A 115,343-nucleotide genomic window follows, 5' to 3' on the forward strand; every position below is an offset into this window, starting at 1 on the left:
GAGACGGATGCGGAACGTGACGCTGTGCTCCCGCCTTCCCGGTGGCGGTCGGTCCAGGCGGCCGATCCGGGCGGCGCGTTGAAGCGCCCCAGGTGGCGTGCCCGGCCATGCGCGCCCCTTCGTGCACCGCTCCGCTCACTTACGGCCGTCCTGTGTCAAGTGAATCGTGCGGAGGCCACCGTGAGTTCATTCGAAGGGGTGGCGAATGGTGGCGATTCGGCGTTCGCCATGGCTGGACGGGTGATCGTAGGATTACTTTGAGTGCACGGCTCCTGGAGGCACATGCTCACGCGGGTATGCCGGAGGCAAGTCGGCTCCCCGTTCGAAGTGTGACAAGTGGCATACGGGAGACCGGGTTGACGGGCATTCTGATAGGGCTTGGCGCATTCGGCGACAAGCGGTCTACACAGGGGATGGGGGCGTTCCAGTGGGCGGCAACGGCGGCAGCGGGGCGAACGCTGACAAGCGCCCGAACGAGCTGCTGGGCTCATGGTTCGTGCGCAGCGGCTGGTCCAAGGGCGAGCTGGCCCGTCAGGTGAACCGCAGAGCACGCCAGTTGGGCGCCAACCACATCTCCACCGACACCTCCCGGGTACGGCGCTGGCTGGACGGCGAGAACCCGCGCGAGCCGATCCCCAGGATCCTCTCGGAGCTGTTCTCCGAGCGGTTCGGCTGTGTCGTCTCCATCGAGGACCTCGGCCTGCGCACCTCGCGACCCTCCCCGTCGGCGACCGGCGTCGACCTCCCCTGGACGGGCCCGCAGACAGTGGCCCTGCTCAGCGAGTTCTCGCGCAGCGACCTGATGCTGGCGCGGCGCGGCTTCCTCGGAACCTCGCTGGCCCTGTCCGCGGGCCCGGCCCTCATCGAGCCCATGCAGCGCTGGCTGGTGCCCGCGCCGCCGTCGCCGACCCGGTCCGACCCCGAGCCGGTGCCCACCACCCGCGCGCGCGGGCGGCTGTCCAAGCCCGAGCTGGACCTGCTGGAGTCCACCACCGTGATGTTCCGGCAGTGGGACGCCCAGTGCGGCGGCGGCCTGCGCCGCAAGGCCGTCGTGGGCCAGCTGCACGAGGTCACCGACCTCCTCCAGGAACCCCAGCCCGAGGCCACCACCCGCAAGCTGTTCAAGGTCGCCGCCGAACTCGCCGAGCTGGCCGGGTGGATGAGCTACGACATCGGCCTCCAGCCCACCGCCCAGAAGTACTTCGTCCTCGCCCTGCACGCCGCGAAGGAGGCCGGGGACCGCCCCCTCGGCTCCTACGTCCTGTCCAGCATGAGCCGTCAGATGATCCACCTCGGACGGCCCGACGACGCCCTGGAACTGATCCATCTCGCCCAGTACGGCAGCCGGGACTGCGCCGGCCCGCGCACCCAGTCGATGCTGTATGCGATGGAGGCCCGCGCGTACGCCAACATGGGCCAGCCCGGCAAGTGCAAACGGGCGGTGCGGATGGCCGAGGACACCTTCGCCGACGCCGACGAGTGGGACGAGCCGGACCCCGACTGGATCCGCTTCTTCAACGAGGCCGAGCTGTACGGCGAGAACAGCCACTCCTTCCGCGACCTCGCCTATGTCGCCGGTCGCAGCCCCGCCTACGCCTCCCTCGCGGAGCCGTTGATGCGGCGGGCCGTGGAGCTGTTCGCCCAGGACGGTGAGCACCAGCGGTCGTATGCGCTCAACCTCATCGGAGTGGCCTCCGTCAACCTGCTGCAGCGTGAGCCCGAGCAGAGCGCGGTCTTCGCCGAGCAGGCCATGCGGGTGGCCAAGAAGGTCCGTTCCGAGCGCGTGAACACCCGTATCCGAAAGACCGTCGACACCGCCGCCCGGGACTTCGGTGATCTCGCCGAAGTCGTGGACCTCACCGAGAAACTCGCTGTCGAGCTGCCCGAGACCGCCGAAGCGGTCTGACCCCGTCACCGAGAACCCCGGCCGCGGCCGGCCCTCCCGAACCGCCCGACTCGGCTCCCCCGCGCCAGGTCAGCGGAGGGCCGCCCGCGGCCGGTCTGTGTGCTGTCGAAGGCGCTCTATCCCCGAAGGTTGCGCCACGATAACGATCCAGTGGCCGAACATCAGGCAGTTCATCGACGCGTAACACGCCATGCGCCCTTGTCACGCCCGCGAAACAACGCGGGGCTTCCATCGAAACGGCGCTGCGCCAATCTCGTGCCGCATAACCGGCCCGCCCCCCTCAATCCGCTCAGGCTTCGCCCGCACGGGGCCGTACCAAGACGAGGAGATACCGGCATTGAACGGCACAGATACCGGATTCGTATTGATCAGCGCGGCGCTCGTCATGGTGATGACGCCCGGCCTGGCCCTTTTCTACGGCGGCATGGTCCGGTCCAAGAGCGTACTCAACATGCTGATGATGTCCTTCATCTCACTGGGCCTCGTCAGCGTCCTGTGGGTGCTCTACGGACACTCCCTGGCCTTCAGCGGTGACTCCGGCGGGTTCATCGGCGACCTGGAGATGATCGGGCTCAAGGGCGTCGACGCCGACTCCACGATGGAGAGCTTCACCGGCAACGACATCTCGCTGTTCGCCTTCTCGCTCTTCCAGATGCTGTTCGCGGTCATCACCGCGGCCCTGATCAGCGGCGCGCTCGCCGACCGGGTGAAGTTCGGCGCCTGGATGGTCTTCATCGGCGTCTGGGTCACCGTGGTCTACTTCCCGGTCGCCCACTGGGTCTGGGGCGGCGGCTGGCTCTCCCAGCTCGACCCGGCCGTGATCGACTTCGCCGGTGGTACGGCGGTCCACATCAACGCCGGTGTCGCCGCGCTCGCCGCCGTCCTGGTGGTCGGCAAGCGCATCGGCTTCAAGAAGGACCCGATGCGGCCGCACAACCTGCCGCTGGTCCTGCTCGGCACCGCCCTGCTGTGGTTCGGCTGGTTCGGCTTCAACGCCGGCTCCGAGCTGGGCGTCGACGGCACCACCGCGCAGATGGCCCTCAACACCCAGGTCGCGACCGGTGCGGCCATGCTCGGCTGGCTGATCTACGAGCGCATCCGGCACGGCGCGTTCACCACGCTGGGCGCCTGCTCCGGCGCGGTCGCCGGTCTGGTCGCCATCACCCCGTCCGGCGGCAACGTCAACATCTTCGGCGCGCTGCTCATCGGTGTCGTCGCCGGTGCGGTCTGCTCCTGGGCCGTCAGCCTCAAGTACAAGCTGGGCTACGACGACTCCCTCGACGTCGTCGGCGTCCACCTGGTCGGCGGTCTCCTCGGCACCCTGATGGTCGGCTTCCTCGCCACCGACGGCACCGGCGGCTGGGACCAGTTCCTGTCGCAGGCCATCGGCGCCTTCTCGGTGATGGGCTACACCTTCGTGGTGACGTTCATCCTCGCCTTCGTGATCCAGAAGACGATCGGCTTCCGCGCCTCCGAGGACGACGAGGTCACCGGCATCGACCAGAGCGCCCACGCCGAGACTGCATACGACTTCAGCAGCGCCGCCGCCTCGCACATCACCGCCGCCGCGGCCCCCGCCCCGAGCAGCAACTCTGCTGAGAGCAAGAAGGTTGAGGCATGAAGCTCATCACCGCCGTCGTCAAGCCCCACCGGCTCGACGAGATCAAGGAGGCCCTGCAGGCCTTCGGAGTCCATGGACTGACGGTCACCGAGGCAAGCGGTTACGGTCGACAGCGAGGCCACACCGAGGTCTACCGCGGTGCCGAGTACACCGTCGACCTGGTGCCCAAGATCCGCATCGAGGTGCTGGCCGAGGACGACGACGCCGAACAGCTGATCGACGTCATCGTCAAGGCCGCCCGCACCGGCAAGATCGGTGACGGCAAGGTCTGGTCCCTCCCGGTCGAGACGGCCGTACGGGTCCGGACCGGTGAGCGCGGCCCGGACGCGCTCTGACACGGAACAGGAGTCGCTGGGTGACGAGTACGGATGTTCGCAACGAAGCAGAGGACTCGGGACCCAGCGGCTACGCGGCGGCCCGGCTGCGCCTCCTCACCGAGGGGGCGCGGTCCGGGCCGCCGCGCCGTACCGCCCTCTCCGAGCTGACCGACGAGTGGCTGTCGGGGCTGTTCACCGCCGCCGCCGAGGGACTGCGCGGGGCCTCCCTGGTCGCCGTCGGCGGCTACGGCCGCGGCGAGCTGTCCCCCCGTAGCGACCTCGATCTCCTCCTCCTGCACGACGGCTCCGACCCCAAGGCCGTCGCCGCCCTCGCCGACCGCCTCTGGTACCCCGTGTGGGACCTCGGCCTCGCCCTCGACCACTCCGTGCGCACCCCGGCCGAGGCCCGCAAGACCGCCGGAGAGGATTTGAAAGTCCAACTCGGTCTGCTCGACGCCCGGCACCTGGCGGGCGACCTCGGACTGACCGCAGGCCTGCGCACCGCCGTGCTCGCCGACTGGCGCAACCAGGCGCCGAAACGTCTCCCCGAACTCCAGGAACTCTGCGCCGAGCGCGCCGAACGCCAGGGTGAGCTGCAGTACCTCCTCGAACCCGACCTCAAGGAAGCCCGCGGCGGACTGCGCGACGCCACCGCCCTGCGCGCCGTCGCCGCCTCCTGGCTCGCCGACGCCCCGCGCGAGGGCCTCGACGACGCCCGCCGCCGCCTCCTCGACGTCCGCGACGCGCTCCACCTGACCACCGGCCGTGCCACCGACCGGCTCGCCCTCCAGGAACAGGACCAGGTCGCCGCCCAGCTGGGTCTCCTCGACGCCGACACCCTGCTGCGGCAGGTCTACGAGGCCGCCCGCGTCATCTCCTACGCCAGCGATGTCACCTGGCGTGAAGTGGGGCGCGTACTGCGATCGCGCGCCGTGCGGCCCCGGCTGCGCGCCATGCTCGGCGGCGGCAAGCCAGCCACCGACCGCTCCCCGCTCGCCGAGGGCGTGGTCGAACAGGACGGCGAGGTGGTGCTCGCCCGCGCCGCCCGCCCCGACCGCGACCCCGTCCTGCCGCTGCGCGCCGCTGCCGCCGCCGCACAGGCCGGACTCCCGCTCTCCCTGCACGCCGTACGCCGTCTGGCCGCCACCACGCGCCCGCTGCCCACGCCCTGGCCCGCCGAGGCCCGCGAACAGCTCGTGACCCTCCTCGGCTCCGGCCACCCCACCATCGAGGTCTGGGAGGCCCTGGAGGCGGAGGGCCTGATCACCCGCCTGCTGCCCGACTGGGAGCGGGTCCGCTGCCGCCCGCAGCGCAACGCCGTGCACATCTGGACCGTCGACCGGCACCTCATCGAGACGGCCGTGCGCGCCTCCGAGTTCACCCGCCGCGTCAGCCGCCCCGACCTGCTGCTGGTCGCCGCGCTGCTGCACGACATCGGCAAGGGCTGGCCCGGCGACCACTCCGTGGCCGGGGAGATCATCGCCAAGGACGTCGCCGCGCGCATCGGCTTCGACCGCGAGGACGTCACCGTGCTCGCCACGCTCGTACGCCACCACCTGCTGCTCATCGACACCGCCACCCGGCGCGACCTGGAGGACCCGGCCACCGTGCGGTCGGTCGCGGAGGCGGTCGGCAGCGAGAGCACGCTGGAACTGCTGCACGCCCTCACCGAGGCCGACGCGCTGGCCACCGGCCCGGCCGCCTGGTCGTCCTGGCGCGGCTCCCTGGTCGCCGACCTGGTCAAACGCGTCGCCGCCGTGCTCGCCGGGGACGACCCGGACGAACCCGAGGCCGCAGCCCCCACCGCCGAACAGGAACGGCTCGCCATCGAGGCCGTCGCCACCGGCGGACCCGTGCTGGCGCTGCGGGCGCAGACCGAGCCGCCGACGGAGGAGCAGCCGCCCGCCTCCGACGCACCCGAACCCCTCGGCGTCGAGCTGCTGATCGCCGTACCCGACCAGTCGGGTGTCCTGCCCGCGGTGGCCGGGGTGCTGGCCATGCACCGGCTGACCGTCCGCACGGCCGAGCTGCGCGCGCTGGACCTGCCGGACGGCGTCGACGGCTCCGTCCTCCTGCTGAACTGGCGGGTCGCCGCCGAATACGGCTCCCTGCCGCAGGCCGCCCGGCTCCGCGCCGACCTCGTACGCGCCCTGGACGGCTCCCTGGACATCGCGGGGCGCCTGGCGGAGCGGGACGCGGCCTACCCCCGGCGCCGGGGCGTCATCGCACCACCCGCGCGTGTGACCGTCCACCCGACCGCCTCCCGTCTGGCCACGGTCATCGAGGTCCGCGCCCAGGACGCCCCGGGCCTGCTGTTCCGGATCGGCCGGGCACTGGAGGACGCGGGCGTGCGGGTGCGCAGCGCGCATGTGAGCACGCTGGGGGCGAACGCGGTGGACGCGTTCTATGTCACCAGTGGGGAGGGCGTGCCGTTGCCGGGGGAGGAGGCCGGGGCGGTGGCGCGGAAGCTGGAGGAGACTTTGCGGGGCTGAGCGGATCCGGCGACGTAGGGAGCCGGGATACCCTGGAAGACGCTTCAGCCTGCCCCCGACTCCCGAGGACCGACGCCGCCGTGTTCGATACTCTCTCCGATCGCCTTTCAGCCACTTTCAAGAACCTGCGCGGCAAGGGGCGTTTGAGCGAGGCGGACATCGACGCCACCGCGCGCGAGATCCGTATCGCCCTTCTCGAAGCGGACGTGGCCCTCCCTGTCGTCCGCACGTTCATCAAGAACGTCAAGGAGCGGGCCCTCGGTGCCGAGGTCTCCAAGGCGCTGAACCCCGCCCAGCAGGTCCTGAAGATCGTCAACGACGAGCTGGTCACCATCCTCGGTGGTGAGACCCGCCGCCTCCGGTTCGCCAAGAACCCGCCGACGGTGATCATGCTCGCCGGTCTCCAGGGTGCCGGTAAGACCACCCTCGCGGGCAAGCTCGGCAAGTGGCTCAAGGACCAGGGGCACTCCCCGGTGCTGGTCGCCGCCGACCTCCAGCGGCCGAACGCCGTGAACCAGCTCAGCGTGGTCGCCGAGCGCGCCGGGATCGCGGTCTACGCGCCCGAGCCGGGCAACGGCGTCGGTGACCCGGTCAAGGTCGCCAAGGACTCCATCGAGCACGCGAAGACCCGCGTCCACGACATCGTCATCGTCGACACCGCCGGTCGTCTCGGCATCGACCAGGAGATGATGCAGCAGGCCGCGGACATCCGCGACGCCGTGTCGCCCGACGAGATCCTCTTCGTCGTGGACGCCATGATCGGTCAGGACGCCGTCAACACCGCCGAGGCCTTCCGCGACGGCGTCGGCTTCGACGGCGTGGTGCTCTCCAAGCTCGACGGTGACGCGCGCGGTGGTGCCGCCCTGTCGATCCGGCAGATCACCGGCAAGCCGATCATGTTCGCCTCGAACGGCGAGAAGCTCGACGACTTCGACGCCTTCCACCCGGACCGGATGGCCTCCCGCATCCTCGACATGGGTGACCTGCTCACCCTGATCGAGCAGGCGGAGAAGACGTTCAGCCAGGAAGAGGCCGAGAAGATGGCCTCCAAGCTGGCGTCCAAGAAGGGCCAGGACTTCACCCTGGACGACTTCCTGGCCCAGATGGAGCAGGTCAGGAAGATGGGCAGCATCAGCAAGCTGCTCGGGATGCTGCCCGGCATGGGGCAGATCAAGGACCAGATCAACAACCTCGACGAGCGGGACGTCGACCGCACCGCCGCGATCATCAAGTCGATGACCCCGGGTGAGCGCCAGGACCCGACGATCATCAACGGCTCGCGCCGCGCCCGTATCGCCAAGGGCTCCGGCGTCGAGGTCAGCGCGGTGAAGGGCTTGGTCGAGCGGTTCTTCGAGGCGCGCAAGATGATGTCCCGGATGGCTCAGGGCGGCGGCATGCCCGGGATGCCGGGGATGCCGGGCATGGGCGGCGGTCCCGGCCGCAGCAAGAAGCAGCCGAAGAAGGCCAAGGGCAAGCAGCGCTCCGGCAACCCGATGAAGCGCAAGCAGCAGGAGCAGGAGGAGGCCGCCCGCCGCGCCGCCGCCGCTCAGGGCAACGCCTTCGGGGTGCCGGGCCAGCAGGCCGGTCAGGACTTCGAACTGCCGGACGAGTTCAAGAAGTTCATGGGCTGACGATCCGGACGATCCGGTCGGTGCTACGACGCCGGGGCACCCCGGCGCCGTAGGCGTCTTCCGGGCGCGTGCCTCAGCGCACCCGGGCGATCAGATACCGGAACACGTTCGGCATCCACACCGTCCCGTCGGGACGCTGGTGCGGGTGCAGTGACTCGGTGAGTTCCTTGTCGACCTGCTCCTGGTCCGTCGCCGCGATCGCCGCGTCGAACAGGCCGGTCGACAGCAGGCCCCGCACCGCGCTGTCGAGGTCCGCGTAGCCGAACGGGCAGGCGACCCGTCCTGAGCCGTCGGGGGCCAGTCCGGCCCGCTGGGCGACCTCCTCCAGGTCGTCACGGAGCGCCGGGCGCCAGCGGCCCGCGTCGTGCACCGGGTCCGCCAGCTTCGCGGCCACCCCCAGCACGGAGACGGTGGCACACCGCTCGGGCGGCCCCCACCCGGCCAGCACCACCGGGCTGCCGCGCCCGGCGAGCGGCACGGCGGCGGCCAGCAGTTCGCCGAGCCCCTCGGAGTCGCCCGCGAGACAGCCGATCGGCTCGAAGGCGGTCACGAGGTTGTACGGCGGCTGCGCGTCGTCGGCCACCGGGGCCCGCGGCAGTCCGTCGACGAGCTGGACGCGTGCCTCACGCGCGCGCGTGCCCGGCGCCGCGGGGGCCGTCTGGGCGACGGGGGCCAGCCGCTCGCGGGCGAGGGTCAGCCGCTCGGGGGAGGAAGGTTCGACGCCGGTGAGCGCGGCACCGCGGGAGGCCGCCAGCAGCAGGGCGAGCCCGCTGCCGCAGCCGAGCCCCAACAGCCGGGTGCCGGGGTCCACTTCCAGTCGCTCGTAGACGGCCTCGTAGAGCGGGACCAGCATCCGCTCCTGGATTTCCGACCAGTCACGCGCGCGTGCACGCGGATCCACGGGGGACGCCGGTCCCGCGTGATGCAGGTGCTGCCGCACGAGCGTAGGTGTCATCGATAGCGCCCCAATCCGCCGATGTTGCCGTCGTGCCTGTTTCCCTGGCCCCCGTGACGTGCGCTCGCAACTCCCCCCGTATGCCAGGAAACTCCGGGCTCGCGGTGGCGTCCAGTGCTGAAGGGCCCCGGTTTGGGGGTTCCGTTCCTGTGTGGCGAGATTTCACATTCCGGCAACGTGGGCCCGTACGATCGCGCCATGGCCAAGGCACCCGTTCTGACGCCGCGGGCGGACGACTTCCCGCGCTGGTACCAGGATCTGATCAACAAGGCCGAGCTGGCCGACAACGGGCCGGTGCGCGGCACCATGGTGATCAGGCCGTACGGGTACGGCCTGTGGGAGCGGATGCAGCAGGAGATGGACGCCCGGATCAAGCGGGCGGGCGCCGAGAACGCCTACTTCCCGCTGTTCATCCCGCAGTCCTACCTCACGCGGGAGGCCGAGCACGTCGAGGGGTTCGCGCCGGAGCTGGCGGTCGTCACGCACGGCGGCGGCAAGGAGCTGGAGGAGCCCGTCGTCGTGCGGCCCACCTCCGAGACGATCGTCAACGACTACTTCGCCAAGTGGGTGCAGAGCTACCGCGATCTGCCGCTGCTGATCAACCAGTGGGCGAACGTGGTGCGCTGGGAGATGCGCCCGCGCGTGTTCCTGCGGACGACGGAGTTCCTGTGGCAGGAGGGCCACACCGCGCACGCCACCTACGAGGACGCGCGGGACTACGCGGCGCACATCCACCGGGAGGTGTACGCCGACTTCATGGTGAACGTCCTCGGGATCGACGTGGTGCTGGGCCGCAAGACCGCGAGCGAGCGGTTCGCCGGGGCCGTCAACACCCTCACGCTGGAGGGGATGATGGGCGACGGCAAGGCCCTCCAGATGGGCACCAGTCATGAGCTGGGGCAGAACTTCGCCAAGGCGTTCGGCACCCGGTACCTGTCGAGGGACGGCCGTCAGGAGCACGTCTGGCAGACGTCCTGGGGGTCGTCCACGCGCATGGTGGGTGGCCTGATCATGTCGCATGGTGATGACAGCGGGTTGCGGGTGCCGCCGCGGCTGGCGCCCGTGCAGGTCGTCGTTCTCGCGATCAAGGGGGACGAGGCGGTTCTGGCCAAGGTCCGCGAGGTGGGCGACCGGCTGGCCGCGGCCGGTCTGCGGGTGCGCGTGGACGACCGTACCGACACGCCGTTCGGACGCCGGGCCGTCGACTGGGAGCTGAAGGGCGTGCCCGTAAGGATCGAGATCGGGCCCCGTGACCTGGAAGGCGGCACCGCGACGCTGGTCCGGCGGATCCCGGGCGGCAAGGAGCCGGTGGCCGTCGACGCGCTCGCCGCGCTGCTGCCCGGGGTGCTGGAGGAGGACCAGGCGCTGCTGCTGCGGCAGTCCCGGGAGCGGCGTGCGGCGCGGACGGCCGACGTGGCGACCGTCGAGGAGGCGGTCGAGGCGGCCGTGGCTGGTGGCTGGGCGCGGATTCCGTGGGCGGTGCTCGGCGAGGAGGGCGAGGCCAGGCTGGCGGAGCACGCCGTGACCGTACGGTGTCTGGTCGCCGAGGACGGGGCGGTGCCGGACGCCGACGACGCGCCCGGTAACGTCGCGGTTGTCGCACGCGCTTATTGAGGCACCACCGTGGGGAGAGCGCGGCCGAAACGCCCCTTGCGCCCGCGCGGGCCACAGGCTTCACGGCGTGAGTACGCCGTCTGCGCGCCGGTTCGTACGTCAGGCTACGTACCACCTTGGGGGGAGCTGTGCGGCTTCTCCGCAGATCAGCGCACCCGCCCTCGTCGGGACGCATCAGCGGCAACTGACGGGTACGTGCAAATTATTTGGGATGCCCCGGAATAGGAACACAGCGGCACCCCGGCTCGTTGTCATTACGTGAGCACGACACCACCTGTTCTCGCCGCAGAGCTGGCGCAGGCGTGGGCCGACATTCAGCGGTACCACCCCGAGCTGCCCGATCTTGCCGCGCCCGAGTCACTGATCGGAGAGTCGTCGTCCGCCTGCGGCCACGAACTCTCCTTCGAGCGACTGCTCCATGAGGCAGTCCATGGCATCGCCGCCGCCCGCGGAATCCGCGACACCTCCCGGGCGGGCCGGTACCACAACCGCAGATTCCTCGCGATCGCCGAGGAGCTGGGCCTCGACCACCCCGAGGAGCCGCACCCCAGCAGCGGCTTCTCGCTGGTCACGCTCAACCCCGAGGCGAGGCGGCGCTACCGCCCGACGATCGAGCGCCTCCAGCGCGCGCTGAAGGCGCACACCGCGGCCACCTCCGCCGACACGGCCCGCAGCTTCCGCGGCCCGGCGGCCCGGCACGGCTCCTCCGGGGGCGGCGTCCGGGTCAAGGCGGTGTGCGACTGCGGCCGCAACGTGCGGGTCGTACCCTCGGTGCTGGCGCAGGCGCCGATCATGTGCGGGGGCTGCGGGAAGCCGTTCCGGATCCCGGAGGTCGTGGGCGCCGCGGCGGGCTGAGGGCGCGGCTGCTCGTGGCAGCCGCGCCGGCTCGACCCCGGACGCCAGGCCGCGCACGCGGCGCCGGTTCAGGCGGCGCCGCGTGCTGGTCAGGCGTGCCCGCCCGCACCCTCCGTTCGGAAACGCACCTGGGCGTGTGGCAGAATGGGCGGCTGTACTCGACAGCCGCACAGGACCCCTCTCTCCTCCGGCTGACGCGTCCATCGGGCACTCGGGTACCGCAACCCCACGCGGCTCATCCGCCGTGCCCAACCACGTCAAACCAGGAGAACCCACTCCCGTGGCAGTCAAGATCAAGCTGAAGCGTCTGGGCAAGATCCGTTCGCCTCACTACCGCATCGTCGTCGCCGACTCCCGTACCCGCCGTGACGGCCGGGCCATCGAGGAGATCGGCAAGTACCACCCGACGTACAACCCGTCGGTGATGGAGGTCGACGCCGAGCGCGTGGCGTACTGGCTCTCCGTCGGCGCCCAGCCGACCGAGCCCGTGCTCGCCATCCTGAAGAAGACCGGCGACTGGCAGAAGTTCAAGGGCGAGCCCGCCCCGGCGCCGCTGCTCGTCGCCGAGCCGAAGTCCACGCGTCCGTCGTTCGAGGCTCTCGGCGGCGACGACGAGGGCAAGGGTGAGGCCATCACCCAGAAGAAGAAGGCCGACAAGAAGGACGAGGCTGCGGCTGAGTCCGAGTCGACCGAGGCCTGAGCATGCTCGAGGAGGCTCTCGAGCACCTCGTGAAGGGCATCGTCGACAACCCTGACGATGTGCAGGTCGCCTCGCGCAACCTGCGTCGCGGGCGGGTGCTGGAGGTCCGGGTCCACCCGGACGACCTCGGCAAGGTGATCGGCCGCAACGGCCGCACCGCACGCGCCCTGCGCACCGTCGTGGGCGCCATCGGCGGCCGCGGTGTCCGTGTCGACCTCGTCGACGTGGACCAAGTCCGCTGACGCACGAACGCAGCAGCACCGGCTCGGGCCGGGGACGGCCACTGGGCCGTCCCCGGCCCGTGGTCGTCAGTGCCCGTAGTCGCAGGAGCCCGACGTCGAGCGCGATGTCGTAGGACAGGAGATCAAGGACAGTGCAGCTGGTAGTCGCACGGATCGGCCGTGCCCATGGGATCAAGGGCGAGGTCACCGTCGAGGTCCGCACCGACGAGCCCGAACTGCGGCTCGCCCCCGGCGCGGTCCTCGCCACCGACCCCGCCTCCACCGGGCCGCTCACCATCGAGACGGGTCGCGTCCACAGCGGCCGTCTGCTGCTGCGCTTCGCGGGCGTGAGCGACCGCACCGGCGCCGAGGCGCTGCGCAACACCCTGCTGATCGCCGACGTCGACCCGGAGGAACTGCCCGAGGGCGAGGACGAGTACTACGACCACCAGCTGATGGACCTCGACGTGGTCACCAAGGACGGGGTGGAGGTCGGGCGGATCACCGAGATCTCGCACCTGCCCTCGCAGGACCTGTTCATCGTCGAGCGGCCCGACGGCAGCGAGGTGCTCATCCCCTTCGTCGAGGAGATCGTCACCGAGATCGACCTGGCGGAGCAGCGCGCCGTGATCGACCCGCCGCCGGGACTGATCGACGACCGCGCGGAGATCGCCTCCTCCCGGGACGAGGCGTAATGCGGCTCGACGTCGTCACGATCTTCCCCGAGTACCTGGAACCGCTGAACGTCTCCCTCGTCGGCAAGGCACGCGCGCGTGGCCAGCTGAACGTGCACGTCCACGACCTGCGCGACTGGACCTACGACCGGCACAACACCGTCGACGACACGCCCTACGGCGGCGGCCCCGGCATGGTCATGAAGACCGAGCCCTGGGGCGACGCCCTCGACGACATCCTCGCGCGGGGCTACGAGAGCGGCGCCCGGGAGCCCGTCCTGGTCGTCCCCACGCCCAGCGGCCGCCCCTTCACCCAGGAACTCGCCGTCGAGCTGTCCGAGCGGCCCTGGCTGGTCTTCACACCCGCCCGCTACGAGGGCATCGACCGACGGGTCATCGACGAGTACGCCACCCGGATGCCGGTCTACGAGGTGTCCATCGGTGACTACGTCCTCGCCGGGGGCGAGGCGGCCGTACTCGTCGTCACCGAGGCCGTGGCACGGCTGCTGCCGGGCGTCCTGGGCAACGCCGAGTCCCACCGGGACGACTCCTTCGCGCCCGGTGCCATGGCGAACCTCCTGGAGGGGCCCGTCTACACCAAGCCGCCGCTGTGGCGCGGGCGCGAGATCCCGGACGTGCTGCTCAGCGGCCACCACGGGAAGATCGCCCGCTGGCGGCGCGACGAGGCGCTGCGGCGGACCACCGTCCACCGGCCCGACCTGATCGAGCGGTGCGACCCCAAGGCCTTCGACAAGAAGGACCGCGAGATGCTCTCCGTCCTGGGCTGGGCCCCGGACCCGGAGGGCGAGCCGCACGGCCGATTTTGGCGCCGGGTGGATGACGTGGAAGAATAGGCCGCTGTTGTGCGCCGTCCGGCGTGCGCCCCTGCCACAGGGGGACACGACGCCCGCCCCGACGCGCACGGCCCACCTTCCGAAACACCTAGTTTCCGTTGATGACCTGTGGCATCAGCGAGGAAAGCAGACGAAATGTCTCACCTGCTCGACTCCGTCGACACCGCGTCGCTGCGCAGCGACGTCCCGGCCTTCCGCCCGGGTGACACCGTCAACGTCCACGTCCGCGTCATCGAGGGCAACCGCTCCCGTGTGCAGCAGTTCAAGGGCGTTGTGATCCGCCGCCAGGGCTCCGGTGTCCGCGAGACCTTCACGGTCCGCAAGGTCTCCTTCTCCGTCGGCGTCGAGCGCACCTTCCCGGTGCACACCCCGATCGTCGAGAAGATCGAGCTGGTCACCAAGGGTGACGTCCGCCGCGCCAAGCTGTACTACCTGCGCGAGCTGCGCGGCAAGGCCGCGAAGATCAAGGAGAAGCGCGAGAACTGAGCGCGCGGCAGGGCCCGAGGGGTTCATACCGGGGCCGGATAGCATCTGGCCTCGATGGACACCGAAGCACAGCCAACGGAGCGCGACCGCTCCTCCCGCCCCCGCGGACCCGAGCAGGACTCGGAGCCGGAGGGGCCGGAGGGCCGGTCGCGCTTCGCGTTGCCGCGAGGGATCGGCGACTGGCTCCCCGGCGGGCGGATCACCCTGACCGTACTGGTCTGCCTGATCTTCCTGCTGCTCCTCAACGCGTTTGTGGTGCAGCCGTTCCAGATCCCCAGCGGATCCATGGAACGCGGATTGAGGATCGGGGACCGCGTTCTCGTAAATAAGTTGGCGTACCGTTTCGGTGCCGATCCGCGGCGCGGGGAGGTCGTCGTGTTCGACGGCACGGGGTACTTCGGGAACGCGGACTACATCAAACGCGTCGTGGGCGTAGGGGGAGACCACGTGGTGTGCTGCGACCGGAAGGGGAGGATCGAGGTGAACGGGCGGCCCGTCGACGAGTCGGCGTTCCTGTATCCCGGTGACAGTCCCTCCACGGTCCGCTTCGACGTCGTCGTGCCGGACGGCACCCTGTTCGTCCTCGGCGACCACCGCAGCGCCTCCCGCGACTCCCGCGACCACCTCGGCTCACCGGGCGGTGGCATGGTCCCCGTCGACGAGGTGATCGGCCGGGCCGAGGGGGTCGTCTGGCCCGTCGGCCACCTCTCCCGCCTGGAGCGTCCCGGCGCCTACGCGCGCGTGCCCGCGGCGGACGGCACCCATGGGTAACCGTGGGAGGCCGCGCGGATCCGGGAGTGCCGCCGACAACCTGCTGCCCACCGGCACCCGCCGGGCGGCGGCCCCGTCCAGCGGTCGCAGTCGCGCGGAGCGGCGCAAGCTCCAGCGCAAGGTCAAGCGGCGCAGACGCCGCTCGGCGATCAAGGAGATCCCGCTCCTCGTCGGTGTCGCGGTTCTCATAGCTCTCGTCCTGAAGACCTTCCTGGTGCAGGCCTTCGTGATCCCGTCGGGCTCCATGGAGCAGACCATCCAGATCGGCGACCGGGTCCTCGTCGACAAGCTCACGCCCTGGTTCGGGGCCGAGCCGGAGCGCGGGGACGTCGTCGTGTTCAAGGACCCCGGCGGCTGGCTGAAGGACGAGCAGCCCACCCAGAAGGAGGACGACCCCGTCGTCGTCGCGCAGATCAAGAGCGGGCTCACCTTCATCGGACTGCTGCCGTCCGACAACGAGAAGGACCTGATCAAGCGGGTCGTCGGCGTCGGCGGCGACCGCGTCAAGTGCTGTGACCCACAAGGGCGGGTCACCGTCAACGGCGTTCCCCTGAACGAGGACTACCTCTTCCCCGGCAACGCGCCCTCCAAGACGGAGTTCGACATCACCGTCCCGGAGGGACGGCTGTGGGTGATGGGTGACCACCGGGCCAACTCCGCGGACTCCCGCGCGCACCAGGACACCGACTACGGCGGCACCGTCTCCGAGGACGAGGTGGTGGGCCGGGCCGTCGTCATCGCCTGGCCGCTCGGCCGCTGGAGCACGCTCGAAGAACCGAACACCTATGCATCGGTGTCCGACGCGGCTCCGGGGGCGACCGCGGCCCCCCGGCCGTCGCATAGGGTTGCCTCCGACGGCCCGGGACCGACCCCGGGTGGAATGATGCAGCTCCCGAGCCCTGCGGAACTCCCGCTCGTTATGGGAGTGGTGGGCCTGCGCCGCGCATGGGGCGGCAGGCGGTGGCAGAGAGTGAGGAGTTGGCGTGGGGGATGCGGCGGTTGGCGCACGGTCCGGGCACGACGGCGAGGAGCACCGCGGACATCCCGTGGCAGCGGCTTCGGCCGCGGACGGCGCCAGGACCCCCGGGAGTGACGCCCCGGCGACCGAGGACGGCAAGGTGACGGACGAACAGGGCCAGGCCCCGGAGCAGGGCCAGGCCGGGGAGCGGCGGGAGCCGGAAGGCTCGGCGGCCGCTCAGCAGGCGGAGCGGAAGCAGCGCTCCTTCTGGAAGGAACTGCCCATCCTGATCGGTATCGCGCTGGTGCTGGCGCTGCTGATCAAGACGTTCCTGGTGCAGGCGTTCTCCATCCCCTCCGACTCGATGCAGAACACCCTCCAGGAGGGCGACCGCGTCCTGGTGGACAAGCTCACCCCCTGGTTCGGCTCCGAGCCCGAGCGCGGCGAGGTCGTCGTCTTCCACGACCCGGCCAACTGGCTGGCCGGTGAGCCCACCCTCGACCCGAACGCCCTGCAGACGTTCCTCAGCTGGATCGGCCTGATGCCGTCCGCGGAGGAGAAGGACCTGATCAAGCGGGTCATCGGGGTCGGCGGCGACACGGTCGAGTGCAAGGGCACCGGCCCGCTGAAGGTCAACGGCAAGGCCCTCAACGAGCCGTATGTGTACCCCGGCAACACGCCGTGCAGCGTCGACGACAACGGCGGCCAGTTCAAGGTGAAGGTCCCCGAGGGCCATGTCTGGGTGATGGGCGACCACCGCCAGAACTCCCGCGACTCGCGCTACAACCAGGCCGACAAGAACAAGGGCCTGGTTCCGGTGGACGAGGTCGTCGGCCGCGCCATCGTCAAGGCCTGGCCGATCAACCGCTGGGGCACGCTGCCCGTCCCGGACACCTTCGACCAGCCGAACCTGGGCAACCAGCCGTCGTCGGCCGCGGCGGTGACCAACGCGCCGAACGCCCTCGCCCTCGTCGGTGTGGTGCCGGTGGCGCTGTGGCGACGCAAGCGGAGCCAGGTGGTCCGCACTCGCTGATCATCGCCGCCCGGGGTCGGCGGCCCAAGGGCTGACCGGCTCCGGTACTGCCGGGTAGGGTGCGGATCCATGGGTGGCGAGAGCGCGACGACGACGGCCCCGCGTAGCGGTGGCACAGGCAACACGGGCCCGGCGGGCGGCCGGACCGGACAGGTGCTGTCCGGACTGGCGGTCGCGCTGGGCCTGGTGCTTTTCCTCGGCGGCTTCGCCTGGGGAGCGGTGGTCTACCGGCCGTACACCGTCCCCACCACCTCGATGGCGCCGACCATCGGCGCGGGCGACCGGGTGCTGGCGGAGCGCGTCGACGGCAGCGAGGTGCGCCGTGGGGACGTCGTCGTCTTCAAGGACGAGACCTGGGCCAACGCGCCCGTGCTGAAGCGGGTGGTCGCCGTCGGCGGTGACACCGTCGCCTGCTGCACGGACGGCAAGCTGACCGTCAACGGCAAGCAGGTGGACGAGTCCTACCTCCCCGCGGGGCAGGCGGCCGAGGCGGGGAGGTTCCCGGCCGTCACCGTGCCCAAGGGGCGGCTGTTCCTGCTCGGTGACGAGCGGCACGGCTCGCTGGACTCCACCGCCCACCTCACCGAGGCCGCCCAGGGCACCGTGTCGCGCGACACCGTGACCGCGAGGGTCGACGCCGTGGTCTGGCCCATGGACGGCATGCTGCAGCCCGCGAGCGGCTTCGAGGCGCTGGGCCCGGTCTCCGAGCCGGGGCCGCTGCGCACGATCGGCGTCATGGTCGTCGCGGGCGCCGTCCTGGTGCTCGGCGGGGCCGCCTATGGACCGGTGGCCAAGCGGATGGGAGCCCGCAGGCGGGTGCGGACGGAGGCCGCCGGTGTCCGCTGAGGCCACGGAGGGCGCCGAACTGCCCGACGGCAGGCCGCTGCGCAGGGTCGCCCGGGTCGTGCTGCTCGATCCCGAGGACCGCATCCTGCTGCTGCACGGGCATGAGCCGGACGATCCGGCCGACGACTGGTGGTTCACCCCGGGCGGTGGTCTGGAGGGCGACGAGACCCATCAGGAGGCCGCGCTGCGGGAACTCGCGGAGGAGACCGGGATCACCGACGTCGAGCTGGGCCCGGTGCTGTGGCGGCGGATGTGCTCGTTCCCGTTCGCGGGGCGGCGCTGGGACCAGGACGAGTGGTACTACCTGGCCCGGACCACCCAGACGGTGACCGGGGCCGTGGCCCTGACCGAGCTGGAGCGGCGCAGCGTCGTGGGAGCGCGGTGGTGGACCTGTGAGGAACTGACGCGGGCGCATGAGACGGTGTATCCGACCAGACTCGCCGGGCTGCTGCGCAGGCTGCTCGACGAAGGTCCCCCCGCCGGTCCGGAGATCCTTGACACGGAAATCGTCTAGGGGCGCACGGTACTGGCGCACAATGGTGGGATCGCACGGCTGAAGGGGAACATGCCATGAGCGCCGAGGACCTCGAGAAGTACGAGACCGAGATGGAGCTGAAGCTCTACCGGGAGTACCGCGATGTCGTCGGTCTGTTCAAATACGTGATCGAGACCGAGCGGCGTTTCTATCTGACCAATGACTACGAGATGCAGGTGCACTCGGTTCAGGGTGAGGTGTTCTTCGAGGTCTCGATGGCGGATGCGTGGGTGTGGGACATGTATCGGCCGGCGCGCTTCGTGAAGCAGGTCAGGGTCTTGACGTTCAAGGACGTGAACATCGAGGAGCTGAACAAGAGCGATCTGGAACTGCCGGGCGGCTGAGTGCTGGCCGACTGACAGGTGTGTCACTCGTGTGGGTGACGGGTTTATCCACATTCTCCGGGCCGTCCACCAAGATCCAATAGCTCGCTGAGCTGCCGTCATCGTTGGCGCCGGAGGTGGTGCCGACATGAACACGCATCTGGCACGCAGCGCACTCGGCAGGTACGGCGAGACGCTGGCCGCACGGCGGCTGGCCGAGGCCGGGATGACGGTCCTGGAGCGCAACTGGCGCTGTGGCCGGTCCGGAGAGATCGACATCGTGGCGCGGGACGGGGACGTCCTGGTCGTCTGCGAGGTGAAGACCCGCAGGGGCGGCCACTTCGAGCATCCGATGGCCGCGGTGACCCCCGAGAAGGCCGGGCGGCTGCGCGACCTCGCCGCCCGCTGGATCCAGACCCACGGCGGCGCGCCACCCGGCGGCGTCCGTATCGACCTGGTCGGAGTGGTCCTCTCACCGCGCGGCGCCCCCGTGGTGGAGCACGCCCGGGGGGTGGCGTGATGGCCTTCGCGCGTACGTGCTCCGTGGCCCTGGTCGGCGTCGAGGGGGTGGTCGTCGAGGTACAGGCCGACCTCGAACCCGGCGTCGCCGCGTTCACCCTGGTCGGACTGCCCGACAAGAGCCTCACCGAGAGCCGGGACCGGGTGCGGGCGGCGGTGGTGAACTCCGGCGCCGAGTGGCCGCAGAAGAAACTCACCGTCGGGCTCAGCCCCGCCTCGGTTCCCAAGGCGGGCAGCGGCTTCGACCTCGCCGTCGCCTGCGCCGTGCTCGGCGCGGGGGAGCGGATCGATCCGCGGGTGCTCGCCGACCTCATGATGATCGGAGAGCTGGGCCTCGACGGCCGGGTGCGGCCGGTGCGGGGCATCCTGCCCGCGGTGCTCGCCGCGGCGGACGCGGGCTACGACCACGTGGTGGTGCCGGAGTGCGCCGCCGCCGAGGCCGCCCTGGTGCCCGGCGTGTCCGTGCTCGGGGTGCGTAGCCTGCGGCAGCTGATCGCCGTACTGGCGGACGAACCCGTGCCCGACGAGGAACCGGACGAGCCCGGCCGCCCCGACCCGCTCCTCGCCGGGCTGCGCGTCCCTGGCACGGGCGCCGCCACCGGCATGCACGGTGTCGGGGCGGCCCAGCTGGAACAGGGCCATGACCTCGCCGACGTCGTGGGCCAGCTCGCCGCGCGGACCGCCGTGGAGGTCGCCGCGGCCGGGGGACACCACCTGTTCCTCGAAGGGCCGCCAGGCGCGGGCAAGACCATGCTCGCCGAGCGGCTGCCCGCCCTGCTGCCCCCGCTCACCCGGCAGGAGTCCCTGGAGGTCACCGCGGTGCACTCGGTGGCGGGCCTGCTGCCAGCGGGCAAACCACTGATCGACACCGCGCCCTACTGCGCCCCGCACCACTCGGCCACCATGCAGGCCCTGGTCGGAGGCGGCCAGGGCATCGCCCGGCCGGGAGCCGTGTCGCTGTCTCACCGGGGTGTGCTCTTTCTGGACGAAAGCCCGGAATTCCGCACCCAGGCGCTCGACGCACTGCGGCAGCCGCTGGAGGCGGGGCATGTGGTGATCGCGCGCAGTGCCGGGGTGGTGCGGTTCCCGGCGCGGTTCCTGATGGTGCTCGCGGCCAACCCCTGTCCCTGCGGTCGCTTCTCCCGGACGGACGACTTCTGCGAGTGCCCGCCCGCGACCATCCGCCGCTACCAGGCCAGGCTCTCCGGGCCGCTGCTCGACCGGGTCGACCTGCGGGTGGAGGTGGACCGAGTCACCCGCGCGGAACTGACCGACCGCGGCGCGCGGGGTGAGTCCACCGCGACCGTCGCCGACCGGGTGCGCGCGGCCCGGGAGCGAGCGGCGGCACGCTTCCGCGGCACCCCCTGGCAGACGAACAGCGAAGTGCCGGGGCGGGAGCTGCGCACCCGCTGGAACGCCGCGAGCGGGGCCATGGACGAGGCCGAGCTGGGGCTGGAGCGGGGGGTGCTGACCGCGCGGGGGCTCGACCGGGTTCTGCGGGTGGCCTGGACGGTCGCCGACCTCGTCGGCCATGACCGGCCCGATGCCACGGATGTGGCCTTGGCGCTGCAGTTGCGGACGGGGGTGCCGCGTGGGGTGCCGGTGGCTATTGGGGCGTTGACGTGAATCGGTGGGGTGGGGACGTGGAGCGGGGTGATGGGGATGTGGACGGGCAGGGCCGCGACGTGGACCAACGCGGCGGGGTACCGAACCAGCACGGCCGGGGGATGGACCAGCGCGGCCTGGACGCGACCCAGCGCGGCCGGGGCGTGGACCAGCCCGGCTTGGACGCGACCCAGCGCGGCCGGGACGGAGATCGCGACGGCTGCGGCGTAGACGACCACGGCAGCGACGCGGACCAGTCCAGCGCCGACATGAACCACCTCACCGCAGACGACGAACTGCTCGACCGTGTGCTGCTCACCCGCGTCATCGAGCCGGGAGACGAGATCGGTGGGCGGTGGGTGCGGGAGTACGGGGCCGGGGAGGTGGTACGGCGGCTGCGGGGGACACGTGGCCACGCCCTGCCGGGGGTGGGTGAGAAGCGGTGGGGTGGGCTGCGGGCGCGGGCCCGGCGGGCCGAGCCGGAGCGGGATCTCGCGGTCGCGGCGGCGGCCGGGGTGCGGTTCCTGCGGCCCGGGACGGGGGAGTGGCCGGGGCAGCTCGACGACCTCGGGGACGCGCGGCCGATCGGGCTGTGGGTGCGGGGGCGGCCGAGTCTGCGCACCTGGGCGCTCAGATCGGTGGCGGTCGTGGGCGCGCGGGCCTGCACCGAGTACGGCGCCCAGGTGGCGGTCGGTCTCGCCGCCGGGCTGGCCGAACGCGGCTGGGTCGTGGTGTCCGGCGGCGCCTACGGCATCGACGGCGCCGCGCACCGGGGCGCCCTGGGCGCGGGCGGTGCCACCGTCGCCGTGCTCGCCTGCGGTCTCGACCGGCCCTACCCGCGCGGACACACCCAGTTGATCACCAGAATCTCCGAACAGGGATTGGTGGTGGGGGAGTTGCCACCCGGCGACCACCCGACGCCGAGCCGGTTCGTGCTGCGCAACAGGGTGATCGCGGCGCTCACCCGCGGCACCGTGGTCGTCGAGGCCGCCTACCGCAGTGGCTCACTGGTCACGGCGCGGGCGGCGCGGCGGCTGGGCCGTCACACCATGGGCGTGCCGGGGCCGGTCACCAGCAGTCTGTCGGGAGGGGTGCACGAACTCCTGCGTCAGGACGCGGTGCTGGTCACCGACGCGGCGGAGGTGGTGGAACTGGTCGGGGAGATGGGCGACCTGGCCCCCGACCGGCGCGGGCCGGTGCTGCCACGGGATCTGCTGGAACCGGCCGCCCAGCAGGTCCTGGCCGCGCTGCCCGGGCGTGGCGCCGCGGCCGTGCCGGAGATCGCGTGCGGCGCGCGGACCACCGAGGACGACGCGATCGCGAGACTGTACGAACTCCGAGCACTTGGTTACGTCGAACGACACGGCGATGTCTGGAAGTTGACACGCCAGTCGATGATCTCCGCGCGGAGTGACGGGAGGCCATGTTGACCCACTGTGTTCGGCCGTCCGGGGGAACGCCGAAACCCTTGGGAAATCTGGCAGTTGACAGCGGCCGGTGGTCACTCAGAGCGACGGGTGTGACCCGGTGGGGCGGTCGGCGGAACGTATCTGCGCACGAGGCGAGGCACGTTCTTCGCACACTGCGACACCGCAGTCACGCTACGCTCACGAGATCCAGACGCGGACAGGCAACTCCACAGCACCCCGACAGCCCACCGACAGCCCACCCAGGAACCATCCTTCACTGCAGAACGGCACAAGGCGACGAATGCCCCAGCACACCTCCGGGTCCGACCGGGCGGCGATCCCCCCAGCCGCCCGCGACGGTGGCAGCGTACGGCCGCAGGCTCCTTCGACGCTCGACGAGCTGTGGCGGTCATACAAGGCGACAGGAGACGACCGGCTGCGCGAGCAGCTGATCCTGCACTACTCGCCGCTGGTGAAATACGTGGCGGGGCGGGTGAGCGTGGGGCTGCCGCCCAATGTGGAGCAGGCCGACTTCGTCTCCTCGGGTGTCTTCGGGCTGATCGACGCGATCGAGAAGTTCGACGTCGACCGGGAGATCAAGTTCGAGACGTACGCGATCACCCGGATCCGCGGCGCGATGATCGACGAGCTGCGGGCGCTGGACTGGATCCCGAGGTCGGTGCGGCAGAAGGCGCGCAATGTCGAGCGGGCCTACGCCACGCTGGAGGCCCGGCTGCGGCGGACGCCGTCGGAGGGCGAGGTGGCCACCGAGCTGGGCATCGCGGTGGACGAACTGCACGCGGTGTTCAGTCAGTTGTCGCTGGCGAACGTGGTGGCGCTGGAGGAGCTGCTGCATGTCGGCGGCGAGGGCGGGGACCGGCTGAGCCTGATGGACACGCTGGAGGACACCGCCGCGGACAACCCGGTGGAGGTGGCCGAGGACCGGGAGCTGCGGAGGTTCCTGGCGCGGGCGATCAACACACTGCCCGAGCGCGAGAAGACGGTGGTGACGCTGTACTACTACGAAGGGCTCACGCTCGCGGAGATCGGCAATGTGCTCGGGGTGACCGAGAGCCGGGTCAGCCAGATCCACACCAAGTCGGTGCTGCAGCTGAGGGCGAAGCTGGCGAGTTTCGGGCGCTGAGGAGGCGGCCCGGAGACGACGGGGCGACCAGAGCCACTCCCGTCGGGGGTGATGCGTCCGTAGAGTGGTTGACGTGCCAAGGATTCGAGCGGCCTCCGTGGCCGAGCACCGGTCGATGCAGCGAGCCGCCCTGCTGGACGCGGCTCGTTCCCTGCTGTCCGAGGGCGGGACGGAGGCGCTGACCTTCCCGGCCCTCGCCGAACGGACCGGGCTGGCCCGGTCGTCCGTCTATGAGTACTTCCGGTCGCGTGCCGCGGTCGTGGAGGAGCTGTGCGAGGTCGACTTCCCGGTCTGGGCGGCCGAGGTCGAGGCCGCGATGTCGCGGGCCGACACCCCCGAGGGCAAGGTCGAGGCGTATGTGCGCCAGCAGCTCGCGCTGGTCGGGGACCGGCGGCACCGGGCCGTGGTCGCCATCTCCGCGAGCGAGCTGGACGCGGGCGCCCGGGAGAAGATCCGGGCCGCGCACGGCGGGCTCGTGGCGATGATCGTCGAGGCGTTGGGACAGATGGGGCACGGGGAGCCACGGCTCGCCGCGATGCTGCTCCAGGGCGTGGTGGACGCGGCCGTGCGGCGGATCGAGCTGGGGGCGGCGGAGCCGCCGGAGGCGATCACCGAGGCGGCGGTCGGGATGGCGCTGCGAGGGGTGCGGGGCAGCGGGCACTGACGTGACCGCGCCCACCCAAGGGCGCGGGCCCGCGCGACCAGCCACCGACACCGCCCGCGCCTAGGGCCGTACCGGCAAGAGCCTCGACGTGCCCCTGCGCAGCAGATGCGGGGGCAGCAAGGTCAGCGGGTTCAGGTACTCCCGAGCCCTGCGCAGGCCCCAGTGCAGGCAAGGCGTGGCGCAGTGGGAGCCCGTAGGGGAGAGGGTGCCCAGCTGCTGCCCCGGGGCCACCTCGTCGCCCTTCCGCACCGTCGGGATCACCGGCTCGTACGTCGTGCGCAGGGGCGGGTGGCCCGTGTCCCGGAGTTCCACGCTGATCACGCCTCTGCCCGCCACCAGCCCCGCGTAGGCGACCCGCCCCGGCGCCACCGCGCGCACGGGGGTGCCCGGTGCCGCCCGGAGGTCGACGCCGCGGTGGCCGCGGGCGTACGGGGTGGGCGGTGGCTCCCAGCCGCGCAGGACCGGAGGGCGGGGCGTCACCGGCCAGGTGGTGGCGATCGGGACCAGGGGCAGCAGCAGGGCCAGGGTCAGGATCAGTCGTACGTGCATGTCGGCAGCGTCCCGCAGCCCCGCCCGGCACCGCCGCGGGCTGTGGAGTACCGCCCGGTTGTGGACAACGGCGTCACCCGGCTGGGGAAAGTGACGTCACCCCGGCTGCGGACAGTCACGTCACGACGCGGCTGGGGAAAGTCGCGTCACTCCGGTTGTGGACAGCGGCGTCACCCGGTGCTCCGCCGGTCCCGTACACTTCTGATGGCGACCCGGGCCACCGGGTCGACTTCGCACGCCCCGACATCGAAAGATCGACAGTGCTCGGTCCTTCGGAGTCAGCGCCCCTCGGTCCCTTGCGGCACGGCGCATCGCGGGCGTCAGGCGCGGATGCCGTCCGGTGTCCGCGGCACAACCGAGAAACACGAGGAGAACGGCCATGGCCGTCGTCACGATGCGGGAGCTGCTGGAAAGCGGCGTCCACTTCGGTCACCAGACCCGTCGCTGGAACCCGAAGATGAAGCGCTTCATCTTCACCGAGCGCAACGGCATCTACATCATCGACCTGCTCCAGTCGCTGTCGTACATCGACCGCGCCTACGAGTTCGTCAAGGAGACCGTCGCCCACGGCGGCACGGTCATGTTCGTCGGCACGAAGAAGCAGGCGCAGGAGGCCATCGCCGAGCAGGCCACCCGCGTCGGCATGCCCTACGTCAACCAGCGCTGGCTGGGCGGCATGCTCACCAACTTCTCGACCGTCTACAAGCGTCTTCAGCGCCTGAAGGAGCTTGAGCAGATCGACTTCGAGGACGTCGCCGCCTCCGGTCTGACCAAGAAGGAGCTGCTGGTCCTCTCGCGCGAGAAGGCCAAGCTGGAGAAGACCCTCGGTGGTATCCGCGAGATGCAGAAGGTGCCCAGCGCCGTCTGGATCGTGGACACCAAGAAGGAGCACATCGCCGTTGGTGAGGCCCGGAAGCTGAACATTCCGGTGGTCGCCATCCTCGACACCAACTGCGACCCCGACGAGGTCGACTACAAGATCCCGGGCAACGACGACGCCATCCGCTCCGTCACCCTGCTCACCCGTGTGATCGCCGACGCCGTCGCCGAGGGCCTCATCGCCCGCTCCGGTGGCGCCGGTGAGGGCAAGGGCGAGAAGGCCGAGGGTGAGCCGCTCGCCGAGTGGGAGCGCGACCTGCTCGAGGGCGAGAAGAAGGCCGAGGAGGCCCCCGCCGCCGAGGCCGCCCCCGAGGCCGAGAAGCCCGCCGAGGCTCCGGCCGCCGAGGCCGCCGAGGCCGCCGCCCCCGAGGCTCCGGCCGAGGCCCCGGCTGCCGCCGAGGGCGAGCAGGCCTGACCCGTCAGCGTCAGAGGTGACGGCGGGAGCGGTGACATGCACTCCGCTCCCGCCGTTCACCCGTAGGTCAGCGGCAGGACAGCGGCCTCCGTCCACATGGAGGCCGTACCCGCAGATCTTCGATCTTCCAGACTTCGAGAAAGATTCACAGACTCATGGCGAACTACACCGCCGCCGACGTCAAGAAGCTCCGCGAGCTGACCGGCGCCGGCATGATGGACTGCAAGAAGGCGCTGGACGAGGCCGAGGGCAACGTCGAAAAGGCCGTCGAGGCGCTCCGCATCAAGGGCCAGAAGGGCGTCGCCAAGCGCGAGGGCCGCTCCGCCGAGAACGGCGCCGTGGTCTCGATCATCGCTGACGACAACTCCTCCGGCGTCCTGGTCGAGCTGAAGTGCGAGACGGACTTCGTCGCCAAGGGCGACAAGTTCCAGGCCGTGGCCAAGACCATCGCCGAGCACGTCGCGAAGACCGCCCCGGCCGACCTGGAGGCCCTGCTCGCCTCCGAGATCGAGGCTGGCAAGACCGTCCAGGCGTACGTCGACGAGGCCAACGCCAACCTCGGTGAGAAGATCGTCCTGGACCGCTTCGCGCAGTTCGCCGACGGCTACGTCACCGCGTACATGCACCGCACGATGCCCGACCTGCCCCCGCAGATCGGTGTCCTCGTCGAGTTCGACAAGCCGAACGCCGAGGTGGCCAAGGGTGTCGCGCAGCACATCGCCGCGTTCGCGCCGAAGTACCTCTCCAAGGACGACGTCCCGGCCGACGTGGTCGAGGCCGAGCGCCGTATCGCCGAGGAGACCACCCGCGCCGAGGGCAAGCCCGAGGCCGCCCTGCCGAAGATTGTCGAGGGTCGCCTCAACGGCTTCTTCAAGGACGCCACGCTGCTGGGCCAGCCGTACGCGCTGGACAACAAGAAGTCGGTCCAGAAGGTGCTGGACGAGGCCGGTGTCACCCTGAAGCGCTTCACGCGCATCAAGGTCGGCATCTGAGTCCGTACCGCGATGGACGCGCGACCCTCGGAGGAAACCCGCTAGGGTCGAACGCAGTCGGCCGCCCACCCGACGCACGCCATGACCGAGGCGTACGCGCGCGTGGCGGACGACAGCAGATCTGACGAGGAGGCCATTGCCGAGCATGGGATGCGAACCACGCCCCACCGGCAATGGCCTTCTTCGCATGTGCAACACGTAACAGAGGCGGGATTCCCATGACCAAGGCCGAGAAGAGCGACGACGGCAAAGTACACGGCCGGTTTCTGCTGAAGCTGTCCGGAGAGGCCTTCTCCGGCGGCGGCGGACTGGGCGTCGACCCCGACGTGGTGCACGCCATCGCCCGTGAGATCGCCGCCGTCGTCCGGGACGGCGCCCAGATCGCGATCGTCATCGGCGGCGGCAACTTCTTCCGTGGCGCGGAACTCCAGGTGCGCGGCATGGACCGGGCCCGCTCCGACTACATGGGCATGCTCGGCACCGTGATGAACTGCCTCGCCCTCCAGGACTTCCTGGAGAAGGAGGGCGTGGACTGCCGCGTGCAGACCGCGATCACCATGGGGCAGGTCGCCGAGCCGTACATCCCGCTGCGCGCCGTGCGCCACCTGGAGAAGGGCCGCGTGGTCATCTTCGGTGCCGGTATGGGCATGCCGTACTTCTCCACCGACACCACCGCCGCCCAGCGCGCCCTGGAGATCGACGCCGAGGCGCTGCTGATGGGCAAGAACGGCGTGGACGGGGTCTACGACTCCGACCCGAAGACCAACCCCGACGCCGTGAAGTTCGACGCGCTCGGCTACGGCGAGGTCATCACCCGGGACCTGAAGGTCGCCGACGCCACCGCCGTCACCCTGTGCCGCGACAACAAGCTGCCGATCGTGGTCTTCGAACTCCTGAAGGAGGGCAATATCGCCCGCGCCGTCAAGGGTGAGAAGATCGGCACGCTGGTGGGCGACCAAGCCGGTCGCAGCTGACCGGGGGATGGACAATGTCCTGCCGGTCGGGAACCGTGCAGGAAGAAGACGCGACGCAGCCGGCCGCCGACCGCAGCCACGAGACGCAGCCGGGCCTACTCAAGACACGCAGGAGCAAGTGGTGATCGAAGAGACCCTCCTCGAGGCCGAGGAGAAGATGGAGAAGGCCGTCGTGGTCGCCAAGGAGGACTTCGCCGCGATCCGCACCGGCCGTGCGCACCCGGCGATGTTCAACAAGATCGTGGCCGACTACTACGGCGCGCCGACGCCGATCAACCAGCTGGCCTCGTTCTCCGTGCCCGAGCCGCGCATGGCCGTGGTGACCCCGTTCGACAAGAGCGCGCTGCGCAACATCGAGCAGGCGATCCGCGACTCCGACCTGGGCGTCAACCCGAGCAACGACGGCAACATCATCCGGGTGGTGTTCCCCGAGCTGACCGAGGAGCGCCGCCGCGAGTACATCAAGGTGGCCCGCGGCAAGGGCGAGGACGCCAAGATCTCGATCCGCTCCGTGCGCCGCAAGGCCAAGGACGCCATCGACAAGCTGATCAAGGACGGCGAGGTCGGCGAGGACGAGGGCCGCCGCGCGGAGAAGGAGCTGGACGACACCACGGCGAAGTACGTCGCCCAGGTGGACGAGCTGCTCAAGCACAAGGAGTCGGAGCTGCTCGAGGTCTGATGAACGACTCTTCCTGGGGGACGCCGCCACCAGCCGGGTACTGGGGGCCGTCCGGACAGGGGCCTGTTCCGGGAGCCGTCCCGGCGGGACCCACGTACGATGCGCATGACGCGCAGCAGACTCGCCCCATGCCCTTCGTGCCCGACGTGTCCGCAGTAGGCGGAGACCAGGATGACGACCGGGACCGGGGGGCCGCTCGGCTGGGCGGCCCCTTGTTCCGCGACGAAACACCAGCGGCACAGCCCTACGCGACACACGGGACAGTGCCGCAGAATCCGGAGCCCATGTCCGACGCCCCGCAGCCGGTCTCCCGGCAGAAGAAGAGCGCGGGGCGCGACCTGGGCGCCGCGATAGGGGTCGGCGTCGGCCTCGGTGTGGTGATCATCGCCTCGCTGTTCGTCGTCAAGGCCGTCTTCGTCGGCGTCGTCGCGGTCGCCGTCGTCGTGGGCCTGTGGGAGCTGACCAAGCGGCTGGACGAGCGCAAGGGCATCCGGGCACCGCTGGTGCCGTTGGCGCTCGGCGGCGCCGCGATGGTCGTGGCCGGGTACGTCCGGGGCGCCGAGGGCGCCTGGGTCGCGATGGCGCTCACCGCGCTCGCGGTGCTGGTCTGGCGGATGACGGAACCGCCCGAGGGCTACCTCAAGGACGTCACGGCGGGCGTCTTCGCCGCGTTCTACGTGCCGTTCCTGGCGACGTTCGTGGCGATGATGCTGACCGCGGACGACGGGCCGTACCGGGTGCTGACGTTCCTGCTGCTGACGGTCGTCAGCGACACCGGGGCGTACGCCGTCGGGTGGCGGTTCGGCAAGCACAAGCTGGCGCCGCGGATCAGCCCCGGCAAGACCCGCGAGGGCCTGCTCGGCGCGGTGAGCTTCGCCATGGTGGCGGGCGCGCTGTGCATGCAGTTCCTGGTCGACGACGGCGTCTGGTGGCAGGGGCTGCTGCTCGGCCTCGCGGTCGCGGCCAGCGCCACGCTCGGCGACCTCGGCGAGTCCATGATCAAGCGCGACCTCGGCATCAAGGACATGGGCACGCTGCTGCCGGGCCACGGCGGCATCATGGACCGTCTTGACTCCCTGCTGCCGACGGCGCCGGTCGCCTGGCTCCTGATGGTGATCTTCGTCGGCTCCACCTGACCCGCCCACGCGCGCGGCCCCCGTCCCACCCCGGGACGGGGGCTTCGTCGTCGATGGCGGCCCCGGCACGCCGGTGAGACGATTTCGGTGTACGGCCGGAAGAGGGGGCCACCATGCACACCATCCGCGAACAGATCGACGTCGACCGCAGCCCCGAGGACGTCTACGCCTACGCCGTCGACCCCGACCACCTGCCCGACTGGCAGCTGAGCGCCCTGGCGGCCGAGCGGCTCGACGAGGGCCCACTGCACACCGGCTCCCGCGTCCGCGTCACCCGCCGGGTCGGCAGCCGCGAGGTGCCGATGACCATGGAGCTGACCGAGCACGAGCCCCCGTACAGCTGGCGGGTGCAGGGCATCGACGGCCCCGTCCGCGCCTTCTTCCACGGGGAGATCGAGCCCCTCGAGGGCGGCCGGCGCTCCCGCGTCACCCTGGAACTGGACTTCGTGGGCCACGGCATCGGCAGGGCCCTGGTCCCCTTCGTCGTCCGCCCCCAGGTCCGCAGGGAACTGCCCCGCAACGAGCAGCGCCTCAAGGAGCGGCTGGAGGGCATGGCCGTCTAGCGGGACGGCCGGAGAGCCGGTCAACCGGGCGGGCCGGGTCACACCAGTGGATCTGCGACACTGGTTGAACCATGCCCAAGCCCGGAGAACTCACTTTCGTAGCCCCCCGCGGAGCCAAGAAGCCGCCGCGGCATCTCGCCGATCTCTCGCCCGCCGAGCGCAAGGAGGCGGTGGTTGCGGTCGGGGAGAAGCCGTTTCGTGCCAAGCAGCTCTCGCAGCACTACTTCGCGCGGTACGCGCACGCGCCGCAGGAGTGGACCGACATTCCCGCCGCGTCGCGCGAGAAGCTGAGGGACGCGCTGCTGCCGGAGCTGATGACCGTCGTACGGCATCTGTCGACGGACGCGGACACCACCCGTAAGACGCTGTGGCGGCTGTTCGACGGGACGCTGGTGGAGTCGGTGCTGATGCGGTACCCGGACCGGGTGACCATGTGCATCAGCTCGCAGGCGGGGTGCGGGATGAACTGCCCGTTCTGCGCGACCGGGCAGGCGGGGCTCGACCGGAACCTGTCGACCGCGGAGATCGTGCACCAGATCGTGGACGGGATGCGGGCGCTGCGGGACGGGGAGATTCCCGGGGGTCCGGCGCGGCTGTCGAACATCGTGTTCATGGGGATGGGGGAGCCGCTCGCCAACTACAAGCGGGTCGTCGGTGCCATCCGCGCGCTCACCGATCCCGAGCCGGACGGGCTCGGTCTCTCGCAGCGGGGGATCACCGTGTCGACGGTGGGGCTGGTGCCCGCCATCCACCGGTTCGCCGACGAGGGGTTCAAGTGTCGGCTGGCCATTTCGCTGCACGCGCCGGATGACGAGTTGCGGGACACCCTCGTACCCGTGAACACGCGGTGGAAGGTGCGGGAGGTGCTGGACGCCGGGTGGGAGTACGCCGAGAAGTCCGGGCGGCGGCTGTCCATCGAGTACGCGCTGATCCGGGACATCAACGACCAGGCCTGGCGTGGGGACCGGCTCGGGCGGCTGCTGCGGGGCAGGCCCGTGCACGTGAATCTCATCCCGCTGAACCCGACGCCGGGGTCGAAGTGGACCGCGTCGCGGCCCGAGGACGAGAAGGCCTTCGTCGAGGCGATCGCCGCGCACGGTGTGCCGGTGACGATCAGGGACACCCGGGGCCAGGAGATCGACGGGGCGTGTGGACAGCTCGCGGCCACCGAACGGTAGTCTGAGCGCCGTAGGAACACATCTTCATATTCCGACAGGGGAGCGCCACAGCGCTGAGAGTGCGGCAACCGGCCGCAGACCCTCCGAACCTGGCCCAGGTCATTCTGGGTAGGGAGATCGGTCATCACTCGAGCTGTTGCGCCCTGCCCGGGAACCGCGGAAGGTCCCGGGCGGGGCCGCGTCTTCTCCTGGTCCATCCCAGGAGGAATCCAGTGCACATCAACAGGTACGCCGCCGCCGTGGCCGCCGGGCTCGGGGTCGTCGCGCTGTCCGGGTGCGGGGGGTCGTCGTCCGGCGGCGACTCCGCGGCCGACAGCAAGACCGTCACGCTCGTCAGCCACAACTCGTGGGCCGTCTCCGAGGACGTCCTCGCGGCCTTCGAGGAGGAGTCCGGCTACCAGGTGAAGGTCCTCACCGACGGCGACGCCGGGCAGGCCGTCAACAAGGCGATCCTGACCAAGGACAACCCGCAGGGCGACGTCCTCTTCGGCGTCGACAACACCCTGCTGTCGCGTGCTCTCGACAACGAGCTGTTCCAGTCGTACGAGCCCAAGGGTGCCGACGAGATCCGGCCCGAGTACCGGGGCGACGAGGGTGAGGGGCGCGTCACGCCCGTCGACACCGGTGACATCTGCGTCAACTACGACAAGGCGTACTTCGAGGAGCACGACCTGAAGCCGCCGCGGTCGTACGACGATCTCGTCAAGCCCGAGTACAAGGACCTCCTCGTCACCGAGAACGCCGCCTCCTCCTCGCCGGGGCTCGGGTTCCTGCTCGGTACGGCCGCGGAGTACGGGGACGACGGCTGGCAGGACTACTGGGAGAAGCTCAAGGGCAACGGCGTGAAGGTCGTCGAGGGCTGGGAGCAGGCCTACAACGAGGAGTTCTCCGGGTCCGCGGGCGGCAAGCAGGCGGGCGGCGACCGGCCGCTGGTCGTGTCGTACGCCTCCTCGCCGCCCGCCGAGGTCGTCTTCGCCGACCCGCGCCCCGAGACCGCCCCGACCGGCGTGGCGATGGGCACCTGTTTCCGGCAGGTCGAGTACGCGGGCCTGCTGAGCAACGCCCGCAACAGCGAGGGCGGCAAGGCGCTCATCGACTTCCTCGTCGGCAAGCGGTTCCAGGAGGACATGCCGCTGAACATGTTCGTCTACCCGGTGCGGGAGGGCGCCCAGGTGCCCGAGGAGTTCACGCAGTACGGTCCGCAGGCCGACGACCCCCACACCATGGCACCGGCGAAGATCGCCGAGAACCGTGACGAGTGGGTCAAGTCGTGGAACTCGCTCGTGCTGAAGTGACGCAGGTGACGCAGGTGACCTCCCGCGTGCGGAGCGGCGCGGCGCGGCTGGGGCTGCTCGCCCTGCCCGTCGCGTTCTTCGGCGTCTTCTTCGCCTACCCCGTCACCGCGATCGTCGCGCGCGGGCTGCGCGTCGGCGACGGCTGGCGGTTCGGGCGGCTGTGGGAGGTCCTCGGGGACTCCGGGATCCGGCAGGTGCTGTGGTTCACCACCTGGCAGGCGCTGGTCTCCACCGCGCTGACCCTGCTGATCGCGCTGCCCGGCGCCTATGTCCTGGCCCGGCTGGACTTCCCCGGCCGCCAGGTGCTGCGGGCGGTCGTCACGGTGCCGTTCGTGCTGCCGACCGTCGTCGTCGGTACGGCGTTCCTGGCGCTGGTCGGGCGCGGCGGACTGCTGGACGAGCTGTGGGGCGTACGCCTGGACACCACCGTCTGGGCGATCCTGCTGGCGCACGTCTTCTTCAACTACGCGGTCGTCGTGCGGACCGTCGGCGGGCTGTGGGCGCAGTTGGACCCCCGGCAGGAGGAGGCGGCGCGGATGCTCGGGGCGTCCCCGCTGCGGGCCTGGCGGCAGGTGACGCTGCCCGCGCTGGCGCCCGCGGTGGCCGCCGCCTCGCTGATGGTGTTCCTGTTCACCTTCACCTCCTTCGGTGTGGTGCAGATCCTCGGCGGGCCGACGTTCTCGACGCTGGAGGTCGAGATCTACCGGCAGACCTCCGAGATCTTCGACCTGTCCACCGCCGCCGTGCTGACGCTCGTCCAGTTCGCGGCGGTCGGCGGCGTCCTCGCCGTGCACGCCTGGACCGTACGGCGGCGGGAGACCGCCCTGCGGCTGGTGGACGCCGCCACCACGGCGCGCCGCCCGCGTGGTGCCGGGCAGTGGGCGCTGCTCGGCGGGGTGCTGTGCTCGGTCGCCGTGCTGCTGGTGCTGCCGCCCGCGGTGCTCGTCCAGCGGTCGCTGGACGCGCCCGGCTTCGGCTACTACCGGGCGCTGACGGAGGCGGAGGGCGGGATCTTCCTCGTGCCGCCCATCGAGGCGGTCGGCAACTCACTGACGTACGCCCTCGCCGCCACCGCCATCGCGGTGCTGGTCGGCGGGCTCGCGGCGGTGGCGCTGACCCGGCGGGACGCGGGGCGGTTCGTGCGCGGGTTCGACGCGCTGCTGATGCTGCCGCTGGGGGTGTCGGCGGTGACGGTCGGGTTCGGGTTCCTGATCGCGCTCGACGAGCCGCCGCTCGATCTGCGGGCCACCTGGATCCTGGTGCCGCTGGCGCAGGCGCTGGTGGGGGTGCCCTTCGTGGTACGGACCATGCTGCCGGTGCTGCGGGCGGTGGACGCGCGGCTGCGGGAGGCGGCGGCCGTGCTCGGGGCGTCGCCGTGGCGGGCCTGGCGCGAGGTGGACCTGCCGATGGTGCGGCGGGCGCTGCTGGTCGCGGCCGGGTTCGCCTTCGCGGTGTCGCTCGGGGAGTTCGGGGCGACGGTCTTCATCGCCCGCCCCGACAACCCGACGCTGCCGGTGGCCGTGGCCCGGCTGCTCGGGCGGCCCGGTGACCTCAACTACGGGCAGGCAATGGCCCTGTCCACGATCCTGATGGTGGTGTGTGCGGTGGCCCTGCTGGTACTGGAGAGGCTGCGGGTGCCGAACCGGACGGGGGAGTTCTGATGCTGCTGAGCCTTCAGTCCGCGACCGTCCGTTTCGACGGGCGGGCCGTGCTCGACGCCGTCGACCTGGCGGTGGCCGAGCACGAGATCGTGTGTGTGCTCGGGCCCAGCGGCAGCGGCAAGTCGACGCTGCTGCGGGCGGTGGCCGGGCTCCAGCCGCTGGCCGCGGGGCGGGTGCTGCTCGACGGCCGCGACCAGAGCGGGCTGCCCGCGCACCGGCGCGGGGTGGGGCTGATGTTCCAGGACCATCAGCTGTTCCCGCAGCGCGACGTCGGCGGCAATGTCGCCTTCGGGCTGCGGATGCACGGGGCTTCGCGTGCGGAACAGCGGGACCGCGTACGGGAGTTGCTCGACCTCGTCGGACTGCCGGGGGCCGCCCCGCGCGCCGTGGCCGCGCTGTCCGGCGGTGAGCAGCAGCGCGTGGCCCTCGCCCGGGCGCTCGCGCCCCGGCCCCGGCTGCTGATGCTGGACGAGCCGCTCGGCCAGCTCGACCGCTCGCTGCGGGAGCGGCTCGTGGTGGAACTGCGGGAACTGTTCGGGGCGTTGGGGACGACCGTGCTCGCGGTCACCCATGACCAGGGCGAGGCGTTCGCGCTCGCCGACCGGGTCGTGGTGATGCGGGACGGGCGGATCGCCCAGTCGGGGACGCCTCTTGAGGTCTGGCAGCGGCCCGCCGACGAGTTCGTGGCCCGTTTCCTCGGCTTCGACAACGTGGCCGGGGTGACGGTCACCGGTCAGGCCGCGGACACGCCGTGGGGCAAGCTGCCCGTCCCCGAGGGTGCCCCGCAAGGGGTGCGCACCCTGCTCGTCCGGCCTGCCGGGGTCCGCCTCGCGTCCGCCGACGCGGGCCTGCGCTGCACGGTCGTCGCCCGCGCCTTCAAGGGCACCCATGTCGCCGTACACCTGCAGCCGGAGGGCGACGCGCCCCGTCTTGAGGCGGCCTGCGCGCTGCGGGACGCGCCCGGGGTGGGGGACGTGGTCGGGGTGGGGTTCGACGCGGCGGAGACCGTGGTGCTGGGCTGAGCGGCGGCAAGGGAACGGAACGGCCGGGTGGCGTGAGCCACCCGGCCGTCGTGCGCACCGTGTCGTACGGGTCAGCGGTTGCTGTTGCGGCGGCGCATGCCGAAGAACACCGCTCCGCCACCGGCGAGCACCAGCGCACCGGCGATCCCGGCGATCATGCCGGTGTTGGAGTTGGCGCCGGTCTCGGCGAGGTTGGACTTTCCGGCCGCGGGGGAGGGCGCGTTGCTCGCCGTGTCCGCGGGGGCGGTGGTGGTCTCCTCCGCCGGGGACGACGGGGTCGGGGTCGACGGGCTGCTCTCCGAGGGGGTCTCGGAAGGCGTGCCGGACGGCTCCGGGGAGGACTCCGAGGGGGTCGGCGTCGGGGTGTCGTCGTCGGCGCAGCCCGTGGCCGGGGTGGTGAGGTGCGGCTTGATGTCCTCGTCGACCTGGTTACCGGCCTTGACGTGGACGCGGTAGGTGGCGCCGGGCTTCCAGTCTTCCTCGAAGGTGATGGTGACGCCTTCGCGGGAGCCCTTGACCACCTGGCTGCCCACCATGCGCTCGTCGGCGCCGTTGTTCTCCAGGTAGACGGTGACGGTCGCCGGGACGCCGGTCGGGTCCTTGTCGGTGACCGTGATGACGCCCTTGGCGCCGTCGCACTCGGCCGCGGCGGAGAACTCGCTGATGTCACAGGCGAGGGCACTGCCCGTGACACCGAGCACCAGCGCGGTGGAGGCGGCGGCGACCCCGAGGGCGCGCACGGAACGGCCGGTGAACCGGCGGGCGTTACTGCGTGCGTTGTGGCGGATTATGGACACGTTTGTCCTTTACGAGTTGCAAATGCGGGGGGTTGAGGGGGAAACGGGGCGCCACTGAGGTGCGCGTCCATCGCCCCCGGGAACACACAGGTCTATAAGCGCTCCATAAGCAGTGTCAATCCACGGACGCAACAGCGCAGTTGGCTTTGCCCTCTCATTAACCACCGAGACGTTTCAACGTCTCCGGAACCTCCTCGATCCGGTCGACCAGCGCGATCCGCGCCGCCATCGACCGCTCCCGGGCCAGCGACCGCAACAGCGGCCAGGCGGGCAGCCGCTCCGTCCAGTGCGCCCGGTCCACCAGGACCATGGGGGTGGGCTCGCCGCGCGACTCGTAGTAGTTCGGGGTCGCGTTGTCGAAGATCTCCTGTACGGTCCCGGCGGCACCGGGCAGATAGATCACGCCCGCGTTGCAGCGGGCCAGCAGGCCGTCCTCGCGGGTGGCGTTGGCGAAGTACTTGGCGATGTGCGCGGCGAAGGGGTTCGGCGGCTCGTGGCCGTAGAACCAGGTGGGAATGCCGACCGAGGTGCCGCCGCGCGGCCAGCGGGCGCGCACCTCGAAGGCCGCGCGGGCCCACTCGGTGATGGACGGGGTGAACTTCGGGGCCTTGGCGAGCAGGTGGAGGGCGTCCGGGAGCATCGCGTCGTCGTGCGGCGCGGCGTACGCGCCCAGGTTCGCCGCCTCCATCGCGCCGGGGCCGCCGCCGGTCGCCACGGTGAGCCCGGCGCGGGCGAGGTCCCGGCCGAGGTGGGCGGCACCGGCGTACGCCTCGGTGCCGCGCGCCATGGCGTGGCCGCCCATGACGCCCACGACGCGGGCGCCGACGAGGAGTTCGTCGAGGGCGTCGGAGATCGCGTCGTCGTGGACGGCGCGCAGGGTGGAGGCGAAGATGTCCCGGTCCGCCTTCGTCCGCTGGAACCAGGTGTACGCGCGGGCGTCGGGCGTGGCCTCGTAGCCGCCGTCCGACAGGGACGTGAACAGTTCGTCGGGTGAGTAGACCAGGCCGCGGTACGGGTTGAACGGCAGGTCCGGGATCGGCGGGAACACCATCGCGCCGTCCCCGCGGACCTTCGCGGCGGCGTTCTCGCGCATCGGGCAGCCGAGGAAGACGGCGCCCGACGTGTCCGTGGTGAGCAACTCGCGGGTACGGTCCGTCAGGTCGACGGCCTGGACGCGGAATCCGGCGAGCGAGCCACGGGCGGCGACGGTCGCGTCGAACTCCTCCAGGCTCTCTATCTCACGGTCGTTGTGGTGGGCCGCATGGGCGGGCATCGTCTGCACGCGCCCATGCTAGGCACGCACGGGTCAGCCCTCGATGGCCGACGGGTCCATCCACGTGATCTCCCAGGTGTGGCCGTCGAGGTCGTCGAAGGCGCGGCCGTACATGAACCCGTGGTCCTGGGTCTCACCGGTCGCCTTGCCGCCCGCCGCGATGGCCTTGTCCACCAGCTCGTCGACCTTCTCGCGGGACTCGGCGCTCAGCGCGATGAGGACCTCGCTGGTGGTCGTGGCGTCGGCGATCTGCTTCTTGGTGAAGGTCGCGTAGAACGGCTTGGTCAGGAGCATGGCGACGATGGTGTCGCTGATCACGACGGAGGCCGCGTTCTCGTCACTGAACTGGGCGTTGATCGAGTAGCCCAGCTCCGTGAAGAACTTCTTCGAGGCGTCGAGGTCGGTCACGGGGAGGTTGACGAAGATCATCTGCTGGTACATGGGGGGTCTCCCGGGGTTCGTGTGTCCTGCGGTGTCGTTCGAAGGGTTAGACGCCCAGGGTCGCCGTAACTCATCGGTCGTCCGGAGGTTTTCTCGAGGAACCCGAGAACTTCTTCTACGCGCTCAGCGGTCGCGTGGCCAACTCGGCCACCAGCAGGGTCAGCGGGGCGAAGACGGCCAGCAGGGCGGTGGCGCGCAGGGCGGCGGCGCTGCGGAGCACGGTGGCCGGGGCGCCCAGGCGGAGCAGGGCCGCGGTGGTGTCGGTGCGGGCCTGTTTCGTCTCCACGGCGGCGGTGAGGAGGGTGGCGACCGTGCAGCCCGCGACGACGAGGGCGCCGAGGGTGGTGAGCGGGCCGAGGGACGGGGCGGAGGAGTCGTGCAGGGCGGTCGTGGCGTAGGCGGCGGACGCCACCGCGCACACCAGGCCCAGGGGGCGGCCGATCCGGGGGGCTTCCGCCATGAGGACCCGGCCCGCGAGCAGGCGCAGGGCGCCGGGGCGGGCGGACTGGAGCAGGCGGCCGGTGAGGTGCGTGAGGCCCGGGCCGGTGAGGGCCAGGCCCACGGCCGTGAGGATCCAGCCGGTGAGGAGGCCGGTGGGGCTGGCGGCCAGACCGCCGGGGAGGGGCACCGGGGTGGGGTCCTCGGCGCGGCTCGCGTACGTCTCCACGGCCAGGCCCGCGGCGAGGGTGGCGATGCCCCAGGGGAGGGCGGCGAGGGGGTTGGCCTTGTCGGCGGCGGGGGTGGGCGCGGGCGGGTGGTCCGGCGCCGGCGGGGAACTGACCCATGCCGCCCTGGCCGGACGAACGCCCGCGGACCAACGACCGGGCGGGGAGGCGTCGGCGTCCGTGGCCCCATGGCGAGGTCGGGCCGCGTCGGCGGTGCGCGGGCGCAGTACCCACGCCGTCGCCGCGGTGGCCGTCGTCGGGACGATCGCCAGCAGGGTCAGGGTGCCCGGGACCGGGAGGGGCCGGGCCGCCGCCAGGTAGTCCGCGCCCGTGCCGTCGAAGGGGAGGCCCGTGAGGTCGCCCCGGAGGTAGAGGAAGAGGAGGAGGGCGACGGTGGAGCCGAGGGTGGTGGCGAGGGCCGTGGTGGTGGCGGAGACGAGCATCAGGCGGGCCGGGCCCAGGCCGACGGCCGAGAGGCCGGGGCGCGGGGTGGTCGCCGGGTCGGTGCGGGCGACCGCGGTGGAGAAGTAGACCGTGGCGGCCAGCGGGGGCGTGCACCAGGCCAGCCGCAGGAGGGACGCGGTCGGGTCCGCCGGGTGGCTCATGGCGTGGCCCAGCGCGCACAGGAGCAAAAAGCCCGTGCCCGCCGAGGCCGCCGCCACCAGCAGGCGGCGCAGCTGTACGGCGGTCCGGGCGCCACGGGTCAGGCGGAGAGCGAGCACGCGGCCCGGCCTTCCGTCTCGGCGACCGGGGGCAGATGGACGGTCTTCACCCGGCGTCCGTCGAGCAGCGACACCGTGCGGTCCGCCAGCGCCGCCGTCTCCGCGTCGTGGGTGGCCAGGACCACCGTGATGCCGTGCGAGCGCGCGGCCGTGGTGAGCGTGCGCAGGACGTGGGCGCGGTCCGCGCGGTGCAGCGGGGCCGTGGGCTCGTCGGCGAAGAGGACCGTGGGCGCGGGCGCCAGGGCGCGGGCCAGGCAGACCCGCTGGCGGGCGGCGAGCGGCAGTTCGTGCGGGCGCCGGTGCGCGGCGTCGCCCACGTCGAGGCGCTCCAGCCACTCCAGCGCGGCGGCCCTGGCGCGGCGGCGGCCGGTGCCGGACAGCATCAGGGGCAGGGCGGTGTTCTCCCAGACGTTCAGCTCGGGGACCAGCACGGGCACGGGGTCGATCCAGCCGAAGCGGTCGCGGCGCAGCCGTTCCCGGGCGAACTGGCCCATGGTGTGCACGGGGACGCTGTTGAACCAGACCTCGCCGCGCTGGGCCCGCACCAGGCCGGACAGACATCCCAGGAGGGTGCTCTTGCCGCTGCCGCGCGGCCCCCCGACGGCGAGGATCTCGCCCTCGCGTACGCCGAGCGAGACGCCGCTGAGGCCGGGCGAGCCGTCGGCGTGGGTGTGGTGCAGGGAACGTGCCCAGAGCACGTCGTTGTCCGGCGGAGCCTCCATGGGCGTACACCTCGGTTCAGATCCGTAGTTCCCGTGCCGTTCCCCCGTGCGGGGGAACGAAGGCAGGGCCGATCGGTCACTGGCACGCTAGGCAGTGCGCGAGGGGAGCCCGGACAGCACACGGCCCCGGACCGCCGTTTCTCACTCGAACGGCGGTCCGGGGCCGGGATCTGATCACACGGTCAGATGATCACAGCTTCGTCCACGCCTCCGACAGCGTGGCCCGCAGGATCTGCTCGATCTCGTCGAAGGTCTCCTGGTTGGAGATCAGCGGCGGCGCGAGCTGGACGACCGGGTCACCACGGTCGTCGGCGCGGCAGTACAGGCCGTTGTCGAACAGCGCCTTGGAGAGGAAGCCGTACAGGACGCGCTCCGTCTCCTCCTCGTTGAAGGACTCCTTGGTCGCCTTGTCCTTGACCAGCTCGATGCCGTAGAAGAAGCCGTTGCCGCGGACGTCGCCGACGATCGGCAGGTCGTGCAGCTTCTCCAGGGTGGCCCGGAAGGCGCCCTCGTTGTCGAGGACGTGCTGGTTGAGGCCCTCGCGCTCGAACAGGTCGAGGTTGGCGAGGCCGACGGCCGCGGAGACCGGGTGGCCGCCGAAGGTGTAGCCGTGCAGGAAGGTGTTGTCGCCCTTGTAGAACGGCTCGGCCAGCCGGTCGGAGATGACGCACGCGCCGATCGGGGAGTAGCCCGAGGTCATGCCCTTGGCGCAGGTGATCATGTCCGGGACGTAGCCGAACTTGTCGCAGGCGAACGTCGTGCCGAGGCGGCCGAAGGCGCAGATGACCTCGTCGGAGACCAGCAGGACGTCGTACTGGTCGCAGATCTCGCGGACCCGCTGGAAGTAGCCGGGCGGGGGCGGGAAGCAGCCGCCCGCGTTCTGCACCGGCTCCAGGAAGACCGCGGCGACCGTGTCCGGGCCCTCGAAGAGGATCTGCTGCTCGATCTGGTCGGCGGCCCAGCGGCCGAACGCCTCGGGGTCGTCGCCGAAGATCGGGGCGCGGTAGATGTTGGTGTTCGGGACCTTGTGGGCGCCGGGGACCAGCGGCTCGAAGGGGGCCTTCAGGCCGGGCAGGCCGGTGATGGACAGCGCGCCCTGCGGGGTGCCGTGGTAGGCGACCGCGCGGGAGATCACCTTGTACTTGTTGGGCTTGCCGACGAGCTTGAAGTACTGCTTGGCCAGCTTCCACGCGGTCTCGACGGCCTCGCCGCCGCCGGTGGTGAAGAAGACCTTGTTCAGGTCGCCGGGCGCCTCGTGCGCGAGCCGCTCGGCCAGCTCCACCGCCTTGGGGTGGGCGTACGACCAGACCGGGAAGAACGCCAGCTCCTGGGCCTGCTTGGCGGCGGTCTCGGCGAGTTCCGAGCGGCCGTGACCGGCCTGGACCACGAACAGGCCCGCGAGACCGTCGAGGTAGCGCTTGCCCTTGTCGTCGTAGATGTGGGTGCCCTCGCCCCGGACGATGGTGGGCACGGGCGCGTTCTCGTACGAGGACATGCGGGTGAAGTGCATCCACAGGTGGTCGTACGCGGTGCGGCTGAGGTCCTTGCTGCTCACGGTTATCGGGTCCTCACGGGTTATCGGGTTCCCCACATGTAGGTCTGCTTCTTGAGCTTGAGGTAGACGAAGCTCTCGGTGGAGCGCACGCCGGGCAGGGCCCGGATGCGTTTGTTGATGACGTCCAGCAGGTGGTCGTCGTCCTCGCAGACGATCTCGGCGAGGACGTCGAACGAGCCCGCCGTCATCACCACGTACTCGACCTCCGCCATGGCGGTCAGCGCGTCGGCCACGGACTCCGTGTCGCCCTCGACGTTGATCCCGACCATCGCCTGCCGCCGGAAGCCCACGGTCAGCGGGTCGGTGACGGCGACGATCTGCATCACGCCCTGGTCGAGCAGCTTCTGCACCCGTTGGCGCACGGCCGCCTCGGAGAGGCCGACGGCCTTGCCGATGGCGGCGTACGGCCTGCGGCCGTCCTCCTGGAGCTGTTCGATGATGGCGAGGGAGACGGCGTCCAGCTGGGGACCGCCGTTCCTGGACTCGCGAGAGGACTCACGGGAGGACTCGCGAAGGTCCCGCGGGTTCCTCTGGTCTGCGCTTCGACTGGCCACGACCTCACTGTGCACGAGGACTCGACAGTTTTGCAAGGCCGGATCGATGAAATTCGTTGTCTACGAGATTGCAGTTTGCGGATTTCGCAGATCTGACGCGTTGGGGGGTGTTGAAACCGTCGGCGGACCGTTTAGGGTGGGCATCTCAGAGAATGGACATCCGACAGGAGGGCCGGGCAGTGACCACCGAACTGCGTCGTCTGCGCAACTACATCGACGGAGAGTTCCGGGACGCCGCCGACGGGCGGACCACGGAGGTGGTGAACCCCGCCACCGGTGCGGCGTACGCGACCGCGCCGCTGTCCGGGCAGGCCGACGTCGACGCCGCCATGGCGGCCGCCGAGGCCGCGTTCCCCGCGTGGCGCGACACCACCCCCGCCGAGCGGCAGAAGGCCCTCCTGAAGATCGCGGACGCGTTCGAGGAGCGCGCCGAGGACCTGATCGCCGCCGAGGTGGAGAACACCGGCAAGCCGGTCGGGCTCACCCGCTCGGAGGAGATCCCTCCGATGGTCGACCAGATCCGCTTCTTCGCGGGCGCCGCGCGGATGCTGGAGGGCCGCTCCGCCGGTGAGTACATGGAGGGGATGACCTCGATCATCCGCCGTGAGCCGGTCGGCGTCTGCGCCCAGGTCGCCCCGTGGAACTACCCGATGATGATGGCGGTGTGGAAGTTCGCCCCGGCCATCGCCGCGGGCAACACGGTCGTGCTGAAGCCGTCCGACACCACCCCCGCCTCGACGGTCCTGATCGCCGAGATCCTCGGGGAGATCCTGCCCAAGGGCGTCTTCAACGTGATCTGCGGCGACCGCGACACCGGCCGTCTGATGGTCGAGCACCCGGTCCCGGCGATGGCCTCCATCACCGGCTCGGTGCGCGCGGGCATGTCCGTCGCCGAGTCCGCCGCCAAGGACGTCAAGCGCGTCCACCTGGAGCTGGGCGGCAAGGCGCCGGTCGTGGTCTTCGAGGACACCGACATCGCCAAGGCCGTCGAGGACATCTCCGTCGCGGGCTACTTCAACGCCGGGCAGGACTGCACCGCCGCCACCCGCGTGCTGGTCCAGGAGTCCATCCACGACGAGTTCGTGGCCGCGCTCGCCAAGGCCGCCGCCGAGACCAAGACCGGCCAGCCCGACGACGAGGACGTCCTGTACGGCCCGCTGAACAACCCCAACCAGCTCAAGCAGGTCGCGGGCTTCATCGAGCGCCTCCCCGCGCACGCCAAGGTCGAGGCGGGCGGCCAGCGGGTCGGCGACAAGGGCTACTTCTACGCCCCGACCGTCGTCTCCGGCCTCAAGCAGGACGACGAGATCATCCAGAACGAGGTCTTCGGCCCGGTCATCACCGTCCAGTCCTTCGACGACGAGGACCAGGCGGTCCAGTGGGCCAACGGCGTCGAGTACGCCCTCGCCTCCTCGGTGTGGACCAAGGACCACTCCCGCGCCATGCGGATGTCCAAGAAGCTCGACTTCGGCTGTGTGTGGATCAACACCCACATCCCGCTGGTCGCCGAGATGCCGCACGGCGGCTTCAAGAAGTCCGGCTACGGCAAGGACCTCTCCGGCTACGGCTTCGACGACTACACCCGCATCAAGCACGTCATGACGTCCCTGGACGGCTGAGTCCTCCTCACAGGTCCAGGACCAGCCGTCGCCCCCGGCAGCGGGAGACACAGATCATCATCGTGTCGCCCGCTGCCCGCTCGTCGGGGGTGAGCACCGAGTCCCGGTGGTCCACGGCGCCCTCGACGACGTCCGTCTCACAGGTGCCGCAGGTGCCCTCCGCGCAGGAGTACAGCACCGCCACGCCCACCGCCCGCACGGCGTCCAGGACGGAGACGTCCGCCGGGACGGTGACCGTGCGGCCGGTGCGGGCGAGGACGACCTCGAACTCACCGCCGTGGCCCTCCTGTCGCCGTGCCGGATGGAAGCGCTCCACGCGGAGTGCCCCGGGCGGGCAGCGCTCCGCCATCGCGTCCAGCAGTCCGCCCGGGCCGCAGCAGTACACCAGGGTGCCCTCGGGGAGGCCGGTGGTGACCGGGCCCAGGTCGAGGGGACCGGCCTGGTCCCGGGGCCGGAGGGCGACCCTCTCCCCGTACCGGCTCAGTTCCTCCGTGAACGCCATCGACGCGCGCGTGCGACCGCCGTACAGCAGCGTCCACTCCGCCCCCGCCCGCTCGGCCGCCGTCAGCATCGGCAGGATCGGGGTGATGCCGATGCCGCCCGCGACGAAGCGGTAGCGGGGGGCCGGTTCCAGGGCGAAGTGGTTGCGCGGGCCCCGGACGCGGAGCCGGGTGCCCTGCCGCACCTTCGTGTGCGCGTACGCCGATCCGCCGCGCCCGTCCGGCTCCCGCAGCACGGCGATCCGCCAGCGGTACCGGTCGGCCGGGTCCCCGCACAGCGAGAACTGCCGCTCCAGACCGGGCGCGAGCAGCACGTCGATGTGCGCGCCCGGCTCCCAGCCGGGCAGCGGCCCGCCGCCCGGCTGGCGCAGTACGAGGGCGAGCACGCCGTCGGCCACCGGCTCCCGCCGCTCGACGACCAGTTCGTACGTCGTCATGGGGCCGCGATCCGCTCCACGGGCTTCTCCCCCTCCTCCACCAGCCGCGCCAGGATCCGGCGCGCCGCGAGGCCGCCCGCGTCGATGCCGATGCTCAGTTCCTGGTACCCGGCGCGCTCGGTGCCCAGCGCCCGCTGGAGCAGGTTCAGCGCGTCGACGTCCTGCCTGACGACGGCGTGGTTGTTGGCCCGCAGGAACTCGGTGACCTCCGGGTCGTCGGTCGCCCAGTCGCGCGAGACCGCCCAGAAGTCGTACACCTGGCCGTCGGCGGCCGGGGTGATGCAGTACGTGATCTCGGTGTGGAAGGCGTTCGGGTCACCTCCGTCCGGCTCGGGCAGTACCCCGACCGGCGCGACCCTGCTGTGCAGCAGGTACAGACAGGGGGCGAAGTACTCGATGTCCTGCCAGCGCATGATCCGCCCGTCGATGCCGGTGGAACGGGCGTAGAACGGCGGGCACTCGGCGTCGTCCATGTGCCTGCTCACGCGCACGATCCCGGCGTCCTCGTCGGCCTCGGTGGTGATCGGCGTCTCGGCGACCTCGGGGGTGCCGATGGAGCCGCCGTGCAGATAGGTCTCGTGGGAGAGGTCGAGGAGGTTGTCGACGAGGAGCCCGTAGTCGCAGTCGATGGGCTCCATGCCGCGCACGGTCACCCAGCCGGGGCCGTCCAGGTGCCGGGCGCGCGGGATGGTCCGCGGGTCGGCGAGCGCGGGGTCGCCGATCCACACCCAGACCAGCGAGTCCCGCTCGACGACCGGGTAGGCGGCGACCCGGGCCGTGCGCGGGATGCGCCGCTGGCCCGGTACGAAGACACAGGCGCCGGTCGTGTCGTAGGTGAAGCCGTGGTAGCCGCACACGATCCGGTCCCCGTCGAGACCGCTCGCGGAGAGCGGATAGCGCCGGTGCACACAGCGGTCGGCGAGGGCGACGGGCGTGCCGTCGGACTCGGTGCGGTACAGGACGAGGGGTTCGCCGAGGATCGTACGGCCGAGGAGTTCCCGGCCCACCTCGTGCGCGAAGGCGGCGACGTACCACTGATCGCGGGCGAAGGCGGTCATGTGCGGCATGGGTGCGGCTCCCGTCTGTCTGCGGTGGCGACATCGTCGGGAGGGGCGTGACGGCGGGGCAAGCGGGCTTCCGTCTCACGGAAGGGGAGGTCCTCGCCTATGTCTCCGGCCGCCAGCCCAGCCTGCGCGAGATGCCGCGCGCCGCCAGTCGTACGGCCGGGGCCAGGGCCGGGACCTGGCCGTCGCCGACCGGTACCACCACGGAGACGGCCGCCACGACCGTGCCGCCGGGGCCGTGCACCGGGGCCGCCACCGACAGGGCGTCGTCGGTGATCTGGCGGGGGCTCACCGCGCAGCCGGTGCGGCGGACCTCGGCGAGGATGCGGCGCAGGCGGGCGGGGTCGGTGACGGTGTGGGCGGTGAAGGCGGTGAGGGGCCCGGCGCAGTACGCCGACTGGAAGGCCGGGTCGGTGTGGGCGAGCAGGGCGAGGCCGACGCCGGTGGCGTGCAGGGGCCAGCGGGCGCCGACCTGGATGCGGACGCCGACCGCCGAGCGGCCCGAGATCCACTCGATGTAGACGACCTCGGTGCCGTCCCGGACGGCCAACTGCACGTTCTCGTGAGTGGCTTCGTACAGGTCCTCCAGGAACGGCAGCGCCGCCTGGCGGAGCGCGAGGCCACGCGGGGCCAGGGCCGACACCTCCCACAGCCGTAACCCGATGTGGTAGACGCCGGACGCGTCGCGCTCCAGCGCGCCCCACGCGGTGAGCGCGCCGACCAGCCGGTGGGCGGTGGTCAGGGGCAGTGCCGTGCGGCGGCTGATGTCCGTCAGGGACAGCGCCGGGTGGTCGTGGTCGAAGGCACCGAGCACCGCCAGCAGCCGGTCGGGCGCGGAACGTGGGGGCATGGGGGAAGCGTCACCCGGGGCTAGTGGCCGTGGGTAGACCCGGGAGCGTCCTCGTGGGCCTCCGGCTGGGCAGGGCTGCCCTCCGGGCGCACCGTGAAGGCCGCCGTGTGGACCTCGCCGTCCGCCTTGAAGTCCAGGAAGAGCCGGTAGCTCCCGGTGCTGGGCGCCGTGGTGGTGAAGGCGACCCGGGGGCCGGAGGTGGCGTTGCCCTTCGCCTCCTGGTGCGGGTGGACGTGCAGATAGGCGAGGTCGCCGGAGCGCAGGGCGACGAGGTGGCCGTAGGCGCCGAGGTAGGGCTGGAGGGTGGTGACCGGGCGGCCGTCGCGGCGGACGGTGAAGGTCAGGTCGCTCTCCCGGCCCGTGGCGAGGTCGCCGCTCAGCTCGACGGTGTAGCCGTCCACGGTGGCGGTCCGGGAGGTGGCGGGCAGCGCCGACGGCTCGGACGTCCCGGCCACGGCCAGGTCGGCGCCCAGCGTCAGGCCCTCCTCCTCGGCGGCCGGGGTGAAGTCGGCGAGGACGCGGTAGCCACCGGCGGCGGGCAGCGTGGTGCTGGTGGACCAGGTGCCGTCCTTGGCGCGTACGGGGTGCAGGTGGCGGTAGGTGGTGAGGTCGCGGGAGGCGACGATCAGGTGCAGCTCCTTCTCGTGCTCCACCCGGTAGTCGGTGACCGGGCGCCCGTTCTCGTCCCGGATCACGAACCGCAGGCCGCTCCTCTCGCCCGCCTGCACGCGGGGGGTCCTCAGGTCGAGGGCGTAGCCGTCGGCGGCGACCTGGAGGCCGCCGGGGGCGGGGGCGGCGGCCGGTTCGCCTTCCGGCGCGTGCCCGGCGGACTCGTGGGCGGCCTTCTCCGGGGCGGTGTCGACGGGGGAGACCGCGTTGCCGATGCCGTAGGCGGCGGCGAAGGTCGCGGCGAGTGCGGTGCCGAAGGCGCCGATCTTCGTGAGGGAGTTCATCGCGGGCTCCTGGGTGCTGGTGGTCACTCTTCGTCACTTGCCTTGGATACCTACTGGGGGTATACATGACGCAGCTTATACCCCCCAGGGGTATGAAGTGAAGTGAGAGCGCGAAGAGAGAGCGCCCAGAAGGAGTGATGAGGCCGTGACCAGCACCACCGCCCCCGGCACCGCCGAGGTCGAACTCGCCATCGGCGGCATGACCTGCGCCTCCTGCGCGGCACGCATCGAGAAGAAGCTCAACCGCATGGACGGCGTCACCGCCACCGTCAACTACGCGACGGAGAAGGCGAAGGTGTCGTACGCCGCGGACGTGTCCGTGCCCGACCTCATCGCCACCGTCGAGGCCACCGGGTACACGGCCCACGAGCCGCTGCCCCCGCGGACGGACGCCCCGGCCGCCGCCGAACCCGACGAGCTGAAGCCGCTGCGCGAGCGGCTGGTCACCGCCGTCGTCCTGGCCGTCCCGGTGATCGCCATGGCGATGATTCCGGCGCTGCAGTTCGAGTACTGGCAGTGGCTGTCCCTCACCCTGGCCGCGCCCGTCGTGACCTACGCCGCCTGGCCGTTCCACCGCGCCGCCTGGACCAACGCCCGGCACGGCGCCGCCACCATGGACACGCTGATCTCGGTCGGCACCTCGGCGGCGTTCGTCTGGTCGCTGTGGGCGCTGTTCCTCGGCACCGCGGGCACGCCCGGCATGACCCACCCGTTCGAGCTGACCATCGCCCGCGGCGACGGCGCCGCCAACATCTATCTGGAGGCCGCCGCCGGGGTCACCGCGTTCATCCTGGCCGGGCGCTACTTCGAGGCCCGCTCCAAGCGCCGGGCGGGCGCGGCCCTGCGGGCGCTGATGGAGCTGGGCGCCAAGGACGTCACCGTGCTGCGGGACGGCGGCGAGGCGCGCGTACCCATCGGTGAGCTGAAGGTCGGGGACCGCTTCCTGGTGCGGCCCGGCGAGAAGATCGCCACCGACGGGACGGTGGTCGAGGGCTCGTCCGCCGTGGACGCCGCCACGCTCACCGGCGAGTCCGTGCCCGTCGAGGTCGGCGTCGGGGACCCGGTGACCGGGGCGACCGTGAACGCCGGGGGCCGCCTGGTCGTCGAGGCCACCCGGGTCGGCGCGGACACCCAGCTGGCGCGGATGGCCAGGCTGGTCGAGGACGCGCAGAACGGCAAGGCGGCGGCCCAGCGGCTCGCCGACCGGATCTCCGGTGTGTTCGTGCCGGTCGTCATCGCGCTCGCCCTCGGCACCCTCGGCTTCTGGCTCGGCAACGGCGCCGGGCTGACCGCGGCCTTCACCGCCGCCGTCGCCGTACTGATCATCGCCTGCCCGTGCGCCCTGGGTCTCGCGACGCCGACCGCGCTGATGGTGGGCACCGGCCGCGGCGCGCAGCTCGGCATCCTGATCAAGGGCCCGGAGGTGCTGGAGTCCACCCGGCGCGTCGACACCGTCGTCCTCGACAAGACCGGCACCGTCACCACCGGCCGGATGACCCTGCTGGCCGTGCACACCGCCGACGGCGAGGACGAGACCGAGGTGCTGCGGCTGGCCGGGGCGCTGGAGCACGCCTCCGAGCACCCCGTCGCGCGGGCCGTCGCCACCGGCGCGCTGGAGCGGACGGGAGCCGCGCTGCCGGTGCCGGAGGACTTCGCGAACGTACCCGGACTCGGTGTGCAGGGCATCGTCGAGGGCCACGCGGTCCTCGTCGGCCGGGAGAAGCTGCTGGGTGAGTGGGCGATCGAGCTGCCCGCGGACCTCGCGGCGGCGAAGGCGGCGGCCGAGCGCTCAGGGCGCACGGCCATCGCGGTGGCCTGGGACGGCGGCGCGCGGGCCGTCCTCGAGGTCGCCGACGCGGTCAAGGACACCAGCGCCGAGGCCATCACCCGGCTGCGGGCGCTCGGGCTGCGGCCCGTCCTGCTCACCGGCGACAACAGGACGGTCGCGGAGGCGGTCGCCGCCGAGGTCGGCATCGACGAGGTGATCGCCGAGGTGCTGCCCGAGGACAAGGCCGCCGTGGTGAAGGGGCTGCAGGCACAGGGCCGTTCGGTGGCGATGGTTGGGGACGGGGTCAACGACGCCGCCGCGCTCGCCCAGGCCGACCTCGGGCTCGCGATGGGCACCGGCACGGACGCCGCGATCGAGGCGGGCGACCTGACCCTGGTCCGCGGCGACCTGCGGGCGGCGGCGGACGCGATCCGGCTGGCCCGGCGGACCCTCTCCACGATCAGGTCCAACCTGTTCTGGGCCTTCGCCTACAACGTCGCCGCCCTGCCGCTCGCCGCGGCGGGACTGCTCAACCCGATGATCGCCGGGGCGGCCATGGCCTTCTCCTCGGTCTTCGTGGTCGGCAACTCGCTGCGGCTGCGGCGGTTCAGGGCCGGGGCGTGAGGCGGTCCCGCAGCGCGCACAGGGCGTCGACCCGGTTCGTGGTGATCGAGTCGACGCCCGCGGCGATCAGCCGCCGCATGGCACGCCGGGTGTCCGGCGTCCATACGGAGACCAGATAGCCGTCGCCGTGGATCCGGTCGGCGACGGCCCGGTCCACCAGAGGGAAGCGGTAGTTGAGCCAGCGGGGCCGCACCGCGGCCAGCAGCGCCGGGCGCGGCGGGGCCAGCGTCGTCCAGGTCAGGGCGATCTCGGCGGCGGGGTCGGCGGCGCGGACCGCGAGCATCGCCGGGGCGCCCGCGCAGTAGTAGACGCGGTCCCGCGCCCCGGCCCCGCGTACGGCGTCCACGACCCGGCGAGCCGCCCGCACGCCCGGGGTCCCGGGCAGGTCGAGCATCACCCGGTGCCCGTCGGTCGCCGCCAGCGCCTCCACCAGCGTCGGCACCCGGCCCGCCGTCAGGCCGCGCACCTCCGCCGCGGACAGCGCCAGCAGCGGCCGGTCGTGCTCCCACAGCCGCTTCAGCGTCTCGTCGTGCAGCAGCAGCGGGACGCCGTCCCGGGTGAGCCGTACGTCGATCTCGACGGCGTCCGCGCCCAGCCGGATCGCGGAGGTCAGCGAGTCGAGCGTGTTCTCCCGGAAGCGGTAGGGGTCACCCCGGTGGGCGACCGCGGTGACGGTGCGCGCGGGGTGCGCGGGTCGCGCGGGGTGCGCGGGGTGCGCGGGTCGCTCGGGTCGCACGGGTCGCTCGGGTCGTGGACGGTCGGTCATCGGGCGGCGAGCCAGTCCGTGGTGTACGAGTCGATCTCGGCGGCGAGCTTCGCCTTGCCCGCCGGGTCGAGGAAGGACACGGTCACGGCGTTCTTCGCCAGCTCGGCGAGTCCGCGCTCGTCGAGGCCGAGGAGCCGGGCGGCGACGGCGTACTCGTTGTTCAGATCGGTGCCGAACATCGGCGGGTCGTCGGAGTTGACCGTGACGGTGATCCCGGCCTCCACGAACTGCCTTATCGGGTGCTCCTCCAGCGTGCGGACCGCGCGGGTGGCGATGTTCGAGGTCGGGCAGACCTCCAGGGCGATCCCGTGCTCGGCGAGGTGCGCCAGCAGCTTCGGGTCCCGCGCGGAGCTGGTGCCGTGCCCGATGCGCTCGGCGCGCAGATGCGTGAGCGCGTCCCACACCGTCTCAGGCCCGGTGGTCTCACCGGCGTGCGGCACCGACCGCAGCCCGGCGGCGATCGCCCGGTCGAAGTAGGGCTTGAACTGCGGCCTGGGCACACCGATCTCCGGCCCGCCGAGCCCGAAGGACACCAGGCCCTCCGGGCGCAGCCGGTCGTCGGTGGCCAGCCGCACCGTCTCCTCCGCCGACTCCAGACCGGCCTCGCCGGGAATGTCGAAGCACCAGCGCAGTACGGTCCCGAACTCGGCCTCCGCCGCCTTGCGGGCGTCCTCGATCGCGTCCATGAAGGACGCCTCGTCGATCCCGCGCCGGGTCGAGGAGTACGGCGTGATGGTCAGCTCGGCGTAGCGCACCTGCTGCCGGGCCAGCTCCCGCGCCACCTCGTACGTCAGCAGGCGGACGTCCTCCGGGGTGCGGATGAGGTCGACCACCGACAGGTACACGTCGATGAAGTGGGCGAAGTCCGTGAAGGTGAAGAAGTCCGCCAGCGCCTCGGGGTCGGTGGGCACCTTGGAGTCGGGGTGGCGGGCGGCCAGTGCGGAGACGATGCGCGGGGAGGCGGAACCCACGTGGTGCACGTGCAGTTCGGCCTTGGGCAGTCCGGCGATGAAGGCGTGCAGATCGCGCGGGACGCGCGGCTCGACGAGACGGTCGGTCAAGGTTCCTCCCCGGGAACGGCGCCCCGGCCTCTTCTCCTGTGGGGTGGCGGGGCGCGGTGATCGGCTGATCGGTGACTCGGGATCATCGTAGGCCGCACCCGAACCGTGGCGTGCCCCGCCGTAGCATGGCGGCACCTACGACAGAGGGGGCCACGCATGTCCGACGACCCGCGGCCGTCCGCCGACGGCGGCACGGGCGAAGGCGGCCCTGCGGGGGACGGTGCCGCGCGGGTGCCGCTGGGCAAGCCGGGCGACACGCCCCCGCCCCGGCAGGACCGGGACCCCTGGGCCCCGCCCGCCGACGACCTGCGCCCCGGACCGCCGCCGCCCTCCGTCCACGACCAGCAGACGATCACGTCGCTGCCCGGGGAGGGAGCGGGCTACCCGCCCCCGCCGCAGCAGTGGACCGGCCCCGCCCACCCGTTCGCGCCCCAGCCGCAGCAGTGGACCGGCCCCGCCAACCCGTTCGCGCCCCCGGCGCAGGACTCACCGGTCCCGCCGCCGCCCCTCGCCCCCGGCGGCCCGGGCGCTCCCGGCTACGGCTACGGCTACGGCTACCCCGGCGGGTACGGCCACCCGGCCCCGTACCCGCCCGGCGCCCACCTCGGCTGGCACCGTCCGCCCCCGCAGACCAGCAACGGCATGGGCACGGCGGGCCTGGTGCTCGGCATCGTCGCCACCGTGCTGTTCTGCCTGTGGCCGCTGGCCTTCATCCTCGGCCTGCTCGGCGTCGTCTTCGGCGCGATCGGCCGCCGGAAGGCGACCCGGGGCGAGGCCGACAACGGTGGCCAGGCCCTCGCCGGGATCATCTGCGGCGCGGTGGCCATGGTGCTGGCGGTGGGCATGGGGGCGCTGGTGATCTTCGTGCCCTGAGCGGCGCGCACCGCTCCGGTTCGTCTGAGTACGCCTACTCATGACGCCTCCCGCCGGGCCGGAGACGATGGGCCCTGCCTAGGCACGTGTGGACGGGACCGGATCCGGAGGTGGGGACGTGGGCAGATTCCTGGCAGCGGTGGTGGCCGTGGTCGCGGCGGGAGCCGCACTGCTCCTCGCACACGCGGCGGGGGCGCCGCCCGCGGTGGTGTTCGCCGTCGGCGCGGGCGTACTGAGCCTGTTGTGGCTGCTGTTCCTGCTCACCCTGCCCTGGAACCTCTACTTCCGTGCGCACTCCGTGCTAGCCGAGATCGCCGTGAGCCGGGAGAAGGGCATGGAGGTCCCGACGGCCCGGGACGCCGAGGCCGCGCGCATCGCCCGCACGATGCTGCGGGCGGCGGTCGCGGGCCATGTCCTGACGGCGGCGGTCGTCTTCGCGGTGACCTGGGCGTCGGGCGAGTTCACCGGCTACTGGTTCGTCGCGTTCTTCCTGCTGAGCACCTTCTTCCGCCCGGCCGCCGCGTACTTCGGCCAGCTCCGCCGACGCCTCGGCACCCTTCTGAAGGACGTCACCTATCCCCGGGACGACGTCGTGGAGCTGCACGCCCGGCTGGACCGCACCGAGGCCGGGGCGCGGGTCCTGGAGGAGAAGGCCGAGGACCACTACCGGGCCCTCGCCGAGCTGCGCCGCACCGTGGACGCGCTGGCCATGAGCGCTTACGAACGCGCCGAGGAGGCGGACCGCAGGATCGCCGCGCTGGGCCGCGAGTTCGAGTCCACGGTCAACCGCCTCACCGACAACCAGGAGATCATCGCGGGCGTCAAGGCGTTCCTACGCCTGCTGCGCACCACGGACGCGACGGGCGGGGCCCCGGCGTCTAACTGACCCCGTCCCCCCGCAGCCGCTCCCGCGCCTCCATCAGCGCGAACCCCAGCAGGTTCAGCCCCCGCCACCGCTCCGGGTCCGACGCTCCCCCGTCCGTGGCCGTGAGGCCGATTCCCCACACCCGGTCCATGGGACTCGCCTCCACCAGGACGCGCTCACCCGTCCCGAGCAGGAACCCCCGCAGCTCCTCCCGGGCCGCGAACTTGTGGACGCTGCCCGTCACGACGATCCCGAAGCGCTCGCGCGCCCATACGGCCTCGTCGAAGCCGCGCACCAGCCGCCCCGCCTTCTTGGCCTCGGCGGGATGGTCCGCGGCGAGCACCCGCCGCTCCGCCTCCGTGTCGTCGAAGAGGCGGGCCTTCGCGGCCATCATCCAGTGCTCGGCCGTCGCGTACTCCACGCCGCCCACCGTGAACGGCGACGGCCACCACTGGCTCAGACAGCTCGCGCCCACCCGCCCGTCGGCCCGCGGCCGGTGTCCCCAGAAGTGCAGGTACCTGATCCCCGCCCCCGCGCGGACCGCCCTGACCAGGGCTTCCCGAGAATCGATCGTCTCCATGCAGCCGAGTCTGGCAGGCACCACTGACACTCCGTCCCCCATTTCCCCGCCCCACTCGACACCTGGTCGACAGATTCCGTCGCTTAACCAAAAGGCAACAACGGAATCCCTTGTTGGAGTGCGGTTCCTCTGTCAGGATCGGCACTCAAATCGAGCCGGAGCTACGCCACCCGCCTCCGAACAGGGGCGATGGCGGAGGAGAGCGACATGCACAACCCGGGCACCGCAACCCCGGAACGATTTCCCGCGCAGGAACGCTTCGCCGAGGGCGCGCAGTACATCGCCGGACGCCTGACGAAGGGCACCTCCGGCCGCACTCACGCCGTGGTCGACCCCGCCACGGGCGAGGAGGTGTACGTCTACGAACTCGCCGGTCCCGCCGACGTGGACGCGGCCGTCACCGCCGCCCGCGCGGCGTTCCCGGGCTGGTCCGGGGCCACCCCGGGCGAGCGCTCCGACGCGCTGCACCGCTTCGCCGCCGTCCTCGCCGACCGCGCCGAGGACTTCGCCCGCGCCGAGTCCCTCCAGTGCGGCAAGCCGCTGAAGCTGACCCGCGAGTTCGACGTCCCGGGCACCATCGACAACACCGCCTTCTTCGCGGGCGCCGCCCGGCACCTCCAGGGGCAGTCGGCCGGTGAGTACTCCGGCGACCACACCTCGTACGTCCGCCGCGAACCCATCGGCGTCGTCGGCTCCATCGCGCCCTGGAACTACCCCCTCCAGATGGCCGCCTGGAAGATCCTCCCGGCGGTCGCCGCGGGCAACACCATCGTCCTGAAGCCCGCCGAGCTGACCCCGCTCACCTCCCTCCTCTTCGCCCAGGCCGCCACCGCGGCGGGCATCCCCGACGGCGTGATCAACATCGTCACCGGCACCGGCAAGGAAGCGGGCGAGCACCTCGTCGGCCACCCCGACGTCGCCATGACCTCCTTCACCGGCTCCACCGCCGTCGGCAAGCGCGTCGCCGAGATCGCCACCGCCACCGTCAAGCGCCTGCACCTGGAGCTGGGCGGCAAGGCCCCCTTCGTGGTCTTCGACGACGCCGACCTGGAGGCCGCCGTGCACGGCGCGGTCGCGGGCGCGCTCATCAACACCGGGCAGGACTGCACGGCCGCCACGCGCGCGTACGTACAGCGTCCGCTGTACGAGGCGTTCGTCGAGCGGACCGCCGCCCTGATGCAGAGCGTCCGCCTCGGTGACCCCTTCGCGCCCGGCACCGACCTCGGCCCGCTGATCTCGCACACCCAGCGCGACCGTGTCGCCGCCTTCGTCGACCGGGCACGCGGGTACGCGCGCGTGGTCACCGGCGGCGAGGCCCCGCGGGGCGGGCTGGAGGACGGCGCCTACTACCGGCCCACCCTCGTCGCCGACGCCGCGCAGGACAGCGAGATCGTCCAGTCGGAGATCTTCGGCCCGGTCCTCGTCGTGCTTCCCTTCGACACCGACGACGAGGGCCTGGCGCTCGCCAACGACACCCCGTACGGCCTCGCCGCCTCCGCCTGGACCCGGGACGTCTACCGCGCGGGCCGCGCCACGCGCGAGATCAAGGCGGGGTGTGTGTGGGTCAACGACCACATTCCGATCATCAGTGAGATGCCGCACGGCGGCTACCAGGCATCCGGCTTCGGAAAGGACATGTCCGTGTACTCCTTCGAGGAGTACACGCAGCTCAAGCACGTCATGTACGACAACACGGCGGTCGCCAGGAAGGACTGGCACCGCACGATCTTCGGGGACCGATAGCAACCAGGCCGTCCGACCCACGGCCGCCTACCCTCCCGAAAGGGCACCACGCGCATGGAGCAGTTCGAGCCCGACCGCCTGTCCCCGGCCCAAGTGGCCGCCATGCGGCGCAGTTTCCGACGCGGCAGGGCCTCCCTGACCCGCCGTTCGCTGCTGCGCGCCTCCGCGGGCGGCGCGCTCACGGTCGGCGGCCTGGGCGCGCTCAGCGCCTGCGGCATCCCGCCCGCGGGCCAGTCCGAGGGCGGCGTCTCCGCCGAGGACCACTCGGAGAAGGAGAAGACCGTCAGCTTCTCCAACTGGACCGAGTACATGGACGTCGACGAGAGCGAGAAGCACCACCCCACGCTCGACGCGTTCAAGAAGCGGACCGGCATCACGGTCAAGTACACCGAGGACATCAACGACAACGTCGAGTTCTTCGGCAAGATCAAGCCCCAGCTCGCCGCCGGTCAGGAGACCGGACGCGACCTGATCTGCGTCACCGACTGGCTCGCCGCCCGCCTGATCCGCTTCGGATGGGTCCAGAAACTGGACCCGGCCAACCTGCCGACCGCCTACGCCAACCTCTCCCAGCAGTTCCGCAGCCCCGACTGGGACCCCGGGCGGGCGTACTCGTACCCCTGGACCGGTATCTCCACGGTCATCGCCTACAACAGGAAGGCGCTGGACGGCCAGGAGGTGCGCTCGGTCTCCGACCTGCTCGACAACCCCAAGCTCAAAGGCAAGGTCGGCTTCCTGTCCGAGATGCGCGACAGCATCGGGATGACCCTGCTCGACATGGGCAAGGACCCCGGCAGGTTCAGCGACGACGACTACGACGCGGCCGTGGCACGGCTCCAGAAGGCCGTCGACAAGGGCCAGATCCGCCGCTTCACCGGCAACGACTACACCGCCGACCTCACCAAGGGCGACTTCGCCGCCTGTCTCGCGTGGGCCGGTGACGTCGTACAGCTCAAGGCGGACAGCCCCGACGTGGACTTCCTGATCCCCGACAGCGGCTACATGACGTCCACGGACAACCTGCTGGTCCCCAACAAGGCCCGCCACAAGACCAACGCCGAACGCCTCATCGACTACTACTACGAGCCCGGCCCGGCCGCGCAGCTCGCCGCGTACATCAACTACGTGTGTCCCGTCGACGGGGTGAAGGCGGAGCTGGCGAAGATCGACGAGGACGCGGCCAACAACCCGCTGATCCTCCCCGACAAGGACATGGCCGCCAAGTCTCGCGCCTTCCGCTCCCTGAGCGCGAAGGAAGAGACGGCGTACGAAGAGAAGTTCGCGAAGCTCACAGGGGCGTGACGAGATGACGACGACAGACGCTACGGCGGGCAGCGGCGACGTCCGCCTCTCCGGCATCAGCAAGACCTACGGCGCCTTCACCGCCGTGCACCCGCTCGACCTGACCGTCCCGCAGGGCTCGTTCTTCGCCCTGCTCGGCGCCTCCGGCTGCGGCAAGACCACCACCCTGCGCATGATCGCGGGCCTGGAGGAGCCCAGCTCGGGCACCGTCCACCTCGGCGACCAGGACGTGACGAGGCTGCCGCCGTACAAGCGGCCGGTGAACACCGTCTTCCAGTCCTACGCGCTCTTCCCGCACCTCGACATCTTCGAGAACGTCGCCTTCGGGCTGCGCCGCCGCGGCATCAAGAGCGTGAAGAAGCAGGTCGAGGAGATGCTCGACCTGGTGCAGCTCGGCGAGCAGGCCCGCAAGAAGCCGCACCAGCTCTCCGGCGGCCAGCAGCAGCGCGTCGCGGTGGCCCGCGCGCTGATCAACCACCCCAAGGTGCTGCTCCTCGACGAGCCGCTCGGCGCCCTCGACCTGAAGCTGCGCCGCCAGATGCAGCTGGAGCTGAAGCGCATCCAGACCGAGGTCGGCATCACCTTCATCCATGTCACGCACGACCAGGAGGAGGCCATGACCATGGCCGACACGGTCGCCGTGATGAACGCGGGCCGCGTCGAACAGCTCGGCGCCCCCGCCGACCTCTACGAGAACCCGCGCACCACGTTCGTCGCCAACTTCCTCGGCACCTCCAACCTGATCGAGGCCGAGGTCGACACCACCAGCGGCGACGAGATCGTCCTCAAGGCGGGCGGCGGCAAGCTCACCCTGCCCACCGGGCGCTGCTCCGCGCCCGCGACGACCGGCGGCAAGGTCCTGGTCGGCGTGCGCCCGGAGAAGATCTCCCTCACCCACGCCGACGACGCGGGCGAGATCCCGGCCGGGCGCAACCGCGTCACCGGCAAGATCGCCGACGCCAGCTTCATCGGGGTGTCGACCCAGTACGTCGTCGACAGCCCGGCCGGTGCCGAACTCGCCGTCTACGTCCAGAACGTCGACCGCGACACCCGCCTCGTCCCCGGCGCCGACGTCGTCCTGCACTGGAGCCCCGCCCACACCTTCGGCCTGGACGCCTCCCAGGACATCGAGGCCGGAGTGGAAGAGGCCGTGTGATGACGACGACCCTCACCGAGGCGCCGCCGCCTCTCAGCCCCACCGCGCCGGACCGCAAGCCACCCCGCAAGCGCGGGCGCTGGACGCCGTATCTGCTCCTGCTCCCCGGCATCCTCTGGCTGCTGGTCTTCTTCGCGCTGCCGGTGATCTACCAGGCCTCCACGTCCGTGCAGACGGGCTCCCTGGAGGAGGGCTACGAGGTCACCTGGCACTTCGCCACCTACTGGGACGCGCTGACCGACTACTGGCCGCAGTTCCTGCGCTCGGTGCTGTACGCCGGGACCGCCACCTTCCTGTGCCTGCTGCTCGGCTACCCGCTGGCGTATCTGATCGCCTTCCGCGCGGGCCGCTGGCGGAACCTGATCATGATCCTGGTGATCGCGCCGTTCTTCACCAGCTTCCTGATCCGCACCCTGGCCTGGAAGACGATCCTCGCGGACGGCGGCCCGGTCGTCGGTGCCCTGAACAGCCTGCACGTCCTCGATGTCACCAGCTGGCTCGGCATGACCGCGGGCGACCGGGTGCTGGCCACCCCGCTGGCGGTGGTGTGCGGTCTGACGTACAACTTCCTGCCGTTCATGATCCTGCCGCTGTACACCTCGCTGGAGCGCATCGACCCCCGGCTGCACGAGGCGGCGAACGACCTGTACGCGCGCCCGTCGACGACCTTCCGCCGGGTCACCTTCCCGCTGTCGATGCCGGGTGTCGTCTCCGGCACGCTGCTGACCTTCATCCCGGCCACCGGTGACTACGTCAACGCCGATCTGCTCGGCTCCACCGACACCAGAATGATCGGCAATGTCATCCAGTCGCAGTTCCTGCGGATTCTCGACTATCCGACGGCCGCCGCGCTGTCCTTCATCCTGATGTTCGCGATCCTCATCATGGTCACGCTCTACATCCGCAGGTCGGGGACGGAGGACCTGGTCTAAATGGCCTTCGCTAACTGGCTCAAGCGCCATCTCGTCGTCATCGCGGGACTGCTGACGCTCGGATACCTGCTGCTTCCGAACGTCGTCGTCACGGTCTTCTCCTTCAACAACCCCAAGGGCCGCTTCAACTACGAGTGGCAGCAGTTCTCCCTGGACGCCTGGCAGGACCCGTGCGGCGTCTCGGGGCTGTGCGACTCGCTCACCCTCAGCCTCCAGATCGCCTTCTGGGCGACCCTGGGCGCCACCGTCCTCGGCACGATGATCGCCTTCGCGCTGGTCCGCTACCGCTTCCGCGCGCGCGGGCCGATCAACTCGCTGATCTTCCTGCCGATGGCGATGCCCGAGGTGGTGATGGCGGCCTCGCTGCTCACCCTCTTCCTCAACATGGGCGCGCAGCTCGGCTTCTGGACGATTCTGATCGCCCACATCATGTTCTGCCTGAGTTTCGTCGTCGTCGCGGTCAAGGCGCGGGTGATGTCCATGGACCCCCGGCTGGAACAGGCCGCGCAGGACCTGTACGCCGGTCCCGTGCAGACCTTCCTGCGGGTCACCCTGCCGATCGCGGCCCCCGGAATCGCGGCGGGCGCGCTGCTCGCCTTCGCGCTCTCCTTCGACGACTTCATCATCACCAATTTCAACTCGGGCGCGACGGTCACCTTCCCCATGTTCGTCTGGGGCTCGGCACAGCGCGGAACGCCCGTACAGATCAATGTCGTCGGTACGGCCATGTTCCTGATCGCCGTACTGCTGGTGGTGGCCTCCATGGTCATCAGCAGCCGCCGTACCAAGCAAAAGGCGTAAGGTCCCGTTCCGGGACTTCCTCGTAGGGAGTTGAAATCATGGCCCCGAGCGCCATGAGCCGTGACAACGAAAAGCACCACTGGACGACATCCCTCTCCGAGGCCCAGCCGGTCCCGTACTGGCTGGACGACCCCGGCAGGCCCCGTCCCGAGCCCGCGCTCACCGGCGTCGAGACCTGCGACCTGCTGGTCGTCGGCGGCGGCTACAGCGGACTGTGGACCGCGCTGGGCGCCAAGGAGCGCGATCCGCGGCGGGACGTGGTCCTGGTCGAAGGCCGTGAGGTGGGCTGGGCCGCCTCCGGCCGCAACGGCGGCTTCTGCGCCGCCTCCCTCACCCACGGCCTGCCCAACGGGCTCACCCGCTGGCCGAAGGAGATCCACCGACTGGAGGAGTTGGGCGCCCGCAACCTCGACGGGATCGAGGCGGCGGTCGCCCGGCACGGCATCGACTGCGACTTCGAACGCACCGGCGAGATCGATGTCGCCACCGAGCCCTACCAGGCCCGCGAACTGCGCGACTGGCACGCCGAACTGCGCCGCCACGGCCTCGCCGACGGCATCGAGTACCTGGACGCCGACGCGGTCCGCGAACAGGTCGCGTCCCCCACCTTCCAGGCGGGCCTGCACGACCCCCGGGGCGTCGCCCTGGTCAACCCCGCGAAACTCGCCTGGGGCCTGAAGCGGGCGTGCCTGCGCCTCGGCGTCCGCCTCTACGAGCACACCCCCGCGCTCACCCTGAAGCAGCACGGTGGTGGGATGGCCGTGTCCACCCCCTACGGCCGGATCCGCGCCCGCCGCGTGGCCCTCGGCACGAACGTCTTCCCGAACCTGGTCCGGCGCGTCCGGGCGTACACGGTCCCGGTCTACGACTACGCCCTGATGACCGAACCCCTGACGCCGGGGCAACTGGCCTCGATCGGCTGGCAGAACCGCCAGGGCCTCGGCGACAGCGCCAACCAGTTCCACTACTTCCGGCTCTCCGCCGACAACCGGATCCTGTGGGGCGGCTACGACGCGATCTACCCGTACGGCGGCAGGGTGCGCGCCGAGTACGACGACCGCCCGGAGACCTACGCCAAGCTCGCCGGGCACTTCTTCACCTGCTTCCCGCAGTTGGAGGGCGTCCGCTTCACGCACGCGTGGGGCGGCGCGATCGACACCTGCTCGCGCTTCTCGGCGTTCTTCGGCACGGCCCACGGCGGCCGGGTCGCGTACGCGGCGGGCTATACGGGCCTCGGGGTCGGCGCCAGCCGCTTCGGCGCGGACGTGATGCTGGACCTGCTGGCGGGGGAGCGCACCGAGCGCACCGAACTGGAGATGGTCCGCAGCAAGCCGTTGCCCTTCCCGCCGGAGCCGTTCGCCTGGACGGGCATCGCGCTCACCAAGTGGTCGCTGGCGCGGGCGGACGCCCGGCAGGGGCAGCGCAACCTGTGGCTGCGGACGATGGACAGGCTGGGCCTGGGCTTCGACAGCTGAGGGCCGCACGGTCCGGGCCGGTGTGACCCGCATCACTCCAACGGGTCGCCGGAACCCGCGTAATGCACACCGAGGAACCTCCCTCTCCCTCCCGACGCGACCGCCGCGTCCACGAAGAGACAGGGAGGTCCCGCATGAGTGGGGCAAAGACGGCAGTCGAATGGCTGGCATCCGTCGCACCGGACCCCGAGGCCTGCCGCTGGGAATGGGAGCGCAACCCCCTGGGGGTGGTGCTCCTGCCCGCGGGCAAGGCGTGGGACGTACTGATCCTGCCGGGCGAACTCGGCTATCCGACCCTCGACGTCCTTACCCGCATCCTCGACCAGCCCGGCCCGGTACTGGTCGACTTCGGGGACGCCCGCATGGGCTTCTTCGTCCCGCCGGGCACCGCGGCCCGCTGGCTGGGCACGGGCATCCGCACGGCGGGGGCGGGCACCTGGATCGTCGTACCGTACCCGGGCCGCGCGACGGGCGGGGTGCGCTGGCTGGTGCCTCCGGACGGCTCCGGCACCCTCACCGACCCCGCGCTGCTGGAGCTGGCGATGCACGAGGCGGCGGCGGGTCTGGCGACCGAGGGGGACGGCTAGGGACCGAGGTCCGGGCCTGTCGCCGGAGGCCTTGACCCCTCAATTGGTCTGGACCAAGCTGTGCAGTGTTCGCCCGACGTGTTTGTTCCACGTGTTCGTCCCCCTCCAATTCCCCCACTCCCGGAGGCACTTGTGGACCGCAGACCCCTGGTCGCCCTGCTCACGGCCGCCGTCCTGACCGTGCCCGGCCTCACCGCGCTCTCGTCGGCCGCCCGTGCGGCCGACGCGGACCTGATCCGCAACGGCGGCTTCGAGGCGGGCCTCGACAACTGGACCTGTACGGCCGCCACGGCGGTCGGCTCACCTGTGCGCAGCGGAAGTTCGGCGCTGCGGGCCACCCCCGCCGGCAGCGACAACGCCCGGTGCGCGCAGACCGTGACGGTACGCCCGGACTCCCAGTACACGCTGACGGCCCACGTCCAGGGCTCGTACGTCTACGCGGGCGCGACCGGCACGGGCACCACCGACGTCTCCACCTGGACCCAGTCGGCCCCGTCCTGGCAGCCACTGACGACGACCTTCCGCACCGGCCCGGCCACCACCCGCGTCACCGTCTACACCCACGGCTGGTACGGCACCGGCGCCTACCACGCCGACGACATATCCCTGATGGGCCCCTCCGCCGACCCGGGCCAGCCCCCCGCCCCGCCCACCGGCTTGGCGACCGGCACCGTCACCTCCTCCAGCGTCGCCCTGACCTGGTCCCCGGTCCCGGGCGCGACGGGCTACGCGGTCTACCGCGACGGCACACGCCTGCGCACGGTCACCGGCACGTCGACGACGGTGACGGGCCTGACCCCGCAGACCTCCTACGCGTTCCAGGTGGCGGCGCTGAACGACGCAGGCGAGTCGGCGCGCTCGGCGACGGTCACCGCCACGACGCCCCCCGGCCCGGGCGGCGGCACCGGGGACCTCCCGCCCCACGCCCTGGTCGGCTACCTGCACGCCAGCTTCGCCAACGGCTCCGGCTACACCCGCCTGGCCGACGTCCCCGACAGCTGGGACGTCATCGACCTCGCCTTCGGCGAACCGACCTCGGTCACCTCGGGCGACATCCGCTTCAACCGCTGCCCGGCGACGGAGTGCCCGAACGTCGAGAGCGACGCGGAGTTCAAGTCGGCGATCCGCGCGAAGCAGGCCGCGGGCAAGAAGGTGCTGATCTCCATAGGCGGGCAGAACGGCCAGGTACGCCTGACGACGACGGCGGCGAGGGACACGTTCGTCGCCTCGGTCTCGAAGATCATCGACGAGTACGGACTGGACGGCCTCGACATCGACTTCGAGGGCCACTCCCTCTCCCTGGACGCCACCGACACGGACTTCAAGAACCCGAAGACCCCGGTGATCGTGAACCTGATCTCCGCCCTGAAGACCCTGAAGGCGAGGTACGGCGACGACTTCGTCCTGACGATGGCCCCGGAGACCTTCTTCGTCCAACTCGGCTACCAGTACTACGGCACCGGCCAGTGGGGCGGCCAGGACCCGCGAGCGGGCGCCTACCTCCCGGTCATCCACGCGATGCGCGACGACCTGACCCTGCTCCACGTCCAGGACTACAACTCCGGCCCCGTCATGGGCCTGGACAACCAGTACCACTCCATGGGCGGCGCCGACTTCCACATAGCCATGACGGACATGCTCCTCACCGGCTTCCCGGTCGCGGGCAACGCCAACAACGTCTTCCCGCCCCTGCGCCCCGACCAGATAGCCATCGGCATGCCCGCGACGACGAACGCGGGCAACGGCCACGTACCGCCGTCGGAGGTGGTGAAGACCCTGGACTGCCTGACGAGGAAGCAGAACTGCGGCTCGTACGCCACCCACGGCACCTGGCCGTCCCTGCGGGGCCTGATGACGTGGTCGATCAACTGGGACCGCTTCGGGGGCTGGGAGTTCCAGCGGACGTTCGACGACTACTTCGGCTGACCAGCCCGGTGAAGGCGGCCAGCATCACGACCGCCAGACACCAACTGCCGACGACATCCAGCGGCCAGTGGTACCCCTGCCGCACCAGCCCGGCCCCCACCCCGAGGTTGAGCAGCACACACCCGCCCACCAGCACCCTCCGCCCCCGCGCGGTGCGCACCCACGGAAGGACGAGCAAGGCCGCACAGCCATAGCCGACGGCGGCGGTGGCGGTGTGCCCGGACGGATAGAACCCGCTCCCGGGCGTGACGGCGGTACCGCCCCGGTCGATCAGCTCCTTGAGCGGTACGACGACCACGGGCACGAGCGCCATCACCGCCACCGCCACCGCCCCGGGCACCCACCACCGTGCCCCACCCCGCGCCCGGCCCCACCAGGCGGTGCCCACCGCGACGACCACCAGCACGGGCACCGCCACCGCCACCCCGCCCAGATCGGCGAACAGCTCCGCGAGCCAGCCCCGCTCCACCAAGTCCCGCCCGACCCGCTCGTCCACGCCGATGAGGGGGCCGTCGGTGGCGACCTGCCAGGTGAGCAGGGCGAAGAGGGCCACGGCGGCGGCGACGAGGGCGGGGAGGCTTCGGCTCGGGGGCGCAAAGGGCATGGGGACAGCTTGTCAGGCGTGATCAACGCGCTGAAGGGCCAGCGCAAGGGGGGGTTTGCGCTGGCCCTTCAGTGGGCGGCGCCGAAGCGGCCGTCCGGATCGGAGCGTCGCGCGCCCCGGGGGGTCTGGGGCGGGCGACTGTCCGATCGGTGAGGAGACCCGGAGCCGAGGGCCCCGGTTGTGTGCGCGAGGCACGACCAGGTCGAAGCTGGGGAGGCCCCGGCCTGATACCGCTCACGGTGCCCCGTGAGCGGGTGTATCTCTCATCTGGGTAGAACCTACGGCAGGGGGTGGACGCTGGACAGCCGGAACGGCGTCCTGCCATCCACCCCGCACACGTTCTTCACATGGTCCGCAAGGGTCGCGGCCCAGCTCAGATGCGCGCCAGCGCCTGCTCCAGGATGTCGAGGCCCTCGTTCAGCAGGTCGTCGCCGATCACCAGCGGGGGCAGGAAGCGCAGGACGTTGCCGTAGGTGCCACAGGTCAGGACCAGCAGGCCCTCGGCGTGGCACGCCTTGGCGAGGGCGGCCGTCGCCTCGGGGTTCGGCTCCTTGGTCCCGCGGTCCTTGACCAGCTCGATGGCGATCATCGCGCCCCGGCCCCGGACGTCGCCGATGACGTCGTACTTCTCGGCCATGGCGGAGAGGCGGGACTTCATCGTCGCCTCGATGGACTTGGCCTTCGCGTTGAGGTCCAGCTCCTTCATCGTCTCGATGGAGCCGAGCGCACCGGCGCAGGCGACCGGGTTGCCGCCGTAGGTGCCGCCGAGGCCGCCCGCGTGCGCGGCGTCCATGATCTCGGCGCGGCCGGTGACCGCGGCCAGCGGCAGGCCGCCCGCGATGCCCTTGGCGGTGGTGATCAGGTCGGGGACGATGCCCTCGTCCTCGCAGGCGAACCACTGGCCGGTGCGGCAGAAGCCGGACTGGATCTCGTCGGCGACGAAGACGATGCCGTGGGCGGACGCGAACTCGCGGATCGCCGGGAGGAAGCCCTTGGCGGGCTCGATGAAGCCGCCCTCACCGAGCACCGGCTCGATGATGATCGCGGCGACGTTCTCCGGGCCGACCTGCTTGGTGATCTGGTCGACGGCCTGCGCGGCGGCCTCCGGACCGGCGTTCTCCGGGCCGGTGGGCCAGCGGTAGCCGTAGGCGACGGGGACGCGGTAGACCTCGGGCGCGAACGGGCCGAAGCCGTGCTTGTACGGCATGTTCTTCGCCGTCAGCGCCATCGTGAGGTTGGTGCGGCCGTGGTAGCCGTGGTCGAAGACCACGACGGCCTGGCGCTTGGTGTACGCGCGGGCGATCTTCACCGCGTTCTCGACGGCCTCGGCGCCGCTGTTGAACAGCGCCGACTTCTTGGCGTGGTCGCCCGGCGTCAGCTCCGCCAGCGCCTCGGCGACGGCGACGTAGCCCTCGTACGGCGTGACCATGAAGCAGGTGTGGGTGAAGTCGGCGAGCTGCGCGGAGGCGCGGCGCACGACGGCCTCGGCGGACGCGCCGACGCTCGTCACGGCGATGCCGGAGCCGAAGTCGATCAGCCGGTTGCCGTCGACGTCCTCGATGATGCCGCCGCCCGCGCGCGCGGTGAACACCGGCAGCACGGAACCCACGCCCTGGGCGACCGCGGCGGTACGGCGGGCCTGAAGCTCCTGCGACTTCGGGCCGGGAATGGCGGTGACGACGCGGCGCTCCTGCGGAAGTGCGGTCATGCGGGGCTCCTGGGGGTGTAACGGGACGCTTGCTTCCTTTTTTCGCAGGCTAGGGCGGGCGGCGGGGGGTGGGCATGCTCCATCTGGGCGTTGTCCGGGGGGTCGGTTGTCCGTGGTGGACATAGCCGTACGGGACATGTCCACCACGGACCGGCCACGTAAGCGGTGAACTCCCCTTCGGACGGCGTTAGATTGACTCGCTGATGGGTCACGCACGGCAGGGAACGGCTGGTCAGGGGGCAAGCGCAATGGACAGCGACGGGAACCGGGACGCACGGGGCACGCACGCGAACCCTGTGCCGCGCCCGGCGGGGCCGCCTCGGATGCCCGCGATGCCGCCCCGTCCGCCGTCCGCGCCACCGCCGCCGGACGGCTCGGCCTTCCTGTCCTGGCTGCGCACCCCGCGCCCGGACGCCGCGCCCGGCGTCTGGCGGTTCGGCTACCGGCCGCGGCCGGACGAGGAGCCCGAGACGATCCCGGGCCGCCAACTGCTCAGCGGGGCGGTGATCGCCTTCCTCGTGGGCTGGCTGATCTGGTCGCTGCTGTGGAACGGCTACCTCGGCGGCTGGTGGCTGCTGCCGCTCTACGCGATGATCCCCGAGTCCTGGGTGGACCCGCACAGCTTCACCGCCGTCGTGGTCGTGTACGCCTACTACACCCTCGTCGCCGGCACCATCATGGTCGGCGTCGGCCGCCTCGGCCGCTGGAGCGAGATCTGGCGCCGCTACGGCCCGCCCGCCTGGCGCCCCCGCCCGGCGGCGGCCGGTGAGCGTGCGCCCGCCCCCGAGGAGGACCCCGCCGCCTGGCCCGCGCTGCGCGCCGCCGGGGCCGCCGACGCCGCCGAGCGGCTCGCCGCGGACGCCCGCGCCGGGCTGATGCGCGACGTCGACCACGCCCGCATCGTCCGCGCCTGGCAGGGCGTGCGCACCGGCCGCCACAGCCTCGCCACGTTCACCGGCGCCGTGCTCAAGGACGGCGCCGCCGCCTGTCCGCACCCCTCCGGCGCCCGTGACCTGCCCGGCAGGCAGGCCCGGCACGACCTGGTCACCGGTCAGGTTCGGCTCGGCACCACCGCCGACGACCCCCGCAACCCCTACGCCTACCGCGGCACCGGCCTCGCCCTCGGCCCCGAGCTGCTCGGCACCTCCCTGCTCGCCGTCGGCCCCGCCGGGTCCGGCAAGACCGGCACCGTCGTCCGCCCGCTCGCCGAGTCGCTGTGCCTGCACGCCCTCGCCGGACGCGCCGCGGTCGTCGCCGTCGGCGCGGCGGGCGCCGGGATCGGCCCGGCCGACTCCTACGACGTCGTCGTACGCATCGGCAACCCGGACTCCGTCTACGACCTCGACCTCTACGGCGGCACCACCGACCCCGACGAGGCCGCCGCCGTCCTCGCCGAGGCCCTCGTCGGTGATCTGACCGACCCGCAGCCGGGCAACGACAGCCGCCGCGCCACCACCGTGCTGGCCCAGCTGCTCGGCCCCTTCCGGGCGGTGCACGACCGGTTCCCGTCCGTCCCCGAGCTGCGGCAGTTGCTCGACGGCGCGCCCGAACCGCTGGCCGCGCTGCGGGCGGCGCTGCGGCGGGCCGGACAGGAGTCGCTGCTGCGGGAACTGGACGCCCGCGAGCGGCAGCTCGCGCACCCGGGCGATGTCGCCGGGGTGCTCGCCGACCGGGTCGCGCTGCTCGACCGGCCCGCGTTCGCCGGGTTCTTCGACACCTCCGGGCAGTCGCGGCCCTTCTCGCTCAAGGCCCTCGACCACCCGGTGCGCGTCCGCGTCGACCTGCCCGCGCGCGGCCACGCCGACGCCTCCCGCATCCTGGCCCGGCTGGTGCTCGCCCAGTTCACGGCGAGCGTGGCGGTACGGGAGGACCGGTCGCTGTTCGCCTGCCTGCTGCTGGACGACGCCACCGGGGTGGTGACGCCGGAGGCGGTGCGCGGCATCCAGCGGCTGCGGTCGGGCAACGCGGGCGCCGTGCTCACCCTGCGCAGCCTGGACGACGTACCGCGTCCGCTGCGCGGCCCGCTGCTCGGGGCCACCGGCTGCCGGATGGCGCTGGCCGGGCTCACCCCGTGGGACGGGCAGGACTTCGCCGAGGTCTGGGGCAAGGAGTGGACCGAGGCCCGGGACGTCACCGACCGCCAGATCATCGCCGACAGCCCGGCGGGCAAGGCGTGGCACGCGGTACGCCGGGTGATCACCGGCAAGGCGGCGACCGCGCGGGCGGTGACCGTACGGCAGGTCGAGCGGGAGCGCTGGTCCGCCTCCGATCTGGCGCACGCGGTGCCGCCGGGGCACGCGGTGCTGTCGCTGACCAGCGTGCGGGGGGAGCACGCGCCGCCGCTGCTGGTCGACCTGCGGGAGAACCAGGCGTGACCTTGGCCGATAAGTGACGGTCGGGTGGGTTCGTGGTCTCCCGCGGACCGTACGGTGAGGCAGAATCGAGGGAGGTCGTTCATACACGGCGGCCAAAGGATCACCGGGATCGCCCACCGCCCCGCTCAGCCACCGACCTGAAGGCCCCATGCCTCCCACGCTCGCCTCGCTCGTCCACCACTCCGCGCTCAAACTGGCCGTGCGCGCGGGCGAGGACCGCCTCGACGTGCCGGTGCGCTGGGCGCACGTCAGTGAACTGGCCGATCCGGTGCCCTACATGGAGGGCGGGGAGCTGCTGCTGATCACCGCGCTGAAGCTGGACGCGGAGAACCCCGAGTCGATGCGGCGGTATGTGAAGCGGCTGGTGGGGGCGGGGGTGGTCGGCCTCGGGTTCGCGGTCGGCGTCAACTACGAGGACATCCCCGGGGCCCTCGTCGACGCGGCCCGCGAGGAGGGGCTGCCGCTGCTGGAGGTGCCGCGCCGCACGCCCTTCCTCGCCATCAGCAAGGCCGTGTCGGCGGCCATCGCGGCCGACCAGTACCGGGCGGTGACGGCGGGCTTCGCCGCCCAGCGCGAGCTGACCAAGCAGGCGCTGGCGGAGGGCCCGGAGGGGCTGCTCACCGCGCTCGCCGCGCAGGTCGACGGCTGGGCGGCGCTCTACGACGCCTCGGGCGCCGTGGTCGCCACCGCACCGGAGTGGGCGGTGCGCCGGGCGGCCCGCCTCACCGCGGACGTGGAGCGGCTGCGCGAACGCCCCGCGCCCGCCTCCTCCGTCGTCGGCGGCCCCGAGCACGAGGACCGCGTGGAACTGCACTCCCTCGGCACCGGCCGCCGCCCCCGCGCCGCGCTCGCCGTCGGCACGGCCGCCGCCCTCGGCACCGCCGAGCGCTACGCCGTCCACTCGGCCATCGCCCTGCTCACCCTGACCACGGAACGCTCCCGCTCCCTGCACGCCGCCGAACAGCGCATCGGCGCGGCGGTCCTGCGCATGCTGCTGGCCGGACAGCCCGACCACGCCCGTGCCGTCGCCGGGGACCTGTACGGCGGGCTGCTCGACGCCCCCTTCCGGACCATGGTCGCCGAGAGCGACGCCGGGCAGGCCGGTCTCGCCGGGCTCACGGAGACGGTGGAGGCGGCAGCCGCCCGCGCCGGTGAGGCGGTGCTGGTGGTGCCCGAGGGGGAGCGGCTCGTGGTGCTGGCGGCGGACGGGGGCGCGGCGGTGGCGGCCTGCGGGGAGTACGCGGCCGAGCGGGAAGCGGCCCGCAAGGCGACCACCGAGGAGGACGACATCGTCCTCGGCCTCTCCGCCCCGGCGGGCCCGATCGCCGCCGCTGCCGCCTACAAGCAGGCCGAACAGTCGCTGTCGGTGGCCCGCCGCCGGGGCCGGGTCATGGTCGAGCACGAGCAGCTCGCGGCGGGCTCGGTCCTGCCGCTCCTCGCCGACGACGCGGTCCGCGCCTTCGCCGACGGTCTCCTGCGCGCCCTGCACGAGCACGACGCCACCGGCCGCGGCGACCTCGTCGCCTCCCTGCGCGCCTGGCTCTCCCGGCACGGCCAGTGGGACGCTGCCGCCGCCGACCTGGGCGTCCACCGGCACACCCTGCGCTATCGCATGCGGCGGGTGGAGGAGATCCTCGGGCGGTCGCTGGACGACCCGGACGTGCGGATGGAGCTGTGGCTGGCGCTGAAGGCGACCAGCTCGGAGTAACCCTGGTCGAGGGCGCCAATCCGGTGTACCCCCGCCCGCCACTGCTACGAATCGGACAACCGACGCCCCAGCCCCGCGCCCCTACCGTGGGACCAGGAAAGCAGCACCCCTACAACGCGGAAGGGCCGGGACTCCCATGACCTCCACCCACGCCTTCTGGCTCGCCGGCCGTCAGGCCACCGGCGAGGACACCCTCGACGTCACCTCCCCGTGGGACGGACGGCTGGTCGGCACGGTCAGCGTGCCGACGGACGCCCAGGTCGAGGAGGCCGTGGCCGCCGCGTACGCCGTGCGGGACGAGTTCGCCGCGACGCCCGCGCATGTGCGCGCCGCCGCCCTCGACCACGTCAGCCGCAGGCTGGTGGAGCGCACCGAGGAGATCGCGCGGCTGATCTCCGCGGAGAACGGCAAGCCGGTCAAGTGGGCGCGCGGCGAGGTCGGCCGGGCCGTGTCCGTGTTCCGCTTCGCGGCGGAGGAGGCCCGCCGCTTTAACGGCGGCGAGGCACAGCGGCTGGACACCGACCTCGGCGGTCAGGGACGGCTCGCCCTCACCCGGCGCTTCCCGAAGGGCGTCGTCCTCGGCATCGCGCCCTTCAACTTCCCGCTCAACCTCTGCGCGCACAAGGTCGCCCCGGCCATCGCCGCCGGTGCCCCGATCATCCTGAAGCCCGCGCCCGCCACCCCGCTGTCCGGCCTGGTCATCGGTGAACTGCTCGCCGAGACCGAGTTGCCCGCCGGGTCCTGGAGCATCCTGCCGGTCTCCAACGACCGGATGCCCGCCCTCGTCCAGGACGAGCGCCTGCCGGTGATCTCCTTCACCGGCTCCGAGAAGGTCGGTTACGCGATCATGGACTCGGTGCCGCGCAAGCACTGCACCCTGGAACTGGGCGGCAACGGCGCGGCCGTCGTCCTCGGCGACTACGCGAGCGACGCCGACCTGGACTGGGCGGCCCAGCGCATCGCCACCTTCTCCAACTACCAGGGCGGCCAGTCCTGCATCTCCGTGCAGCGCGTCATCGCCGACGCGTCCGTGTACGACCGGCTGCTGCCGCGCATCGTCGCCGCCGTCGAGGCCCAGGTCACCGGCGACCCGGGCGACGACGCCACCGACGTCGGCCCGCTGGTCAGCGAGGACGCCGCCCAGCGCGTCGAGGCGTGGGTCCAGGAGGCCGTGGACGCGGGCGCCACCCTGCTCACCGGCGGCAAGCGCGACGGCGCCTCGTACGCCCCGACCGTCCTGACCGACCTGCCCGCCGATGTCACCCTCGCCTGCGAGGAGGTCTTCGGACCGGTCCTCAGCGTCCAGAAGGTGGACGGCGAGGAAGCGGCCTTCGCCGCCGCCAACGACTCCAAGTACGGCCTCCAGGCGGGCGTGTTCACCCACGACCTCCAGGCCGCCTTCCGCGCCCACCGCGCCCTCGAGGTCGGCGGCGTCGTCATCGGCGACGTCCCCTCCTACCGCGCCGACCAGATGCCGTACGGCGGCGCCAAGCAGTCCGGCGTCGGCCGCGAGGGCGTGAAGTTCGCGATGGACGACTACACCTACGAGCGGGTGCTGGTGCTCACCGGCCTCGCGCTCTGAGCCTTCGGCGACAGCCCACAAGGGGCCCGGCACCGCGGTGCCGGGCCCCTCGCCGTCGTCGGCCCACGTCCGGACCCTCAACCGGAGAAGCCGACGTGCGCGAGCCGCAGGGGGCCGCGCAGTCTGAGGTGGACGTCGTGCACGCCCTCGGCGGAGACGGGGGTGGTGAGGGTGGTGTAGGCGTACGGGCCGGAGGTGGGGGTGGGCGGGGTGAGGGTCGCCCACGGAGCGGTGTCGCCGTCGAGGGAGATCTCCACCGTGCCCCCGCCCGCCACCGTCACCGACAGCCCGGTGACGCCCGTGCCGAAGTCGCAGTCGCGGTAGACCAGTTCGCCGGTGCCGCCCGTCGCCGGGGTCACCGCGTCGCCGGAGACCTTCGTGCGGTCGACGATCTCGATGCCGCTGTGGTCGTCGAAGTCGGCGGCGGGCAGGCCCCGTTCCAGGACCGGGCGGGGGGCGCCGGGCGTGCCGTCCAGGGTCACCGTCGTACGGAGGCGGATGTCCTCGCTGGAGGCGCCGATCAGGAGGTCGTACGGGCCCGGGGTCAGGTGCCAGCGGCCGTGGGCGACGTCCCAGGACTCCAGGGCGGTGAACGGGACTTCGAAGGTGACCCGCTCCGTCGCGCCCGGGGCGACCGTGACCCGCTCGTGGGCGAGCAGCTCGCGGCGCGGGCGGGGGGTCACCGACGGTGCCGCGGACCGGGCGTAGAGCTGGGCCACCTCCGCCGCCGGGCGGTCGCCGGTGTTCGTGAGCGTGCAGGTCACCCGTAGGGAGTCGGCGTCCACCTCGGCCGTCGCGTCGCCGTATGCGAAGGGCACGTACGACAGGCCGTGGCCGAAGGGATGGAGCGGGGTGCCCTCGAAGTACAGGTACGTCTGGCGGGTGCCGATGACGTCGTAGTCGAGCAGGTCGGGAAGGTCGGCGTCGGAGGCGTACCAGGTCTGCGGGAGGCGGCCGGACGGGGAGACGTCACCGGCCAGGACGCGGGCCAGGGCGGTGCCCGCGGACTGGCCGCCGTGCGCCGTCCACAGGAGCGCGGGGAGCGCGGACGCGTCCACCGCGTAGGGGTAGGCGGAGGTCAGCGCCAGGACCGTGTGCGGGTTGGCGGCACGGGCGGCGTCCAGGAGGCGCCGCTGATGCGCGGGGAGGCGCAGGGTCGTACGGTCCTCGGTCTCGCGGCCGTTGATGTGCGGGTCGTTGCCCGCGACCACCACGACCACGTCGGCGCCCGCCGCGGCCCGGGCGACCGCGTCCTCGCCGCGTTCGGCGACGACCAGCTCGAAGACCGACGGGTTCTCCTCGGCAACCTTCACACCGTCGGCGGCGACCTGGACGTGGCGACCTGTGCCGAGATGCCGGAGGAGGTGACCGTCCCCATGGGGTTCCAGGCTGAACGTCTCCTGGACCACCCAGCCGCCGGGCTGGTCGGCGGACGCCCGTACGTACCCGTCCTCGGCGACCGAGAGATAGCGGCCGTCGGGCGCGCGCAGGGTCAGGACGCCCTCGTCCCAGTCGACGAGGGCGAGTTCCGTGCCCACGGGGTCACCGGTCAGCGGGGGCAGGTCGGTGCGGCCCGCGAGCAGGGCCGGGTCGAGGGCGCCCTCGGCGGCGCGGGTGGTGGCGGTGGTCTCCGGGGCCGGGGGGACGCGCAGGAAGGTGCCGTCGGAGGTGCGCAGGCGGACGCGGTCGACGCCCTCCGCGAAGGTGACCCGCTCGGCGCCGAAGCGCTCGTACAGGCCCTCCAGCGGGGTGGAGCGGTGCAGGAGCGTGCCGCTGTACCAGTCGAGCTTGCACTCGTCGGCGAGCAGGCCGACCACCGCGATCCGGGTGCCCGGGGCCAACGGCAGCAGGCCGTCGTTCTTGAGCAGGACGACCGCCTGCTCCGCGGCCTCCTGGGCGAGCGCGCGGTGTTCGGGGGTGTCGAAGGCGCCGGGCTCGTCGTAACCGTCGAACTCGCCGAGGCGGTAGCGGACCGAGAGCTGGCGGCGGACGGCGGTGTCCACGTCCGCCTCGGTGAGCAGGCCGCGCTCCAGCGCCCCGCGCACCCGGGCGACGATCTGGGAGCTGTCCGTGCCGTGGTCGGTGAAGCTGTCGACGCCCGCGCGCAGGGCGGCGGCGGTCGCCTCCTCGTGGGTGTCGAAGTACTGCTCGGAGTCCACCAGGTTGGAGGGCGCCCCCGCGTCCGAGCAGACCAGCAGGTCCTCGTCGGTCCAGGTGCGCAGGTGCTCGCGCAGGTAGGGGGAGAGGTGGTTGGGGCGGCCGTTCACCAGGTTGTACGCGGGCATCACCCCGGCCACCGCGCCCGCCTCGACCGTCTCGCGGAACGCGCGCAGGTCGTACTCGTGCAGGACACGGGGGCGGACCGAGGCGGAGGAGGTGTCGCGGTCGGTCTCGTTGTTGTGGGCGAGCCAGTGCTTCAGGACGGGCGCGGTGCGCCAGTACGTCGGATGACTGCCGCGCAGGCCCCGGGTGTACGCCGTGGCGATCGCCGAGGTGAGCCGGGGGTCCTCGGAGTAGCCCTCCTCGTTGCGGCCCCACAGTGGGTGGCGCAGCAGGTTGACGGTCGGGGACCAGACGTTGAGGCCGACGCGGTCGTCCCGGGCGCGCATGGCGCGGACCTCCTTCGACACCGCGTCCCCCACCCGGCGCACCAGGTCCGGGTTCCAGGTCGCCGCCAGGCCCACGGCCTGCGGGAACACCGTCGCCGGGCCCATCCACGCCACCCCGTGCAGGGCCTCCTGGCCGGTGCGGAACGCGGCCACGCCAAGGCGCTCGACGGCGGGCGCGAACTGGTGCAGGAAGGACACCTTCTCCTCGAGCGTGAGCCGCGACAGCAGGTCGTCGATGCGCTTCGCGAACGGCAGCTGCGGATCGCGGAACGGCGGCGTGGGCGGCGGATGAGCGGTCACGTGGGATTCCCCTTGCGATGGAGCGGCGAGGCTCTTTCGAAGCGCTTCGATGCTGGTTCGACGGGCGGGTGGGTGTCAAGACGTACCACCGCACCAACTCCGTGTCCCCAGCGTCATTTCAAGGCACATACGAGTGAGATCCGATCCGCCGCGGGACCGCCACACATCGGAGGAATCTTGGAATCGACCCTTGTGCGCCCCTCCGTGTTCACTTAACCTCGCAGCAACATCGAAGCGCTTCGACGAACCAGGAGTGCCGCCAGGAGGTGCGTAGTCCTCCGACGTTCCTCCGACGTTCCTCCGAGGGCCGCTTCGGCCTGGCCCGTTCCAATCGAGACACCTCAGCCGACGGCTCCACCGCCGGGTGTCCTGGTGCGCCACGAAGGGTTGACGCAATGACGCCGAACGCCGCTTCCGCCTCCTCCGCTCCCAGCCGGAGAAGCTTCCTCGCCTCCACGGCGGTCGCCGCCGTCGCGGTGGGCGGAGGAGTACCGCTGCTCACCGCCTGCGGCGGTTCGGACAGCGGCTCGCGCGAGGGGACCACCGCGGGCAAGGACGCGAAGAAGCTCCTGCCCGCCTTCGTGGCGCAGAGCGTGGTGACGCCGGACGTCCCGGCGAAGAACGGCTCCGCCGCCGGGTTCACCGGCAAGCTCGACCTGGCCGGGCTGAAGACCTCGGTGCCCAAGAAGCTCGGCAAGGGCGGCAGCGTCAAGATCATGTCGCCGTTCTGGGGCTCCCCGCCCAAGAGCGACAACGCCTACTACCAGGCGATGAACGACCTGATCGGCGTCGACGTCGGCTGGCAGAACCAGGACGGCAACACCTACGACGAGAAGCTCGGCGCGGTCCTCGCCTCCAGCAGCATCCCGGACGTCGTGGTCGTCCCCGGCTGGAACATGGGCGGCAAGATACCCAGCGCCATCATCAGCAAGTTCGCCGACCTCGGCCCGTACCTCTCCGGCGACAAGGTCAAGGAGTACCCGAACCTCGCCGCGATCCCCACCGAGTCCTGGCAGCGCTCCATCTTCGGCGGCAAGCTGCTCGGCCTGCCCATGCCCGCCCCGTACGTGCCCAACATCGTGCCCTTCTACCGCAAGGACGTCTTCGACGCGGAAGGGTACGAGATCCCCACCTCCGCCGACGAGTTCCTCGCCCTCGCCAAGGAGATCACCAACGCCCGGGCGAAGGTGTGGGCCTGCGAGGACATGAAGTGGACGGCGTTCAACAGCTTCGGTGTGCTCTCCGGCGAGGAGAAGCCGCTCGGCTGGGGCCAGGCCGACGGCAAGCTGGTCTACCGGGTGGAGACCGACGCCTACCTCGAGGCCCTGGAGTGGACGCGCAAGCTCTACGCGGCCGGGGTCGTGCACCCCGACGCCAAGGCCTCCACCAACACCGACCCCGCGGTCCGCTTCGGGTCCGGGCAGAGCCTGATCTACAACCAGGACATCTCCCAGTGGTACGGCCGCGCCGCCGAACAGGCCGCCCAGAACCCGGACTTCGAGATCGGCGGCATGGACATCTTCGGCCACGACGGCGGCGACCCGGTGCTGTGGGCCAAGCAGCCCGCGGGCATCTGGGCGTTCGTCAACAAGAAGGCGTCCGAGGCGGTCATCCGTGACGTGCTCGCCGTCGCCAACGTCACCGCCGCCCCGTACGGCACCAAGGAGTACATGCTCACCAACTACGGCGTGGAGGGCACCCACTACACCCTGGAGAACGGCACGCCGGTCAAGAACGACAAGGGCAACACCGAGGTCCTCAACGCCTACGTCATGATCGCCAGCCCCGCCCCCACCATCGCCCACCCCGACCTCCCCGAGATCGCCAGGGCGCAGGTCGAGTGGCAGCAGCGGATGGGCGCCTTCACCCGGAAGAGTCCGTTCTGGGGCCTGCAGATCACCGAGCCCGCCCGCTACACCAACCTCTCCAACGACTTCGAGCAGTTGGAGGACGACATCGTCCGCGGTCGCAAGAAGGTCGGCGACATGCAGCAGGCCGTCTCCGACTGGAAGAAGCAGGGCGGCGACAAGCTGCGCGACTGGTACCAGAAGCTGCTGGACGACAACGGCCCGGCCAACTGACCGCCATCCGAGGCAAGGAGTAGGCCGTGTCCCACAGCACGGTGGACCGCAGCAGGGCCGAGGCGAAGACGGCGACGGAGACCCCGGCGGGGTCCGACGGCCCGGCCGGGTCCGGCAAGCGGCGCCGGGAGGCCAAGCTGGGCCTGCGGCCCCGCTTCCGGCGCGACCGCACGCTCGTCCTGATGACGCTCCCGGCGCTGCTGCTGGTGCTCGTCTTCAACTACGTCCCGATCCTGGGCAACGTCGTCGCCTTCCAGGAGTACGACCCGTACGTCAGCGAGAACGGGTTCGTCGCGATCTTCCACAGCCCCTGGGTCGGCTTCGAGCAGTTCGCGCGGATCTTCGAGGACTCCGCGTTCTGGGACGCGGTGAGCAATACGCTGGTGCTGTTCTTCCTCCAGCTCGTGCTGTTCTTCCCCATCCCCATCGTGCTCGCGCTGCTCATCAACAGCGTGATCAGGCCCCGGGTGCGGGCGGTCGCGCAGGCCATCCTGTACCTGCCGCACTTCTTCTCCTGGGTGCTGGTCATCACCGTCTTCCAGCAGATCTTCGGCGGCGCGGGCATCATCGCCCAGACCCTGCGGCAGCACGGCTACGAGGGCTTCGACCTGATGACCGACCCCGGGATCTTCAAGTTCCTGGTGACGGCGGAGGGCGTCTGGAAGGACGCGGGCTGGGGCATCATCGTCTTCCTCGCCGCGCTCGCCTCGGTCAGCCCCGACCTGTACGAGGCCGCCGCGATGGACGGCGCCGGGCGCTGGCGCAGGATGTGGCACGTGACCCTGCCCGCGCTGCGGCCGGTGATCGCGCTGCTGCTGGTGCTGCGGGTCGGCGACGCGCTGACCGTCGGCTTCGAGCAGATCCTGCTGCAACGGGACGCGGTCGGACCGGGCGCCGCGGAAGTCCTCGACACCTATGTGTGGTGGAACGGCGTCCGCAACCAGGACTTCAGCTATGCCGCCGCCGCGGGCCTGGTCAAGGGCGTGGTCAGCCTCGGTCTGGTCCTCGCGGCGAACAAGGTGGCCCATCTCATGGGCGAGCAGGGGGTGTACAAGAAGTGAGCGCCGTGAGCGGGAGGTCACCGGTACGGAAGGCCAGCGGCTGGGCCGCGCCACCCCGTCCGGTGTGGGAGGAGCCGCCGAGCCGGGCCGGGCTCGCGGGCAAGGGCATCGTCATCGGGGGTGCCTGCCTCGCGGTGCTGTTCCCGCTGTGGATCGTCATCGTCACCAGTCTGTCCACCAAGCAGACCATCACCGAGGCGGGCGGTCTCGTGGTGATCCCCCGGGATCTCACCTTCATCGCCTACGAGGAACTGCTGAGCGGGGGCCAGGTGACGCGGGCGGCCATCGTCAGCGTCGGGGTGACGCTCGTCGGCACGCTGTTCTCCATGACGGTGTCCGTGCTCGCCGCGTACGGGCTGTCGCGGACCGGGTCGGTGGGGCACCGGTGGATGCTGATGACGCTGCTCGCGACCATGTTCTTCGGCGCGGGGCTCATCCCCACCTATCTGCTGGTGCAGTCGCTGGGGCTGACGGACACGTATCTCGCGCTGATCCTGCCCAGCGCGGTGAGTGTGTTCAACATTCTGGTGCTGCGCGGGTTCTTCATGGGCATCTCGCCCGAACTCATCGACAGCGCGCGGATCGACGGGGCGGGGGACTGGCGGATCCTGTGGCGGATCGTCCTGCCCCTGTCGCGGGCCGTGATCGCCGTGATCACGCTGTTCTACGCCGTCGGGTACTGGAGCGCGTGGTTCAACGCGTCCATCTACCTGACGGACCAGGACATGATGCCGTTGCAGAACGTGATGATCCAGCTGGTGCAGAAGCAGGAGGCGCCGGTCGGTCTGGGGCAGGCCATCAAGACGGGGGAGTTGTCCTCGCTGGCCGTGCAGATGGCCGTGATGGTGATGGCGTTGTTGCCGGTGGCGGTCATCTCGCCGTTCGTGCAGCGGCATTTCAAGAAGGGGATGCTGACGGGGGCGGTCAAGGGCTGAGGCCCGGGTGCGGTTCGAACTCTCCCATTCTTCAAGACGAGGTGTGTCATGCCCATGTCCTACGACCCCGGTCGGCGAACCGTCCTTGCCGGAGCCGCCGCCGTCTCCGCCCTGCCGCTCCTCGGAGCCGCACCGGCGCACGCCGCGCGGGCCGAGGGCGGTTACCGCTGGCGCAACGTCGCCATCGGCGGCACCGGATTCATCACCGGCGTGCTGTTCCACCCCTCCGTACGCGGGCTCGCGTACGCCCGTACCGACATCGGCGGCGCCTACCGGTGGGACGACCGGCGAGCGCGCTGGACACCGCTGACCGACCACATCGGGTGGGACGACTGGAACCTGCTCGGCGTGGAGGCGATGGCGGTCGACTCCGCCCACCCCGACCGGCTGTATCTCGCGGTCGGCACCTACGCCCAGCCCTGGGCCGGGAACGGCGCCGTCCTGCGCTCCGAGGACCGGGGAGCGACCTGGACCCGGACCGACCTGACCGTGAAGCTCGGGGCCAACGAGGACGGACGCGGCACCGGCGAGCGGCTGCTCGTCGACCCGCGCGACAGCGACACCCTCTGGCTCGGCACCCGCCACGACGGCCTGCTGAAGTCGACGGACCGCGGCGCCACCTGGGCCCCCGCCACCGGCTTCCCGCCCACCCCCGGTGACCCCGGCCAGGGCGTCACCCTCCTCGTCGCCGCCGGACGGACCGTGTACGCCGGGTGGGGCGACGGCGCCCCCCACCTCTACCGCACCCTCGACGGCACCACCTGGACGCCCGTCCCCGGGCAGCCCACCGGCACCGCCGCCAGGGTCCCCGTCCGCGCCGCCCACGACCGCCACACCCGCGCCCTCTACGTCACCTACGCCGACGCCCCCGGCCCCAACGGCCAGTCCGACGGCAGCGTGCACCGGCTCGACACCGCCCGCGACCAGTGGACCGAGGTCACCCCGGCCGCACCCGGCGAGGGCGACACCTTCGGGTACGGCGGAGTGGCCGTCGACGCCCGGCGCCCCGGCACGGTGGTCGTCTCCACCAACAACCGCTGGGCGGCCGTCGACACCCTGTACCGCTCCACCGACGGCGGTCGCACCTGGACGTCCCTGAAGGAATCGGCCGTCCTCGACGTCTCCGAGACGCCGTACCTCAAGTGGGGCGGCGACGCGCCCAAGTTCGGCTGGTGGATCCAGGCGCTCGCCCTGGACCCGTACGACTCGAAGCACCTCGTGTACGGCACCGGCGCCACCCTCTACGGCACCCGGGACCTCGTGCACTGGGCCCCGTGGATCCGGGGGCTGGAGGAAGCGTCCGTGCGGCAGCTGGTCTCACCGCCGACCGGTCGCGCCCACCTGCTCAGCGGGCTCGGGGACATCGGGGTCATGTACCACGAGAGCCTGACGTCGTCCCCGGCCCAGGGCATGGCCGCCAACCCCGTCTTCGGCACCGCCACCGGGCTCGCGCAGGCCGCCGCCGAGCCGTCGTACGTCGTGCGCACGGGCTGGGGTGACGGCGGGAACGGCGCGTACTCGCGTGACGGCGGGCGGACCTGGGCGCCCTTCGCCGCGCAGCCCGCCCTCGCCAGGGACGCCCCGGGCCCGATCGCCGTCAGCGCCGACGGGGCCGTGCTGCTGTGGACCTTCGTGCACTGGGACGGCACGAAGTACGCCGCCCACCGCAGCGACGACAACGGCGTGACCTGGGCGGAGGTGCCGTCCTTCCCCAAGGGCGCCACACCCGTCGCCGACCCGGTCGATCCGGCGCGCTTCTACGCCTACGACACCGACGCCGGGACGCTGTACGCCAGCACGGACGGCGGGCGCACCTTCGCCGCGGGGGCCGCCGGGCTGCCCGCCGGGGACAGCCAGTTCAAGGTGGTGGCGGCGCCCGGGCGAGTCGGCGACCTGTGGCTCAGCACGAAAGGGAACGGGCTGTACCGGTCGGTCGACGGCGGGGGCGCCTTCGCCAAGGCCGACAGCTGCCGGGCGTCGTACACCCTCGGCTTCGGCAAGGGACTCGGCGACTACCCGGCCGTCTACCAGGTGGGCGCCACCGACGCCGTCACCGCCGTGCTGCGCTCCGACGACGAGGGGCTCAGCTGGACGCGGATCAACGACGACCGGCACCAGTGGGGGTGGACCGGCGAGGTCATCACCGGTGATCCGCGCGTCTACGGCCGGGTCTACCTCGGCACCAACGGGCGCGGCATCCAGTACGGGGAGCCGGTCTGATGCCCGCGCTCGGCGACACCACCCGTGGCCGCATCCTCTTCGGCGGGGACTACAACCCCGAGCAGTGGCCCGAGGAGACCTGGCCGGAGGACGTCCGGCTGATGAAGGACGCCGGGGTCAACTCCGTCACCGTAGGCGTGTTCTCCTGGGCCCGCCTCGAACCCCGGCCGGGGGCACGGGAGTTCGGCTGGCTGGACCGGCTGATGGACCTGCTGCACGCGCACGGCATCGGGGTCGTCCTCGCCACGCCCACCGCCTCGCCCCCGCCGTGGCTCGGACGGCTGCACCCGGAGACGCTGCCCCGGGACGCCGACGGCCGCGTGGAGTGGTGGGGCGGGCGCCAGCACTTCTCGCACTCCAGCGCCGTCTACCGCCGGTACGCCGCCGCCATCACCGAGGACCTGGCCGCCCGTTACGCGGGCCACCCCGCCCTCACCCTGTGGCACATCAACAACGAGTACTGCACGGCCGACCACGGCGACGAGGCCGCCGCCCGCTTCCGCGGCTGGCTGCGGGCGAAGTACCGGACCATCGACGCCCTCAACACGGCCTGGGGAACGGCCTTCTGGAGCCAGGGCTACGACGACTGGACCGAGGTGCTGCCCGCCCGGCACACCCACTACCTGAAGAACCCCGCCCAGGTGCTCGACTTCCGGCGCTTCACCTCCGACATGCTCCTGGAGTGCTTCACCGCCGAACGGGACATCGTCCGTCGGCACACCCCGCACCTGCCGGTCACCACCAACTTCATGCCGCTGTTCTTCGGCCAGGACGCCTGGCGCTGGGCCGAGGAGGAGGACGTCGTCTCCGTCGACCTCTACCCCGACCCGCGCGATCCGCTCGGCGCCCAGCACGGCGCCCTGGTGCAGGACCTCACCCGGTCCCAGGCCGGGGGCCCGTGGATGCTGATGGAGCAGGCGGCCGGAGCGGTCAACTGGCGGGGCGTGAACCACCCCAGGCCACGCGGCCTGAACCGGCTGTGGTCCCTGCAGGCCGTGGCCCGGGGCGCCGACGCCGTCTGCTACTTCCAGTGGCGGCAGTCCCGGCAGGGCGCGGAGAAGTTCCACTCCGGGATGGTCAGCCACGCGGGGGAGCGGGGCCGGACGTACCAGGAGGTCAGACAGCTCGGTGCCGAGCTGGCGCGGATCGGCGGCGAGGTCGCGGGCCGGGACGTCACCGCCGAGGTCGCCGTCCTGCACGACTGGCACGCCTGGTGGGCCGCCGAGCAGGACGGCCGTCTCTCCCGCCGGGCCGACCAGCCGACCCTGCTGACCGCCTGGCACCGGGCGCTCTGGGAGGAGGGGATCACCACCGACTTCGCGCACCCCGAGCACGATCTGTCCGGGCGGAAGCTGGTCGTCGTACCGCAGCTCTACCTCCTCACGGACGCCGCCATCGACAACCTCCGCGCCTATGTCGACGGCGGCGGCACCCTCGTCTGCGGTTTCCTCACCGGGGTCGCCGACGAGGACGACCGGATACGGCCCGGTGGCGTCGACGCCCGGCTGCGCGAGCTGTTCGGCATCCGCACGTTGCACGAGTGGTGGCCGCTGGACGAGGGGGAGACCGTCGGGTGCGACGGCTTCGACGGCACCCTGTGGTCGGAGGAGATCGAGCCCGTCGATGACCTCGACGAGCGCATCGACTACCTCGGCGGCGAGCTGGACGGGCTGCCCGCCGTGCTGCGCCAGGGGCGGGCCTGGTACGTCTCCACCCTGCCCGAGCCCGCCGCGCTGCGGGCGCTGCTCGGGCGGATCGCCGCGCGGGCGGGGGTGCGGCCCGTGCTCGACGGGCTGCCCGCGGGCGTGGAGGCGGTACGGCGGGGTGAGGTGCTGTTCGTCCTCCACCACGGGCGGGAGCCGGTCACCGTCGCCGTGCCCGGTGTCCACCGGGACCTGCTGACGGGCGCCGTCGTCCGGGACGAGGTCCGGCTCGGACGCTTCGGAGTGGCGGTGCTGACCCCATGACCTCCGCACCCGTGCACGGCACCTGGGAGCCGCACCCCGCCGCCCGCTGGGAGGACGCCTTCCTGAGCGGCAACGGCCACCATGGCGCCCTCGTGTTCGGTGACCCGAACGCTGACCGTGTCATCGTCACGCATCACAGCCTCGTACGCCCGAACGGCGCGCATCCGCGCCCACCGCGCCTCGCCGCCCGACTCCCCGCCCTGCGACACCGGTTGCTGGCCGGGGACGCGAGGGCCGCCGAGGAGTTCACGGACGGGCGGGACCTGCAGTGGGTGCGGGCCTTCCACCCCGCCTTCCAGATCCGCCTTGACCGGTCCGACGAGGAGCCCCGCGACTACCGCCGGGCCGTCGACTTCACCACCGGCGAGGTGACCGCCCGCACCGGGGACTGGAGCAGCCGGGTCTTCGTCTCCCGCGCGGACGACGTGATCGTCCAGGAGGTGGCGGGACCCGGACTGGCCGTCCGTGTCCGGCTGGACCACCATCTCAGCGGTGCGCCCCTGGCGTTGAGCGTCGGAAGCGGGGTCCTGCGCACCCCCGAGGGTGCCGTCCTGAGCCTGCGTGCCGGGTACCCGGACAGCGGCCTCGCCTACACCGGCGTCACCCTCGCCCGGGTCACCGGCGGCCGGACCAGCCTCACGCCGCCCGGTGTGCGCGTCACCGGCGCCGAGTCGGTGCTGCTGCTCACCCGGGTGCGCCGGCACACCGGCGAGCTGGACGTGGTCGCCGAGACCCGCGCCCTGCGTGAGCTGTCGGCGTCGTACGACGACCTCCTCGCCCGGCACCTGACCGCGCACCGCACCGCCTACACCCGCGTCACCCTGGACCTCGCCGCCGACCCGGCCGAACGCGCCCTGCCCGGCTCCGAGCTGCTCAAGCGCCCGCAGAGCCCGGCCCTCCTCGAACGCCTCTTCGCCGCCGGGCGCTACCACCTGCTCTCCGCCAGCGGCCTGAACCCGCCCCGGCTGACCGGCCTGTGGACCGGCGAGTGGAACACGGCGTGGTCCGGCGCCTTCACCTACGACGCCAACCTCAACCTCCAGACCGCCTCCGCCGCCGCGGCCCACCTCCCCGAGGTGACCGAGGCACACGCCGCGCTCGTCCAGCGCCAGCTGCCGGACTGGCGGGACAACGCCCGTGAGGTCTTCGGCACCCGGGGCGTCGTCGCCCCCGGGCACAGCGACGGCGAGTCAGGACACTCGTACCACTTCAGCCGGGAGTACCCGCTGCACCTGTGGACCGCGGGCGCCGACTGGCTGCTCAAGCCGCTCGTCGACCACGACGAGACCCAGGGCGAACGCGACCCGCGCACCGCCGCCGCGCTCGCCGAGGTCGCGCACTTCTACGAGGACTTCCTCACCCGCGCCGACCGCGACGGCCGTCTCGTCGTCGTCCCCTCCTACTCGCCCGAGAACCGCCCGGCGAACGCCAGTTGGGGCACGGTCAACGCGGCGATGGACCTGTCCGCCGCGCGGCACGCCCTGCGCACCGCCGCCGCGTACCACCCCGGGCACGCCGACCGCTGGCTGGCCCTCGCCGACCGCCTCCCCCCGCACCGGGTCAACGAGGACGGCGCCCTCGCGGAGTGGGCGTGGCCCGGCCTCGACGACTCCTACGACCACCGCCACCTCAGCCACCTCTACGGCGTCTGGCCGCTGGACGAGATCAACCCCTACGACACCCCGGACCTCGCCACCGCCGCCCACCGTGCCCTCGCCCTGCGCGGCCCCGAGAACGACTCCGCGCACGGCCACCTGCACCACGCCCTGATCGCGGCCCGGCTCCGCGACCGCGACCGGGTGACCGCCGCGCTCGCCCGCGTCCTGGAGGGCGACTTCTTCCACACCTCCCTGATGAGCGCCCACTACCCCCACCGCGACGTCTACAACGCGGACGCCGCCCACACGCTCCCGGCCGTACTGATCGAGGGGCTGGTCCAGTCGACCCCGGACCGGCTGGTGCTGCTGCCCGCGCCACCGTGCCCGCGCGGGGCGGTACGCGGGATCCGCACCCGGTTCGGCGCGGGGGTCGACCTCACCTGGCGCCCGGACGGCGCCACGGCGGTCGTACGGCCCGACCGCACCCACCGCGTCGAACTCAGGACTTCCTCCGGCGCCGAGCCGCTCGACCTCGTCGCCGGGGAGGACCGCGTCCTCACTCTCGGGGCGTGGTAACCCCCCGCACCATCCCCCCACCCATGGAAGGGACACCATGGCAACCAGCACCCTGAGCAAGGTCACCAAGGCCCTGCTGGCCCCGGCGCTCGCCCTCGGCGCCACCGTCGGCCTCGCCTCCGCCCCCGCGCACGCCGCGATCTGGAACAGCTGCGACCAGTGGGGCAACACCAGCCTGAACGGCTACACCCTCTACAACAACATCTGGGGCTCCGGCGCGGGCAGCCAGTGCGTCTGGGCCAACTCCGGGATCAACTGGGGCGTGTGGGCCAACCACCCCAACACCGGCGGCATCAAGTCCTACCCGAACTCCAAGAAGGTGATCAACAAGCCCATCACCTCCATCACGTCCCTCACCAGCAGCTACAACGTCACGGTCCCGGCGGCGGGCGCGTACAACACCTCGTACGACATCTGGGACACGGACTACGACTACGAGATCATGCTGTGGGTCAACTACCACGGCGCGGTCGGCCCGCTCGGCACCTCGCAGGGCAGCGTCAGCCTGGGCGGCCACACCTGGAACGTGTACAAGGGCAGCAACGGCCACAACGAGGTGTTCTCGTTCCTGCGCACCTCGGACTCCACCTCCGGCACGGTCAACATCCTGCCGGTCCTGAAGTGGATCAAGGACACCAAGGGCTGGATGGGCAACGAGACCATCGGTGACGTCCAGTTCGGCTACGAGATCACCTCGTCGTCGGGCGGCCTGGACTTCGTCACCAACAACCTGACGGTCAGCGGCGGCTGAGCCGCTCAGGCCCGCTCGACCTCGGCCCGCAGGGCGTTGTAGTCGGCGAACACCGACTCGACCCCGGCGCGGTCGAGGCCGTACCGGGTCAGCTCGTACCGGTGCGGTCGCGAGCCCCTGGGGCGCGCCGCGACCTCCGGCAGCCGCGCGGCGTCCGCGTCCGTCCAGCGGGCGCCGACGGCGGCGTACAGCTTCGGGGCGCCCGCGGCCGGGTCGGTGCCCAGCCAGGAGTACGGCACGTCCACCAGCTGCTCCGGGGGTATCGCGGCCCGGGCGTCCAGGGCCCGGCGCATCGCCCGGCCCAGCAGCTCCAGCCAGGTGGCGCCGATGCCGTGCGGGTCCACGGGGTGGGTGCTGACGGCCATGCCGTGCTCGATCAGCGAACAGAACGACGCCACGACGGTGACCGGGTCGCGGTGCGTCCACACGATCGTCGCGTCCGGGAAGACCGTGCGCAGCGCGTCCAGGTTCTCCAGGTGCATCGGCGACTTCAGGATCCAGCGGCGGCGCGGACGCCCGTACTGGAGCACCTGGAACACCCGCTTCAGATGCCGGTAGTCGTCGGTGAAGTCCCGCCCGCAGTGCCATTCCTGGTACGCCGGTATGCGGGCCTGGGACAGCGGCATCAGGGCGTGCGGCAGGGCGAAGGTGCATTCCTCGGGGCCCTCGGCGACCATCGGGTGGATGTCCCGGAAGCGCGGTACGAACAGGTCCGTGCCCCGCACCATCCGGCGGGCCGCCGCGATCGCCCTGCGCTGCTGCACCGGCGTGGTGTGCAGGGCCGGGGTGAGCAGCTCCCACAGCAGTGGGCTGCGGTGTCCGTCCGCCAGCGACAGCAGGCCGTGGGTGAGCGTCGTCGCGGTGCGCGGCAGGCCCACCACGAACACCGGCCGCTCGATCGGCTCCCGCTCGATCGCCGGGTGCTCGGCGGTCAGCCGCCGGATGCGGGCCCGGTTGGTGAGGTGCCTGCGCACGTGCACCTGCGCGGACTGCCAGCCGACGGGGGTGAGGTCCTCGGCCGCGGCCCAGTGCCGCAGCAGCAGCCGGAACCCGTCGGCGAACTCCTCGTCCCCGCCCAGGTCGTCGCCCAGGGTCCGCCCGGACTCCTTCCGCACCGCCCGCCCGGCCTCCGCGAGCAGCCGGTCGAAGACCTGGTCGGGGTCCCGGCGGGACCGGGACATCGGCCTCGCCAGCACATTGGCCAGGGCGAGGGGGCGCGAGACGGTGGTCACGGGGCGGCTCCTTTCCACCTGACGACCTTAACGGGCGCCACTGACAGGCGAGTTGTGCCGCCCCACCCGGTGGCTACTCCGCCACCGGCAGCCGTGCCCCGTCCCGCAGGAACAGCGGGATGCGGTCCAGCGGCGCCTCGACCGTGACCGTCTCGCCGCCCTCGTACGTCGCACCGGTCCACGCGTCCGTCCAGCGGGCCCCCGCCGGGAGGTAGGCCGTCCGGGCCGTCGCGCCCGCCGTCAGGACCGGGGCCACCAGCAGGTCGGGGCCGAGGAGGTAGGCGTCGTCCACCTGCCAGGCGGCCGGGTCGTCCGGGAACTCCAGGAACAGCGGGCGCATGACCGGGAGCCCCTGCTCGTGGGCCTCCCGCATGACCTCCAGGACGTAGGGCCTGAGGCGTTCGCGCAGGCGCAGGTACTTCTCCAGGACCGGGTACGCCTCCTCCCCGTACGACCACACCTCGTTCGGGCCGCCCGTCATCTCCGGGCCCAGCGGCATGCCCGGGTCGCGGAAGCCGTGCAGGCGCATCAGCGGGGACAGCGCGCCGAACTGGAACCAGCGGACCAGCACTTCGCGGTACGACGCGTCGTCCGGGTCGCCGCCGTGGAAGCCGCCGATGTCCGTGTTCCACCAGGGGATGCCGGACAGGGCGGTGTTCAGACCGGCGGCGATCTGGCGGCGCAGGGTGGCGAAGTCGGTGCCGATGTCGCCGGACCACAGCGCGGCGCCGTGGCGCTGACTGCCCGCCCACGCCGAGCGGTTGAGGGTGATCACCTCGTCGACGCCCGCCGCGCGCAGGCCCTCGTCGAAGGTGCGGGCGTTGTCGGCCGGGTAGAGGTTGCCGACCTCCAGGCCGGGGCCCGCCCAGTAGCGCAGGTTCTCCGGGAAGCCCGGCTTCAGCTCCGGTTCGCAGGCGTCCAGCCAGAAGGCGGTGATGCCGTACGGGTCGAGGTAGTTCTCCTTCACCTTCGACCACACGAACGCGCGGGCCTCCGGGTTGGTGGCGTCGTAGAAGGCCACCTGCACCGTGGACGCCACCTCCTTGTCCGGCCAGTCGGCGTGGGCCAGGGGGCCGTACTGGGTGCCGATGAAGTAGCCGCGCTGTTCCATCACCGGGTGGTTCTCGGAGAGCGGGGAGACGGACGGCCAGACCGAGACGACGAGCTTGATGCCCAGCTCGTCCAGCTCACGGACCATCGCCGCCGGGTCGGGCCACTCCTTCGGGTCGAACCTCCACTCACCCAGGTGGGTCCAGTGGAAGAAGTCGCAGACGATCGCGGAGATCGGCAGCCCGCGCCGCTTGTACTCGCGGGCCACGGCGAGCAGTTCGTCCTGGGTGCGGTAGCGCAGCTTGCACTGCCAGAAGCCCGCCGCCCACTCCGGCAGCATCGGGGCGCGGCCGGTCACCGCGCTGTAGCGGCGCTGGGTGTCGGCGGGGGTGCCCGCGGTGATCCAGTAGTCGATCTGGCGCGCCGAGTCCGCCACCCAGCGGGTGCCGTTGTGGGCCAGCTCCACGCGGCCGATCGCCGGGTTGTTCCACAGCAGGGTGTAGCCGCGGCTGGAGGTGAGCACCGGGACGGAGACCTCGGCGTTGCGCTGCACCAGGTCGACGACCAGGCCCTTCTGGTCGAGGCGCCCGTGCTGGTGCTGGCCCAGGCCGTACAGCCTCTCGTCGTCGTAGGCGGCGAACCGCTGCTCCAGGCGGTGGTGGCCGTTGCCGACGGCCGTGTACAGGCGCGGGCCGGGCCACCAGAAGTGGGCGCGCTCCTCGGCGAGGAGTTCGGTGCCGTCGTCCGTGCGCAGGAAGCGGACCAGGCCCCCGGCGTCGACCGTGACGGTCAGCGCGCCGACGGTGAGCTGGGCCTGGCCGTCCTCGGTCTTGACGGTGGACCCGGTCGGCGGGGCCTCGGCGAGCAGCGCGCCCGGCAGCCCGTCCAGCAGCGGGCCGCCGAGCCGGGCCCGCACCCGGACCGCGTCCGGGCCCCAGGGCTCGACGCGTACGGTCTCCTGACGGCCGCTCCACTCCAGCGCGCCGTCCCGCTCGCGGAACGTGCCGAGGGTGGGGGAGGACTGGGCGAGGCTGACCTTGGGCTGGTTCACGTGGGTACTCCTGAGGGCGGGCAGGGGTGGGCTCGGGAGGCCGTACGGGGAGGTGAGGGCGGGTCAGGAGGCGGTCGGCGCCGGGCCCGAGCTGGCCCGGACGGTCAGCTCGGGGGCGATCAGCACGACGTCGTCGGCGCCGTGGCCGTCGAGCTTGGCGACCAGTTGCTCCACGGCGTTGCGGCCCATCTCCTGCGCGGGGATGGCGACCGAGGTCAGCCGCACCGAGGCCTGGGTGGCGACCTGGTCGGGGCAGATCGCGACGACGGAGACGTCCTCCGGCACGGCCCGGCCCTGCTGGCGCAGCAGGGCGAGCAGCGGCTCGACCGCCGACTCGTTCTGCACCACGAACCCGGTGGTGCCGGGGCGTTCGTCGAGGATGCGGGCGAGGGTCACGGCCATCGCGTCGTACCCGCCCTCGCAGGGGCGGTGCAGCAGCCGCAGCCCCAGCTCGCGCGCCTGGGTGCGCAGGCCGTCGAGGGTGCGTTCGGCGAAGCCGGTGTGGCGTTCGTAGACGGCCGGGGCCTCGCCGATGACCGCGATGTCGCGGTGCCCGAGCCGGGCCAGGTGCGTCACGCACAGCGCGCCCGTCGCCGACCAGTCCAGGTCGACGCAGGTCAGTCCGGCGGTGTCGGCGGGCAGGCCGATCAGGACCGAGGGGTCGTCGGTGGCGCGCAGCAGCGGCAGCCGCTCGTCGTCGAGTTCGACGTCCATCAGGATCATCGCGTCGGCGAGCCCGCTGCCGGTGACCCGGCGCACGGCGTCCGGGCCCTCCTCGCCGGTGAGCAGCAGGACGTCGTACCCATGGGTGCGGGCGGTGGTGGCGACCGCGATGGCGATCTCCATCATCACGGGTACGTACATGTCCGTGCGCAGCGGGATCATCAGCGCGATGATGTTCGACCTGTTGCTGGCCAGGGCGCGGGCACCGGCGTTCGGGTGGTAGCCCAGCTCCCGGATGCTCTGCTCGACCCGCAGCCGGGTGGTCGCGGAGATGGACCGCTTGCCGCTGAGGACATAGCTCACCGTGCTCGCCGAGACTCCGGCGTGCTGGGCGACCTCGGCGAGGGTGACCATCCGGCTCTCCAAGCTTTGTGAAGCGCTTCGATTGTGGCGCGTTGCCGACTAGGGGCGGTGAGGGTGGTTCGACAGTAGCTTCAGTGGGAGTGGGTGTCCATAGTTGTCGAAGCGCTTCGATGACTTTCTCTCCACCGTTGCCTTCACGGTAGGCGGACGGCTGGACACGGGCGCGTGTTCCGTCCACATCGGCCGAACGGCCGCACGAAGGGTGGTGGCCCCGCCCGGGATCGGGTACATACGATCGGGTAGCACCCGTCGGTAACCATTACGGTCCATGATCCCGATTCGCGGCGAGGTGAGCCTCATGTCCGCAGCTCCCACCACCCGACCCACCGTCACCGAACGTGAGGCCCGCCAGGTGGCGGAGGCGGCCCGGGAACAGCAGTGGCGCAAGCCCAGCTTCGCCAAGGAACTGTTCCTCGGCCGCCTCCGGCTCGACCTCATCCACCCCCACCCACTGCCGCCCGACGAGGACGTCCAGCGCGGCGAGGAGTTCCTCGCCAAACTGCGCGACTTCTGCGAGACGAAGATCGACTCGGCCCGTATCGAGCGGGACGCGCGCATCCCCGACGAGGTCATCGGCGGCCTCAAGGAACTCGGCGCCCTGGGCATGAAGATCGACACCAAGTACGGCGGCCTGGGCCTCACGCAGGTCTACTACAACAAGGCCCTCGCCCTGGTCGGCTCCGCCAGCCCCGCGATCGGCGCGCTGCTGAGCGCCCATCAGTCGATCGGCGTGCCGCAACCGCTGAAGCTGTTCGGCACCCAGGAGCAGAAGGACACCTTCCTGCCGCGCTGCGCCCGTACCGACATCACCGCCTTCCTGCTCACCGAGCCGGACGTCGGCTCCGACCCGGCCCGGCTCGCCACCGCCGCCGTGCCCGACGGCGACGACTACGTCCTCGACGGCGTGAAGCTGTGGACGACCAACGGTGTCGTGGCGGACCTGCTGGTCGTCATGGCCCGGGTGCCGAAGTCCGAGGGGCACAAGGGCGGCATCACCGCGTTCGTGGTGGAGGCGGCCTCCGAGGGCATCACGGTCGAGAACCGCAACGCCTTCATGGGCCTGCGCGGCCTGGAGAACGGCGTCACCCGCTTCCACCAGGTCCGGGTGCCCGCCGCGAACCGCATCGGCCCCGAGGGCGCGGGCCTCAAGATCGCCCTCACCACCCTCAACACCGGACGCCTCTCGCTGCCCGCGATGTGCGTCGGCGCCGGGAAGTGGTGTCTGAAGATCGCCCGGGAGTGGTCGGGCGCCCGCGAGCAGTGGGGCAAGCCGGTCGCGCTGCACGAGGCGGTCGGCTCGAAGATCTCCTTCATCGCGGCCACCACCTTCGCCCTGGAGGCCGTCCTTGACCTGTCCTCCCAGATGGCCGACGAGGACCGCAACGACATCCGCATCGAGGCCGCCCTCGCCAAGCTGTACGGCTCCGAGATGGCCTGGCTGATGGCCGACGAGCTGGTCCAGATCCGGGGTGGCCGCGGCTTCGAGACGGCCGCCTCCCTCGCCGCCCGCGGCGAACGCGCGGTGCCCGCCGAGCAGATCCTGCGCGACCTGCGCATCAACCGCATCTTCGAGGGCTCCACCGAGATCATGCACCTGCTGATCGCCCGCGAGGCGGTCGACGCCCACCTCTCCGTCGCCGGGGACCTCATCGACCCCGACAAGTCCCTCCAGGACAAGGCGAAGGCGGGCGCCCAAGCGGGCGTCTTCTACGCCAAGTGGCTGCCGAAACTGGTCGCCGGTCCCGGCCAGCTGCCCGGCTCGTACAGCGCCTTCAAGCGGGAGGCCGACCTCTCCGCACACCTCCGCTACGTCGAGCGGACCGCCCGCAAGCTGGCCCGCTCCACCTTCTACGCCATGTCCCGCTGGCAGGGCCGCATGGAGACCAAGCAGGGCTTCCTCGGCCGGGTCGTGGACATCGGCGCCGAACTGTTCGCGATGAGCGCCGCCTGCGTCCGCGCCGAGCTGCTCCGCAGCCAGGGCGACCACGGCCGCGAGGCCTACCAACTGGCCGACGTCTTCTGCCGCCAGGCCCGCATCCGCGTCGACGAACTCTTCAACCGCCTGTGGACCAACACCGACGACGTCGACCGCAAGGTGGTCAAGGCCGTCCTCGCGGGCCGCTACGAGTGGCTGGAGCACGGCGTCGTCGACCCCTCGGACGACGGTCCGTGGATCGCGGCGGCCACGCCGGGGGCGTCGGAGAAGGAGAACGTGCACCGGCCGATCAGGTAGGGGGCCGGGCCGGGGTGGGCGTGGTGCGTCCTCGTGCCACCCGCCCCGGCGCCCGCACCCCCACAGGCACGCCTTGGAGGGGGGTGAGGCGCTCGCGTGCAGCGCGTGGTGGTGAGCGGCGCACCCGGGGGAGGGACGCGCTGTCCTTCCCGGGGGCTCGTGCGGCCACAATGGGGGGCATGAGTGACAGTCCAGCTCCCCTCGCCGATCCGCACCTCGTCCATGACCCGGTGACCGCGGACGGTCCGAAGGACGTGGTGATCCTCGGCTCGACCGGGTCGATCGGCACCCAGGCGATCGACCTCGTGCTGCGCAACAAGGACCGGTTCCGGGTCACCGGGCTCTCCGCCAACGGCGGCCGGGTCGCCCTCCTCGCCGAGCAGGCGCACCGGCTGCGGGTGCGGACCGTGGCGGTCGCCCGGGAGGACGTCGTACCGGCGCTGCGGGAGGCGCTGCGGGCCGAGTACGGGGCGGGGGAGCCGTACCCCGAGATCCTCGCCGGGCCGGACGCGGCCACCCAGCTCGCCGCCTCCGACTGCCACACCGTCCTCAACGGCATCACCGGCTCCATCGGCCTCGCCCCCACCCTCGCCGCCCTGGAGGCGGGCCGCACCCTCGCGCTGGCCAACAAGGAGTCGCTCATCGTCGGTGGCCCCCTGGTCAAGGCGCTCGCCAAGCCCGGCCAGATCATCCCGGTCGACTCCGAGCACGCCGCCCTCTTCCAGGCGCTCGCCGCCGGAACCCGTGCCGACGTCCGCAAGCTGGTCGTCACCGCGTCCGGCGGCCCCTTCCGAGGGCGCACCAAGGCCGAGCTGGCGGACGTCACCGTCGAGGACGCCCTCGCCCACCCCACCTGGGCCATGGGCCCGGTGATCACCATCAACTCCGCGACCCTCGTCAACAAGGGCCTGGAGGTCATCGAGGCGCACCTGCTGTACGACATTCCCTTCGATCGCATTGAGGTCGTCGTACACCCGCAGTCGTATGTCCACTCGATGGTTGAGTACACCGACGGGTCCACCCTCGCCCAGGCGACGCCCCCCGACATGGGCGGGCCGATCGCCATCGGCCTGGGCTGGCCGGAGCGCGTCCCCGATGCCGCGCCCGCCTTCGACTGGTCCACCGCCTCGACCTGGGAGTTCTTCCCGCTCGACAACGAGGCGTTCCCCTCGGTGAACCTCGCCCGACACGTCGGTACGCTCGCGGGCACCGCCCCGGCGGTGTTCAATGCCGCCAACGAGGAGTGCGTGGACGCGTTCCGGCGCGGCGCGCTGCCCTTCAACGGGATCATGGAGACGGTGACCCGGGTGGTCGAGGAGCACGGCACCCCGCGCACGGGAACCTCACTGACCGTGTCGGACGTCCTCGAAGCGGAGACCTGGGCCCGCACCCGGTCCCGGGAACTGACGGCACTGACGGCGGAGGCCCGTGCATGACGACCCTGATGATGATCCTCGGCATAGTCGTCTTCGCGGTCGGCCTGCTGTTCTCGATCGCCTGGCACGAGCTGGGGCATCTGTCCACGGCCAAGATGTTCGGCATCCGCGTGCCCCAGTACATGGTCGGCTTCGGCCCGACCATCTGGTCCCGCAGGAAGGGCGAGACCGAGTACGGCGTCAAGGCCATCCCCCTCGGCGGCTACATCCGCATGATCGGCATGTTCCCGCCCGGCCCCGACGGCAAGATCGAGGCCCGCTCCACCTCCCCGTGGCGCGGCATGATCGAGGACGCCCGCTCGGCGGCCTTCGAGGAGCTGCGGCCCGGCGACGAGACCCGCCTCTTCTACACCCGCAAGCCGTGGAAACGGGTCATCGTGATGTTCGCGGGCCCGTTCATGAACCTGATCCTCGCGGTGGTGCTCTTCCTCACCGTGCTGATGGGCTTCGGCATCTCCCAGCAGACCACCACCGTCGGCTCGGTCTCCCAGTGCGTCATCTCCCAGACCGAGAACCGCGACAAGTGCCGGGACAGCGACCCCGACTCCCCGGCCGCCGCCGCGGGCCTCGAGGCGGGGGACAAGATCGTCGCCTTCGACGGCGTCCGCACCGACGACTGGAACGAACTCTCCGACCTGATCCGCGCCAACCCCGGCGAGCAGGTGCCGATCATCGTCGACCGCGACGGCCGCGAGGTGACCCTGGAGGCGACCATCGCCACCAACCAGGTCGCCAAGAAGGACTCCCACGGCCAGATCGTCGAGGGCGAGTTCGTCACCGCGGGCTTCCTCGGCTTCAGCGCCGCCACCGGCGTCGTCAAGCAGGACCTCGGCGACTCCGTGACCTGGATGGGAGACCGCGTCGGCGAGGCCGTCGACGCCCTCGCCGCCCTCCCCAGCAAGATCCCCGCCCTGTGGAACGCCGCCTTCGACGGCGCCGAACGCGAACCGGACTCCCCGATGGGCGTGGTCGGCGCGGCCCGCGTCGGCGGTGAGATCTTCACCCTCGACATCCCGCCCACCCAGCAGCTGGCCATGGCCCTGATGCTGGTCGCCGGGTTCAACCTCTCCCTGTTCCTGTTCAACATGCTCCCGCTGCTCCCGCTCGACGGCGGGCACATCGCGGGCGCGCTGTGGGAGTCGCTGCGCCGCAATGTCGCCAGGGTGCTGCGCCGCCCGGACCCCGGTCCGTTCGACGTGGCGAAGCTGATGCCGGTCGCCTATGTGGTCGCCGGGATCTTCGTCTGCTTCACCATCCTGGTCCTCATCGCGGACGTGGTTAACCCGGTGAGAATCTCCTAGCCACACGGTGTTCGAAGCGGCCCGGCACCCTCGGTGCCGGGCCGCCTTCCATCGGGTGGGTTTCGCGGGGCTTGATGTGCCCGGCGCGCCGCCCGTGCCGTAATCTCGGACTCCGGAGCCCGCCGCTGACGGGACCGGACCTTGATCCACGACTTGGGGTTGCACAGCAGATGACTGCGATTTCTCTCGGCATGCCGTCCGTTCCGACCAAGCTCGCCGAGCGCCGCAAGAGCCGGCAGATCCAGGTCGGGTCCGTGGCGGTGGGCGGCGACGCCCCGGTCTCCGTGCAGTCGATGACGACGACGCGTACGTCGGACATCGGTGCCACCCTCCAGCAGATCGCGGAACTCACCGCGTCGGGCTGCCAGATCGTGCGCGTGGCGTGTCCGACGCAGGACGACGCGGACGCGCTGGCGACCATCGCCCGCAAGTCGCAGATCCCGGTGATCGCGGACATCCACTTCCAGCCGAAGTACGTGTTCGCCGCGATCGAGGCCGGGTGTGCGGCCGTACGCGTCAATCCGGGCAACATCAAGCAGTTCGACGACAAGGTCAAGGAGATCGCGCGGGCCGCGAAGGACCACGGCACCCCGATCCGGATCGGCGTGAACGCGGGCTCCCTGGACCGGCGTCTGCTCCAGAAGTACGGCAAGGCGACCCCGGAGGCGCTCGTCGAGTCGGCGCTGTGGGAGGCGTCGCTGTTCGAGGAACACGACTTCCGGGACATCAAGATCTCGGTCAAGCACAACGACCCGGTGGTGATGATCGAGGCCTACCGCCAGCTCGCCGCCCAGTGCGACTACCCCCTCCACCTCGGCGTGACCGAGGCGGGCCCCGCCTTCCAGGGCACGATCAAGTCGGCCGTGGCCTTCGGCGCGCTGCTCTCGCAGGGCATCGGCGACACCATCCGGGTCTCCCTGTCGGCACCGCCCGCCGAGGAGGTCAAGGTCGGCATCCAGATCCTGGAGTCGCTGAACCTCAAGGAGCGCGGCCTGGAGATCGTCTCCTGCCCGTCCTGCGGCCGGGCCCAGGTCGACGTCTACAAGCTGGCCGAGGAGGTCACGGCGGGCCTGACCGGCATGGAGGTCCCGCTGCGCGTCGCCGTCATGGGCTGTGTCGTCAACGGTCCCGGCGAGGCCCGCGAGGCCGACCTCGGCGTGGCCTCCGGCAACGGCAAGGGCCAGATCTTCGTCAAGGGCGAGGTCATCAAGACCGTCCCCGAGTCCAAGATCGTCGAGACGCTCATCGAAGAGGCCATGAAGCTCGCCGAGCAGATGGAGGACGCCGGGGTCGCCTCGGGCGAGCCGTCGGTGTCGGTCGCGGGCTGAGCCACTCACCGGGCGGGACCACTCACCGGGCTGAGCCACTCACCGGGCTGAACCACTCACCGGGCGGGACCGCCCCACGGACGGGGTGGCACAGGCAACAACGCGAGCCGCCCTCGGGGGACGACGCCGCACAAATTCGGCAGGTACAGTGCGGAGATCGGCAGATCCCCCTGTGAGGCCCCGCACGTGTTGACGCAGACGACCTCCCGGGTCCTCGAACCGGGAGACCTGGACGCCGCGCTCGCCGTCCTCGACCGCGAGCCGGTGGCGAACGCCTTCGTGGCCTCCCGGGTCCAGATCGCCGGTCTCGACCCGTGGCGCCTCGGCGGCGAGATGTGGGGCTTCTACGAGCACGGCATGCTCACGTCCCTGTGCTACGCGGGCGCCAACCTGGTCCCGATCTGCGCCGGACCGCGCGCCGTGCGCGCCTTCGCCGACCGGGCCCGCCGCGCCGGACGCCGCTGCTCCTCCATCGTCGGCCCCGCCGAGTCCACCGCCCTGCTGTGGCGGCTGCTGGAGCCGCACTGGGGTCCGGCCCGCGAGGTCCGCGCCCACCAGCCGCTGATGGTCACCGACCGGCTGCCGTCCGACACCGTCCCGGACCCGTACGTCCGTCGCGTCCGCAAGGACGAGATGGAGACGATCATGCCCGCCTGTGTGGCGATGTTCACCGAGGAGGTCGGCGTCTCCCCGCTCGCCGGGGACGGCGGCCTCCTCTACCAGGCCCGCGTCGCCGAACTCGTCGGCTCCGGCCGCTCCTTCGCCCGCTTCGACGAGCACGGCAAGGTCGTCTTCAAGGCGGAGATCGGCGCCGCCACCGACCGCGCCTGCCAGATCCAGGGCGTCTGGGTGGCCCCGGAACACCGGGGCCGGGGCCTCGCGGGCCCCGGCATGGCGGCGGTCCTGCGCTACGCCCTCGCGGACGTGGCCCCCGTGGCGAGCCTGTACGTCAACGACTACAACACGGCCGCGAGAAGGACGTACCGGAGGGTGGGCTTCAAAGAGGTGGGCGCGTTCATGAGCGTCCTCTTCTGACGTCACCCCGGTGCGCGGGCGACCACACCCGGCCCGCACCCCGCGGACCACACGCACCCCCTGTAAGCTCCCCGCATGCTTCGCGACACCGTGATCAGCAGCCTCGATCTCCCGTCCCACGTCGACGAAGCCCTCACCGTGCAGGCCCTGGCCTTCGGCCTCGGCGCCGACGAGATCGCCGTCCGCCGCCAGATCGTCCTGCGCCACATGACCTACCCGGGCGCCAGGGCCTACGGCGCCACGACCGCCGACGGCGTCCTCGTCGGCTTCGTCTACGGCATGCCCAACAGCCGCACCCACTGGTGGTCCACGGTCGTGGAGCCGTATCTGCGCGCCGAGGGGCACCAGGCCTGGCTGGACGACTCCTTCGTCATCACCGAGCTGCACGTCCACCCGCACTACCAGAACCGCGGCATCGGCCGGGCACTGATCACCACCATCACGGACACCGCCACCGAGCCCCGCTCGATCCTCTCCGCGATCGACACCGACAGCCCGGCCCGTGGCCTCTACCACTCCCTCGGCTACCAGGACCTGGCCCGCCGCGTGCTGTTCCCCAGCGCCCCCAAGCCGTACGCCGTCATGGGCGCCCCGCTGCCCCTGCGTCGCCGTTAGGGCCCCGCACCGGGCCTTAACCGATTTCCGCCGCCCCGTACCCCCCGGCTAACCTCCTGCCATCACCCTTCCCCCAAGCTCTCGACTTCGCTCGGGCAGGGGGGACCTTCATCAGCAGGAGATACGAGAGCCATGGCGAACGCACCGGTCCAGCGCATGTCCCAGTTGATGGCGAAGACGCTGCGCGACGACCCGGCGGACGCCGAGGTGCTCAGCCACAAGCTCCTGGTCCGCGCGGGTTACGTGCGCCGTACCGCCGCCGGGATCTGGAGCTGGCTGCCGCTCGGCAAGAAGGTCCTCGCCAACGTGGAGCGGATCGTCCGCGAGGAGATGGACGCGATCGGCGCCCAGGAGGTGCTGCTCCCGGCCATCCTGCCCCGCGAGCCCTACGAGGCGACCGGCCGCTGGGAGGAGTACGGCCCCGAGCTGTTCCGCCTCCAGGACCGCAAGGGCGGCGACTACCTCCTCGGCCCCACCCACGAGGAGATCTTCACCCTGCTGGTGAAGGACCAGGCGTCCTCCTACAAGGACCTGCCGGTGATCCTCTACCAGATCCAGACCAAGTTCCGGGACGAGGCCCGGCCCCGCGCGGGCATCCTGCGCGGCCGGGAGTTCCTGATGAAGGACTCGTACTCCTTCGACACCGCCGACGAGGGCCTCGCCGCGTCGTACGCCCTGCACCGCCAGGCCTACCAGCGGATCTTCGAGCGTCTCGGCCTGGACTACCGCATCTGCGCCGCCACCGCGGGCGCGATGGGCGGTTCGAAGTCGGAGGAGTTCCTGGCCCCGGCCGAGGCGGGCGAGGACGTCTTCGCCGACTGCCCCCACTGCGACTTCGCGGCCAACACCGAGGCGATCTCGTACGCCCTCCAGCCGGTGGACGCCGCCGGTGTCCCCGCCGCCGAGGACATCGACACCCCCGACACCCCGACCATCGAGACCCTCGCCGCCTCCCTCGGCGTCCCGGCCTCCGCCACGCTGAAGAACCTGCTGGTCAAGGTGGACGGCGAGATCGTCGCCGTCGGTGTGCCCGGGGACCGTGAGGTCGACCTGGGCAAGGTCGAGGCGCACTTCGCCCCGGCGGCCGTCGAGATGGTCACCGAGGCGGACTTCGCGGTCCGGCCCGACCTGGTACGCGGCTATGTGGGCCCGCAGGGCCTGGAGAAGGTCCGGTACCTCGCCGACCCGCGCGTGGCACCGGGTACCGCCTGGATCACCGGCGCCAACAAGCCGGACACGCACGCCAGGAACGTGGTCGCGGGCCGTGACTTCGAGGTGGACGAGTACGTCGACGTGGTGGTGGTCGAGGAGGGCGACCCCTGCCCGAAGTGCGGCACCGGTCTGAAGCTGGACCGCGCCATCGAGATCGGCCACATCTTCCAGCTCGGGCGCAAGTACGCCGACGCCCTCAAGCTCGACGTCCTCGGCCAGAACGGCAAGCCGGTCCGCGTCACCATGGGCTCCTACGGCGTCGGTGTCTCCCGCGCGGTCGCCGCGCTCGCCGAGCAGAGCGCCGACGACAAGGGCCTGTGCTGGCCCAAGGAGGTCGCCCCGGCCGACGTCCACGTGGTCGCCGCGGGCAAGGCCCTCCAGACCGAGCTGGCCCTCGACGTCTCCACCAGGCTCGCCGCCGCGGGCGTCCGCGTCCTCGTCGACGACCGCGCGGGCGTCTCCCCGGGCGTGAAGTTCACCGACGCGGAACTGATCGGCGTGCCGCAGATCCTGGTGGCCGGTCGCCGGGCCGCGGAGGGCGTACTGGAACTGAAGGACCGGCGCACCGGCGAGCGCGAGGAACTGCCCGTCGACGAGGCGATCGCCCGCCTGACGGCCTGACGGGGGTGGGCGCTCCGGTTGCCCCGGGGCGCCCTTCGAGGACCGCGGCCCAGGCTCGGCCCCGCCCTACAACCACCCCGCGAACTCCAGCAGCAGCTCCGCGTCCCGCGGGCGCCCCACACGACGGGCCCGTACCCCCGACTCGACCGCGCGGAAGAGGGTCCAGCCGCGCAGGCGGTCCTGGTCCACCTCCAGGGACTCGGCGAGGCGCTTGACGCGGCGGCGGGTCGTGGACGGGCCGGACGGGGCGGCGATCAGGTCCTCCACGCGGTCGCGGACCAGGCGGGCCAGGTCGAAGGCGCACTCGCCGACGACCGGGTCCGGGCCGACCGCCAGCCAGGGCACCCGGTCCGCGCCGAGGACCTTGCTCTGGCGGAAGGTGCCGTGCAGGAGCCGGTGCTCCGGCGGGGCGGTCAGCAGGTCGTCGCGGGCGGTGAGCGCCGCGTCGACGAGGGGCCGGAGTTCGGGGTACGCGTCGGCGTCCGCGCGCATCGCCGCCGCCTGCCGCCCGGTGCGCCCGGCGACCGTCTCGAAGACCTGGCCCTGCGGCGGCTCGACCCACAGCCGCCGCAGCGTGCCCGCCGCCTCCAGCAGTGCCTTCGCCTCCGGCAGCGACCGCACCGAGACATCCGGGTGCAGCCGCTCGAGCAGCAGCGCACCGTCCGTCGAGCCGGGCTCGAGGAGCAGTACGGCGCCCCGGCCGCCCCAGTGCGCCAGCGCCGCCCGCTCGCTCTCCGGGCGGGCCCGCGGCGGGGCCAGCTTCAGCACGGCGGGCGTGCCGTCCGGCTGCCGCACCAGCACCACCAGGCTGCTCCGCCCGCCCGGCGCCTGCACCCGCTCGACGGTCAACCCGCGTAGCGCGACGGCCTGTTGGAACGCCTCGGGCAGCTTCCCCAACCAGTCGTCACCGTCCGGTGCCGTCTCACCGAGCGCCCTGACCAGACGCCGCGGCGGTTCGAAAGCCATGCGCGAGTCGTTCCCTTCCCAAGAGGCCGTGCGGGCCATGTGTGCCGTACGGGCCGTGCGTGCCGTTGCGGGCCATGCGTGCCGTGCGGGCCGTGCGTGCCGTGCGGGCGTGTACGGACTTCAGCCGGTCGGTGCCGCCGAAGTGGACGCGCTGGGTGCCCCCGCCGACCCCGTGGCCTCGGACCGCTCGGCGAGACCAGGGAAGGCTACGCTCCCGCCCCGCCAGCGCGCCGCCCGCACCGCCGACTCCCGCAGCGCCTCCGCCGCCGTGGCCCGGTGGCGGCCCGTCGCCGCCCGCACCAGGTCGGAGTAGACCCCGGCGACGCGTTCCTCCAACCGCACGGCGAGCCGGACGGCCGCGGCGGAGTCCGTCACCGGGAACGGCAGCGCGTATCCCGCGGACGCCGCGACCGGCTCCGCGTCCGCGTCGCGCAGCTCACGCACCAGCGCGTCCCGGCGTGCCCGATGGGCGTCGTAGGCGGCCTGCGCCTCGGTGTGGCGCGCCTCCTCGATCCGGCCGCCGACCACGCCGTAGCCGTACACGGCCGCGTGCTCGGCCGCCAGTGCCGCCTGCAGGGCCGTCAGCTCCCCGTCCTTCGTCCCGCTCATGCGCCGCCCTCCGACGTCGTCCCGGTCAGCAGATACGCGTGCGCCGCCCCGGCCGCCGCCACGGAGGCCAGCAGCCGCGCCGTCTCGCCCGGCAGCTCCAGCAGCTCCTTCGCCCGCCGGTCCGCCAGCTCCCGCTCGGCGGCGGCCAGCTCGGCGAGGGCCTCCTTCTCGCCGGTCGGGACGGCGGAGGGGGAGGGGGAGGAGTGGGAGGGACTCGTCGTGGCGGACGTGGCACCGAACGCCTTCGCGTGCCGCCCCACCTCGTCGCGCAACGGCCCCAACCGCTCGGCCAGCCCTGGATGCGCCGCCAGGACCGCGTCGTACCGTCCGGCCAGCGCCCGGCTCTCCCGGGCCGCACGCGCGCGTGCCCGGTCGGCGGCCGAGGGGCCGCTGCCGCCCGTGCCGTCGGGGTCCTCGGGTCCGTCGGAGCAGCCGACGAGGAGGGCGGCGCCCGCCACAGAGGCGAGCAGGCTCCTTCTGCGCGGCCCGGAGGGGCGGCGCGGCGGTGGGGAAAACGGCACGGCGGACGTCCTCGGAGGGCTCGTACGGATCAGGGGTCGGGCTCCACGCCCGTGATCACGGTACCCGCGCCCCCGTCCGCCGCACCCCACCGGCGGCCGTCGGGTGGACGGCAACACCCCCTGGGACCGGATACCCTTTGAGCCAGACACACGACCCATCCCACAACAGCACACGCGGCCGAGGAGTCACCCGGATGAGCACCACCCAGAGCGAGAGGCTGCGAGAACTGCTGGAACCGCTCGTCGCCGCTCAAGGCCTGGATCTCGAAGAGATCGCGGTGGACTCCGTAGGACGCAAGCGGGTGCTGCGCGTCGTCGTCGACTCCGACAGCGGAGCCGACCTGGACCAGATCGCCGATGTGAGCCGCGCGCTCTCGGCGAAGCTCGACGAGACGGACGCGATGGGCGAGGGCGAGTACACCCTCGAGGTCGGAACCCCGGGCGCGGAGCGCCTCCTCACCGAGCGGCGGCACTATGTGCGCGCCACCGGGCGGCTGGTCAAGTTTCAGCTGGCGGAGGGTGGAGAGCTGATCGCCAGGATCCTCACCGTCGACGACGAGGGCCTCGACATCGAGGTACCCGGGGTGAAGGGGCGCAGGCCCACGGCCCGCAGGATCGCCTTCGGCGACATCGCCAAGGCGCGCGTCCAGGTCGAGTTCGGCCGCAAGGACGACAAGAGCAGCAAGAACAGCAAGAGCAGCGAGAACGACAAGGAAGAGGAGGAGGCGTAGCCGTGGACATCGACATGAGCGCCCTGCGGGGCCTGGTGCGGGAGAAGGAGATCTCCTTCGACCTGCTGGTCGAGGCGATCGAATCGGCCCTCCTCATCGCCTACCACCGCACCGAGGGAAGCCGCCGCCACGCGCGCGTGGAGCTGAACCGGGAGACCGGCCATGTGACCGTGTGGGCGAAGGAGGACCCCGAGGACATCGAGGAGGGCCAGGAGGCCCGGGAGTTCGACGACACCCCCTCCGGCTTCGGCCGGATCGCCGCCACCACCGCCAAGCAGGTCATCCTCCAGCGGCTGCGCGACGCCGAGGACGACGCGACCCTCGGTGAGTACGCGGGCCGAGAGGGCGACATCGTCACCGGAGTGGTCCAGCAGGGCCGCGACCCGAAGAACGTGCTCGTCGACATCGGCAAGCTGGAGGCCATCCTGCCGGTGCAGGAGCAGGTGCCCGGCGAGGCCTATCCGCACGGCATGCGGCTGCGCTCGTACGTCGTTCGGGTGGCGAAGGGTGTGCGCGGTCCCTCGGTCACCCTTTCCCGTACCCACCCCAATCTGGTGAAGAAGCTGTTCGCCCTGGAGGTGCCGGAGATCGCCGACGGGTCGGTGGAGATCGCCGCCATCGCGCGTGAGGCCGGTCACCGTACGAAGATCGCCGTCCGCTCGACCCGCTCCGGACTGAACGCCAAGGGCGCCTGCATCGGCCCCATGGGCGGCCGAGTACGCAATGTCATGGGCGAACTGAACGGAGAGAAGATCGACATCGTCGACTGGTCGGACGACCCGGCCGAGATGGTGGCGAACGCGCTCTCCCCGGCCCGGGTCTCCAAGGTGGAGGTCGTGGACATGGCGGCGCGGTCCGCGCGGGTGACGGTCCCCGACTACCAGCTGTCGCTGGCGATCGGCAAGGAAGGGCAGAACGCCCGGCTCGCGGCCCGGCTCACGGGCTGGCGGATCGACATCCGCCCGGACACCGAACCGGCCGGTGAGAGGACCGGCGACCGGCCCGGGGAATAGATCCAGGCCGTCGGTGGCTTAGATCACGACAACCGCATCACGACAGCCGTTTGATTTCTGCCCCAAAGGGGTGAGGTCGGTGCGGGGAGGTAGACTTAGAAGTGTCTGGCCGGACGCGGGCCCGCGCATGCCCAGAGCGCACCTGTGTGGGGTGCCGGGAGCGAGCGGCCAAGACTGATCTGCTGCGGATCGTGGCGATCAAGGACAGTTGCGTCCCTGATCCTCGCGGTACGCTGCCCGGCCGGGGTGCCTATGTACACCCCGCCCTGGTCTGTCTCGATCAGGCCGTACGCCGCCGGGCGTTCTCGCGGGCACTGCGCGCCCCGGGAGCGCTCGACACAAAGGCGTTGCGCCAGTACGTCGAGCGGACAACAGTTGCCGAGCAGGCAACACGGTAGGAAAGACGTGCCGTACGGAACCCCGTGCGGCCTGGTACCTCGCGAGTCGAAAGCAGGTCGAGATTGCGATGAGCACTCGATGAGTACGCGATGAGTACGCCCATGAACTAGCGACGGTCCGGCCGCAACCCGGACCTCAAAGGAGCGAAGTGGCTAAGGTCCGGGTCTACGAACTCGCCAAGGAGTTCGGTGTCGAGAGCAAGGTCGTCATGGCCAAGCTCCAGGAACTCGGTGAATTCGTCCGATCGGCGTCTTCGACGATCGAGGCGCCCGTAGTACGCAAACTGACCGACGCCTTCCAGGCGGGCAGCGGCAACGGCAAGTCCGGTGCGAAGCCCGCCCCCAGGAAGGCCTCCCCCAGGCCCGCCGCGCCCTCTCCGGCGCAGGCTGGGGGCCCCTCCCGCGCCGTTCAGGCAGCGGGGGACCGTCCGGCTGCTCCCAAGCCGGGCGCCCCCAAGCCCGCGGCGGCGCAGCCTCCGGTGGCCCAGCAGCCCGCGGCCCCGGCCGCCCCCGCGCAGGCCTCCGGCCCCCGTCCGACGCCGGGCCCGAAGCCCGCGCCGCGTCCGGCTCCGGCCGCGCCGACCACCCCCGAGTTCACGGCTCCGCCGTCGGCTCCGTCCTCCGCCCCGTCCCCGGCCGCGCCGCGTCCCGGCGCGCGTCCCGGTGCCCCCAAGCCCGGTGGCCGTCCCGGCCAGGGCCAGCAGGGCGGCGGTCAGGGCCGTGGCCAGGGCGGTGCCCGTCCCGGCGGCGCCCCCGCGTCGCGCTCCGGTGCCCGTCCGGCCGGTCCGCGTCCGGGTAACAACCCCTTCACCTCCGGTGGCTCCACCGGTATGGCCCGCCCCCAGGCACCGCGTCCGCAGGGCGCCCCGCGTCCGGGCGGCCCCGGTGCCCCCGGCGGTCCCCGTCCGCAGGCTCCCGGCGCCCAGGGTGGCGGCGGTCCGCGTCCGCAGGCTCCGGGCGGCAACCGTCCGAGCCCGGGCTCGATGCCGCGTCCGCAGGGCGGCGGCCCGCGTCCCGGCGGTGGTCCCGCCGGTCCCCGTCCGAACCCGGGCATGATGCCGCAGCGTCCCGCCGCGGGTCCGCGTCCCGGTCCCGGCGGTGGCCGTGGTCCGGCCGGTGCCGGTCGTCCCGGTGGCGGTCGTCCCGGTGGTGGCGGCGGCTTCGCCGGTCGTCCCGGTGGCGGTGGCGGCGGTGCCCGTCCGGGTGGCGGCGGCGGTTTCGCCGGTCGTCCCGGCGGTCCCGGTGGCGGTGGCGGCTTCGGCGGTGGCGGCGGTGGCCGTCCCGGCTTCGGCGGTCGTCCCGGTGGTCCGGGTGGCCGTGGTGGCACGCAGGGCGCCTTCGGCCGTCCCGGCGGTCCCGCGCGCCGTGGCCGCAAGTCGAAGCGGCAGCGGCGCCAGGAGTACGAGGCCATGCAGGCCCCGAGCGTCGGCGGCGTGATGCTGCCGCGCGGCAACGGCGAGACCATCCGTCTCTCCCGCGGCGCGTCGCTCACGGACTTCGCGGAGAAGATCAACGCCAACCCGGCGTCGCTCGTCGCGGTCATGATGAACCTCGGCGAGATGGTCACGGCCACGCAGTCGGTCTCCGACGAGACGCTCCAGCTCCTCGCCGACGAGATGAACTACACGGTTCAGATCGTCAGCCCGGAGGAGGAGGACCGCGAGCTGCTCGAGTCCTTCGACATCGAGTTCGGCGAGGACGAGGGCGACGAGGAGGACCTGGTGGTCCGCCCGCCGGTCGTCACCGTCATGGGTCACGTCGACCACGGTAAGACCCGCCTGCTCGACGCCATCCGCAAGACGAACGTCATCGCGGGCGAGGCCGGTGGCATCACCCAGCACATCGGTGCCTACCAGGTCGCGACCGAGGTCAACGACGAAGAGCGCAAGATCACCTTCATCGACACCCCGGGTCACGAGGCGTTCACCGCCATGCGTGCCCGTGGTGCGAAGTCGACCGACATCGCGATCCTGGTCGTCGCGGCCAACGACGGCGTCATGCCGCAGACGGTCGAGGCGCTCAACCACGCCAAGGCGGCCGACGTCCCGATCGTCGTCGCGGTCAACAAGATCGACGTCGAGGGCGCGGACCCGACCAAGGTGCGCGGTCAGCTGACCGAGTACGGCCTGGTGGCCGAGGAGTACGGCGGCGACACCATGTTCGTCGACATCTCCGCCAAGCAGGGGCTGCACATCGACGCGCTGCTGGAAGCGGTCATCCTGACCGCCGACGCCTCGCTCGACCTGCGGGCCAACCCCCACCAGGACGCGCAGGGCATCTCCATCGAGTCCCGTCTCGACCGCGGCCGTGGTGCCGTGGCGACGGTCCTCGTGCAGCGAGGCACCCTGCGGGTCGGCGACACGATGGTGGTCGGCGACGCCTACGGCCGTGTCCGTGCCATGCACGACGACCTCGGCAACAACGTCGCCGAGGCCGGTCCGTCCACCCCGGTCCAGGTGCTGGGTCTCACCAACGTCCCCGGCGCCGGTGACAACTTCATCGTGGTCGACGAGGACCGTACGGCCCGCCAGATCGCGGAGAAGCGTGCCGCCCGTGAGCGCAACGCGGCCTTCGCGAAGCGCACGCGCCGTGTGTCCCTTGAGGACCTGGACAAGGTGCTGAAGGCCGGCGAGGTCCAGCAGCTGAACCTGATCATCAAGGGTGACGCTTCTGGTTCGGTCGAGGCCCTGGAGTCCTCCCTGCTCCAGCTGGACGTCGGCGAAGAGGTCGACATCCGCGTCCTGCACCGCGGCGTCGGTGCGGTCACGGAGTCCGACATCGACCTGGCGATGGGCTCGGACGCCATCGTGATCGGCTTCAACGTGCGCGCCGCCGGGCGTGCCGCGCAGATGGCCGAGCGCGAGGGCGTGGACGTCCGCTACTACTCGGTCATCTACCAGGCGATCGAGGAGATCGAGGCGGCCCTCAAGGGCATGCTCAAGCCGGAGTTCGAGGAAGTCGAGCTGGGCACGGCGGAGATCCGCGAGGTCTTCCGCTCCTCCAAGCTGGGCAACATCGCGGGTGTGCTCATCCGCTCCGGCGAGGTCCGCCGCAACACCAAGGCGCGCCTCATCCGCGACGGCAAGGTCATCGCGGAGAACCTCACCATCGAGGGCCTGCGTCGCTTCAAGGACGACGTGACCGAGATCCGCGAAGGGTTCGAGGGCGGTATCAACCTCGGCAACTTCAACGACATCAAGGTCGACGACGTCATCGCGACGTACGAGATGCGCGAGAAGCCGCGCGCGTGACCTGACACGCGACCGGGGCCGGTCGGCGGAGGATATTTCCGTCGATCGGCCCCGGCCGTTGCGTGTACGGTTCCCGTATCGGCGTCCAAGCGCGGCGCCCGTACCCCGAACCGGCGGGACATCCGGATACACACATGTATGTGGGGACTCTGTCCTTCGACCTGCTCCTCGGCGATGTCCACTCGCTGAAGGAGAAGCGCTCCCTCGTCCGTCCGATCGTCGCCGAACTCCAGCGCAAGTACCCGGTGAGCGTGGCGGAGACGGGACATCAGAACCTCCACCGCAGGGCCGAGATCGGCCTCGCGGTGGTCTCCGGGGACACGGGCCACCTCAGCGACGTACTGGACCGCTGCGAGCGGCTGGTCGCCGGGCGGCCCGAGGTGGAACTGCTCTCCGTTCGACGCAGGCTCCACAGCGACGAAGACTGAAGCAAGACATAAGCACTTAAGGAGACGGACCAGTGGCCGACAACGCGCGGGCTAAGAGGCTGGCGGACCTCATCCGAGAGGTGGTGGCCCAGAAGCTGCAGCGCGGGATCAAGGACCCGCGGCTCGGCACGCACGTCACCATCACGGACACCCGGGTGACGGGCGACCTGCGGGAGGCGACCGTCTTCTACACGGTGTACGGCGACGACGAGGAGCGCGCCGCCGCCGCGGCGGGCCTGGAGAGCGCCAAGGGCATCCTGCGCTCCGAGGTCGGCCGGGCGGCCGGGGTGAAGTTCACCCCCACGCTCACCTTCGTCGCCGACGCCCTGCCGGACACCGCCCGGACCATCGAGGACCTCCTCGACAAGGCGCGCCAGTCCGACGAGAAGGTGCGCGAGGCGTCCGCGGGCGCCCGCTACGCCGGTGAGGCGGACCCGTACCGCAAGCCGGGCGCCGAGGACGGCACCGACGACGCCGACGAGACGGACGACAGCACCGAATGACCCAGCAGCACACGCCCGACGGCCTCGTCATCGTCGACAAGCCGTCGGGCTTCACCTCGCACGACGTGGTCGCCAAGATGCGCGGCATCGCCCGCACCCGCCGCGTCGGCCACGCGGGCACCCTGGACCCGATGGCGACCGGCGTCCTCGTCCTCGGCGTGGAGAGGGCGACCAAGCTCCTCGGGCACCTCGCCCTCACCGAGAAGGAGTACCTCGGCACGGTCCGGCTCGGCCAGACCACGCTCACCGACGACGCCGAGGGCGAGGTCACCACCTCCACCGACGCCTCCCGGATCACCCGGGACGCCATCGACGCCGGGATCGCCAAGCTGAGCGGCGACATCATGCAGGTGCCGTCCAAGGTCAGCGCCATCAAGATCAACGGCGTGCGGTCGTACAAGCGGGCCCGGGACGGCGAGGACTTCGACATCCCCGCCCGGCCGGTCACGGTCTCGGCCTTCGCGGTGTACGACATCAGGGACGCCGTCGCCGACGACGGCACTCCCGTGCTCGACCTGGTGGTGTCGGTGGTCTGCTCCTCCGGCACCTACATCCGCGCCCTCGCCCGCGACCTCGGCGCGGACCTCGGCGTCGGCGGCCACCTCACCGCGCTGCGCCGCACGCGCGTGGGGCCGTACAAGCTGGACTCCGCGCGCACCCTCGACCAGCTCCAGGAGGAGCTGGAGGTCATGCCCGTCGCGGAGGCGGCCACGGCCGCGTTCCGGCGCTGGGACGTCGACGAGCGGCGGGCCCGGCTGCTGACCAACGGCGTCCGGCTGGAGATGCCCGACGAGTACGCGAGCGCCGGACCGGTGGCCGTCTTCGGCCCCGACGGCCGGTTCCTCGCCCTGGTCGAGGAGCACCGCGGCAAGGCCAAGAGCCTCGCGGTCTTCGCCTGAGGGTTCCGTCAGCCCGTGGAGCGGCGAACACGGGGCTTGCCTGTCGCCGCTCCACGGTCCCCCCTCGGTTCCCCCACTCCTAAGCTGTATCCACCGCTCCCTGTTCATTCACCCTTCCGGGCAGGCGCTCGGAGTGATCCGAGGGAGCGGAAGGGGGCGCGTTCATCCGGCACCCTGTCCTCCTGATCACGCCGCGCCTAACGTCGATGACGAGACACGGCACGGGCGTACGGGCGCACGGCAGGGGGTTCGACCATGGTGGGCGACGCGGCCCTCGTACACATCCAGGATCCGGCCGGGCGCCCGCGCGGCACCGGCTTCGCCGCGGACCACCACGGCACCGTCCTCACCAGCCACGAGACCGTCCACGGCCTGTCCCGGCTGCTGCTGCGCACCGCCGCGGGCCGCGGCTGCGCCGTCACCGCCGACGCGGTCACCGCGCTGCCCCACCTGGACCTCGCCCTCGTCCACACCGAGGGCCTCGGCCTCGACCCGCTCCCCGTCACCGTGCGCGAGGGCGCCGAGCCCGGACGGTACGTGCGGATCGCCGCGGGCTGCTGGCGCGAGGCGCGCGTACTGGACACGGCCGCGGCGACCTACCCGGTCGGGGACCGCCGCCACCGCCTCGACGCCGTCCTCGAACTGGCGATGGGCACCGCCGCGCGCGACGCGCTGCGGCCGGGCGGCGGAGCGACCGGGGGACCGGTGGTCGACGCCACGACCGGCGCGGTGATCGGCGTCCTGGGCACCGCGCTGCGCTCGGGCCCGCGCGAGACCGGCTTCGCCGTCCCCCTGCCGGGCCCCGCCACGGGCCCGCTCGCCGAGCTGCTCGCCCGCAACGCCGCGACCGTCCCCGCGTACGGCGCCGATCTCAACCTCGCCGGAGTGCTGGAACTGACCGCCACCTCCCTGGGCTGCGACGGCGCGGCGGACCCCGGGGCGGTGCCGCCGGTCGAACGGGCGGACACGGCGGCGGAGTTCACCGCGTTCACCGAGGGGGCCACCGCGGGACCGGCCGTGGTGCTGGGCCTCGTCGGGCCGCCCGGCAGCGGCCGTACGACCGAACTCGCGGCCCTCGCCGCCCGCCGCGCCCGGGGCGCACGGCCCGCACCGACGCTGTGGCTGCGCGGCGCCGACCTGCGCGACGGCGACACCTCCGTGGCCGACGCCGTCCGCCGTGCGCTGCACCGCGCGGCCCGGGTCCTGGCCGCGTCACCTGGCCCCGCGCCAGCGCCCGGCGACCTCGCCCCGGAACGCGTCGCGCACCTCGCGCGCGCCGTCGGCCGTCCCCTGCTGCTCCTCCTCGACGGCCCCGAGGAGATGCCGCCGCTGCTCGCCCACCGGCTGGCCGACTGGTCCGACAGCACGGTGGGGTGGCTGCGGGAGACGGGCACGCGGATGGTGGTGGCATGCCGGGGGGAGTACTGGGAGGGGGCGGAGTTCCCGGCGGGGGTGGTGTTCGGCGGGGGGTGTGGTGACAGGGCTGGTGACGCGCTGAGGGGGTCCAGTGGCGGGCGTGTGCCCGCTTGTGTGCGGCTCGGTGATCTGAGCGGGGCCGAAGCCCGTGAGGCACGCGCGCGGTACGGGCTCAGCGAGCGGGACCTCGACCCGCGCGACGCCCGCCACCCGCTCACCCTGCGGCTCGCCTCGGAGGTGCGGGCCGCGCTGCCCGACACCCCGGACGGCGCCCGCCCCGACCGGTACGAGGTCTTCTCGGCGCACCTGGACCTGATGTGCCTGCGGATCGCGGTCCGCCTCGCCGCCGAGAACGGACTGCGCGGCACCGCCGTACGCCGACTCGCCGCGAAGGTCGCCGGGCAGGTCCACGAGGCGGCCCGGCGCAGCCTCGGCCCCGGACAGGGCGAGCTGGACCGGGCGGCGTTCGAGGCGGTGTTCCCCTGGGGTCCCGCCCCGGCCCGGCTCGGCGGCGGCACCGGCTGGGCGTCCGCCGTCCTCACCGAAGGTCTCCTCGTCCCCGCGGGCGACGGCTACCGCTTCGCCCACGAGGAGCTGGCCGACTGGCTCCAGGGCACCCACCTCGACCTCGACGAGGCCCTGCGCGCCCTGGTCCACCGCCCCAGCGGCCCGCTCGGCGCCCACCCCCTGCCGGTCCCGCACCACCGCGTCGGCCCCGTCGTGCAGGCCCTCCTGCTGCTCGCCCGGCCCCCGCACGGCGGCCCCGACCGGCTCGCCGCCCGGCTCACCGAGCTGGTGCGGGCCCTGGAGGCCGACCCGGACTCCTGGTGGGCGGCGCGGCTGCTGACCGGCACCCTGCTGGGGCTGGCGGACGTGACGCCGTACACGGACGTGCTGTGGCTGCTCGCCGACGTCATCGGTGAACGGGGGCGCCCGGCGGGGGAGTTCGGCGCCGACTTCTGGACCGGCCTCGCGCTGCCCGCCGCCGACCGCTGGGCGCTGCTCGGGCGGCTGGTCGTCACCGACGGGCCGCCGCACGAGCCCGGCCCCCGCTACCTGGACGCCGCCGCCCGGCTGCTGGACGCCGACCCCACCGCCGTACAACCGCACCTGATCCGCTGGTTCCACGACGAACGCCCGCTGCCCGCGACCCCGCACGCGACCGTCGCCACGGCCGCGCAGGCGCTGCTGCACACCCATCGGCACCGGGCCGTGGACGACCTGACGGAGGCCCTGGTCGAGGGCGCGCACCGGCGCGCCGACGAGCTGCTGGCCACCCTCGCGGAGGAGGAGCCGTCCGCCGTGTGCCGGGCCGTCGACCGGTGGGCGCACGACGAGCGGCCCGCGCGGCGGGTGGCGGCGGTCGTCCACGGGCTGCGGGCCGCGCCGCACGCCCGCGCCGAGGCCGACCGTGAACTGCTGCGGTACGCGGCCCTCGCGCTGCTCGCCCGCCCCACCGACGCCAGCCTGCACGGCGGCGCGCTCGCCCTGCTCGTCCGGGACCCGCTGACCCGCGCCCGCTTCCTGCCGCGCGCCCTCGCGCACTTCGCCGCGGGCGATCCGCAGCTGGCGCCGGGTGCGCTGGTCACCGCCCTCGACACCCATCCGGGGCCGGTCCTGGACGCCCTGCGGGTCCGGCTGTCCTCGGGGGACCCCGCGGACCTGGGCGGCGTGCTGGCCGCGCTCGTGCCCGGTGCGGAGTCGCGGGCGGTCGCGCTGGTGCGGGAGGCCGTGGGGGTGCGGCCGGAGATCGCGGGGGAGGTGGCCGCGTATGTCGACCGGCGCCTCGACGACGGGCCCGCGGCCGGGGTCTTCCCGCTGGTCAGCGGGTTGCTGGACGGGGGTGGTCCGGAGTCGGTGCGGTGTGCGCTGGCCGGGGTGCTGGTGGCGCCGGGGGCGGTGGGGGTGGCGGGCTCGTGGCCGTTGCGGCGTGAACTGTGCGCGTATCTGCTGGCGCGGGAGGAGTCCCCGGCGGTTCTGGAGACCGTGCTGCGGGCGGCCGTTGGGTACGACGGTGCCGCGGACGGTGAGCCCTTGCGCGACCTCGTCCGCCGTACCGGTCTCCTGCTCGTCCGCACGCCGCAGGGCGCCACCCGCTACGACCGCGCCCTCGTCGAGCTGGCCCGCGAGGACCCCGGATTCGCCGTCCGGCTGGCGGGGTGGCTGGCGCGGGAGCCGCGGGAGTGGGCCGCGGTGGTCGGGCCCAGCGCGCGTCGGATGATCGAGAACCTGGCGGGTGTGCGGGTGCCCGCGTGAGCGGTGGGGCACTCTTGGCCGTGGGCGTCGCGTGCGCCAGGTCACAGGTCAGGATGCCGGTGCGGGGCCAAGGCACCCGGCATGGCACCCTTAGTCCTGCACAAGAGGCAGACAGCAAGTACCGACACGGGTTCGAGGAGCGGTCACAGTGCAGCGCTGGCGTGGCTTGGAGGACATCCCCGAGGACTGGGGGCGCAGCGTCGTCACCATCGGCTCCTACGACGGAGTCCACCGCGGACACCAGCTGATCATCCGGCACGCGGTGGACCGCGCCCGTGAGCTGGGCGTCCCCACCGTCGTCGTCACCTTCGACCCGCACCCCAGCGAGGTCGTCCGCCCCGGCAGCCACCCGCCGCTGCTCGCCCCGCACCACCGCCGCGCCGAGCTGATGGCGGAGCTGGGCGTGGACGCCGTACTGATCCTGCCCTTCACCACCGAGTTCTCGAAGCTGTCCCCGGCCGAGTTCGTCGGCAAGGTGCTGGTCGACAAGCTGCACGCCAAGGCGGTCGTCGAGGGCCCCAACTTCCGCTTCGGCCACCGGGCCGCGGGGAACGTGGAGTTCCTCGTCGAGCAGGGCAGGGTCTACGACTTCGAGGTCGAGGTCGTCGACCTGTATGTGACCGGCGAGGCGGGCGGCGGCGAGCCCTTCTCCTCGACCCTGACCCGGCGTCTGGTCGGGGAAGGCGACGTCGCGGGTGCCGCCGAGATCCTCGGCCGTCCGCACCGGGTCGAGGGTGTGGTCGTGCGCGGCGCACAGCGGGGGCGTGAACTCGGTTTTCCCACGGCCAACGTGGAGACGCTGCCGCACACCGCGATCCCGGCGGACGGCGTTTACGCGGGGTGGCTGCACGCGGCCGGTGAGGCGATGCCCGCCGCGATCTCCGTCGGCACCAACCCGCAGTTCGACGGGACCGAGCGCACGGTGGAGGCGTACGCCATCGACCGGGTGGGCCTCGATCTGTACGGGCTGCATGTCGCCGTCGACTTCCTCGCCTTCGTGCGGGGGCAGGCGAAGTTCGAGACGCTTCAGGCGCTGCTGGAGCAGATGGGCGAGGACGTGCGCAAGTGCCGGGAGTTGGTGGCGGCGGCGGACTGACGCGCCTGAGGGAGTGACGACGGCGCGGCCGGTGCCCGGGGGCATCGGCCGCGCCGTGTTCTGTCCTGGTTACGGTCCTACTGCTGCGGGGGCTGGGGGTAGGGCTGGGCGCCGGGCTGCTGCGGGTAGGGCTGGGGCGGCTGGCCCTGCTGGGGGTACGGCTGTCCGGGATGCGGTTGCCCGTACGGGCCCGGCTGTGGGGCCGGGGGCTGGCCTTGGGGCGGCTGGCCGGGTGGGTACTGGCCGGGCGGGTACTGGTCGGGGGCGGGCGGCTGACCGGGCATCGGCTGGCCCGGGTACGGCTGGCCCGGCAGCGGCGGGGCGGCGACCGGGGGCGGGTTGCCGTCGGAGGTCCACAGCCCGTGCGACTGCTGGTGCCGGACGAAGTCCTCGGCGACCAGCGCGGCGAGGTTGAAGTACGCCTCCCGCACCTTCGGACGCATCATGTCGAGGTCGACCTCGGCGCCCGCCGCCAGATGCTCGTCGAACGGGACGACGATCACACCCCGGCAGCGCGTCTGGAAGTGCGCCACGATGTCGTCGACCTTGATCATCTTGCCGGTCTCACGGACCCCGGAGATCACGGTGAGGGAGCGCGAGACGAGGTCCGCGTACCCGTGCGCCGACAGCCAGTCCAGCGTCGTACTGGCGCTGCTCGCGCCGTCCACCGACGGCGTCGAGATGATGATGAGCTGGTCGGCGAGGTCCAGCACCCCGCGCATGGCGCTGTAGAGCAGACCGGTGCCGGAGTCGGTGAGGATGATCGGGTACTGCTTGCCGAGCACGTCGATCGCGCGCCGGTAGTCCTCGTCGTTGAAGGTCGTCGAGACGGCCGGGTCGACGTCGTTGGCGATGATCTCCAGACCGGAGGAGGCCTGCGAGGTGAACCGCCGG

97 protein-coding genes and 1 riboswitch (1 of these 98 cut by a window edge) are annotated in these 115,343 nt (G+C 72.0%); of the genes, 71 read left to right on the forward strand and 26 right to left on the reverse strand.

Annotated elements, in window-relative coordinates; translation table 11 throughout:
* The first annotated feature begins 427 nt into the window (after positions 1-427).
* The 5 genes from ACFVQG_RS31055 to ffh all read left to right on the forward strand — a co-directional run bounded on the left by ACFVQG_RS31055 (position 428) and on the right by ffh (position 7,967).
* On the forward strand, positions 428-1,906 hold the full coding sequence (locus ACFVQG_RS31055; RefSeq protein WP_383389693.1) for a hypothetical protein: 1,479 nt from the start codon (positions 428-430) through the stop codon (positions 1,904-1,906).
* Positions 1,907-2,243: 337 nt separating this feature from the next.
* Entirely contained in the window at positions 2,244-3,527 is a 1,284-nt protein-coding gene (locus ACFVQG_RS31060; RefSeq protein WP_383389695.1) for an ammonium transporter, read from the forward strand.
* Complete coding sequence (locus ACFVQG_RS31065; RefSeq protein WP_003997576.1) at positions 3,524-3,862, forward strand: P-II family nitrogen regulator; 339 nt, start codon at positions 3,524-3,526, stop codon at positions 3,860-3,862. The genes ACFVQG_RS31060 and ACFVQG_RS31065 overlap by 4 nt, the downstream gene beginning before the upstream one ends.
* A 20-nt stretch (positions 3,863-3,882) precedes the next feature.
* Positions 3,883-6,336, forward strand: a complete 2,454-nt coding sequence (locus tag ACFVQG_RS31070; RefSeq protein WP_383389697.1) for a [protein-PII] uridylyltransferase — start codon at positions 3,883-3,885, stop codon at positions 6,334-6,336.
* A gap of 80 nt (positions 6,337-6,416) precedes the next feature.
* Entirely contained in the window at positions 6,417-7,967 is a 1,551-nt protein-coding gene (gene ffh / locus ACFVQG_RS31075; RefSeq protein WP_383389699.1) for a signal recognition particle protein, read from the forward strand.
* Positions 7,968-8,040: 73 nt separating this feature from the next.
* On the opposite strand, the gene ACFVQG_RS31080 is transcribed toward ffh, so the two are convergent.
* A complete protein-coding gene (locus tag ACFVQG_RS31080; RefSeq protein ID WP_383389700.1) occupies positions 8,041-8,922 on the reverse strand; it encodes an SAM-dependent methyltransferase in 882 nt (293 codons plus the stop codon).
* Positions 8,923-9,120: 198 nt separating this feature from the next.
* On the opposite strand from ACFVQG_RS31080, the gene proS reads away from it, so the two are divergent.
* The 18 genes from proS to ACFVQG_RS31170 all read left to right on the forward strand — a co-directional run bounded on the left by proS (position 9,121) and on the right by ACFVQG_RS31170 (position 24,133).
* Positions 9,121-10,536, forward strand: a complete 1,416-nt coding sequence (proS, locus tag ACFVQG_RS31085; RefSeq protein WP_383389702.1) for a proline--tRNA ligase — start codon at positions 9,121-9,123, stop codon at positions 10,534-10,536.
* Positions 10,537-10,794: 258 nt separating this feature from the next.
* A complete protein-coding gene (locus tag ACFVQG_RS31090; RefSeq protein ID WP_383389704.1) occupies positions 10,795-11,391 on the forward strand; it encodes a hypothetical protein in 597 nt (198 codons plus the stop codon).
* Between the two features lie 280 nt (positions 11,392-11,671).
* Complete coding sequence (gene rpsP, locus ACFVQG_RS31095) at positions 11,672-12,091, forward strand: 30S ribosomal protein S16 (RefSeq protein ID WP_383389706.1); 420 nt, start codon at positions 11,672-11,674, stop codon at positions 12,089-12,091.
* A gap of 2 nt (positions 12,092-12,093) precedes the next feature.
* Positions 12,094-12,333 (forward strand): RNA-binding protein, encoded by a 240-nt coding sequence (locus ACFVQG_RS31100; protein ID WP_014176063.1) that lies wholly within the window; start codon positions 12,094-12,096, stop codon positions 12,331-12,333.
* Positions 12,334-12,464: 131 nt separating this feature from the next.
* Entirely contained in the window at positions 12,465-13,007 is a 543-nt protein-coding gene (gene rimM / locus ACFVQG_RS31105) for a ribosome maturation factor RimM (protein WP_383389708.1), read from the forward strand.
* The gene (trmD, locus tag ACFVQG_RS31110; protein WP_383389710.1) at positions 13,007-13,840 is read left to right on the forward strand and encodes a tRNA (guanosine(37)-N1)-methyltransferase TrmD; all 834 of its coding nucleotides are present in this window, start codon (positions 13,007-13,009) and stop codon (positions 13,838-13,840) included. The genes rimM and trmD overlap by 1 nt, the downstream gene beginning before the upstream one ends.
* A 135-nt stretch (positions 13,841-13,975) precedes the next feature.
* Positions 13,976-14,326 (forward strand): 50S ribosomal protein L19, encoded by a 351-nt coding sequence (rplS, locus tag ACFVQG_RS31115; protein WP_383389712.1) that lies wholly within the window; start codon positions 13,976-13,978, stop codon positions 14,324-14,326.
* Positions 14,327-14,380: 54 nt separating this feature from the next.
* On the forward strand, positions 14,381-15,097 hold the full coding sequence (gene lepB, locus ACFVQG_RS31120) for a signal peptidase I (protein WP_383389716.1): 717 nt from the start codon (positions 14,381-14,383) through the stop codon (positions 15,095-15,097).
* Complete coding sequence (gene lepB / locus ACFVQG_RS31125; RefSeq protein WP_383389718.1) at positions 15,090-16,190, forward strand: signal peptidase I; 1,101 nt, start codon at positions 15,090-15,092, stop codon at positions 16,188-16,190. Before lepB (ACFVQG_RS31120) ends, lepB (ACFVQG_RS31125) begins: the two co-directional genes overlap by 8 nt.
* The gene (gene lepB, locus ACFVQG_RS31130; RefSeq protein ID WP_383389719.1) at positions 16,081-17,088 is read left to right on the forward strand and encodes a signal peptidase I; all 1,008 of its coding nucleotides are present in this window, start codon (positions 16,081-16,083) and stop codon (positions 17,086-17,088) included. The genes lepB (ACFVQG_RS31125) and lepB (ACFVQG_RS31130) overlap by 110 nt, the downstream gene beginning before the upstream one ends.
* 69 nt (positions 17,089-17,157) lie before the next feature.
* Positions 17,158-17,934 (forward strand): signal peptidase I, encoded by a 777-nt coding sequence (gene lepB, locus ACFVQG_RS31135; protein ID WP_383389721.1) that lies wholly within the window; start codon positions 17,158-17,160, stop codon positions 17,932-17,934.
* Positions 17,924-18,448 (forward strand): NUDIX hydrolase, encoded by a 525-nt coding sequence (locus ACFVQG_RS31140; RefSeq protein ID WP_383389723.1) that lies wholly within the window; start codon positions 17,924-17,926, stop codon positions 18,446-18,448. The genes lepB (ACFVQG_RS31135) and ACFVQG_RS31140 overlap by 11 nt, the downstream gene beginning before the upstream one ends.
* Positions 18,449-18,504: 56 nt before the next feature.
* Positions 18,505-18,813 carry a DUF2469 domain-containing protein gene (locus tag ACFVQG_RS31145; RefSeq protein WP_003965949.1) on the forward strand — a complete coding sequence of 103 codons (309 nt, stop codon included), beginning with the start codon at positions 18,505-18,507 and terminating at the stop codon, positions 18,811-18,813.
* A 127-nt stretch (positions 18,814-18,940) separates the two neighbouring features.
* Positions 18,941-19,312, forward strand: coding sequence for a YraN family protein (locus ACFVQG_RS31150; RefSeq protein ID WP_383389725.1), 372 nt, complete (start codon positions 18,941-18,943; stop codon positions 19,310-19,312).
* Positions 19,312-20,937, forward strand: a complete 1,626-nt coding sequence (locus tag ACFVQG_RS31155; protein ID WP_383389727.1) for a YifB family Mg chelatase-like AAA ATPase — start codon at positions 19,312-19,314, stop codon at positions 20,935-20,937. Before ACFVQG_RS31150 ends, ACFVQG_RS31155 begins: the two co-directional genes overlap by 1 nt.
* Positions 20,938-21,185: 248 nt before the next feature.
* Positions 21,186-22,346 carry a DNA-processing protein DprA gene (gene dprA / locus ACFVQG_RS31160; protein WP_383389964.1) on the forward strand — a complete coding sequence of 387 codons (1,161 nt, stop codon included), beginning with the start codon at positions 21,186-21,188 and terminating at the stop codon, positions 22,344-22,346.
* Between the two features lie 280 nt (positions 22,347-22,626).
* Positions 22,627-23,469, forward strand: coding sequence for an RNA polymerase sigma factor WhiG (gene whiG / locus ACFVQG_RS31165; protein ID WP_383389729.1), 843 nt, complete (start codon positions 22,627-22,629; stop codon positions 23,467-23,469).
* Between the two features lie 97 nt (positions 23,470-23,566).
* Entirely contained in the window at positions 23,567-24,133 is a 567-nt protein-coding gene (locus ACFVQG_RS31170; RefSeq protein ID WP_383389967.1) for a TetR/AcrR family transcriptional regulator, read from the forward strand.
* A gap of 60 nt (positions 24,134-24,193) precedes the next feature.
* On the opposite strand, the gene ACFVQG_RS31175 is transcribed toward ACFVQG_RS31170, so the two are convergent.
* Entirely contained in the window at positions 24,194-24,682 is a 489-nt protein-coding gene (locus tag ACFVQG_RS31175; protein WP_383389731.1) for a murein hydrolase activator EnvC family protein, read from the reverse strand.
* A 379-nt stretch (positions 24,683-25,061) separates the two neighbouring features.
* Between ACFVQG_RS31175 and rpsB the strand changes: the two genes are divergently transcribed.
* The 10 genes from rpsB (at position 25,062) to ACFVQG_RS31225 (ending at position 35,476) form a co-directional block, all read left to right on the forward strand.
* A complete protein-coding gene (rpsB, locus tag ACFVQG_RS31180) occupies positions 25,062-25,976 on the forward strand; it encodes a 30S ribosomal protein S2 (protein WP_383389733.1) in 915 nt (304 codons plus the stop codon).
* A 155-nt stretch (positions 25,977-26,131) separates the two neighbouring features.
* Entirely contained in the window at positions 26,132-26,968 is an 837-nt protein-coding gene (tsf, locus tag ACFVQG_RS31185) for a translation elongation factor Ts (RefSeq protein ID WP_383389735.1), read from the forward strand.
* A gap of 212 nt (positions 26,969-27,180) precedes the next feature.
* Entirely contained in the window at positions 27,181-27,942 is a 762-nt protein-coding gene (pyrH, locus tag ACFVQG_RS31190) for a UMP kinase (protein ID WP_383389969.1), read from the forward strand.
* 121 nt (positions 27,943-28,063) lie between these two features.
* On the forward strand, positions 28,064-28,621 hold the full coding sequence (gene frr / locus ACFVQG_RS31195) for a ribosome recycling factor (RefSeq protein ID WP_210924549.1): 558 nt from the start codon (positions 28,064-28,066) through the stop codon (positions 28,619-28,621).
* Positions 28,621-29,757 (forward strand): phosphatidate cytidylyltransferase, encoded by a 1,137-nt coding sequence (locus ACFVQG_RS31200; RefSeq protein WP_383389737.1) that lies wholly within the window; start codon positions 28,621-28,623, stop codon positions 29,755-29,757. The genes frr and ACFVQG_RS31200 overlap by 1 nt, the downstream gene beginning before the upstream one ends.
* Positions 29,758-29,870: 113 nt before the next feature.
* Positions 29,871-30,320, forward strand: a complete 450-nt coding sequence (locus tag ACFVQG_RS31205) for an SRPBCC family protein (protein ID WP_383389739.1) — start codon at positions 29,871-29,873, stop codon at positions 30,318-30,320.
* Between the two features lie 71 nt (positions 30,321-30,391).
* Positions 30,392-31,498 carry a 23S rRNA (adenine(2503)-C(2))-methyltransferase RlmN gene (gene rlmN / locus ACFVQG_RS31210; RefSeq protein WP_383389741.1) on the forward strand — a complete coding sequence of 369 codons (1,107 nt, stop codon included), beginning with the start codon at positions 30,392-30,394 and terminating at the stop codon, positions 31,496-31,498.
* Between the two features lie 26 nt (positions 31,499-31,524).
* Positions 31,525-31,631: riboswitch (TPP riboswitch) on the forward strand.
* A gap of 79 nt (positions 31,632-31,710) precedes the next feature.
* Positions 31,711-32,793 carry a thiamine ABC transporter substrate binding subunit gene (locus tag ACFVQG_RS31215; protein ID WP_383389743.1) on the forward strand — a complete coding sequence of 361 codons (1,083 nt, stop codon included), beginning with the start codon at positions 31,711-31,713 and terminating at the stop codon, positions 32,791-32,793.
* Entirely contained in the window at positions 32,769-34,454 is a 1,686-nt protein-coding gene (locus tag ACFVQG_RS31220) for an ABC transporter permease (RefSeq protein ID WP_383389745.1), read from the forward strand. The genes ACFVQG_RS31215 and ACFVQG_RS31220 overlap by 25 nt, the downstream gene beginning before the upstream one ends.
* The gene (locus ACFVQG_RS31225) at positions 34,454-35,476 is read left to right on the forward strand and encodes an ABC transporter ATP-binding protein (protein WP_383389747.1); all 1,023 of its coding nucleotides are present in this window, start codon (positions 34,454-34,456) and stop codon (positions 35,474-35,476) included. The genes ACFVQG_RS31220 and ACFVQG_RS31225 overlap by 1 nt, the downstream gene beginning before the upstream one ends.
* Positions 35,477-35,547: 71 nt before the next feature.
* On the opposite strand, the gene ACFVQG_RS31230 is transcribed toward ACFVQG_RS31225, so the two are convergent.
* From ACFVQG_RS31230 to ACFVQG_RS31260, 7 genes are all read right to left on the reverse strand, one after another.
* A complete protein-coding gene (locus tag ACFVQG_RS31230; RefSeq protein ID WP_383389749.1) occupies positions 35,548-36,273 on the reverse strand; it encodes an LAETG motif-containing sortase-dependent surface protein in 726 nt (241 codons plus the stop codon).
* A 157-nt stretch (positions 36,274-36,430) separates the two neighbouring features.
* A complete protein-coding gene (locus tag ACFVQG_RS31235) occupies positions 36,431-37,555 on the reverse strand; it encodes an LOG family protein (protein WP_383389751.1) in 1,125 nt (374 codons plus the stop codon).
* A gap of 24 nt (positions 37,556-37,579) precedes the next feature.
* A complete protein-coding gene (locus tag ACFVQG_RS31240) occupies positions 37,580-37,987 on the reverse strand; it encodes a VOC family protein (protein ID WP_383389753.1) in 408 nt (135 codons plus the stop codon).
* Between the two features lie 115 nt (positions 37,988-38,102).
* Positions 38,103-39,374 carry a hypothetical protein gene (locus tag ACFVQG_RS31245; RefSeq protein ID WP_383389754.1) on the reverse strand — a complete coding sequence of 424 codons (1,272 nt, stop codon included), beginning with the start codon at positions 39,372-39,374 and terminating at the stop codon, positions 38,103-38,105.
* The gene (locus ACFVQG_RS31250) at positions 39,356-40,096 is read right to left on the reverse strand and encodes an ABC transporter ATP-binding protein (protein WP_383389756.1); all 741 of its coding nucleotides are present in this window, start codon (positions 40,094-40,096) and stop codon (positions 39,356-39,358) included. The genes ACFVQG_RS31245 and ACFVQG_RS31250 overlap by 19 nt, the downstream gene beginning before the upstream one ends.
* 190 nt (positions 40,097-40,286) lie before the next feature.
* Positions 40,287-41,651 carry an aspartate aminotransferase family protein gene (locus tag ACFVQG_RS31255; RefSeq protein WP_383389758.1) on the reverse strand — a complete coding sequence of 455 codons (1,365 nt, stop codon included), beginning with the start codon at positions 41,649-41,651 and terminating at the stop codon, positions 40,287-40,289.
* A 20-nt stretch (positions 41,652-41,671) separates the two neighbouring features.
* On the reverse strand, positions 41,672-42,220 hold the full coding sequence (locus ACFVQG_RS31260) for an Lrp/AsnC family transcriptional regulator (protein WP_383389760.1): 549 nt from the start codon (positions 42,218-42,220) through the stop codon (positions 41,672-41,674).
* Between the two features lie 164 nt (positions 42,221-42,384).
* Between ACFVQG_RS31260 and ACFVQG_RS31265 the strand changes: the two genes are divergently transcribed.
* Positions 42,385-43,824, forward strand: a complete 1,440-nt coding sequence (locus tag ACFVQG_RS31265) for a gamma-aminobutyraldehyde dehydrogenase (RefSeq protein ID WP_383389762.1) — start codon at positions 42,385-42,387, stop codon at positions 43,822-43,824.
* A 7-nt stretch (positions 43,825-43,831) separates the two neighbouring features.
* On the opposite strand, the gene ACFVQG_RS31270 is transcribed toward ACFVQG_RS31265, so the two are convergent.
* The 4 genes from ACFVQG_RS31270 to ACFVQG_RS31285 all read right to left on the reverse strand — a co-directional run bounded on the left by ACFVQG_RS31270 (position 43,832) and on the right by ACFVQG_RS31285 (position 47,628).
* Positions 43,832-44,761 (reverse strand): PDR/VanB family oxidoreductase, encoded by a 930-nt coding sequence (locus ACFVQG_RS31270; RefSeq protein WP_383389764.1) that lies wholly within the window; start codon positions 44,759-44,761, stop codon positions 43,832-43,834.
* Complete coding sequence (locus tag ACFVQG_RS31275; RefSeq protein WP_383389766.1) at positions 44,758-45,828, reverse strand: Rieske 2Fe-2S domain-containing protein; 1,071 nt, start codon at positions 45,826-45,828, stop codon at positions 44,758-44,760. The genes ACFVQG_RS31270 and ACFVQG_RS31275 overlap by 4 nt, the downstream gene beginning before the upstream one ends.
* A 97-nt stretch (positions 45,829-45,925) precedes the next feature.
* On the reverse strand, positions 45,926-46,675 hold the full coding sequence (locus ACFVQG_RS31280; RefSeq protein WP_383389768.1) for an IclR family transcriptional regulator: 750 nt from the start codon (positions 46,673-46,675) through the stop codon (positions 45,926-45,928).
* A gap of 20 nt (positions 46,676-46,695) precedes the next feature.
* Complete coding sequence (locus ACFVQG_RS31285; protein ID WP_383389770.1) at positions 46,696-47,628, reverse strand: hypothetical protein; 933 nt, start codon at positions 47,626-47,628, stop codon at positions 46,696-46,698.
* Positions 47,629-47,773: 145 nt separating this feature from the next.
* Between ACFVQG_RS31285 and ACFVQG_RS31290 the strand changes: the two genes are divergently transcribed.
* On the forward strand, positions 47,774-50,020 hold the full coding sequence (locus ACFVQG_RS31290; RefSeq protein WP_383389772.1) for a heavy metal translocating P-type ATPase: 2,247 nt from the start codon (positions 47,774-47,776) through the stop codon (positions 50,018-50,020).
* On the opposite strand, the gene ACFVQG_RS31295 is transcribed toward ACFVQG_RS31290, so the two are convergent.
* Both ACFVQG_RS31295 and ACFVQG_RS31300 read right to left on the reverse strand, forming a co-directional pair.
* Positions 50,004-50,756, reverse strand: coding sequence for a glycerophosphodiester phosphodiesterase (locus ACFVQG_RS31295; protein ID WP_383389774.1), 753 nt, complete (start codon positions 50,754-50,756; stop codon positions 50,004-50,006). The genes ACFVQG_RS31290 and ACFVQG_RS31295 overlap by 17 nt on opposite strands.
* A gap of 26 nt (positions 50,757-50,782) precedes the next feature.
* Positions 50,783-51,982 carry an adenosine deaminase gene (locus tag ACFVQG_RS31300; protein ID WP_383389776.1) on the reverse strand — a complete coding sequence of 400 codons (1,200 nt, stop codon included), beginning with the start codon at positions 51,980-51,982 and terminating at the stop codon, positions 50,783-50,785.
* Positions 51,983-52,003: 21 nt separating this feature from the next.
* On the opposite strand from ACFVQG_RS31300, the gene ACFVQG_RS31305 reads away from it, so the two are divergent.
* Together ACFVQG_RS31305 and ACFVQG_RS31310 are read left to right on the forward strand one after the other, a co-directional pair.
* A complete protein-coding gene (locus ACFVQG_RS31305; protein ID WP_383389777.1) occupies positions 52,004-52,720 on the forward strand; it encodes a DUF4190 domain-containing protein in 717 nt (238 codons plus the stop codon).
* A gap of 118 nt (positions 52,721-52,838) precedes the next feature.
* Positions 52,839-53,606 carry a hypothetical protein gene (locus ACFVQG_RS31310; RefSeq protein WP_383389778.1) on the forward strand — a complete coding sequence of 256 codons (768 nt, stop codon included), beginning with the start codon at positions 52,839-52,841 and terminating at the stop codon, positions 53,604-53,606.
* Here ACFVQG_RS31310 and ACFVQG_RS31315 read toward each other — a convergent pair.
* Positions 53,599-54,165 (reverse strand): NADAR family protein, encoded by a 567-nt coding sequence (locus ACFVQG_RS31315; RefSeq protein WP_383389780.1) that lies wholly within the window; start codon positions 54,163-54,165, stop codon positions 53,599-53,601. The genes ACFVQG_RS31310 and ACFVQG_RS31315 overlap by 8 nt on opposite strands.
* A 207-nt stretch (positions 54,166-54,372) precedes the next feature.
* Between ACFVQG_RS31315 and ACFVQG_RS31320 the strand changes: the two genes are divergently transcribed.
* The 8 genes from ACFVQG_RS31320 (at position 54,373) to ACFVQG_RS31355 (ending at position 64,087) form a co-directional block, all read left to right on the forward strand.
* The gene (locus ACFVQG_RS31320) at positions 54,373-55,908 is read left to right on the forward strand and encodes a gamma-aminobutyraldehyde dehydrogenase (RefSeq protein WP_383389782.1); all 1,536 of its coding nucleotides are present in this window, start codon (positions 54,373-54,375) and stop codon (positions 55,906-55,908) included.
* Positions 55,909-55,962: 54 nt separating this feature from the next.
* Positions 55,963-57,210, forward strand: a complete 1,248-nt coding sequence (locus tag ACFVQG_RS31325) for a PotD/PotF family extracellular solute-binding protein (protein ID WP_383389784.1) — start codon at positions 55,963-55,965, stop codon at positions 57,208-57,210.
* Positions 57,211-57,214: 4 nt separating this feature from the next.
* Entirely contained in the window at positions 57,215-58,366 is a 1,152-nt protein-coding gene (locus tag ACFVQG_RS31330; protein ID WP_383389786.1) for an ABC transporter ATP-binding protein, read from the forward strand.
* Positions 58,366-59,298 (forward strand): ABC transporter permease, encoded by a 933-nt coding sequence (locus ACFVQG_RS31335; protein ID WP_383389788.1) that lies wholly within the window; start codon positions 58,366-58,368, stop codon positions 59,296-59,298. The genes ACFVQG_RS31330 and ACFVQG_RS31335 overlap by 1 nt, the downstream gene beginning before the upstream one ends.
* Entirely contained in the window at positions 59,299-60,099 is an 801-nt protein-coding gene (locus tag ACFVQG_RS31340; protein WP_383389790.1) for an ABC transporter permease, read from the forward strand. It begins immediately after the preceding gene.
* Between the two features lie 38 nt (positions 60,100-60,137).
* Positions 60,138-61,574 (forward strand): NAD(P)/FAD-dependent oxidoreductase, encoded by a 1,437-nt coding sequence (locus ACFVQG_RS31345; protein ID WP_383389792.1) that lies wholly within the window; start codon positions 60,138-60,140, stop codon positions 61,572-61,574.
* Positions 61,575-61,708: 134 nt separating this feature from the next.
* Positions 61,709-62,161 (forward strand): hypothetical protein, encoded by a 453-nt coding sequence (locus ACFVQG_RS31350; RefSeq protein WP_383389794.1) that lies wholly within the window; start codon positions 61,709-61,711, stop codon positions 62,159-62,161.
* 132 nt (positions 62,162-62,293) lie between these two features.
* Positions 62,294-64,087 (forward strand): chitinase, encoded by a 1,794-nt coding sequence (locus ACFVQG_RS31355; protein WP_383389796.1) that lies wholly within the window; start codon positions 62,294-62,296, stop codon positions 64,085-64,087.
* Here ACFVQG_RS31355 and ACFVQG_RS31360 read toward each other — a convergent pair.
* A complete protein-coding gene (locus tag ACFVQG_RS31360; protein WP_383389798.1) occupies positions 64,026-64,691 on the reverse strand; it encodes a phosphatase PAP2 family protein in 666 nt (221 codons plus the stop codon). The two genes, ACFVQG_RS31355 and ACFVQG_RS31360, sit on opposite strands and share 62 nt — an antisense overlap.
* A 373-nt stretch (positions 64,692-65,064) precedes the next feature.
* Positions 65,065-66,399 (reverse strand): 4-aminobutyrate--2-oxoglutarate transaminase, encoded by a 1,335-nt coding sequence (gene gabT / locus ACFVQG_RS31365; RefSeq protein ID WP_383389800.1) that lies wholly within the window; start codon positions 66,397-66,399, stop codon positions 65,065-65,067.
* A gap of 248 nt (positions 66,400-66,647) precedes the next feature.
* Between gabT and ACFVQG_RS31370 the strand changes: the two genes are divergently transcribed.
* The 3 genes from ACFVQG_RS31370 (at position 66,648) to ACFVQG_RS31380 (ending at position 72,064) form a co-directional block, all read left to right on the forward strand.
* The gene (locus ACFVQG_RS31370; RefSeq protein WP_383389802.1) at positions 66,648-68,774 is read left to right on the forward strand and encodes an ATP-binding protein; all 2,127 of its coding nucleotides are present in this window, start codon (positions 66,648-66,650) and stop codon (positions 68,772-68,774) included.
* A gap of 148 nt (positions 68,775-68,922) precedes the next feature.
* On the forward strand, positions 68,923-70,482 hold the full coding sequence (locus ACFVQG_RS31375; RefSeq protein ID WP_383389804.1) for a PucR family transcriptional regulator: 1,560 nt from the start codon (positions 68,923-68,925) through the stop codon (positions 70,480-70,482).
* 136 nt (positions 70,483-70,618) lie between these two features.
* Entirely contained in the window at positions 70,619-72,064 is a 1,446-nt protein-coding gene (locus ACFVQG_RS31380) for an aldehyde dehydrogenase family protein (RefSeq protein ID WP_383389806.1), read from the forward strand.
* Between the two features lie 77 nt (positions 72,065-72,141).
* Here the strand turns inward: ACFVQG_RS31380 and ACFVQG_RS31385 are convergent, their stop codons facing one another.
* Positions 72,142-74,973, reverse strand: coding sequence for a glycoside hydrolase family 3 C-terminal domain-containing protein (locus tag ACFVQG_RS31385; RefSeq protein ID WP_383389808.1), 2,832 nt, complete (start codon positions 74,971-74,973; stop codon positions 72,142-72,144).
* Positions 74,974-75,368: 395 nt separating this feature from the next.
* Between ACFVQG_RS31385 and ACFVQG_RS31390 the strand changes: the two genes are divergently transcribed.
* The 7 genes from ACFVQG_RS31390 to ACFVQG_RS31420 are packed head-to-tail and all read left to right on the forward strand — an operon-like array spanning position 75,369 to position 86,162.
* Positions 75,369-77,054: an extracellular solute-binding protein gene (locus ACFVQG_RS31390; RefSeq protein WP_383389810.1), complete on the forward strand. Its 1,686-nt coding sequence runs from the start codon at positions 75,369-75,371 to the stop codon at positions 77,052-77,054.
* Positions 77,055-77,080: 26 nt separating this feature from the next.
* Positions 77,081-78,115 (forward strand): ABC transporter permease, encoded by a 1,035-nt coding sequence (locus tag ACFVQG_RS31395; protein WP_383389812.1) that lies wholly within the window; start codon positions 77,081-77,083, stop codon positions 78,113-78,115.
* Entirely contained in the window at positions 78,112-79,050 is a 939-nt protein-coding gene (locus ACFVQG_RS31400) for a carbohydrate ABC transporter permease (protein ID WP_383389814.1), read from the forward strand. The genes ACFVQG_RS31395 and ACFVQG_RS31400 overlap by 4 nt, the downstream gene beginning before the upstream one ends.
* A 54-nt stretch (positions 79,051-79,104) precedes the next feature.
* Positions 79,105-81,270 (forward strand): 1,4-beta-glucanase, encoded by a 2,166-nt coding sequence (locus tag ACFVQG_RS31405; RefSeq protein ID WP_383389816.1) that lies wholly within the window; start codon positions 79,105-79,107, stop codon positions 81,268-81,270.
* Positions 81,270-83,237: a beta-galactosidase gene (locus tag ACFVQG_RS31410; RefSeq protein ID WP_383389818.1), complete on the forward strand. Its 1,968-nt coding sequence runs from the start codon at positions 81,270-81,272 to the stop codon at positions 83,235-83,237. The genes ACFVQG_RS31405 and ACFVQG_RS31410 overlap by 1 nt, the downstream gene beginning before the upstream one ends.
* Positions 83,234-85,411 (forward strand): glycoside hydrolase N-terminal domain-containing protein, encoded by a 2,178-nt coding sequence (locus ACFVQG_RS31415; RefSeq protein WP_383389820.1) that lies wholly within the window; start codon positions 83,234-83,236, stop codon positions 85,409-85,411. Before ACFVQG_RS31410 ends, ACFVQG_RS31415 begins: the two co-directional genes overlap by 4 nt.
* Positions 85,412-85,448: 37 nt before the next feature.
* Entirely contained in the window at positions 85,449-86,162 is a 714-nt protein-coding gene (locus tag ACFVQG_RS31420) for a hypothetical protein (RefSeq protein WP_383389822.1), read from the forward strand.
* Positions 86,163-86,167: 5 nt separating this feature from the next.
* On the opposite strand, the gene ACFVQG_RS31425 is transcribed toward ACFVQG_RS31420, so the two are convergent.
* From ACFVQG_RS31425 to ACFVQG_RS31435, 3 genes are all read right to left on the reverse strand, one after another.
* On the reverse strand, positions 86,168-87,394 hold the full coding sequence (locus ACFVQG_RS31425; protein ID WP_383389824.1) for a sulfotransferase family protein: 1,227 nt from the start codon (positions 87,392-87,394) through the stop codon (positions 86,168-86,170).
* A 73-nt stretch (positions 87,395-87,467) separates the two neighbouring features.
* The gene (locus tag ACFVQG_RS31430; protein ID WP_383389826.1) at positions 87,468-89,495 is read right to left on the reverse strand and encodes a TIM-barrel domain-containing protein; all 2,028 of its coding nucleotides are present in this window, start codon (positions 89,493-89,495) and stop codon (positions 87,468-87,470) included.
* 63 nt (positions 89,496-89,558) lie between these two features.
* Positions 89,559-90,572, reverse strand: a complete 1,014-nt coding sequence (locus ACFVQG_RS31435) for a LacI family DNA-binding transcriptional regulator (RefSeq protein WP_383389828.1) — start codon at positions 90,570-90,572, stop codon at positions 89,559-89,561.
* A 307-nt stretch (positions 90,573-90,879) separates the two neighbouring features.
* Between ACFVQG_RS31435 and ACFVQG_RS31440 the strand changes: the two genes are divergently transcribed.
* The 7 genes from ACFVQG_RS31440 to ACFVQG_RS31470 all read left to right on the forward strand — a co-directional run bounded on the left by ACFVQG_RS31440 (position 90,880) and on the right by ACFVQG_RS31470 (position 100,362).
* A complete protein-coding gene (locus tag ACFVQG_RS31440) occupies positions 90,880-92,814 on the forward strand; it encodes an acyl-CoA dehydrogenase family protein (protein WP_383389830.1) in 1,935 nt (644 codons plus the stop codon).
* A gap of 179 nt (positions 92,815-92,993) precedes the next feature.
* Positions 92,994-94,250: a 1-deoxy-D-xylulose-5-phosphate reductoisomerase gene (gene dxr / locus ACFVQG_RS31445; RefSeq protein ID WP_383389832.1), complete on the forward strand. Its 1,257-nt coding sequence runs from the start codon at positions 92,994-92,996 to the stop codon at positions 94,248-94,250.
* An 8-nt stretch (positions 94,251-94,258) separates the two neighbouring features.
* A complete protein-coding gene (locus ACFVQG_RS31450) occupies positions 94,259-95,551 on the forward strand; it encodes a M50 family metallopeptidase (RefSeq protein WP_383389971.1) in 1,293 nt (430 codons plus the stop codon).
* A 170-nt stretch (positions 95,552-95,721) separates the two neighbouring features.
* Positions 95,722-96,879, forward strand: a complete 1,158-nt coding sequence (gene ispG, locus ACFVQG_RS31455) for a flavodoxin-dependent (E)-4-hydroxy-3-methylbut-2-enyl-diphosphate synthase (RefSeq protein ID WP_383389834.1) — start codon at positions 95,722-95,724, stop codon at positions 96,877-96,879.
* Between the two features lie 186 nt (positions 96,880-97,065).
* Positions 97,066-97,914 carry a GNAT family N-acetyltransferase gene (locus ACFVQG_RS31460; protein WP_383389836.1) on the forward strand — a complete coding sequence of 283 codons (849 nt, stop codon included), beginning with the start codon at positions 97,066-97,068 and terminating at the stop codon, positions 97,912-97,914.
* 75 nt (positions 97,915-97,989) lie between these two features.
* Positions 97,990-98,529: a GNAT family N-acetyltransferase gene (locus ACFVQG_RS31465; protein WP_383389838.1), complete on the forward strand. Its 540-nt coding sequence runs from the start codon at positions 97,990-97,992 to the stop codon at positions 98,527-98,529.
* Between the two features lie 132 nt (positions 98,530-98,661).
* Complete coding sequence (locus tag ACFVQG_RS31470; RefSeq protein WP_383389840.1) at positions 98,662-100,362, forward strand: proline--tRNA ligase; 1,701 nt, start codon at positions 98,662-98,664, stop codon at positions 100,360-100,362.
* Positions 100,363-100,428: 66 nt separating this feature from the next.
* Here ACFVQG_RS31470 and ACFVQG_RS31475 read toward each other — a convergent pair whose 3' ends face one another.
* From ACFVQG_RS31475 to ACFVQG_RS31485, 3 genes are all read right to left on the reverse strand, one after another.
* On the reverse strand, positions 100,429-101,328 hold the full coding sequence (locus tag ACFVQG_RS31475; RefSeq protein WP_383389842.1) for an aminoglycoside phosphotransferase family protein: 900 nt from the start codon (positions 101,326-101,328) through the stop codon (positions 100,429-100,431).
* Positions 101,329-101,448: 120 nt separating this feature from the next.
* Positions 101,449-101,937, reverse strand: coding sequence for a ferritin-like domain-containing protein (locus ACFVQG_RS31480; RefSeq protein WP_383389844.1), 489 nt, complete (start codon positions 101,935-101,937; stop codon positions 101,449-101,451).
* The gene (locus tag ACFVQG_RS31485) at positions 101,934-102,458 is read right to left on the reverse strand and encodes a hypothetical protein (RefSeq protein ID WP_383389846.1); all 525 of its coding nucleotides are present in this window, start codon (positions 102,456-102,458) and stop codon (positions 101,934-101,936) included. The genes ACFVQG_RS31480 and ACFVQG_RS31485 overlap by 4 nt, the downstream gene beginning before the upstream one ends.
* 194 nt (positions 102,459-102,652) lie before the next feature.
* Between ACFVQG_RS31485 and rimP the strand changes: the two genes are divergently transcribed.
* The 9 genes from rimP (at position 102,653) to ACFVQG_RS31530 (ending at position 114,449) form a co-directional block, all read left to right on the forward strand.
* Entirely contained in the window at positions 102,653-103,189 is a 537-nt protein-coding gene (gene rimP / locus ACFVQG_RS31490; RefSeq protein WP_383389848.1) for a ribosome maturation factor RimP, read from the forward strand.
* 2 nt (positions 103,190-103,191) lie between these two features.
* A complete protein-coding gene (nusA, locus tag ACFVQG_RS31495; protein ID WP_383389850.1) occupies positions 103,192-104,202 on the forward strand; it encodes a transcription termination factor NusA in 1,011 nt (336 codons plus the stop codon).
* 101 nt (positions 104,203-104,303) lie between these two features.
* Positions 104,304-104,600 (forward strand): YlxR family protein, encoded by a 297-nt coding sequence (locus ACFVQG_RS31500; RefSeq protein ID WP_383389852.1) that lies wholly within the window; start codon positions 104,304-104,306, stop codon positions 104,598-104,600.
* Between the two features lie 149 nt (positions 104,601-104,749).
* Positions 104,750-107,851, forward strand: a complete 3,102-nt coding sequence (gene infB / locus ACFVQG_RS31505) for a translation initiation factor IF-2 (RefSeq protein ID WP_383389854.1) — start codon at positions 104,750-104,752, stop codon at positions 107,849-107,851.
* 134 nt (positions 107,852-107,985) lie between these two features.
* Positions 107,986-108,279, forward strand: coding sequence for a DUF503 domain-containing protein (locus ACFVQG_RS31510; RefSeq protein ID WP_383389856.1), 294 nt, complete (start codon positions 107,986-107,988; stop codon positions 108,277-108,279).
* Between the two features lie 32 nt (positions 108,280-108,311).
* A complete protein-coding gene (rbfA, locus tag ACFVQG_RS31515) occupies positions 108,312-108,782 on the forward strand; it encodes a 30S ribosome-binding factor RbfA (RefSeq protein WP_383389858.1) in 471 nt (156 codons plus the stop codon).
* Entirely contained in the window at positions 108,779-109,681 is a 903-nt protein-coding gene (gene truB / locus ACFVQG_RS31520; RefSeq protein WP_383389860.1) for a tRNA pseudouridine(55) synthase TruB, read from the forward strand. The genes rbfA and truB overlap by 4 nt, the downstream gene beginning before the upstream one ends.
* 255 nt (positions 109,682-109,936) lie before the next feature.
* The gene (locus ACFVQG_RS31525; RefSeq protein ID WP_383389863.1) at positions 109,937-113,353 is read left to right on the forward strand and encodes a trypsin-like peptidase domain-containing protein; all 3,417 of its coding nucleotides are present in this window, start codon (positions 109,937-109,939) and stop codon (positions 113,351-113,353) included.
* Positions 113,354-113,501: 148 nt separating this feature from the next.
* Positions 113,502-114,449 (forward strand): bifunctional riboflavin kinase/FAD synthetase, encoded by a 948-nt coding sequence (locus tag ACFVQG_RS31530; protein ID WP_383389866.1) that lies wholly within the window; start codon positions 113,502-113,504, stop codon positions 114,447-114,449.
* Positions 114,450-114,526: 77 nt separating this feature from the next.
* On the opposite strand, the gene ACFVQG_RS31535 is transcribed toward ACFVQG_RS31530, so the two are convergent.
* On the reverse strand, positions 114,527-115,343 hold the final stretch of the coding sequence (locus ACFVQG_RS31535) for an SCO5717 family growth-regulating ATPase (protein WP_383389870.1). It continues 1,841 nt past the right edge of the window; only the last 817 of its 2,658 coding nucleotides appear in the window; the start codon falls outside the window, past its right edge; its stop codon occupies positions 114,527-114,529.

The organism is Streptomyces sp. NPDC057877, from assembly GCF_042796855.1.
Classification (GTDB): domain Bacteria; phylum Actinomycetota; class Actinomycetes; order Streptomycetales; family Streptomycetaceae; genus Streptomyces.

Coding starts and splice junctions, on each gene's coding strand:
- ACFVQG_RS31280 (WP_383389768.1), bottom strand. CDS start 46,675: ATGCCCCCACGTTCCGCGCCCGACCGGCTGCTGGCGGTGCTCGGTGCC.
- tsf (WP_383389735.1), top strand. CDS start 26,132: ATGGCGAACTACACCGCCGCCGACGTCAAGAAGCTCCGCGAGCTGACC.
- trmD (WP_383389710.1), top strand. CDS start 13,007: ATGCGGCTCGACGTCGTCACGATCTTCCCCGAGTACCTGGAACCGCTG.
- ACFVQG_RS31240 (WP_383389753.1), bottom strand. CDS start 37,987: ATGTACCAGCAGATGATCTTCGTCAACCTCCCCGTGACCGACCTCGAC.
- ACFVQG_RS31080 (WP_383389700.1), bottom strand. CDS start 8,922: ATGACACCTACGCTCGTGCGGCAGCACCTGCATCACGCGGGACCGGCG.
- ACFVQG_RS31470 (WP_383389840.1), top strand. CDS start 98,662: ATGGCGAACGCACCGGTCCAGCGCATGTCCCAGTTGATGGCGAAGACG.
- ACFVQG_RS31525 (WP_383389863.1), top strand. CDS start 109,937: ATGGTGGGCGACGCGGCCCTCGTACACATCCAGGATCCGGCCGGGCGC.
- ACFVQG_RS31200 (WP_383389737.1), top strand. CDS start 28,621: ATGAACGACTCTTCCTGGGGGACGCCGCCACCAGCCGGGTACTGGGGG.
- rplS (WP_383389712.1), top strand. CDS start 13,976: ATGTCTCACCTGCTCGACTCCGTCGACACCGCGTCGCTGCGCAGCGAC.
- ACFVQG_RS31475 (WP_383389842.1), bottom strand. CDS start 101,328: ATGGCTTTCGAACCGCCGCGGCGTCTGGTCAGGGCGCTCGGTGAGACG.
- ACFVQG_RS31285 (WP_383389770.1), bottom strand. CDS start 47,628: ATGAACTCCCTCACGAAGATCGGCGCCTTCGGCACCGCACTCGCCGCG.
- ACFVQG_RS31270 (WP_383389764.1), bottom strand. CDS start 44,761: ATGACGACGTACGAACTGGTCGTCGAGCGGCGGGAGCCGGTGGCCGAC.
- ACFVQG_RS31370 (WP_383389802.1), top strand. CDS start 66,648: ATGGACAGCGACGGGAACCGGGACGCACGGGGCACGCACGCGAACCCT.
- rpsB (WP_383389733.1), top strand. CDS start 25,062: ATGGCCGTCGTCACGATGCGGGAGCTGCTGGAAAGCGGCGTCCACTTC.
- ACFVQG_RS31325 (WP_383389784.1), top strand. CDS start 55,963: ATGGAGCAGTTCGAGCCCGACCGCCTGTCCCCGGCCCAAGTGGCCGCC.
- ACFVQG_RS31315 (WP_383389780.1), bottom strand. CDS start 54,165: ATGGAGACGATCGATTCTCGGGAAGCCCTGGTCAGGGCGGTCCGCGCG.
- ACFVQG_RS31450 (WP_383389971.1), top strand. CDS start 94,259: ATGATGATCCTCGGCATAGTCGTCTTCGCGGTCGGCCTGCTGTTCTCG.
- whiG (WP_383389729.1), top strand. CDS start 22,627: ATGCCCCAGCACACCTCCGGGTCCGACCGGGCGGCGATCCCCCCAGCC.
- ACFVQG_RS31150 (WP_383389725.1), top strand. CDS start 18,941: ATGAACACGCATCTGGCACGCAGCGCACTCGGCAGGTACGGCGAGACG.
- ACFVQG_RS31065 (WP_003997576.1), top strand. CDS start 3,524: ATGAAGCTCATCACCGCCGTCGTCAAGCCCCACCGGCTCGACGAGATC.
- proS (WP_383389702.1), top strand. CDS start 9,121: ATGGCCAAGGCACCCGTTCTGACGCCGCGGGCGGACGACTTCCCGCGC.
- ACFVQG_RS31175 (WP_383389731.1), bottom strand. CDS start 24,682: ATGCACGTACGACTGATCCTGACCCTGGCCCTGCTGCTGCCCCTGGTC.
- ACFVQG_RS31305 (WP_383389777.1), top strand. CDS start 52,004: ATGTCCGACGACCCGCGGCCGTCCGCCGACGGCGGCACGGGCGAAGGC.
- ACFVQG_RS31340 (WP_383389790.1), top strand. CDS start 59,299: ATGGCCTTCGCTAACTGGCTCAAGCGCCATCTCGTCGTCATCGCGGGA.
- ACFVQG_RS31350 (WP_383389794.1), top strand. CDS start 61,709: ATGAGTGGGGCAAAGACGGCAGTCGAATGGCTGGCATCCGTCGCACCG.
- ACFVQG_RS31435 (WP_383389828.1), bottom strand. CDS start 90,572: ATGGTCACCCTCGCCGAGGTCGCCCAGCACGCCGGAGTCTCGGCGAGC.
- ACFVQG_RS31415 (WP_383389820.1), top strand. CDS start 83,234: ATGACCTCCGCACCCGTGCACGGCACCTGGGAGCCGCACCCCGCCGCC.
- ispG (WP_383389834.1), top strand. CDS start 95,722: ATGACTGCGATTTCTCTCGGCATGCCGTCCGTTCCGACCAAGCTCGCC.
- ACFVQG_RS31225 (WP_383389747.1), top strand. CDS start 34,454: ATGCTGCTGAGCCTTCAGTCCGCGACCGTCCGTTTCGACGGGCGGGCC.
- ACFVQG_RS31100 (WP_014176063.1), top strand. CDS start 12,094: ATGCTCGAGGAGGCTCTCGAGCACCTCGTGAAGGGCATCGTCGACAAC.
- ACFVQG_RS31275 (WP_383389766.1), bottom strand. CDS start 45,828: ATGCCGCACATGACCGCCTTCGCCCGCGATCAGTGGTACGTCGCCGCC.
- ACFVQG_RS31510 (WP_383389856.1), top strand. CDS start 107,986: ATGTATGTGGGGACTCTGTCCTTCGACCTGCTCCTCGGCGATGTCCAC.
- rimP (WP_383389848.1), top strand. CDS start 102,653: ATGAGCACCACCCAGAGCGAGAGGCTGCGAGAACTGCTGGAACCGCTC.
- dprA (WP_383389964.1), top strand. CDS start 21,186: ATGAACCACCTCACCGCAGACGACGAACTGCTCGACCGTGTGCTGCTC.
- lepB (WP_383389716.1), top strand. CDS start 14,381: ATGGACACCGAAGCACAGCCAACGGAGCGCGACCGCTCCTCCCGCCCC.
- dxr (WP_383389832.1), top strand. CDS start 92,994: ATGAGTGACAGTCCAGCTCCCCTCGCCGATCCGCACCTCGTCCATGAC.
- ACFVQG_RS31155 (WP_383389727.1), top strand. CDS start 19,312: ATGGCCTTCGCGCGTACGTGCTCCGTGGCCCTGGTCGGCGTCGAGGGG.
- ACFVQG_RS31465 (WP_383389838.1), top strand. CDS start 97,990: ATGCTTCGCGACACCGTGATCAGCAGCCTCGATCTCCCGTCCCACGTC.
- ACFVQG_RS31480 (WP_383389844.1), bottom strand. CDS start 101,937: ATGAGCGGGACGAAGGACGGGGAGCTGACGGCCCTGCAGGCGGCACTG.
- ACFVQG_RS31205 (WP_383389739.1), top strand. CDS start 29,871: ATGCACACCATCCGCGAACAGATCGACGTCGACCGCAGCCCCGAGGAC.
- lepB (WP_383389718.1), top strand. CDS start 15,090: ATGGGTAACCGTGGGAGGCCGCGCGGATCCGGGAGTGCCGCCGACAAC.
- ACFVQG_RS31390 (WP_383389810.1), top strand. CDS start 75,369: ATGACGCCGAACGCCGCTTCCGCCTCCTCCGCTCCCAGCCGGAGAAGC.
- lepB (WP_383389721.1), top strand. CDS start 17,158: ATGGGTGGCGAGAGCGCGACGACGACGGCCCCGCGTAGCGGTGGCACA.
- ACFVQG_RS31420 (WP_383389822.1), top strand. CDS start 85,449: ATGGCAACCAGCACCCTGAGCAAGGTCACCAAGGCCCTGCTGGCCCCG.
- ACFVQG_RS31335 (WP_383389788.1), top strand. CDS start 58,366: ATGACGACGACCCTCACCGAGGCGCCGCCGCCTCTCAGCCCCACCGCG.
- ACFVQG_RS31405 (WP_383389816.1), top strand. CDS start 79,105: ATGTCCTACGACCCCGGTCGGCGAACCGTCCTTGCCGGAGCCGCCGCC.
- ACFVQG_RS31145 (WP_003965949.1), top strand. CDS start 18,505: ATGAGCGCCGAGGACCTCGAGAAGTACGAGACCGAGATGGAGCTGAAG.
- ACFVQG_RS31320 (WP_383389782.1), top strand. CDS start 54,373: ATGCACAACCCGGGCACCGCAACCCCGGAACGATTTCCCGCGCAGGAA.
- ACFVQG_RS31250 (WP_383389756.1), bottom strand. CDS start 40,096: ATGGAGGCTCCGCCGGACAACGACGTGCTCTGGGCACGTTCCCTGCAC.
- truB (WP_383389860.1), top strand. CDS start 108,779: ATGACCCAGCAGCACACGCCCGACGGCCTCGTCATCGTCGACAAGCCG.
- ACFVQG_RS31380 (WP_383389806.1), top strand. CDS start 70,619: ATGACCTCCACCCACGCCTTCTGGCTCGCCGGCCGTCAGGCCACCGGC.
- ACFVQG_RS31345 (WP_383389792.1), top strand. CDS start 60,138: ATGGCCCCGAGCGCCATGAGCCGTGACAACGAAAAGCACCACTGGACG.
- rlmN (WP_383389741.1), top strand. CDS start 30,392: ATGCCCAAGCCCGGAGAACTCACTTTCGTAGCCCCCCGCGGAGCCAAG.
- ACFVQG_RS31440 (WP_383389830.1), top strand. CDS start 90,880: ATGTCCGCAGCTCCCACCACCCGACCCACCGTCACCGAACGTGAGGCC.
- ACFVQG_RS31330 (WP_383389786.1), top strand. CDS start 57,215: ATGACGACGACAGACGCTACGGCGGGCAGCGGCGACGTCCGCCTCTCC.
- ACFVQG_RS31360 (WP_383389798.1), bottom strand. CDS start 64,691: ATGCCCTTTGCGCCCCCGAGCCGAAGCCTCCCCGCCCTCGTCGCCGCC.
- ACFVQG_RS31410 (WP_383389818.1), top strand. CDS start 81,270: ATGCCCGCGCTCGGCGACACCACCCGTGGCCGCATCCTCTTCGGCGGG.
- gabT (WP_383389800.1), bottom strand. CDS start 66,399: ATGACCGCACTTCCGCAGGAGCGCCGCGTCGTCACCGCCATTCCCGGC.
- ACFVQG_RS31375 (WP_383389804.1), top strand. CDS start 68,923: ATGCCTCCCACGCTCGCCTCGCTCGTCCACCACTCCGCGCTCAAACTG.